Origin of the sequence: Psychroflexus sp. S27, assembly GCF_002810405.1 — a bacterium.
GTDB classification, from domain to species: Bacteria; Bacteroidota; Bacteroidia; order Flavobacteriales; family Flavobacteriaceae; genus Psychroflexus; species Psychroflexus halocasei_A.
In genome coordinates this window covers 57672-171135 of record NZ_NEXQ01000008.1, presented here as the reverse complement: position 1 = coordinate 171135, position 113464 = coordinate 57672, and the positions used below count along the sequence as shown (strand labels likewise).

The following is a 113464-nucleotide window of genomic DNA, read 5'->3' as shown; positions in this document are numbered from 1 at the left end:
TGATGGTATTCAATAAAAAATGCCTTAAAAATTTCTTCTCAAGGCATTGATTAATATTTCTGAAAAAAGAAAAACTATTTTTTAATAAATTTTTCTGTATATGATTTATTCTCTTTTGTCGTGATTTCAAGAATGTATGCGCCTCCTGAAAGTTGATCAACATTTAAAGTTTCAGCAGATGCGCTCTCAAGCAATTGCTGGCCCATCATGTTATAAACTGATAAACGCTCAAGTTCTAAAGATTCTAAACCTTGTATATTTAATTTATTTTCAACCGGATTTGGATAAATATTTATATCAGAAAGTTTTGAAAAATCTTGGTTTGATAAAGTCTCTACTTCAAAAGTTAGCATAGCTGAATCATTTATATCTGAGCTACAATTAGTAATGATGTAAAAGTCATATCTAGCTGGATCTAAATCATTAATTATCAGGCTATTGATGTCATTTGATAAAACTCCTTGCTTTATAATGTTATTGTCTAAAGGTTGATTTCCTTCAACCACTACAGACCAATAGTAATTTGTGAAGTTAATATCATCTGGGGCAGTCCAGCTAACAAAAACTTCTCCAGTAGATAATTGTTCTGCTTCGAGATTTGACGGTAAAGAACAATTAGGGCTATTYCTTATAATAACAGTATAATCTTCTGTTTGACCTGCTAATAAGGTACTATTACAGGCGGATGTGATAACATTGGGTGCATTTGGGTTATTTAAAGCTTCGGTGTTAGTTGCTTTAATAACTCTTAATTTTGTACTGCCTRTGATAGCATTTTCAGGAATAGTCACCTCAGTTGATAATATATTAGTAGATGTTAAATCTGTAGGATCAATTCTTCCTAAATAATAGCTTTCATCTAGGTCATCAAATGAATWGTTTTKATTATAATCAATAAACATCATTATATCACTAGGATAATCATTTGAAACTCCAGATACTGAAATTGTATAGGTTGCAGATTTTTGTAATGGAGTTGATTGAGATGTAAAGTCCTCATAAAYTAACTCACTATCTGCTGATGAATTGTTATTGATATTTTCAAAAGATACTTGGGTAATAGCCTGCCCTAAAGCACTATTTTCAAAAGTTGGAGTGCAAAAGTTATCTGCAAAATTATTTTTATAGATTGTTGTAAATACATTCATATTAGTATCAARACCATTAACTACAACATCCATATCACCGTCGTTATCAAAATCAGACCACCTCACTCGACTMATATRAGTATCTTTAAAAACGTTACTAAGATGTGGATTAGTAGAGTAGTTATTGTTGTTGTTTTGGTAAAGCTTAGCATATAACTCGTTATTTGAATCAGTTCCTGTCAAAAAGATATCAAGTTGCCCATCATTGTTAAAATCTACAAAATCTGCGGTCCCAAAATAAACTTGTTGTAACTCTATATCATCTTGTTTTGTAAAAACAGCAGTACCATCATTTTTATAAACAGCGGTAAAAGCCTCATMATCTTCATTCATGCCTGATATTAAGACATCTAAATATCCGTCGTTATCAAAATCACCTGTGCTTAAGCCTGCAAAATATACATTTGCTAAACCTGAATCTGTTTTTTCTGTAAAATTATCATTCCCGTTATTAAGATAGAGTTTAGTTTCTGGAACATAATTATAGCTGAAGCCTGAGATTAAAATATCTGTAAAACCGTCATTATTCGCATCGAAAAAAACTATATCACCATTAGTATTACCCAAAAAACTGAAATCAGATTCTGTAAATCCTCCGTTTCCGTCACCATAATAAAGTACTGTTATATAATCGTAATTATCAGTCATTCCGAAAATAACAAAATCATCAATTCCATCCTGATTTACATCTCCAACTTTTAGATTACCTGTTTCTACTCCTTGAATTGGTAATAAGTTTTCTTGAAAACTCCCATCAGCCTGTTTAGTGTATAAATAAGTATATCTTGCATTCTCATCAGTTCCTGTCAGAACAAAGTCCATTAAACCATCTTGATTAGCATCTAACACATCAGCAGAGGCGTGGCCTAAAGCCTTAATTTGATGCGCTACTTCCTGAAATTGACCATCTTGATACTCATAAAGTTTCGATAGATAATTATMATTGATATCAAAACCTACGGTAATTAAATTTTGATATTGCATCTCATCCTGACCTATCCAAAATGATGTTCCATAARCGACTCCTTCATGTGTTGAAAAGTCTTCAAAGAACTGAGCAGTCATTATTGATGTGAACATTAATGTTGCTAACAGTGTAATTTTTTCCATTATAATATTATTTTTATTTAGACTTACTCAAAACTACGGATTAATTTTAAATTAATTYATAGCCATATAACATGGTTTACATAGCCAAAAACAATGAATAAATATTGGATATTGGCAAACTTAGTTTACAGAAAATCTGAACGAGTTTTTAAGTTCCTTTTTAATTAAAAGTAAAAGTTCTTTTTTTTCAAAAAAACGTGGACTAACAAGTTTTATTGGAAGAGTGACTTTGAGTTGCTGATTAATCATTAAGTGATTAATGTAGTTTTTATCATGTTTATTTATAATTACTGAAGGTAAAATAGTCGTGCCTCCATTAATTTGAATAATTTTACGTATGGTTTCTATAGATCCATTTTGGTATGACAAATCAATGCTGAAGTCTTTGTGAGTTTCAAAACCATTGTAATTAATCTCTTTTAAAATTGATTCAAAATCATATTGTAAAATAAGTTTATGAAAGTGAAAAAAATTTACATCTTTTCTTTCCAGTTGGCAAGTATTTCCTTTTAAACTCGTGTAAGCAAAAAAAGTTTCGTCATATAATTTTGATTCATAATAACCTGATTGATCTTTAAAACTATACGTTATACAGGCATCTAAACTATTGTTATGTAATTTTTTTTGAAGTTGAATTAAATTAAGCTCAAAAATATTGAACCTAATATTTGGGTATTTATCAGCAAATAATTTAAGAAAAAACGGCAAAAAATAAGGAGCTAAACACGTCCAAACACCTAAATTAAAAGTATGATGGTATATGTCATTTTCATCTTTAGCACAATTTTCCAATTCCTTTATTTTGTGTAAAATTTCTTTTGCTATTATTAAGACCTTTTCCCCTTTTGCAGTAGGAACTATTGGAGATCTAGATCTATCAAAGATCATGATATCTAACTCTTTTTCAAGTTTTTGTAACTCACGACTTAATGTAGGTTGTGCAACACAGCATTTATCAGCAGCACGAGTAATATGCTGTTGATCTTTTATCGCTAAAATATATTTTAATTGATTGATATTCAATGTTACTTATTTAGAGTTAATATAAATAATCACAAATATAAGTTTAATTTTTGAATTAAAAATGCCTTRAMAATTTCTTCTCAAGGCATTGATTAATATTTCTGAAAAAAGAAAAAYTATTTTTTAATAAATTTTTCTGTRWATGATTTATTYTCWTTTGTCGTGATTTCAAGAATGTATGCGCCTCCTGAAAGTTGATCAACATTTAAAGTTTCAGCAGTTGTGCTTTCATAACAATGATTTTCTTCAGTCATACTGATAGTGATGTTGTTTTTCTTTAAAAGTTCCAGTAAAACTCAATTAACTTTTTCTACTAAATACTTATCCATAATTGAAAAATCAATTTCAATCAGAGGTATTCTATAATTACGGATAATGGTTCTTTGCTATTTGCAAACTCCTCTATTTAAATATTCAATCCAATAATTTAAACAAACAATCATGAATATGGTTACTATAAAAAAAACACGACCTTTGCATCGTGAAAACAACAACACTCATATTATCTTTGGTCATACTTTTTAAGCCTATAGCACCACTTATGGAATATGCGGCTTTCTATGATTATATAAAAAATGAGCTGTGTGAAAATAAGAATGAGCCAAAACTAGAATGTAATGGAAAGTGTTATTTAAAAAAAGAGTTAGCCAAAGCTTCGGAGTCTGAAAGTGATAAAGAAAAGAAACACATTTCAGCAGAGTCTAATCTTGTATTCTATGAAGAAATAGAAAAGAATTTTTACTTTCAGCCTCCTTTATTATATACCGCTAAATTAAAAACACTTACTAGCAACGGCAATTTATCCTATTCCTATCTGAATACAGATTCTATATTTCGCCCTCCAATAAAATAGTATCTAAAGGTGTTTTTTAGTCTGACAGCTACCCTAATGCTCGCTAATTTGTTTCAAAGACTAAAACCAATACTGCACTTCATCACCAGGAACAATAACATACAACTACACGGTTTTTAATGACTCAAAAACAGTGTGTAGTTTATCTGTTGATCTTTTACATGTTTTAATTCAATATTAAAATTCATTTTAAATGAAATTTCATATTCTTTTTGCAATTACAATCTTATTTGTGATTACAGTATCCTGTACACTTGAAGAAACAGATTACGAAGCTGAGATAGCTACTGAAGTCACTGATTACTACGATTTTGAAGAGGCAACTTCATTTACTAGTAATCAATATATAATTACAATTGAGGCTTTAAATGGATCTTTACATAAAGGGTACAACGAAATTAGATTGGAGATTACCAATACACAAACCAATGAGCATATAAATAACTCAGAAGTCACCTTTTTACCCATATTAACCGATGCTTCAGGCAACAATTCATCCTGTCCGCACAGCTATGAATTGGTTTACAATACAGACGAGAACTATTATTCAGGTTATGCTGTTTTTACTAATAAGAGTGGGGATATAGGAAGCTGGGAGCTGTACATTAGTTTTACAGACAATGACCAAACCTATACGGTTAATCAAAATATTTCAGTTCTAGAACAAACAAATAAAAACTTAAATATGGCATCATTTATTGGAAATGATGATGAAATGTACTTTATCGCATTAATAGCTCCTCAAAAACCAAATGTTTCAGAAAATAATTTAGTGGCAGGAGTTTATAAATACATTCAGCCCACCAATCCTGCAGGAGACTTCCCTGATCCTTCTCAGTTTTTATTTTCTAAAGTGAAGAATCACAAACTGTTGTTGGATCCAAGAATGCCTGAGCCTTCTATGGGAAATCATTCTTCTCCAAACAATCAGGATTTAATACAACTAAACGACGGTCTGTATCACGGGGTAGTAAACTATACCATGACTGGAAATTGGACCTTGAATTTCATTTTTCTGAATGAGAATGATCAAGTCATTAAAGGAACTGAGGTTCCAACAGATTTTACACCAGGAATAGAAGGAGTAAAAAGCGAACTTTATATTGATACTTTATTCTGATGCTATGAAATATATTATAACACTATTGCTTTTTTGGGGAATATGTGCAAATGGACAAAACACAAAGGCAGAAAAGGACAGTACAAAATCAGTAGAATTAGAGGAAGTAGTAATAACTGCTGCTATCAAGAAAAAGATTGAAACCGAAATGAAGATGGCAGTTTCAGTTGATGAGTTTCTAGCATCTTCTGAAGACATTAGCTTTATTAAACGTGGAGCCTACGCTTGGGAACCACTACTCAACAATATGAGCACCGAACGCTCAACAATTACCATTGATGGGATGCATATTTTTGGAGCTTGTACTGACAAAATGGATCCAGTTACTTCATACATAGAGACCAATAATATTTCCGAAATTGATATAAAATCTGGACAAGAGGGTAGTTTGCATGGGGCTACAGTTGCTGGAAGCATTGATTTAAAAAGAAAAAGTACTCCGTTTAATCTTTATAAAAAATGGAGTGGATCTTATCAAACAGGGTTTGAATTAAATAACAAACAATTTTTCAATCTAGGAAATGTTTCCTACTCAAGTGATAAATTTGTAGCAGACGCTAGTATTTCATTTCGAGAAGCGGGTAATTATTCTGATGGGAATAACAAGGAAGTAAACCACTCACAATATAATAAATTCAACACTTCGATAGGATTGGCTTACAAAACAAGCACGCTATCATCAGTTAGAGTAGAAGCCATTTTTGATCAAGCAAATGATGTTGGTTTTCCTGCTCTCCCAATGGATTTATGGCTATCAAGAGCTCTAATTACCTCGGCTTCCTACAAACAATTATTTGAAGAAGGTCTCTTCAAAGTTTGGGATACAAAAGTCTATTTCAATGCTATTGAGCACTATATGGACGACACCACCCGTCCTGAAAACCTGGTTCATATGGATATGCCAGGTTGGAGTACAACCTACGGTTTGGTGTCTAAAGCTACTTTAAAAAACGAGCGGTTTTTTTCAGAAATACAGTTGAATGCCTATAACAATCTATCCATTGCAGAAATGCGTATGTACCCACAAGATAGAAGCGAAAGAACTATGTTTGCTTACAGCTGGCCATCAGTAACAACCACTGTTGCTGGAATATCGATGAATAACACTTGGGAGCTTTCAGAAAGAAGCCAGTTAAACTTTGGTGGTTCTTTGACAATAAACTATAACCATTCAAAATATGTGGAGTTCAATTGGATTTTTCATCCGGGAACTCCTCAAGAAAAAACACGAATTCTACCAAGTTTAAACACGAGTTACCAGCTTGATATAAACAATTTTAGCTTCTCAATCGGTACAGGCTATGGCCACAGAGCTCCTTCGGTTTCTGAAGGTTACGGCTACTATATTTACAACAGTTTTGACCGTTATGATTATATAGGAAATCCAAATCTAAAAAACGAAATCTCCTATGAAGGCCATGCAAGCGCAGGTTTTAAAAATGAAAAAGCTAGTGTTCAAGCCAAAGTGAATTACTTCTATATTAAAAACTACATCATTGGTAGGGTTTTAAGTATGGGAAGCCCAATGAACTACCAATCGGTTGGTGTTAAGGGCTACACCTCTCTAGATCACTCAACCCTGTTTAACTTTTCACTCAATACAAGTTACACGCTTTTTGATGATTTACACTGGAAAGGATCGTTAACTTATGCACGAGGAAAAGATGAAAACGAGAAAAATTTACCGTTTATTCGTCCATTAAGTTACCAAACATCGTTAAATTATAACTACGAAAGATTTGGATTCCAGACTTCAGTAAATGGCGATATAGAACAAATTAACTACAGTCCAGAGTACGGAGAAGATCAAACCCCCTCTTATACCATTTGGAACCTCTCTGTAGATTATACCTTTTATATAAAAAATAAAAAAACAGTTCTTCAACTAGGGGCTCAAAATGTGTTAAACGAATATTATAGCACTTATGCCGATTGGGGAAACATCCCAAGAATGGGACGCAATATTTTCACTTCATTAAAATTTAATCTTTAACTAAAAAAATAATAATGTCTATTAATTTAATAAAAAATGAAAAAAATGAAAAATTACCTTTTACTAGCTGCTATTTCAATAGCTTTTATTTCATGTAGCAATGACGACAGTTTTCCTGTTGCAAACAACGTAACACTAGAGTTCCAAAACACCTTTGGAGAGAATACTATCGTATTAGGAGGAGAATCTTCTTCTTTAGCTTCAGTAAACACTTCAGAAGCTGGTCAAGCACACCGTTTTGCAGAATTAAAATATGTAATTAGCAATATCCGCCTAATTAAAAAAGACGGTTCTGAAATTCCTTACAATATAAACGATCTTGATAATGGAGCAACCGTTATAGACCATTCAAAACCAGAAACATTGAATTATGTTTTGAGCAACATCCCATCAGATGAATACAAGCAAATCAAATTCGGATTGGGAATTAGAAGTGACTTAAATACTTTGGATGAAGTAAGTTTTCCAGAATTCTATAATAATGCTGGAGCAAACGATACCGAAATGATGTGGGAATGGGGAACTGGTTATCGTTTTACAAAAATCGAAGGATTTTATGATACTGACAATAAAGAAATGTCTATACATACAGGAAGTACAATTGAAGATGGTGAAGGAGGTCATGTGCAAGGAGTTGATGCTTACAGAGATATCACTCTCGACCTTTCTACAAATGCTATAGTAGGAAACTCAGCACCCAAAATTACGATTAAAGCAGATTTTGATAAACTGCTAAGTGGAAACTCTTACACAATTACATTATCGTCAGGATCTGGCATGAATGACAATGCCACTCCAAATATCCACACTGCTGTGGAAATGGAGAAATTTGTAGATAATTTGGGTGGAAATAGCTCAAATGACTTTGTTGGAATGTTTTCTGTTATCAATGTAGAAAACTAAATTTATTTTTCAGAGCCGTTTTAACAGGCGGCTCTTTTTATTTCTTTTAACTTTTTTATTGAAAATGAAAAAAACAGTCTTTCTTTTAATAAGCATAATGTGTCTCGCAACATCTTGTAGCAAAGAAGACTACGAACCTGTTTTTTATAACAACCCTGAGGCTTCAATAAATATACCTATTGGGTTTCCGGAAGTGAACAACTCGTATTATACGAACATACCAACAAAATATGGAGTAGAATTAGGAAAAAAACTATTTCACGAAAAACGTCTCAGTGCAGACAATACTATTTCGTGTGCCAGCTGCCATATTCAGTCAAATGCCTTTGCAGATAATAATGCACAGGCAATCGGAATTGAAGGTAGAATTGGGCTTCGCAATACACCACCTATTCAAAATCTTGCTTTTATGAGGTTTTATAATTGGGATGGAAGCAAACTTCAATTAGAGAGTCAGCCAATAGTACCTATCATTACTCACGAGGAAATGGACTCTTCAATCATAGAAAGCATCGGAAAAATTCAAAATGATGTGTCCTACCTAGAGCTTTTTCAAAAAACATTTGGGGATGAAGAAATCACCCCTGAGAGAATTTATAACAGCATTGCTCAATATGAATACACCCTCATTTCTGCCAATAGTAAATATGATAAAGTTATGCGAAATGAAGGAGAAAGTTTTACAGAAAACGAAGCTCAAGGATATCAACTTTTTCAAGAAAAGTGTTCCAGTTGCCACAGCACAGAACTATTTACCGATCAGAGTTTTAGAAACATCGGTTTTCCAATAAATCCTGACAGTAATGAAGCCGGAAGAGCTCGAATTACTGGAATTGATGCCGACTATATGAGCTTTCGAGTGCCTTCATTAAGAAATGTAGAATACACAGCACCCTATGGCAGTTTTGGCCAATTTGAAACACTTATTGATATCCTAGACTATTTTGACGAAGGTGTTTTAGATGCAAACAATCTGGATCCTATTTTCAAAAATAATGGCAATAGAATACCACTCACCGAACAGGAAAAAGCATTTCTAATTTCGTTTATGAAAACGTTGAGTGATACAGATTTTATTGATCAATAATACAAGTGCAAACAAACGAGTGACTTAGAAATCACACTTTAAGTTAAACGTTAAAATAACTATATTGCAGCATGAAAAAGTATGCTTGGATTTTACTCCTAATCATAGCTCTTTCTTGTAAAGAAAAACAAGAGAAATTACCCGTTTTAGGCAATCCTGAAATTAAAGACGGTGAAACCGTATATCCTAAAATAAAAGATTTTTCATTTACAAATCAAGACAGCTTAATAATAACAAACAGTACCTTTGAAGGTAAAGCTTATGTAGCCGATTTTATTTTTCTGTCCTGCCCTACTATTTGTCCTATTATGCACACACACATGAAATCGGTTTATCAACATTATAAAGACAATCCCGATATCTCATTTTTATCGCACACAATAGACCCTGATAGAGATACCGTAAAGCGTTTAAAAAACTTTAGCGAGCGGCAAGAAATTGATGGCAATTGGCATTTTGTAACTGGGAATAGAGACAGTATAATGAACATTGCTATTGAAAGCTATTTCACAACCGCATATCCAGATTCAAATGAACCTGACGGTTTTGTACACGGAGGTGGATTTTTATTAATTGACAAAAACAGACATATTCGAGGTGTCTATGATGGGACAGATCCCATAGATATCGCAAGATTAATTGATGATATTAAAATATTACTGAAAGAATAAATCCATTAATGAATAAAATAATAACATATTTCCTCATCATTTTGTTTGTATTTCAAAGTACAAGCAACTTTTGGATTATGTTTTCATTTTATTTAAACAGGGATTACATCGCACAAGAGCTATGTATTAATAGATTTGATAAAATCCCTGTTTGTAAAGGTTCTTGTTATTTAAGTGAAAAATTGTCCGAAAACGAAAAAAAAGAACAAAAAAATACCAGTACTAAGAACAAAGAGGTTCAACTCTATACACAGGTAAATAACGACATAGATTTTAGAATTAAGCTTTCTACTGGTCATCATAAAGCGGTTATTTTCTCAAGAAATGACCTCATAATCTTCACATTTGTACAATCCATTTTCCATCCCCCAAAAAAGCTGGTTAATTTAATTTAGTTTTTCTAATTTTTAATTAATCATAATCATGCAAACAGAACATATTCCTGTATGCAACATGGATTTATTTGATGAAAACTTAAAGCATTTTTGGATAAGCGACTTAAATGGATTGTTGCCTAAATTTCCTTTTTTAGAATATCCTCATACTCATAATTTTTATACCATATTATTTATTGAACAAGCTCAAGGAGAAATAAATATAGACAACAAAAGAATTCTGGTTAATGAGGCTAAAGTTATCATAATTAAACCACATTGCATAAATACGATTAACATAAACAATAAAGCAAATGGAATGATAATATGCTTCCATGAAGCTTTTTTTTCATTAAGATTCAATAACAATATTTTAAATCTATTTACTTTTTTAAACCTGGAATCTAAACCTTTTATTCGCATTTCAGAAAACCAATTGAACAGACTAAAGATTTTCTTGAATCTTCTAAAAGAAGAATATATACTCCAAAAAACAGAAGCAAAAAAAGTAATAAGATCCTATTTAAATATCTTATTATTTGAATTGGAACGCATCTACAAGCCTGTCGGAACTATTAATTACAAAACGCCAAGACAACATAAAGTACAAAGTTTTGAAAAATTGATAGGGCTACATTTTATTTCTAAAAAATTACCTTCAGATTATGCCGAATTACTTAATATAAGTCCTAATTACCTCAATAAACTATGCAAAGAGACAACAGGCATGACGGCTGGAGATTTAATTAGAAAACGTATAACCATAGAAGCTCAAAGGCTTATTCTATATACTCATAATTCTATTAATGAGATAGCTGATAAACTTGGGTTTGAAAACACATCCTATTTTATAACTTTTTTTAAAAAACAAACTGGTAATAGTCCAGAACAATTTAGAAAACTTGAAAAATAATAAATTAAAAATCATGAAAGCAAACACTATTTTACTTTTGGTTATGATGAGCTGTACCTACGGTTTTGCATAACTCTTACAGGAACCCTTAACCTATGCTTGAGATGCTCTTGGACCTTAGGGTCTACATTTAATAAGCACCATAATTTAAATACAAGGGAAAACTATATAGTTTTTGCTCAACAATATGCAAGGAACAATTCAAGAAAGACCCTGAACATTTTTTGCCAAAAATTGAGCACACTATTAAAAATTAAAATTTTAATACTAAAAACTAAAATTAAGAGTCATAAATATTGAAATCAATAACCGTTTTCCCTAACAAAGCAGGAACTATAATCTAAACTTCCTGCTTTATTATTTTTAGAAATATCATTGATCTTAATGAAACTTTGCATAAAAATTCTAAAGACTATGGATTTTCCAATGTTTCATCTCGATTGGCTTAACGACCGCTTTTTAATAGCGGTTATTGCCATACTGCACGTGTTTATTAACCATGGTTTGGCAGTAGGCTTTATCCCATACATCACTTGGCTAGAACAAAAAGGTGTTACAAATGCAAGCAAAGATCAAATAACCGATCTAAACTGGGATAACCTTATCTATAAAAAAATGAAGGTTGCCTTTATCATCACAACCACCATTGGTGCTATGACGGGCGTTGGAATTTGGTTTTCGGTTGCTTTGGTAAGCCCTTCTTCTATAGGGAGCTTAATTAGAGTATTTTATTGGGCTTGGTTTACAGAGTGGTTGGTTTTTGTTACAGAAGTTATTCTTATTTTGATTTATTTCCTCACTTGGAAAAACTCAAATACGTCACTCAAAGCTAAAGTCCGTCATATAAAATTCGGATGGTTTCTATCCATTTTTTCGTGGATTACGATGGCTATAATCGTGGCCATTCTTGGTTTTATGATGGATCCAGGAAACTGGAATAATGAACAGACTTTATTAAATGGTTTTACGAATCCTATCTATTTCCCGCAATTACTATTTAGAACACCGACAGCGATGTTAATTGGAGGTGTATTTGGGATGTTACTCACTACCATTTTCACAAAGAAAGGATGTGACATAAGAGCAAAAGCCGTTAAATATGCAAGTAAATGGATTTTGGTTTGGACACCGCTAGTTATTATTGGCGCTGTTTTTTATTGGAGTGTGATGCCAAGTGCCATGAAAGATAATATGAGTACGGCCGTAGGTAGTATGGAATTTGCCCAATATTATGATCTATTAAAATACTTTATTATTGGAACAGCTTCATTATCTGTACTTCTTGCTCTGTTTGCTTTAATGAAACCTAAAAAAATAAATTTTGCTTTTGTTATTGTTCCTTGCGTTTTAGCCTTTGGTTTTTTGGGGATTTTTGAAAGAGTACGTGAATTTGTCCGTAAACCCTATGTGATTGGAAATTATATGTATTCTAACCTTTTAAGAGAAGAAGATTACCCATTGTATAAAAGAGATGGCATCTTAAAACATGCCACATATACCGCCATAACAGAAATTACGGAAGAAAATAAAATTGAAGCCGGTAGAGATGTTTTTATGAACTTATGTAGTCGTTGTCATACCGTTAACCCGCAAGGTGTCAATTCAATTACTTATGTTTTTGAGCGTATGTATGGTTTTGGTAAACCTTTAGATAAAAATTCAATGGCTGCGTACATTCCGAATATGCATAATGGAAGAACTTACATGCCACCCTTTGCTGGAAATAAAAAAGAGTTGGATGCTCTGGTTGCTTACATCAAACAAGTCCAACAAACGGGAGAAAGTCTAGAAGGCGTACAAACTTCTGGAGTAAAAATAAACCCTTTAAACAGTGTAAAATCGGTTACTGAAAAACTCGAAGAGAATAAAGATTATTCTGAAGATTAATCAACATAATATTAAAATAAATGAAATTACTTCAAGTAAATACCCCTGTTCCTAAAGATATTCCTCTTGATCTCCCCTTACCAGAATGGTTATTGGTTATTTTATTGGTAGTATCATTTTTACTACATATTATTTTCATTAATTTAATGGTTGGCGGAAGTATAATAACACTTTGGGCTCAAATTAAAGGGTTAAAAAATAAAGAATATGATATTTTTGCCCACGAAATAGCCAAAACTATCACCGTAAATAAAAGTATTGCAGTGGTACTTGGGGTAGCACCTCTTTTAAGCATCAACACTCTTTATACCATCTATTTTTATTCGGCAAATGCTTTAACAGGTTTTGTATGGATTATGATTATACCATTGGTTACAATTGCATTTTTGCTTACTTATTTACACAAATACACTTGGAAGAATTTAGAAAAGAACAAACACATCCACATTGCTATAATGGGTTTGGCAGTTGCCATTTTTCTATTTATTCCCCTAATCTTTTTAACCAATGTAAACTTGATGATGTTTCCTGAAAAATGGGGGACTGTTAAAGGTTTTGTGAGTGCTTTAGTATTGCCCAATGTACTTCCTAGATATTTTGAATTTTTAGGAGCTTGTATTGCTGTTACTGGAGTTTTTATTACGTGGTACAACAACCGAAAAACTTATCCAATAGATAAAATTTACAGTTCCTTTACAAGATACCATATTAAAAAAATAGGTTATTCTATAGCAACCGTAGGGTTAGCGCTTCAAATCTTTTTTGGTATTATTGTATTATTTACCCTTCCTTCAAAAGGCTTAGGATATGGTGTTATCAGTATAATGGCTATAGCGGGACTGTTCCTTGCTTATGCCTTGTGGTATTGCTATCAATCTATCATATGCCCTAAAGAAGACATTGATTTACACTTTAAAAAGATAGCCGTATCAATATTAATATTTATGGTATTTTATGGAGGTAGTAGACAAATGTATAGACATACTGCACTGGAAAAACATCAAGAATTAGTCACTGCCCATACCGCTGAATTTCAAAAATTAAGCAAAGAGGCAAGGGAAAACCCTGTAGAAGAAACCTCTGATTTAGAAATTGATGAATCGCTAGGAGAAATAGCCAAAGGATCGGCCGTTTTTAATCAATATTGTGCTGCTTGCCATAGAACCACCGAAAAATTAGTAGGTCCACCAATCACAGAAATGGCATCTATTTATGCTACTGATGAAGCAGGTTTAAAAAATTGGATAAAAACACCAGGTAAAAAGCGAGCGGATTACCCTCAAATGCCAGGATTTTCACAATTAACTGATGATGAATTAAAAGAGCTTGCAAAATATATTTTAACCTTTAAATAATTTAATTGTATGACAACTTTCTTGATTTTCACAATACTTGTAATGACTACCTATATCATTAAAGTCTTAATTAAGATAAATAGTCTAGTATTATTTGTAATAAAAAATAAAACCGTAAATGAAGTACCCAACGAATTGGATAAAAACTATCAGTTTATAAAAGGTCTATATTAAATAAAGTCTATTTAACCAGTTGTGCATTTTAAATATTGCTCATTTTTATGTTATTGATGTTTCAAAACCAAAACAAGTTTTTGATTATCAGAAAAATGGATAACTTTTTTTAAAAAAACATAATGCTCAACGAGTTTAAAAAGCCAGATTACTTTTTAATAAAGCAATCTGGCAAACATAAAAAATCAGGCATTCACTCATTAATTTTTTGATCACTATTCAAATGAAGTTCACTTTGAACTGGATTTGGATACATAGATACTTCAATTTGTTCAAAATTATGATTTGATAATGTTTCTACTTCAAAAGTTAGCATAACTGAATCATTTATATCTGAACTACAATCAGTGATGATGTAAAAATCGTATCTTCTAGACTCTAAATCATTAATAAGTACATTGTTGTTCCCTATTGGTAAACTGCCTTGTTTAATGATGTTGTTATCTGATAATTGATAGCCTTTAAATTTATTAAAAAATAATTTTTATCTTTTAATAAATTTTTCTGTGAATGATTTATTTTCTTTTGTCGTGATTTCAAGAATGTATGCGCCTCCTGAAAGTTGATCAACATTTAAAGTTTCAGCAGTTGTGCTCTCAAGCAATTGCTGTCCCATCATGTTGTAAATCGATAAACGTTCTAATTCAAAAGATTCTAAACCTTGAATGTTTAATTCATTTTTGACAGGATTTGGGTAAATACTTAAATCGGCTAACTCAGAAAAATCCTTGTTTGATAAAGTGCCATTTGCATAAACAAAATTATCATAATAAGCATCGCCACCGTAGTTGTTATGCAACATATTAAAACCTTCAATATTTTCTGAAGTAAAGTTATCTCCCGTATAAATCAAGACATCATCCATATAATATTTAATCTCTGCTGCACTAACCTCTATTTTAATGCTGTACCAAGTATTTGGAATCCATGATGCACCATCAATATAATCTGAGCCATAAGTAATATCAGAAATAACATATACTTGCCCCTGATTTTCCATAGCAAAACCTGCTACTGGCACAAAATCTTCATCAGCATCAATACCATAAAGCGTCAACTCAAAGTCGGCACCCAGTGTTTCTGTCACCATAACATCATAAGAAAATACAAAATCTTCGTAAGATTTTGGTGTGTCAAATGTTTTAGCAGCGCCAAAAATTGGTAGCCATTGCCAATCATAACTTGGCTCAAAAGCATTTTTAAAAGAAAAACTGCCGTCTGAAGCTTCTTCATCTGTCACAACTTGGTTTTGAAGAAAGTTACCATCGCTGTCTACTGTTACTTCCCATCCGTTTTGGGTGTTTAAAGTTGCTAATTGGTAACCTTCACTGGCTTCAAAAGAAATCGTTTCTTGTGCAGAGACAAAACCAAAAAACAAAATCATCAATCCTAATGCGTAATTTTTTATCATTATTTAAATTTTAAAATGATTTGACAATATATCAAATACTTGCAAAGTGTCCGCTTTTCCAATAAACATTAACAATAAAAAGACCACTCCTTTTCAGAAGCGGTCTTTCCAAAAACACAAATTTATAGATTTGAAATCTACTACTGAACAATCAACTTTTTAGTTTGTTGTGTATTGTTTGTTATTATTTGAACAATATATGTGCCACTACTTAAATCTGAAACATCAAGCTTTGTTTGAGCAAATTGAGAAGACACACCTATTTTTTTACTTACCATCAATTGACCTGTTAAGTTGTAAACCTTTACTTCATAATCAGAAGCTTTTGCGTTATCAAACACTAATTCAACTAGACCGTCACGCGTCGGATTTGGATATAACCCAAAGCTAAAACTATTTTCAATTTTCTCTAAGCCTAAAGTTGTTGTGACGTCTTCTGTTGTAAAATCAATATTACCGGTTGAGCTTCCTTCAAAACTTGTAAAGACAAGACGATAAATTGTTTCATCGGCATATTTGACATAAAAAGCTTTGTCAGAATTGACTGTATAACCAGAACCGCCAAAACTCTTCCAATCATATCCAATTGTATTGATCTCTTCACTATAAGTTAAATCTACTGAATTATTTTGGCCATTTGGCTCGTCGCGTTCAGCAACCATCAAGTTAGGATTTTGCAAAACTCCTGTTACCGTATATGGCATCGGCCCTTCACTACTTGGGTATTCAGTTGTAAACTTTGTAAAAGTTAAGTCCCACTGATCTTGTGCTGGAGCAATACTCACAGCTGCATTCGTTTCTAAATTATAATAATTAAAGAAGTTGTTCGGATTTTCAGTGTTATCTAAAGTTACTATTTCATCTGCACTCCAAGTTGCATTTGTGTCGTCCCACGTACTATATTTAAAAGTGTAAGCTCCATAAAAGTTTTCAATAAAGAATTTTCTGAAAGTTCCATCTGCATATTTCAATACAAAAATGATACTTCCTGTCACCTGATGGTTAGCTGAATTATACTCACCCCAACCATAAGTAGCTGATCCCTGCATAAATGCACCATCTGCCCAACTCACTTCTGAGTTGTAAAGAATACTCCATTGGCTTTCATTACTTACATCAATATTACTCCAATCTGAGGCCTGATTCGAAGCTTCATAAACTTCTATGCCTTTTGCGTCGTTTACACGAATTCCCATATCATAAGAACTTGTTCTTAAAAAAGCAAGATCCCAAGCATCTATCGATAAACTTGATTGTTGATCTGTACTGATTTTATAAAAAACCTGATTTGCATAACTTGCGCCCATACTAACTGTTTTCGTCGCTTCTTGTGCCTGAACCTGAATTGCCACCATAAAAATGACAACAAAATGTAATAAATGTTTCATTGTAAAAATTGTTTGAATTGTTTGAATTGAAAATTGTTTTTATTCTAAAAGCTTAAATTCGAATTTTGGATATCCTCTGTCTCCATCTTGGTTAGTTAAACTCAAAAAACGAAGTTTGTAATAGTTCCCATTTGGGTCTTGAACAACATAAAATGGTGATTGAAAAACCTGACCAGAAAAAACATCTCGCCAAGACTCGCCAATGGCTCTTTGATCTACTTTAAAAGCATTCTGATCAATATCATTTAATGAAAATTCGTTATAAGTTAAACTTGAAATTTCATCTGCTTTATATGCTTTTGCTCCAGCCTTCCTATTATGTAATACAAAATCTGAGTAGCCATAACTACCAGCATCTTCAATTAGATTTGTAAAAACTGTAAAATTGATATCCCAACGGTCCTTTTCAGGTTCAACGGAAACAAAATTTTCTGTATCAAAACTGAAAAAATTAAAATTATAAGCTGCTTTTTTGGGTATTGTGACTTCTTGATGTGTTTGAGCATTTAAGTCTGCGTATTGTAAAATGTAGGTATCATTAGATTTTAAAATTCTGATTTTTTTCCAGCCTCTAGGGCTTCCAGCTATATTCACCGAGCCTGAGTTTGCTGTATCATTACCTACTTCATAACCTAAGTTTAAGAGGTAAACTTTATTCTCGTTAGCTTCTAATTTTATTTCACTGATTGCTGTTTTTTCAAGACTACCATCAGGATGGTCAACATAGACCGCATTGGCAGGATCAAAAGTACCTACTGTAACTTTCGATTTTAAATGACTAACACTTTGCTCTGTAACTGCATCAATATCATTACTTTCTAAAGATTTTGCAGCCATATATATTGATGAATTTATCACAACTCTATCGTGATTTCCGCCATAAAAACCAAGATCCCAATGATCACGCTGAACTTTTTTCTGGCTTTTGCTACTTAAATCTACGTAAACCTGAAATTCTTCTGCTGGGCCACCTATTTCAGGACTTAAGCTTCCGCCCAAAGTTGGAGAAGCATTTACTTGATATTGTGTATTGCCTTGTATTTGAGAATTGAAATAATTGATTTGTGTGATTTTAAAGTCTATTTCAGATGTTTCATCAAGGTTTTGATTCAATTTTTGAAAGCGTATTTTCTGTGAGGTTTGTCCTGCTTCAATTAAAACGGAAATCTGACCATTTTCTGCAGGAGGCTGCGTCACAAAATCTTGACCGTAAACAGCATTAATTGTTTGCAAATCAATTAAAACCTGACCTTCAACTTCTGCTATATCTGAAAAAATTAAAGGAATGTCAAATTCATTTCCTGCTTCAAGATGATTTATCGATAACTCTTCAAAAGCAACAACAAAAGGGTCTTGCGTTAGCGTTTTATCATCACTGCAACTTGTAATGAAAAATGAAATAACGAGTATTTTAAAAAAATTAAAATCTAAAGATATCATGATGTTATAAGTTTAAATTATATTGTAATTTCAAAAAGTATGAGCGACCATAAGCTATACTTTGGGCACTTGGCGCATCTGAATGAGCGCCTCCACTAAAAGCTGTCGTATTAATGGAGTTAACATCTAAAAGATTACGTATGCCGAGTGTTGCCACCCATTGATTATTAAAAAATGATTTTTTAAAAGAAGCATCTAACCAACCATAAGCTTCCGTTTTTCCTTTGTCAAAAACTAAATCTCCGAGATCATTTTCTTTTTGAACAAATTGGTATTGTTGTCCGATATGTTTGAAATAAAGTGTAAAAGCTGCATCGATTTTTGGCAACTCATAATTAAGGTTTGCATTCATCTGAAAATGATATAAGTAATCATCTTTTACATTTTCACTTGAGTCTAATGTTTTAGAAACACCTTGAAGTGATAAGCCTAAATTTAACTGGATATTTTTATAAAAAACTGAGTTTTCGGTATAAATTCCATGTGTTTTAAAAGCATCAATGTTGGTGAATTTATAGGTTAACGGACTTTCACTCGCGATGCTTAATTCAATACGATCTTGAATATCAATATAAGATGCGCTGATTTTTGATTTTAAATTAATCTCATCAGATAATTGAAAATTCTTTTTTAAATGAACAAAAACAGAGTAACCTTTCTCAGGATTCAAATCAGGGTTTCCTTGCACATCGTGATTAACATCAACGAAGTAAGTGTAAAGCTCCTCGTATGTAGGTGTTCGGTTTGATGACCCAACAACGGCTCTTAACTGATAGTCATTATCGAAATTATATCTTGAACTTAAAGACAGCATATACTGCTCATCAAAAAGATTTGAAGTAGAGATTCTTGCTCCTGGACGTACAGAAAAACGCTTAGAAAATTGATGCTCTAAACTTGCAAAAAGATCATAATGATTCAATTTTTGTGAAGTTTCTTCATCTGATGATGCGACTGACATCGAAAATGGAGAGCCTTGACCTTTTTCCAAATTAACCTCATAACCTAATTGTAAACTTGTTGATTCTGTATTTAATATTTTACTGATAAAACCTCTTGAAAAGAATACTTCTCGCTCTAGGTATTGTGATTTTTTGACATTCGTTTTTTGATCTTGCCTAATCACATAAGTATAGCGTTCTAAATCTTTGGTTTGTTTTTGGTAAGAGGCTGAAAAGCTAAATGGCTTTCCTCTAAATATTTCGCCCGAAGCATTGAGATTATGCATCATTCTTAAATTTGTATAAACCTCATCTAAAGCTGTGGGTTGCTGAGTTTGCGTTGCTGGATTCTCGTTTAAGCTGACTGTTTTGTTATACTTAAATATGTCTTCGGATAAATAGTCAAAACGATAATCTAAATTTAAGTTTTCTAATGGTTTGTAATTTAAAGCTAAACGAATATTATGGTTAATTTTCGGCAACCATTCATGCCCTCTTTTGTTATCATTTTTATCATAAACTTCACCTTCTCTCTCATTCCAATAACCGCCAAAATCATTGCGATTATAACTTAAAGAAGTTGAAAATTTATCAGAAAAACCATGATCTATTTGCACTGATTGTACATGCTTCCCTTTTTTAAACCATTCATACTCACTACCTATGCTTTCTTCTTGCGCGTAAACACTAATTTTAGTGACATCAGTTGAAGGGTTTTTAGTGATGATGTTTAAAATACCAGATAATGCATTAGCACCATATTGTACGCCCATCGCACCTTCCACAAACTCCACACGCTTGACATTATCAATATTAATAAGTGATAAATCAACATTGTTGCCAACGCCTTCTTCATTAATCATTGGCACGCCATCAATTAATATTTTAAAATATTGACCATCTAAGCCAAACAAGCTTAAACTCGATTTTCCTGTTGATGGATTCGGTTGTATAGTTATATGTAAACTTTGTGAGAGTAAATCAGCTAAATTAGTCGCTGCTCGTCTTTCAATTTCTTTTTGCGTAATCACTTTAACTTCAAAAACAGACTTATCAACCGCCTGAGGGTTAAGCTGACCTGTAATCACTACATTCTCAAGAGTTTCTGTCCAAATTGAATCTTGCTCTTGTGCAAAAACTTGATTCGAACTGATGATTGATAGAAAAAAAATTAAAGAAAAACCTTTGAAATAGTTTTTATTTAGACTCATTATATTTAATTTTGACGCAAATATATGAATTTATATTCAATCTAAATAAATATTAAAAACAAATTTTTATGAAAAAAGTTAGCACTTTTATCCTTATAGTATTCGTGTTTATAGGGACTTCACTTAATGCTCAATCAAAACTCAAAAAAGACAGAGAGGCTATTAAAAGCATGTGCGGATGTTACGAAGTGACTTTTAACTTCGCAGAAACCTTTAATAATAGCGAGGACTCACTTTATCAAGCCTCAGCAAATAAAATTAGCAAAGGTCTAGAATGGGCTGAACTTGTAACAGACAATAAAAAAGAAATTGTTATTCAGCATATCTTACAAGTTGGTAATCCTCAAGATCCGATGATTGTGAAGCACTGGCGCCAAGATTGGCTTTACCAAAACACAGATTTTTACATGTTTGACCATGATAACAAATGGACTTATAAGGAGAAGTCAAAAAAAGATGTGAAAGGACAATGGACGCAAAAAGTCTATCAAGTTGATGACAGTCCGCGTTACGAAGGTACGGGAACTTGGGTTCACGTTGATGATAAAAACTACTGGGAAAGTGTGACTGACGCGCCATTACCAAGACGCGAATACACTAAACGCAGTGATTACAACGTCACAAAGCGTCAAAACAGACATGAAATCACAGATAATGGTTGGGTACACGACCAAGATAACGCAAAAATCATCCGTAAAGATGGTGAAGAAGATGTCATCCTAGCTTATGAAAAAGGTTACAACACATATGTCAAAGTTGATGATAGCAAATGCCAAGCGGCACGTGATTGGTGGAAAGAAAATAATGAAAAATGGGCAAAAGTTCGTGCAAAATGGGATGAAGTTTTTGAGAGAAATCAAGATTTAAGCCTTAAAGAAAAAGTTGATTTTAAAGTCATGTATAAATACTTATTTGATGATGAAATCAACACAGAGGAAGAAATAAGCACAACGATTGACAAGTTTATCAAATAAATAATACAGTACAAATGAGAATATCAATTCTAACTTTAATTCTATTGACAAGCCTTATAGGTTTTGCTCAAAAAAATCCGTTTACAGAGAGAGATTATTGGACAAACAATCCTTCTATTGAAAGCATTAAGGCCGATATGGCTAAAGGTCATGATATTTCTGCATTAAGCAGTAATTCATTTGATGCCACAACTTGGGCTATCCTCAGTGAGGTTGATGATCAAACAATTTTATTTTTGCTTGAGCAAAAAGGAAATGATGCCAATAAACTGACACACGATGGCAGAACATATCTATTTTGGGCTGCTTATAAAAACAATATCAAATTGATGGATCATCTTTTGAAAAATGGTGCAAAAACTAATTTAGTTGATGATCACGGTAACATTGTACAAACTTTTGCAGCAGGTGCAGGACAAAAAGATCCTAAGCTTTATGCTTTTATGCAAAAAAATAATTTGCCAATTACTGCGACTAATCGCAATGGCGCAAATGTGCTTTTGTTGCTGATGCCAAATCTTGAGAAAATCAGTGAAATCAACTTCTTAATCGATGCTGGTTTAGATTTAAAATCTACGGATCATGATGGCAATAATGCTTTTATGTATGCTGTTAGGAAAGGGAACATTTCTTTATTAAAAGAATTAATTCAAGAAGGCATCAACCCTAAAGTTGTCAACGAAAAAGGTGAAAACGCCATTTTTATGGCAAGTTATGGCGCAAGACGTCACAGCAATTCGATTGAAGTTTATCGATTTTTAAATAAACTAAACATAGAAGCTAATATTTCAAATTCAGAGAAAACAACACCTTTACACAATATCGCAAGAGGGACAAAAGACACAGAAATTTTTGATTTTTTCATTAACAAAGGTGTTGATGTCAATCAGCAAAACAGTAAAGGTCAAACAGCTTTAATGAATGCCTCAGCTTATAATGATATTTCTGTCGTTGAGTATCTTTTAAAGAAGGATGCTGAAATCAATTTAGCCAATCAAAATAAAAAAACAGCATTAATGTTAGCTACGCAAAGAAATTCTGCTGAAGTAGTTAAGTTTTTACTAGAAAAAGATGCAAAAATTGATATAAAAGACAAAAAAGGAAACACACTTGTTTACTATTTAATTCAAGCTGAAGGCTCAAAAGCTTTTGATAAGAAATATGATCTTTTAGTGAATAAAATCAATTTTAAAGGTTTACAAGCAAACAGAAATAACCTTTATCATTTAGCAGTTGAAAAGAAAAGTGAAAAACTTTTAGATTTAGCAAAAAAACATCAAGCTAAAATCAATCAAGTTAACGAAGATGGTTTAACACCATTGCATTTAGCAGCGATGACAGCTCAAAATCCTGAGTTTATCAAAGCAGTTCTTAAGCATGGTGCAAAATTAAATATCAAAACTGATTTCGAAGAAAGCCCCTACGATTTAGCGTCACAAAACGAATTGCTCAAAGGGCAAGATCTTTCATTTTTAAAATCTTAAAAAAATTGAACTCATGAAAAAAGTAATTTTTCTTTTTATCGGTATTTTCACACTCATGTCTTTTACAAATGTGAGTAACACGGATCCTTATAAATGTCTCATTCAAATGAAAAACTATTCTGGTGAAGGCGCATATATCGTGATTTCTCTTTTAGATGAAAATGATGAATATCTCAAAACAATTCACGTCAGAGGTGAAGATGATGAATGGTATCACGACATTGCTGAGTGGTGGGATTTTCAAGGTAAAAACAAAGCAAGTCTAGATGGTATCACTGGTGCAACAATTTCTGGTGGTAGCCGAGCTGTGACAAGTTTAGAAATTCACTCAGAGTGGATTGATAAAAATTACAGCTTAAGATTTGAAACTGCAGTTGAGGATAAAGCTTACCACCTTGATGACATCAAAGTTAAATTAACACAAGAATTACTCAAAGGACAAACTTTAAAAGGCGAAGGTTTTATCAGATTTGTCAAAATACTTCCTCAATAAATTATGTTTCAAAAACTTTGGCGATTCTCGCACCTCAGTCTGGCTTTGGGTGCAGGACTTTTCATCCTCTTAGCTTCAATAACAGGTTTGGTTCTTGCAACTGAACCTGTTTTTGAGCATTCTAAAGCGACAAGTTTTCATAATCTTGACGAACTTGATTTGGAAATGGCTTTACTCAATATTAAAGCTAAACATCCTGAAGTGATGAGCATTCATCGTAATGCTTACAACCAAATCAGTATCGAAACTTTAGATGAGAATTTTGAAAGTCAAAGTTTTTATATCAATCCTTTTACAGGAAAAAAAATTGCTGATTTTGCTGAGCGCTCAGCAATTTATGAATTCAATACCGTTTTACACAGATCGCTTTTTCTGAAATCTACAGGTCGCTTCATCATTGGTTTAGCAGCGATTTTTCTTATTTTGATTGTTATTTCAGGTTTTGCGCTTCTTTTGAAAAGATATGGCAGTTTTAGAAAGATTTTCAGCAAAGAAAAGTATGACGGAACTGCAGCTTATTGGCATAGTTTGGCAAGTAAGTATTTTTTAATTCCTTTGTTTATTATAGCGATTAGTGGTGCTTATCTCAGTGCAGATCGGTTTATCATTGAAAGCCAGCCACAAGATATTTGGGATTTTGAAGAAAATGAAATAGCAGCCGATGCTGGAATTTTAAAGCTAGAAGATATCACAGCTTTTGATGACATCCAAGTTTCTGAAATTCTACAAATCGACTTTCCTTTTGCTGCCTCATCCGACGAGTATTTTTATGTCAAGCTTGTCGATGCTGAACTTTTAGTGAGTCAAGTCACTGGAGAAACCATCAATCGCGTTTCTGAAACACCTGCTTTAAAAACTAAAAGATGGAGTTTTCATCTGCACACCGGCGATTTTAGTTGGTTATGGTCAATTATTTTAGGCTTGAGCAGTTTGGTACTTATTGGTTTATTTGTCAGCGGAATTTTAATTTGGTTAAAAAGAAAATATCAATCAAAAGCTAAAAATAAATGTGCAAAAGATGAAGCTGAAATCGTGATTCTGGTGGGTTCCGAAACTGGATCGACATTTGGATATGCCAGCCGATTAGCTGAAGCATTTATCAAAGCCAAAAAGAAAGTTTATGTCGCGAGTTTAAATCAGTATTCAAAATTTGAATCAGCTCAGCATCTTTTAATCTTAAGCTCAACTTATGGTGATGGTGAAGCACCTTATAATGCTTCTCAATTTCTACAAAAACTGAAAAACATCAATCAAAAAGCGCATTATTCTGTTTTAGGTTTCGGCTCAACAGATTATCCAAAATTTTGTGCTTTTGCTGAAAAAGTCAATCAAGAATTACACAAAAAAGAAAGTTTAAATTCTTTATTGGCTTACGCGACCGTTAATAAAAATAACGAAACAGAATTTATTAATTGGACGTCAGAATTAAGCCAGGTGTTGAATTTAGATTTGGAAATACAAGCTCCTAAAGAAGCACAAACCACTTTGAAAATTCAAGATATTTCTTGCTTAGATTGTGATCAGAATTTTACACTTTGTTTGAAAACAAAAAAAATAAATGACATTCAATCTGGAGATTTATTGGCCATCACGCCGAAAGCTGATGGTCGAGAACGCCTCTACTCAATTGCTAAATTTGATAATAAAGTCTTGCTCAGTGTCAAAAAACACGACATGGGTATTTGTTCAACTTATCTTTCACAATTAGGTAAAAACAAAAAGTTTAAAGCGAAAATCAGAAAGCATCCTTCATTTCATTTAGGTGATAAAAAGAACGTCATTTTCATCGCTAACGGAACTGGCATTGCTCCTTTTCTCGGAATGATAGATGAAGCGGAAACAGAAAAAGAAATGCATGTTTTCTTTGGGCTAAGAAAACCAGAATCTTTTGAATTATATAAAAGCTATTTTAATAGAAATCAATCAAAAATCAACAGTTTAAACCTGGCTTATTCTCGTCAAGAACAAAACTCACAGTACGTGCAACACCTTATTGCTCGACATCCTGAAACAATTATCAAATGTCTTCAGAACGGTGGTTGCATAATGGTCTGTGGCTCTTTAGCAATGGAAAAAGAAGTCAAAAACGAGATAGACAAAATACTTAAAAACAAACTCTTAACAAACATTAACAGCTTCTCTTCACAGATTCTTTGTGATTGTTACTGATATTTATATAATTTCGCAGCATGAAAAGGAAAAAGGCAAAATTATTTTCTAGCTTTCTAGCAAGTCTCTTGCTGGCAGTCATTTTGTTGCCTTCTGTTCATAGTTTTCATCATGAAGATGCTTTTAAACCTTCACATTGCGATGTCGAGCATACACATGTCAATCAGCTTGAAACACATTGTGGCATTTGTGATTTACAACTTCAGCCAATCACGCCAATTCAATTATTTTCTTTTGAGCTCATCATTCCTGATTTTATTAAGACTGATGTTCTTTCGGTTAAGAAAATTTACTTTTCTAAATCAGATTCATTTTTTCGTTTACGTGCACCGCCAGTCGCTTAATTATTCTACAGAATAAGCGATTTATTAATTTTTACAGGTTCACCAAACAATGAAACACAAGTTTTTTATGCTTGCGGCTTTACTGATGTACAGTTTTGCCAGCAACGCACAAAACCTCAAACTTAGAGGCGACGTTCTAGATTTAGACGATCAGCCACTTTACGGAGCGCACATCTATTTAGGCGACAAAACAGAAACAACAAATGATAAAGGTTTTTTTGAATTTAATTCTTTAAAACAGAAATCATATAGACTGACAATCAGCCACATCGGCTTTGAAGTTATAGACACAATTGTCAAACTTAATAGAGATTTAGATTTAAAATTTAATCTTAAAGAAGATGCGTACAATTTAGAGCAAGTATTGATTACTGCTCAGAAAAAGCAACGCCAAACGGCAAATACACAAATTGTTGAAGACGATTATCTGAAACAAGAATACACAGGTTCTTTGGCAACTTCCATGAGTAAATTACCCGGTATTAATGCGATGGAAATCGGTGCAGGAACTTCAAAACCTATTATCAGAGGTTTTAGTCTAAACCGTGTTGCGGTTGCTGAAAATGGCGTTAAACAAGAAGGCCAGCAATGGGGTGCCGACCATGGTTTAGAAATTGATGCGCTTGCAATAGACCAAATGGAAATCGTGAAAGGTATTGGTGCCATTGAGTATGGAAGTGATGCTATTGGCGGACTTTTAAAAATTAACAGTTTAAAAGCGCCTAAAGAAAATGGCTTGAAAGCTGACATTTTTGGTATTGCAAAATCAGTAAATCAAACCATAGGAACCTCAGCAGGTTTATCTTATAAAGCTGACAAAATGTTCTATAAAATTCATTTTACAGCGATGGATTTTGGTGATTACAGTTTGCCAACTGATGAGATTAATTATCTGAATTATGACATCCCGATTTATAATGAAAGACTGAAAAACACGGCTGGTCATGAAATGAATTGGTCTGGGCAAGTTGGTTACCAAGGCGAAACTTTTGAAAGCGCGATACACGTCAGTAATGTTTATCAAAAATCAGGATTTTTTCCTGGCTCTCACGGCATTCCTGATATTGAGCGAGTTCAGCCAGATGGCGATAGAAGAAATGTTGGTTTTCCTTATCAAAATGTGAATCACTTTAAAGTTTTGAATGATACCCGTTTACGTTTTGAAAATGCTGAACTTCAAGTTTTATTAGGATTTCAGGACAACCACAGACAAGAGTGGAGTTTATTTCACACGCATTACGCATCTCAAGAACCACCTAAAGTCGATCCTGATTTAGAGCTAGATTTCAGACTTAAAACTTATGATGCACAAGCAAAATTAGATTATACTTTTACTGAAAAACATTCAGGAAAAATCGGTGTGCAAACCAAATGGCAAGACAATAAGATTGATGGTTATAATTTTTTATTACCAGCTTATCAAACCAACAGTTTTGCTGCTTTTTACAAACATCAATTTCGTGCGAAAGATAATTTGCTTTTTGATTTTGGCGTTAGATTCGATTATAGCTCTATTGATATTGAACGTTATTATGATGATAATCTCTATAATTATTTAATCAATAAAGGTTCAAATTCAGCTGAAGCAAATACGTTTGCACTAAGGAGTCCTGATTTAGATAAAAATTTCAGTAGCTTTAATGCAATGGCTGGTGTGGCTTATGATATTAATGATCAATTCAGCATAAAATCAAACTTTGGAACGAACTTTAGGTTACCAACTGCTATTGAATTAGGTGCTAACGGAATTCATCATGGTTCATTCAGACATGAAAGAGGAAATAAAAATCTTGACGCCGAAAAATCTTATGTCATCGATTTAGATTTAGAATATAAAACAGATGATTTTATCGCCAAATTGAGTCCGTATGCTTACTATTTCAGCAATTATATTTTTTTAAAACCAACTTTAGAATTTTCAATTTTACCGCATTCAGGTCAGATTTATAGTTATGAACAATCTGAAGCTTTGTTAAGTGGTGTTGAATTGATGCTTGAAAAAAATTTCGATTTTGGTTTGCGCACTTTAGCTGTGGGTGAATATATCCGAAATCAGCAAATCACAGATTCAGGCAGCAGCGAATATCCTTTGCCTTTTACACCTGCAAACAACTTGTTTTTAGAAGTTGGGCAGCAGATTTTCAAAGAAAGTCAAAGTTTCTCTAAAACTGAAGTTTATGTCAATTCGACTATCGCGATGAAGCAAGACAGAATTGCGCAAGGTGAGAAAGTAACACCTGGTTATGAAGTTTTTGGACTTGGTGCAAAATCAACTTTGAAAATCAAGAATTTCGAAATGGATGTAAACCTTAGTGTTACAAATCTTTTTGATACAAAATATTACAAACACACGAGTTTTTACAGAAATTTAGAAATACCAGAATTTGGAAGAAATATTCAAGTGAATTTTAGAATACCTATCATTTAATGTTAGATATCACTAAACATATATCATTTGCTTTTACCGCCTTAATGGTATGGATGCAAATTGTATTTACAGGTCACTTTATTTGGATTGAACACGAATTTGATGCAGATCAACATTCTGTGACTTCTCAAGTTATTGATAAAACGTTAGGTCATCAATGTTCAGACTTTAATATCTCAAAACATTTGTACCTCGTTTTTTATAATTCTGTTGATTGCAATTTACCAATGGAATTAGTTAGTAAAAATCTATTCAAAAAACTTGATTTTTATAAAAAGAAAAAATATGAAGCATATCAACTCAGAGCACCACCCTCAACTTAACAATAACTCAACTTTATTAAATAAAATCAATTATAAAAATTTAAATTCAATAAAAAATGAAAAAATACATATATCAATCAATCGTTTTAAGTATCGCCATATTATTCACCGCTTGTAGCAGTGATGACGATAATGCACTTGACAATGAAGTGCCTACAATTACAGTTAATGTCCCTCAGCAAGAACAACATTTTGATCTTGGCGAAAAAATTATGCTCAATATTGAGTTAGAAGATAATGTCGCGTTAGCAGCATATCGTCTAAATATTCATCATAATGCAGATGGTCACACGCATGGTGTTGTTACAATGAGTGAAGATTGGGAGTACAACGAAAACATCACTTTAGAAAACTCACCACAAAGTTTTTTAGTAGAAGATGAAATAAACATTCCGACAGGTATTACTCAGGGTAATTATCATTTTGGAATTATCGTATTGGATAGCTCTGGAAATCAATCTGAAGCTTACGTCGATATTATAATTGGCGAACATGATCACGATCATCATGAACATTAAGAGTTAAGTTCAGCCGTGTTAGGCGAAAAAAGTCGGTTTGATATTAATCATAACCGGCTTTTTTTATTTTTAAAATTTAATCCATCAAACGTTGAAGGTATCCGTAATAATCTCCCTTTTTACCATCAATCTGAGATTTGAGTTCCGCTTTAGAAATCCATTTTTTAGATAAAGCAATTTCTTCTAGACAAGAAATTTTTAAACCTGTTCTTTTTTCAAGTGCTTTAATAAATTCTGTTGCTTCCGTTAAAGCTTCATGCGTGCCTGTATCAAGCCAAGCAAAACCACGATTAAGCGCCTGTAACTTCAACTTTTGTTGATCTAGATAAGCAGCATTGACTGAAGTAATTTCAAGTTCACCTCGATGTGAAGGTTTAACTTTTTTGGCAACTTCAATCACGGAATTTGGATAAAAATATAAGCCGACAACAGCATGATTTCCTTTCGGATGCTCTGGTTTTTCTTCAATACTTAAAACCTCTCCTCTGTCGTTAATCTCTGCAACACCGTAACGTCTCGGGTTGTCAACATGATAGCCAAAAATAACGGCCTCATCACTATTTTCAACTTTTTGTTTTGCATCAGCTAAAATGCCTGATAAACCAGCGCCGTAGAAAATATTGTCACCCAAAATCAAGCAAACATCATCATTTCCAATAAAATCTTCACCAATCACAAAAGCTTCTGCTAAGCCTTTAGGTTCTGCTTGTTCTGCATATGAAAGCTTCATTCCGATATCACTCCCATTACCTAATAGGTGTTTGAAATTTGGCAAATCTTTTGGTGTTGAAATAATCAAAACTTCACGAATATTAGCCAACATCAATACGGATAATGGATAATAAATCATCGGTTTATCATAAACGGGTAAAAGTTGTTTTGAAACCGCATGCGTTAAAGGATGTAAGCGCGTGCCTGAGCCGCCGGCTAAAATAATGCCTTTCATAAGATAAGATTTTGGTCTGCACGAAAATAAGAATTTATCCCTATTAATCGAGAATCCGCAAGACTTTATACTTCTGATTAAACTTTTCATCGAATTATAAATCTAAAAGTAAAACTAAATTTATGCGCTTATTAACTTTAGCATTTGTTCTATTTTTCGGAACTATTTATGCACAGGATGACTCATCAGATTCTTCTGATAAATTTGACAAAAAACTTGAAAAACTTAGCTCTCAAAAAGGTATGATCACCACTTATTTTGGTGAGAACAGTGAGCTGTTTTTTGAAATTCCAGATCATCTACTTAATAAAGATTTATTAATGGTGACGCGTTTGCGTCAACTACCTGCAAATTATTCTGCTTACAGAAATGCAGGTTCAAAAACAGCTGAACAGATGATTCATTTTCAAAAAAATGGAAATAAGATTGACATCATTCAGGTTTCGACAACCAATGTTGCTGCTGATGATGATCCGATTTTACTTAGCGTCCAACAAAATAATCTCAATCCGATATTAGCGAGTTTTAAAATTGAAAAAGAAGCTAACAATAGTTTTATCATTGATGTTTCAAAATTTTATAATGACGATTCTCCTTCATTTAACATCATTGGTGAAAGACAAAAAAAGGAATATAAAATCAGCGGTGTTGATAAATCAAGAAGCCGAATTGATGAAGTAAAATCTTTTCCTAAAAATACCGAAATCATTCATACGTTAACTTATAAAGTGAATAAGCCACCACGAGGTAATTCAACAAATACTTTCACATTTCAGATCAATCACTCAATCATTGAATTGCCTGAAGATTTGATGCCCGTTCGTTATACAGATCCACGTGTCGGATGGTTTTCTTTAAAGAAATACAATTATAGCTCTAATAAACTCAAATCTGATTCCTACACAATTGCGAAACGTTGGAGACTTGAACCAAAAGACAAAAAAGCTTATGCAAGTGGCGAGCTTGTTGAGCCTGTCAAACCTATTGTTTATTATTTAGACCCGGCTACACCTACAAAATGGATTCCTTAGTTCATCAAAGGCATTGAAGACTGGAATAAAGCCTTTAATAAAATCGGTTTTAAAAATGCGATTATCGCTAAAGTTGCGCCAACTAAAGAAGAAGATCCTGACTTTAGTCCTGAAGATGTCCGCTATTCAACTGTCAGATATGTCGCATCAACCACGCGAAATGCAGTTGGCCCAAGCGTTGCTGACCCAAGAACTGGTGAAATTATTGAGAGTGATATCATTTGGTATCATAACCATTTACGTTCTTACCGAAACCGTTATTTATTAGAAACTGGCGCTGCCAATCCTAAAGCAAGAACTCTGGATACTCCTGAAGAAGAAATCGGCGAAATGATGCGCCGTGTTATTTCTCACGAAATCGGTCATGCACTTGGTTTACCTCACAACATGAAGGCGAGTTCTGCTTATCCTGTAGATTCTTTACGCTCTGGAAAATTTACTCAGAAAAAGGGTATCGCAGCAAGTATTATGGATTATGCACGCTATAATTATGTGGCACAACCTGGCGATGAAAATATTCGTTTTATCAGAAAACTTGGCGAATATGATATGTACACTATTGATTGGGGTTACAGATATTTTGATAAAAAAACGCCAGAAGAAATCAAAACTATTTTAAAAGCAATGGTTGATGAAAAAAGTACACAGAAAATATACATGTTTGGCGGCAGAAATAATGATCCAGATTCTCAAACTGAAAATATTGGTGACGACCCTATCAAAGCCAGTTCTTACGGATTATCAAATCTAAAAATTGTCGCTCAAAACCTTGATAAATGGACAACACCTGAAGGAGAAAATTATGATGAGTTAGAAGAATTATACGGTGAACTTCTGTCGGTTTACAGACGTTACGTTTATCATGTTTCATCAATGATTGGCGGTGTTCATGAAACATTATTAAACAAAGGTCAGGACGGGACACCTTACAAAGTTGTGAGTGAAGAAGAGCAGCTTCAAGCTCTTGCATTTTTAAAAGAAAATGTGTGGACAACACAGAATTGGCTAATGCCAGAAGAGTTGGTTTCTAAATTTTCAAGTCGAGGCACTTTAAATCGTGTTGTAGGGATCAATACATCTTTATTAAAACGCCTTTTAAGTACTTCAAAACTCAATGCGATGCTCAACAGCAATGCAACTTTATCTGGTAAAGGATTAAATGTCATGAAGTTGATGAAGACTTTATCAAAAGACATCATGGACATGAAAAAGCCTGATCTAGCAGAGCGCCAATTGCAAGCGGCATTCGTTAATCATTTGATCGATTTGAGTGAAAACAAAAAATTAGCTGCTGAAGCAAAAGCTTATGTTGCAAAACAGAAAAAAGATTTAAGAAAAGATCTTAAGAAAAAGCAGAAAAACAATGATGACGTCTTGGCTGCGCATTTCCTTTATTTGCATGATGTTTTAAGAAAAGATGCAGAAAAATAGTTTTTAATAATCTATAGAAAACAATAAAAGCGAGGATGAAAGTTCTCGCTTTTTTTATGTCGTTTGTTTTCATGAAAAACACATCTTTCAATTTGTTTAATACCTGATAACATGATAGAAATCAGTCAAAAAACGAGATTCTGTTCATATTTTTAGGCTTTAATTTAAATGATATGACAGATTTAGATATTGCAAAATCCGTTCAACCAAAGCAAATTGCTGAAATTGCTAAAAAAGTAAACATCCCTTTTGATGATTTAGAACTTTACGGCAAGTACAAAGCCAAACTTCCGCACACACTAATCGATGAGAAAAAAGTGAGCAAAAGCAACCTTATTCTTGTCAGTGCTGTATCGCCAACACCAGCAGGTGAAGGAAAAACCACGATTTCCATCGGCTTAACTGAAGGCTTGGCCAAGATCAAGAAAAAAGCAATTGCCGTTTTACGTGAGCCCTCATTGGGTCCCGTTTTCGGAATTAAAGGTGGCGCAACTGGCGGCGGTTATTCACAAGTGCTGCCAATGGAAGATATCAACTTGCACTTCACAGGAGATTTTGCTGCGATTGAAAAAGCACACAACCTTTTAGCTGCAATTATTGATAACAATATTCAAAGCAAAACTTATTCTTTAAATATAGATCCGCGTACCGTCAAATGGAAACGTGTGCTTGATGTTAACGATCGTTCTTTAAGACAAGTCATTGTTGGTTTAGGCGGAAGCACGATGGGAATTCCAAGAGAAACTGGTTTTGACATCACGGCTGCTTCTGAGGTGATGGCAATTTTATGTTTAGCAAAAGATCTTGAAGACCTCAAAAAACGTTTAGGAAATATTTTTGTGGGTTATACTTACGATAAAAAACCAATTTATGCCAAATACCTCAAAGCTGAAGGCGCTATGGCTGCACTTTTAAAAGATGCTTTAAAACCCAATCTCGTTCAAACACTTGAGGGAAATCCTGTGATTATTCACGGAGGTCCTTTTGCCAATATTGCGCAAGGCACCAATACGGTAATGGCGACAAAAATGGGAATGAGTTTAGCAGATTACACAGTCACTGAAGCTGGTTTTGGTTTTGATTTGGGTGGTGAAAAATTTCTGGATATCAAATGTCAAAGTGCTGATTTAAAACCTAAAGTTGTTGTCTTAACAGCAACAATTCGTGCACTCAAATATCATGGTGGCGCTCACTTAAAAGAGTTAACTTTTGAAAATTTAGAAGCTTTACGGAAAGGTTTACCAAACTTAGAAAAGCATCTTGAAAATGTTTTAAAATTTAAACTTAAACCTGTGATTGCCATCAACAGATTTAAAACTGATACTGACGCGGAAATTAAAGTTATAGAAGATTTTGCCAAAGAAAACGGCTATAAAGTCGCCGTTGCTGATGTATGGGCAAAAGGTGGCGAGGGCGCAATTGATCTTGCCAAAGCTGTGACTGAAATTGTTGAAGAAAACAAAACCAATTTCGAAGCTTTATATAAGTGGGAAAGACCTGTTGAAGAAAAAATCTTGACCATTGCTAAAGAAATTTATGGTGCTACAGCAGTTGAATACACAGCCAAAGCTAAAAAAGATTTAAGAACAATTACGGATTTACATTTGGATAGATTGCCGATTTGTATGGCAAAAACGCAAAAGTCATTGACTGATGATGCTAAGAAAATCGGTCGACCAAAAGATTTTACAATTACCGTTAGAGAAATAGAAATCGCTGCAGGCGCAGGTTTCTTAATTCCAATTACAGGAACCATGATGCGTATGCCTGGTTTACCAGCTCACCCAGCATCTGAAAAAATAGATATTGATAAGGACGGCGTAATTACAGGATTGTTTTAGTCAATTGTTTATATATTTAGAAAAGCCATGGTATTTTGACGTCGTGGCTTTTTTATATGAGATTTTTATTGATTTTTTGTAAATTTATCAACCATTTAAATAAAAATGAGCAAAATACTAATCTGAAATCATGAAAAATCTTGTTATAATATTACTTGCTTTTGTTTCTTTTTCATGCTCTTTAGATGATGACAATAGTCCTGTTGAGAATCAAGAATATCTGGATGAATTGTTGGGAAGATACGAACTCAAAGCAGCCTATCTTGAAAACCCAATTGATTTGAATGGTGATGGCATTGAAGGTACCAATCTTTTTCAAGAAGTTGAATATTGTAATATGTCAAAGCACTTAGAATCATACTGGGCAACCATAATTGATAGAAATATTCAATCTTTAGATTTTGATATTCCCTATTCCGATCATTATAACAATTATGAAAACTACACCAATTGTTTGAGGCATAAAGGTGTTTTCAGAGAATTAAACATTGATTCTCAAAATGAAAGTGTAACACTGGTGCCTAATCAATATGAGGAAGACTTTATGCTAGAATTCCAAGCGAAGCTTATTGATTTTTCATGGGAAAACAGAGTCATTTATTTGACTTTAGAAAAAGAGTTTTACACTCCAGAAGGAGAATGGGCAAATGTTATTCTTTATATGGAATATGAATGGGTCAGTGATAAAACTTAAGATAATTTAAGTGACAATCGCTTTAATCGATTGTTTATCTATTCAAAAAAGCCACGATATTCTTACATCGTGGCTTTTTTTATATGAGTTTTTTATTAATTTAAATAGTTACTTCGATTTGGCTTTTGCCATAAATTCTTCTGCTTTTTCAACCATCTTTTTGCTACCACAGAAAAAAGGAACGCGTTGATGCAGCTCAGTCGGATTGATATCTAAAATACGTTGATAACCATCAGAGGCTTCTCCACCTGCTTGCTCTGCAATAAATGCCATTGGATTACATTCATAAAGTAAACGCAACTTCCCATTTTTTGCCTTTGCGGTATTAGGATACATATAGATTCCGCCTTTAATCATATTTCTATGAAAATCAGAAACTAAACTTCCGATGTAGCGTGATGTATAAGGTCTGTTTTCTTCCTCGCATTCTTCTTGGCAATATTTGATATAATCTTTGACGCCTTGCGGAAAATGCACATAATTCCCTTCATTGATGGAGTAAATATTACCATCATCTGGAAACTTCATATCTGGATGTGATAAATAATAAGTTCCAATGGCTGGATTTAACGTAAATCCATTAACACCATGACCTGTGGTGTAAACCAACATTGTTGATGTTCCGTAAATGATGTAGCCTGCCGCGACTTGCTGATTGCCTGGTTGTAGAAAATCATCAATTTCAACAGGTTCTCCTATTGGAGATTTTCTCCTATAAATAGAAAAAATTGTTCCGACAGAAACGTTCACATCAATATTTGAGCTACCATCAAGCGGATCCATGAGCACAACATATTTATTGTCGTGCGCTTTATTTTGACCTTGAATGGTGATATAATCATCGTTTTCTTCAGAAGCAATTCCGCAAACGATTTCGCGATTAATTAAAGTTTCTATAAAACGATTATTAGCGTAAACATCAAGTTTTTGCTGATCTTCGCCTTGAATATTAGTATCACCAGCTTTTCCGGTAATATCGACAAGTCCTGCTTTGTTCACTTCGTGGTTAACAACTTTAGCAGCTAAACGAATGGAGTTGATCAGCCTTGAAAGCTCACCTGAGGTATATTTAAAAGCTTTTTCGTGTTCGATAATAAACTCGCCTAGAGTTTGATTGGTATTAGGTGTCATGAGACAAATGTTGTGATTTGCACAAAAATAGAAAAAAAGCTTATTTAACGTCTCATAAAGAAAGCTATTTATTGAAGTCTTTTATTTTTGTATAAAATCTTATGCCATGGAATTTAAAATTCGACTTGCCAAAAAATCTGATATGCCAGCTGTTTTAGAATTGATCAATGAGCTCGCAGCTTTTGAAAAAGAACCAAATGCTGTTGAAGTGACTGTCGGTCATCTTGAGAAATATGGCTTTAGCGAGCATGCACTTTTTAAATGTTTTGTAGCTGAAACGGATGATGAAATTGTAGGTATGGCTTTGTTTTATCCACGTTTTTCAACTTGGAAAGGTGAAACTATACATCTTGAAGATTTGATTGTTAAAGAGCAACACCGTGGTGAAGGCATAGGAAAATCACTTCTGGAAGCTGTGATTATGTACGCACAGCGTCACGAAACTAAACGTGTGGAATGGGTGGTTTTAGATTGGAATAAAAGTGCGATTAAGTTTTATGAAAATTATGGGGCGATTGTCCATAAAGAATGGCGAACAGTTCAGCTGAACGAAAATGAAATCAGAAATTTTAAAGCTTAATCATGGAGATTTACAAATTTGGTGGCGCTTCGGTTAAAGATGCTGAAGCAGTTAAGAATCTTGTTGAGGTTTTAAAAACCACTGGCACATCTCGAAAAATGCTGGTGATTTCTGCCATGGCAAAAACCACAAACGCACTGGAATACATTATTGATTTGTATTTTAAAAAAGACAAAGATTTAGCTCTTGCAATCAGCGATCTTAAAACTTTTCATCTCGATATTTGCCAAGAATTGTTTAGCTCAACTTCGCATCCTGTTTATCAAAAAATCGATTCTTTTTTTGAAAATTTAGCTGTTTTTTTAGAACACAATAAGTCACCTAATTATGATTATGTCTATGACCAAATCGTGTGTTTAGGCGAGCTTGTAAGTTCAACAATTGTAAGTGAATATCTTAATGAAATTGGCTGTACGAATACCTGGCACGATTGCCGAAATTTAATTAAAACCAATGAAGATTTCCGTGATGCTGAAGTAAATTGGGAAGAAACTCAGCAAAACATAACGAGTTACATCAATACTGATTTGCTCAATATTTCTCAAGGTTTCATCGCCTCTGATCATGATAATTTTACAACGACTTTAGGCAGAGAAGGCAGTGATTACTCGGCTGCTATTTTTGCATATTGCCTCAATGCAGAATCTTTAACCATTTGGAAAGATGTGCCTGGCGTGCTTAATGGCGATCCGCGTGTTTTTGAAAACACAACCTTGCTCGATCAAATTTCTTATGAAGAAGCCATCGAACTCGCTTTTTACGGCGCTTCTGTGATTCATCCGAAAACTTTGCAACCACTTCAAAGAAAGGAAATTCCTCTATTTGTTAAAGCTTTTTCAAATCCTGAAGGAAAAGGAACTTGTGTGATGAAAGGTGAAAAACTGATTCCGAAAACACCTTGTTTTATTGTCAAAAATGATTTGATTTTACTCTCTTTGGCGAGTTTAGATTTTTCTTTTTTCGTCGAAAAAAATATCGCTGAAATTTTTGCACTGTTTGACAAATATCAAATAAAAGTTGATTTAATTCAAAATTCTGCGATTAGCTTCTCTGTTTGTGTGAATAATAAATTCAACACCATTGATGAACTCATTTCTATTTTGAAAGCTAAATTTAAAGTCACTTATAACAAAAATGTGTCTTTATACACCATCAGACATTTTGATGATGCTGCGCTCAAATCAATAGAAAAAGATAAAGACATCTTGCTAAAACAATACACCAGAGAAACGGTTCAGCTTGTTGTGAAATAAATTATTAAGCTAGTCGGAATTACTTCTTAGATGATTTTTCTGTCTTTGGAAAAGCTTTTTTATTAAAAACCAACAGCAAACCAAAACCTGTACTAATTGCCATATCGGCGATATTAAAAACAGGCTCAAAAAACACAAAACGCTCGCCACCCCAAATCGGAATCCAGTTTGGCAGAATACCATCATAAAGTGGGAAATAAAGCATATCAACCACTTTTCCCTTTAACCATTCGCCATAAGGTTCTTCAGCAAAAAGAGTCGCCACTTGACCGTAGCTATCATTAAAAATCACACCATAAAAAACGGAGTCGATGATATTACCTAAAGCACCAGCAAAAATAAGTGCAATGGCCCAAAGCAAAACTTTTGGCGCTTTCTTTTGCACAGAACTCCACAACCAGTAGCCAATACCAACAATAGCAACAAGTCTAAAAACTGTCAGAATCAATTTACCATGTGTGCCAGGGATTTTTGCGCCCCAAGCCATGCCTTCGTTTTCGATAAATAAAATTTTAAACCATGAAAAAACTTCAATAACTTCACCCAATTGAAAATTTGTTTTGATATAGATTTTTGAAATCTGATCAACCAGAAGGATCAAAATAATGATAAAGCCTGCTTTTTTTAAGCTCATTTTTTAAAATTTACCTGCAAATGTAAGCTAAAAATTTAAATTTTATGATGTTGACTTCTTGAAGTGATTCGCCACTTTATTAACAATGGTTTGAGCGAGTTTGTATTTGCTTTCTTGCGTCCACCCTGCAATATGTGGTGTCAAAATCACTTGCTGTGATTGCGTGAGATATTTAAAATCTTCTGGAAGTTCTTGCTCTGTAAAGAAATTTTCAAAAGATGATTTTTCAAATTCTAAAACATCTAATCCTGCTCCTAAAATCTTTCCTGATTTTAAAGCCTCAACCAAATCTTTAGTGACAACAGATTTTCCTCTTGCTGTATTGATAAGCCAAAAATTCTTCTTAAAAGCAGCGATAAATTCAACATTTACGATGTTTTTAGTCAGCTCAGTCAATGGGGTATGCAAACTCAACACATCAGCATTTTCTTGTAAAGTTTGGAGCTCAACTTGTGTAGCGTTCTCATCAGCGATATCTTTTTTGAGATCATAAAAAATCACTTCACAATCAAAACCGCTGAGGACTTTTGCAAAAGCTTTTCCCATATTGCCATAACCGATGAGACCGATGGTTTTTCCTTCAATTTCTAAACCTCTATTAGCTTCGCGTTTCCAAACTCCTTGCCTCACCTCTTGATCTGAAATCCTGATGCGATTAAATAAATTTAAAAGCAAACCCAAACTGTGTTCACCCACTGCATTTCTATTGCCTTCTGGCGCATTAAAACATTCAATACCGAGCTCTGCCGCCGCAGAAAGATCTATGTTTTCTAAACCAGCGCCAACACGACCAATAAATTTGAGTTGTGTAGCTTTTTGTAAAATAGTAGCATCTAAAGGAAACCGACTACGAATAATCAAGCCTTGATAATCTTGTATTTTGGCTTCAATCTCTGTTTTGGAGCTTTTATAATCCATGTGGTTTTTAAAACCGAGTTGAGCTAAACCTTCAGCTAATGCAGGATGATTCTCATCGAGATGTAAAACTTTCATAAACGCTATTTTTAGCAAATATAAGAGCTTCGCTTTTGAAAAATGAAAACTGTTTATAAAATTAAATTACTACTTCCTAACTAGCAAAGTGATAAGGTCGAATTTTAGTAAATTAGAACTCAAGTCGTGAAACTAAGTTCTCTATAACGATGAAACTTGTTAAAGCTTGATTTTTAGCGAAATCTACGTATCTTTGCGCCTTAAAATTTTGAGTAATGCAATTGACAGAACAAGAACAGATTCGTCGCGATAAGCTAAAAGCTTTACGCCAGAAAAACATCAACCCTTATCCTGCTGAGGAGTTTAAATACACGCACACTTCAGAAAAGATTAAAACCGATTTTGAAGAAGGAAAAAAGGTGGTGATCGCTGGCCGTTTAATGTCAAGACGTATTCAAGGAAAAGCGTCATTTGCTGAACTTCAAGATGCTGAGGGTCGCATTCAAGTTTACTTCAACAGAGATGAAATTTGCCCTGATGAAGATAAATCATTATACAACGACATTTATAAAAAATTGCTTGATATCGGTGATTTCATCGGGATTGAAGGTGAACTTTTTACCACACAAGTTGGCGAAAAAACTGTGATGGTCAAAGATTTTACACTTTTAAGCAAAGCTTTAAAACCTTTACCTCTTCCTAAAAAAGATAAAGAAGGAAATGAATACGATGGTTTTCATGATCCTGAACAACGCTATCGCCAGCGCTATGCCGATTTGATTGTTAATAATGATGTGAAAGACATTTTTATTAAACGCACAAAGCTTTTTACTGCCATGCGAAACTTCTTTAACGACAAAGGTTATATGGAAGTTGAAACACCAATTTTACAATCCATTCCTGGTGGCGCCGCGGCACGACCTTTTGTAACGCATCACAACGCTCTGGATATTCCTTTATATCTCAGAATTGCGAATGAATTGTATCTAAAAAGATTAATAGTTGGCGGATTTGATGGTGTTTATGAGTTTTCTAAAAACTTTAGAAATGAAGGCATGGACAGAACCCACAATCCTGAATTTACGGCCATGGAAATTTATGTGGCTTACAAGGATTACAACTGGATGATGGATTTTACTGAAAAATTAATCGAGCATTGTGCGATTGCTGTTAATGGTGAAACCAAAGCCCAGTTTAAAGAACACAACATCGATTTTAAAGCGCCTTATAAACGCATCACGATGACAGATGCGATTAAACAATACACTGATTTTGACATTACAGGAAAATCTGAAGATGAACTTCGTCAAGCCGCAATCCAAATGGGACTTGAGGTTGACGATACCATGGGAAAAGGAAAACTCATCGATGAGATTTTTGGAGAAAAGTGTGAACCGCATTTCATACAACCAACTTTCATTACAGATTATCCAAAAGAAATGAGTCCGCTGAGTAAAGAGCATCGCGACAATCCAGAATTAACCGAGCGATTTGAGTTGATGGTTTGTGGAAAAGAAATCGCAAATGCATATTCTGAGTTGAACGACCCGATTGATCAGCGCGAGCGTTTTAAAGACCAAATGAAATTGGCTCAAAAAGGTGACGATGAGGCAACAGAATTTATTGATCACGACTTTTTACGTGCGCTTGAATACGGCATGCCACCAACATCAGGACTTGGTATTGGTATAGACAGACTTGTGATGTTTATGACAAATAATCCGTCTATTCAAGAAGTGCTTTTCTTCCCACAGATGAAACCAGAAAAGAAAAAAGTGGAGCTTAACGATGAAGAAAAAGCTGTGATTGATATCTTGAAAAAAGAATCACCACAAGAGCTTGAAGCCGTTAAAAGCGAATCAGGTTTAAGCAACAAAAAATGGGATAAAACCACAAAATCTCTTCGTAAAAAATCATTGATTAATATTGATAAAACTGACGAAGGTTTGTTTATCGCTTTAGTGTAAAAACATTTTTATTGGAATTTAAAATCCGTTTTTGACATCTTGTTAAAAACGGATTTTTTTAATTAAAAAAGTAATTTGTTTACTATTAAGGAAACATTTATCTTTGTAGTCAATAATTATCTGTATGACAGAAAAATTTAAAGTTGAGTTTCTTAAAGAGGTTTTTGAATTCTTAGATGGAATTGATGAAAAAGCTCGACAGAAAATTCTTTTCAATATTGATAAAGCTAAAGTCAAAAGAGATAACACTTTATTTAAAAAATTGACATCTGATATTTGTGAATTTAGAACTTTATATAATAAAAAACAATACAGGTTATTTGCTTTTTGGGACAAAACAAATAACAAAGTAACATTTGTAATTGCAACTCACGGAATTGTAAAAAAGACTCAGAAAACACCAAAAAAAGAAATTGAAAAAGCAACTGAATTGATGAATAGATACTTTAACAGTAAAAACAAGAAATCATGAAGACATATACGCTTGATGAAGTCAAGGATAAATATCTTGGAAAAAAAGGAACTAAAGAAAGAGATATTTATGAAAATGAATTACGTCTTGATTTAATTGGTGAAGCCATCAAACAAGCTCGAAAAGAACGACAATTAACTCAAACTCAACTTGGCGAATTGATAGGCGTGAAAAAAGCTCAAATTTCAAAAATAGAAAATAACTTAACTGACGCCAGGTTTGAAACTATTTTAAAAGTTTTTAAAGCATTGAATGCTAAAATTAGTTTTAATGTTGAACTATTAAATCACAAAGTAGACTTAGCGACAGAATAAAAAATTGAGCGTAATTTTATTTTTTGCAAATTGATATCTAAATCCGTTTTCGACATCTTGTTGAAAATGGATTTTTTTATGCTTTATATTTAAAAAAGTTGCTCTAAAATTTCTTTGGATTTTGGTTTGTAAAAAGACTGCAAATGCAACTCGTAGTAATAAATGATAAAGTCGAGAAAATCTTGTCTCTTTTTTTGATTTAAAGCTAAATTTTGAAATAAATCTGTTTTCGGTTGATTTAAAATCTGTTCAAGAATGTCAACATTTGAATTTTGAACTGTATAAATCGAAGAATCTTCAACTTCAAAGCGACCTTCAATCATATTGAAGTAAGCTAAGTTTTGATGATTCATTTCAGGATAAAAACCTAGAAAACGCGTGAGTTCAACCATAAAAAGCAAATGAAAATCTGAGAATTTTTCAGCATCATCTAAAGCTATCAATGCATTTTCAATAAATAAATAAAGTTCTAAATTTCTTTCTTCCTCTTTAATACAAGCCTTTAAAACCTCAGCCAAAAACATGGCCATACAGGATTTATAAATATTTTGATGTAAACTTTTATAAGGCATCGCTACTTTAGCATCTTTCAAAAATTGCAAATTCTTTTGGTCTCGGTGCATAAAATCTAAATCAAGACAACTCAAACTTTGAAAAAAAGAACTTTTAAATTTCCCACGTTTCGATTTACGAATGCCACGCATAAAGAATGAAACCAAACCAACTTCTTTAGTAAAGCAAGTCACAATCAAGTCGGCTTCGCCATATTTCACGCTAGATAAAACGATGGCGTTTGTTTTAACAGGCGTCATCTGATAATCATGATTTTTGCAATTTGCGTCTCTTTTTGATCTGCGCCTGTAATCAAAACCAAGTAAACGCCAGAAGACACTTTATGCTTGCCAAAAGCGCGTGTATCCCATTGCACACTACCGCCGCTAACAGTTTCTTCATAAACCAAATTACCTGAAATATCTGTGATTTTCACATTCGCTCTATCCGTTAATCCATCAATTGTCACCCGACCATTAAACCCAGGTCGCACAGGATTTGGGTAGGCGCGCACATTTTCTAAATCATCTTGTCCGCCAGTAATTTTGCTATTAAAAGATACCAAACCTCTTGATGTGCCGAAATAAACAATACCTGTGGTTAGGTCAGCATCGACAGAACTAACAGAGTTTGTGGGTAATGGCGAATTACTTACCGTGAATTGATTGAGCACATCTTGCCCATTTGCAGAGACTTGAACAATGCCTGCATCCGCGGTTGAAATCCATTTATTATTTGCGCCATCAACTGCGATATCTGTGATAAATTGTTTAAACAAAAGCTCTTGTGCTAAACCGTCAACATCTTCAATAATAATTGGAGAAACAGAAACATTTGCATTGTTTTCAAAAATAGAACTCGGGTTGTACATCACGCGTAAACCATCAGAAGTCCCTATCCATAAACGCGAACTTAAATCAGTTTTTAGGGCAGTGATCCGCGGATTTTCATAATAAACTTCAGGAAAATCAACACCTTGCACATCGCTGCTAATCATTTTAGGCGTGTTAGTTGAAGGCTGATAAGCGATAATTCCTTTTTTATAAGTTGCTGCGTAAACATTCCCAGAATTATCAGCTTCAATTTTAGCGACTGCATTTTTAGAAGCTTCAAAATAAATATCAGATACGTCAATGATGGAAACTTGTCCGTTAGCATTCATTTTCTTTAGAGGATTAACAGACTGCGAATTTGTAAAATATAAATCGCCTTGTTGCGTAAAAACACTTGCGCCGACTCTCACATCATTTGAATTACTTGGGACGCCTTCCATATTCGTATTTTGAGAATCGTAGTGATTGAGAAGTTCATTATCACTAAATTCTAAAATTCCATCAAAATAACTGCTGATCATTACACGATTTGAGTTTTGAGGATCAACAGCAATATGACTTAATTCACGTGCATTATCCAATTCGTCAAACTGAAAGTTATACCATTCTTCATCAAAAAAATGACTTGCGCGACGCTTTGTTAATGGATAAGGATTCCAAAATTGATTATACTCACCATAAACCACCCAAAGTTCATTAGGAAGCACTTTTAAATCAAAAACACTATTTAGAATAGGACCGTCAGGACTTACACTTTCAAATTCTGACTGATTAGATTCTTTTACTTTTAAAACACCTAAATTTTTATCACCGATAAATAAATTTTCATCTTTAAAAACAGCAGTCGAAATATCTAATGTAACATCGGAAAAGCCATCAACATAAAAAGCGAGATTAAAATTCGCATCGCGAACTTCAACTTTAGATTTTAAACTAATTGTTAACCGATCTTGGTTTGCGATAATGTCATTAACTTTTTCAGAGTAAGACTGAACTAAGTTTTGTGAAGCCCCATTAATTTCAAATAAGCGATTAGAATTCTGCAGCGCATAAAGCTGATTATTAAAAACCTCAATGGCGCGCCAATTGGCTTGGCCGATATTTTGCCAAATTTGATAATCAACCAAATCAGGATCATCAAAAGCAGCATAGCGAATTCCGCCACCTTGCGTGGCTGCGTATATATTTTCGTTAAAAACTGTGGTCTGTTTTATATTGAGTTCAGAAGCATTATCACCTATAAAAAATGAATCTCCAAATTCTAAGTTTTCTAAATCATAAACTGCAATGCCAAATTTGGTTGAAATCAGTACCTTCCCTTCATGTTCGTAAAAATGATTGATGCGTTTTTGAGGTGGCGAGATGGTTTGCTTATTATTGATATCAACCACGGTAAAAACTTTCTGATTGTTATCCATCACAATTTGCATCAATCCATTTTCATAACCCACAAGAGTTAAAGCATAAGTATCTGAATGATAAATTGCTGATATTTCCTCACCTGACAAACCTTGTATTGAAGAAAATTTCTCAACAGTTTGGGAATTTAAATCATAAGAAAAAAAGGCATTTTCAGCGGCAGCATAGACACGATCAGTAGAAGTTGACATTGCTCTGATATCAAAATACGAGAAATAGCCATTCCACTGTTGCGTAAAATCTTGCGCATGAGAGTGTGTCACAAACAAGAGTAAAATAAAAGAAATAGATAACTTGAATTGTTTTTTCATAAAACTAAAACTCAAAAGTATCTTTATTATTATTTATGAAAGAGACACATTGACCTCAATATTGAAATACTTAATGAAGATGTCAAATTTACTAAACTTTAATAATTTTTTACCATTCGCCGATAATTCTTCCTTTACATTTACATGAATGATGAAGTTTAAAGATGAGTATTTCTAAAAAAGCACATGTCATTAATAATTTGAACATCAATTATTATAAAAAGTATTTTCATTGATAAAAATCAGTCTTGAATAGAAAATCTTTAATACTTTTGTCTAGAATACATTAACTAAATTTAGTTCATAATTTTCAATTATAATTTCAATCAAATCATTTTTTTATGAAAGCAAAAACAATGTATGATAATGTGATGGAGCAATTTAATCAAGTTGCCGATCGCATCGATCTTAATGAGAATATCAGAAAAATACTTGCGATCACCAACAATGAGATTATTGTTCACTTCCCTGTCAAAATGGATAACGGTGAGGTGAAAATCTTTACGGGATATCGTGTACAGCATAATAATTCTTTAGGGCCATACAAAGGTGGTTTGAGATTTCACCCAAGTATTGATGTGGATGATGCTAAAGCTTTAGCAATGTGGATGACATGGAAAACTTCACTTGCAGGTTTACCTTACGGTGGTGCAAAAGGTGGTTTACAACTTGATCCAAGAGACCACTCAATTGAAGAATTAGAGAGAATCACAAGAAGATTTACCTTTGCATTAGGCGACAGTATTGGACCTGAGCAAGATATTCCTGCACCAGACGTGAATACGAATCCACAAACAATGGCTTGGATTCTTGATACATATATGCAAACGAAGCCGCCAGCAGATCGTTCAAAAAACCAACACGTTGTCACTGGAAAACCAACAGGAGCTGGTGGACTTGAAGGCAGAGACCGTGCAACAGGTTACGGCGTTTACCTGACAACTAAACTTATGGTAGAAAGTAAAGGCGAAAAGCTTGATGGTAAAACATTTATCTTACAAGGTTTCGGTAACGTTGGTCAATGGGCTTCACGTTTCTTAACTGAAGATGGTGCTAAGTTACTTTCTGTACAAGATGCGCATGCAACTTTATATAATAAAGAAGGTATTAACGTTGATGATCTTGCTGATCATTCAAAGCCACGTAAAGGTTCTATTAAAGACTTTGATGGTGCTGAGGAAATCGATCCTTCTAAATTCTTTGGATTAGAATGTGATATTCTAATTCCAGCAGCTTTAGGTAATCAGATTACAGCTGACAATGCTGGAGATATCAAAGCTAAAATTGTTGCAGAAGGTGCAAACGGACCAACAACAAATGATGGTGAAAAGATATTGCTTAAAAATGGAGTAACAATTGTTCCAGATATTTTATGTAACTCTGGTGGTGTAACTGCAAGTTATTTTGAGTGGTTACAAAACAGAAGTGGAGAGATTTACCAACTTGAAGAAGTGATGGAAAGATTGACTAAAAAGTTATCTTTAACATTTAAAAAAGTGGAAGAAGCGGCTGAGAAAAATCAAACTGATTGGAGAACCGCAGCTTACATTATTGCGATTAAGCGTATTGAAGAAGCTTACGTACAAAGAGGTATCTTTCCTTAAGAAGAAAAACAAATACAAGCTTTTTAAAAGTGTCATGATCAATGGCGAGTTTCTCAACTCGCCATTTCATCTTTAATAATTCTTGATACTTTTTATATATTTTAGAAATTATGAAATACGAAACTATTATTATAGAAGAAGATGAGCTAAATATACTCAAGCGCATCATGTCGATGAGCAGATACCTCAATGACAAATCATACAAGGCCTCCATCTCTCATTTATACGCTGAACTTGAAAAAGTAAAAGTTGTTAATGAAGAAGAAATGCCAAAAGATGTGATTAGATTCAATTCAATTGTTACTTTTGAAACACCTTTTAGCAAAAATCAAACTTATCAGGTTGTGACACCTGAAAAAAGCGATATTAAAAACAATAAGATTTCTGTTTTAGCGCCAATGGGCTTGGCACTTTTCGGTTATGCTAAAGGCGATGAAATCACTTGGGAATTTCCTTCAGGTGAAAACACTATTAAAATAACAGATGTAAAACAATCTTAAAAAAACATTGCGATGGCAAACGAAATAGAAAAACATTACGATGATGAAGATATTCAACGTATTAACCTTGACCGCGATATTAAACTCTGGAAAACAGAAATTGACTTTCTAGTTGAGGAACTTGATTTTTATGTCAAGTTTCTAGAATCAGCTGTTGTTAAAGATAAAAACAATCAAGATCTCAATCAGTTACATGAAAAGGTTGAAAAACTTGCTGATATTACAAAAGAATATAGTGGTAAAGTTATTGAGTTTGATCATGAAGCTGAAGGTATTATTGAATGTGACGATTTAAGTTGTGAGGTTTTTTTCCTTAATGCTCACCTGCGCATGAAAGATAAACTCAATGAACATTTGGCAGTTTCTCGTGATCTTAAAACGGAGATATTCAGGCATCTTTCCTCAACTTTTATTAAATAATAAGTCCAAACATCAATTGATTTAATAGTTTTTTAATTTTTTTAATCATAAACTTAATTATTTAATTTATTTTTAAACTTTATAAAGTTTTTTATGTTTGCATAAAACAATCTCATCCCTATGAAAACCAATCTATTAAAAGCAGTTTTTATTTGTTTCGCTTTTTTAACAGTGTCCAACATCAATGCTCAAATCAACCAAGAAGTCGGCATCTTTGTTGGCCCTGTAAGTTTTAGAGGTGATTATGGAGAAAAAGGAGACTCAGAAACAAACTTTGGAAATACTGGTTTTGGTGTAGGCATTAATCATTACCTCAACTTTTCTTACGCAGGAAGCAACAGAAGCTACTTTTATCAGCATTTTAAAGTCAGAAACCAATTTCTATATCACTCAACTAATTTAAAACATTATGGTAAATATGTGAATAGCCAAAGTAGCAACGCATATAAACTAAAAGCAATGACTGGTAAGGCCAGCGTTATTGAATTAGGAACAGGTTTAGAATGGTATTACGGTAAAATTCGTGACTTTGAAAGAAGTGTCGGCGAGATTATGCCTTACGCAGGTTTGGGCGCAAACATTGTTTTTGCCTCGCCAACTAATGAAACTAGTTTACCTGGTAGATTAGGTTCATCTGATAACACTTGGCCTAGTTTTTTGTGGAAACCTGGTGAAGATCCTCGTATTTCAAGTCAATCTCAAACAACCTTTAGTTTAAATTTTCAGGCTGGCGTTAAATATAAAGTCTCTAGGATGGGTGAACTCAACCTTGAAGCGAGATGGCACACATACTTTAGCGATATGGTTGATGGCTTAAACCCAAGTGTTGGAAATGACAGAAATGATTGGATGATTATGCTAGGAATCGGTTACATCCATTATTTATAAAGCCCTTATCAAATCTGCATTAATTATTTTTTGAAATGAAGTTTAAACTTTTTATGATTTATCTTGTCTTACAGTAAATCATAAAATATCTCTCATGATCAAAAAGGTACTTTATTTTCCTTTAATCGCAGGATTGATGCTATCTATTGGCTCTTGTTCTGTTTTTGAAGGCAAAAAAGCGAAAGCCAAATCTGGCACAACTCAACAACAAAAATCAAAAGATAGCCCTAAACCTTATAGCAAAGTCATCACAAAGTCTGCAGAAACTGATGATGGACTTTTTAAGGTTCATCACATTGACCAAAAATATTACTATGAAATTCCTGACTCTCTTTTCAATAGAGAAATGCTCATGGTAACACGTATTGCCAAAACTGCCAAAGGCATTGGTTTTGGTGGCGGAAAGCAAAACGAACAAGTTTTACGTTGGCAAAAGAAAGGTGATCGCGTGAACTTAAGAGTGGTTTCTCACGAAATTTCAGCAGCTGACTCCCTTCCTGTTCATGAAGCAGTTGTCAATTCTAACTTCGAACCTATCCTTTACAGCTTTAAAGTTGAAGCTTACAAAAAAGACTCAGTTAACAACAACACTGTTATTGAAGTCACTGATTTATTTAACAAAGACGTTAAAGCAATTGGTCTTCAGCAAAGTCGTCGAAGTAACTATAAAATTTCTCGTTTAGACGGGTCACATTCTTACATAGATACGATTAGAAGTTACCCGAAAAATATTGAAGTTAGACACGTCAAAACATATAATGCAGGAAAACCTCCATCAAATTCAAGCACTGGTTCAATTAGTTTAGAGTTTTCAAACTCAATGATTTTACTTGATAAAGAACCAATGCAGCGTCGCTATTTCGACCAACGTGTTGGCTGGTTTACAAGTCGCCAAACAGATTACGGTCTTGAAGATCATAAATCTAAAACTGTAGAGTATCTTGATCGTTGGAGGCTTGAAGTAAAAGATGAAGACATTGAGAAATTTAAAAATGGTGAGCTCGTTGAGCCTAAAAAACAAATCGTTTATTATATAGACAGAGCGACACCTAAAAAATGGAGAAAATACATCAAGCAAGGTATTGAAGATTGGCAAGTTGCTTTTGAAGCTGCAGGATTTAAAAACGCTATAATTGCCAAAAATCCGCCTACAGTTGAAGAAGATCCTGATTGGAGCCCAGAAGATGCACGTTATTCAGTTGTACGCTATTTAGCATCTCCAATTCCAAACGCAAATGGTCCCCACGTGAGCGACCCACGTTCTGGAGAAATTATTGAAAGTGATATCAACTGGTATCATAATGTGATGACGCTTCTTAAAAATTGGTTCTTTATACAAACCGCAGCCATTAATCCTGATGCTCAAAAAATGAATTTTGATGATGAAGTGATGGGACGTTTAATTCGTTTTGTTTCTTCACACGAAGTTGGTCATACTTTAGGTTTACCACACAATATGGGAAGTAGCGTTGCTTACAAAGTTGAAGATTTACGCGATCCTGAGTTTACTGAAAAGTACGGAACTGCTCCATCAATTATGGATTACGCTCGTTTTAACTATATCGCACAACCAGGTGATGGAGATGTTGCTTTAATGCCAAACATTGGACCTTATGATAAATATTCTATCAACTGGGGTTACCGTCCTATTTTAGGCAAAACAGCAAAAGAAGAAAAAGAAATTCTTGACCAATGGATTTTAGAGAAAGCTGGCGATCCAAAATATAGATTTGGGAAACAACAAATCGGTGGCTTAATCGATCCTAGCTCACAAACAGAAGATTTAGGTGATGATTCTATGTTGGCTTCTGAATATGGTATCAAAAACCTTAAAAGAATTGTTCCTAATTTGACAAAATGGACTGCTGAAGATGGTAAAAACTATGATGATCTCGATCAAATGTACAACCAAGTTTTAAGTCAATTTAACCGTTATATGGGACATGTGACAGCTAATGTTGGTGGTGTTTATGAATATTACAAAACTTACGATCAAGATGGTGCGGTTTACGTTCACACACCAAGAGATAAGCAAGTTCGCGCAATGCAATTTTTAGATAAGCAATTGTTCGAAACACCTGAATGGCTATTAGATCACGAGATTTTTAATAAAATAGAATCTGACGGACATTTAGATCGTTTAAAATCTTACCAAGAACGCACGATTAATAATTTATTAGATTTTGGTCGTTTTGCGCGTATGATGGAAAATGAAGAAATGAATGATGATGCTTACACGCCTATCGAAATGATGGAAGACTTAAGATCATCATTATTTAAAGAATTAAGAAGAGGACAAGAAATATCAAGAGCGCGTCGTAACCTACAACGTGTATATATTTCTCGCATGGGCGAATTGATGACAGAAAAGCAATCAAGTTTGCCTGCAAAATACAGATCTTACATCAGTAGAAGTAATATCGATGTTGAAAACAGTGACATCAGAGCTTTAGTAAGAGGTGAATTAGTGACTTTGCAACGTGATTTAAAAACGGCTGCTAGAAGAACACGCGACACCATGACTCAATATCACATCAATGATGCGATTGAAAGAATAGAAATGATTTTAAACCCGAATGGGAAATAATTTTTCATGATTATTTGATTCTTAGAAATCCCGACTCCCTCATTTTGGAAGTCGGGATTTTCTTATTAAGCCAAAACTGCTTGAGCTTTCCATTCTTTTTTAAGTTGTTGTAAACTCACGAATAATTGCTCATAAGAGTCAATCACAAAGTAATCTTCCTGCATCACATCAGTTCTGAATTCTTTTTGCAAAATTGTATCCATTTCAAAAGGATGAAAATTAGCTTTCAACTCGGCAATTTGATTGGTCTCTCCAAAAGAAGATAAGATTCCTGCACCATAAGATTTGATGATTCCGTTTTCTTTAATCACACCAAACTCAATGGTAAACCAATACAGGCGTTGAAGTTGTTTTATTTTCTCTTTATCATTGATAAAATCACAGCCTAATTGTGCAAATTCTTGCATAAAAGCTGAAAAAATAGAATTACTCAATAATGGAACATGACCAAAAATATCATGAAACATATCAGGCTCTTCCAGATAATCTAAAGAGTCTTTACTGCGCAACCACGTCGATGAACAAAATTTCTTTTGAGCTAAGAGTTTGAAGAAATCCTCGACTTCTATCAAGCCTGGGACAACTTCTAAAGACCAAGAAGTTGAATCTTTAAACCACTCTCCTAGCTTGCTGAAATCTGGCAATTCATCCGCATTTAAAACTGGTTTCATCACATCAACCGCTTCAAGATATGTCTCACTTGCTTTGTTTGGAATGTTTTCTAATTGACGCTGGAAGAGTTTGTTCCAAACCCATAAATCTTCAGCTGTGTAAGTGTTCATGTCTTGTATCATAACTATTGTAAATAAAAAAATCCCGATTCGTTATGAATCGGGATTTGGTGAATATATTTTTAAATTTATTGTACTACCTACCGACTCTGGATTTCAGAATTGAAGAATAGTAATAATATGTCATTGTAAAATTTGTCATTGCTTAAGCAAATGTAGAATTATTTTTGAATAAAAAATAAAATTGATTAAATCTTTTCTTCAACAAGTTTTTCAGTCGTTAGTTCGTAATTTTTAATCACGTCCTCAAGTTTATCAATCACGTAGCTTTGAAAGTAACGTTTATTTCTGTTTTGAGTATTGCTTAAAGTAAACACAACTAAATCTTCATCAGGGACAAATGTTAAGCCATTTCTATAACCATCCCATATACCGTTGTGATAAATAATTCTTTTATCTTGATCTTTTTTAGTGCGGTAACCAATGCCATACTTGTAAAAATCAAACTCATCAGAGTTGAACATTAAATCAACAGTTTCTGGCTTTAAAATTTCTGCATTTTTAATTGCTTTAAACCATCGCCACAAGTTATCAGCAGATGCATAAACACCTTTATCACCAACAGCTCCATTATGGAAACTAGGCGCTAATTTAACATAACCACGTCCATAAGCTTGATAAGCCTTCGCTACATTATCTAAATCTCTATTCTCAAGTCCAACATAAGTTTCATTAATGTTGAGCGGTTTAAAGAATTCTTCTTCTAAATAATCTTCAAATTTATTTCCCGAAACACTTTCAACAATAGCCGCTAAAAGCACATAATTGGTATTGCTATATCTAAATCTAGAACCAGGTCTAAAGCTCAAACTCGTTTGATGCTGATTGATAAGTTTAACAACATCAAAATTATTTGGCGCTTCATCATTCTCCCAATAAGCTTCAGTTAAATACATATAATTCCATAAACCAGATCTATGCTTCAATAAGTCTTTAACGGTCAATTCAGGGAATTTAAAACCTGATAAATAAGTTGTCACGCTTTCGTTCAGGTTTACTAATTTATCATCATAAAGCTTCATAATAGCCGCGGCAGTGTACTGTTTGCTTACTGAAGCCAACTCAAATGATGTTGATGAATCTATTTCTGTCTTATTAATCGGGTCTTTAAATCCATAAGATGAGTTAAAAATAATTTGGTCTTTATAAGCGATTAGTAAAGAGCCGTTAAACCTCAACCGATTCGCTTTAGATTTCAGCTTTTCAGAAACCCGAGCAATATCAACAGCAAGTTCTTTCTTATAACTTATTTTAGATTTTACAGGTTTAGCAATATCTGCAACTGCAATAGAATCTACATCTGTATGTATAGCAGTAAAGCTGTTATTTCCTGGGGAAGGATGACTTGAAAACGCGTAATTAATAATAACAAAAAAGCCGACAACAAGTGATACTGTAAATAACTTTTTTGAGCTCAAAAAACCTAAACTCATAGACAATTTTTTCTTTAAGAGATGTCAAATATAGTTAATGTGTATAAATTACAATCTTAAATCGCTTCAAAATTAAGCTTTTATAAGTTTCAAAATAATTGCCCATATATATCGATTTGCTAAATTTGCATGACTAGAATTTTTGGTAAACCAAAGTTTATCGATTCATTATTAGAAATTAATAGACAAAACATGTTAGAAGTTAAAAACATTAAAGCCAACAAAGACGCTTATTGCGATGCGCTCAAAAAAAGAAATTTTGATGCTAAAGAAATTTTTGACGATATTCTTCGCTTAGATGAAGAAAGACGTTCAACGCAAGTTCAACTTGATGAAATTCTGTCACAATCTAACAATTTGTCCAAACAAATCGGTCAACTTTTTAAAGAAGGTGAAACTGAAAAAGCTAACCAACTGAAAGAAAAAACAACTCAATTAAAAGATGATTCTAAAGTGTTGTCTCAACAAATGAGCAAAATTTCTGAAGATTTACAAGAGTTACTTTACCAAGTGCCCAACGTTCCTCATGATTCTGTTCCAGCTGGTCAAGATGAAGAAGATAATGTTGAGATTTTTAAAGAAGGTGAAGTTCCTGAATTGTCTGAAAAAGCACTTCCGCACTGGGAGTTAGCCAAAAAATATGACTTAATTGATTTTGAACTCGGTAATAAAATTACTGGTGCTGGTTTTCCTGTTTTTAAAGGAAAAGGTGCGCGTTTACAAAGAGCTTTAATTAGTTATTTTCTTGATAAAAACACTGAAGCCGGTTACAGCGAACTCCAAGTTCCGCTTTTAGTTAACGAAGAATCTGGCTACGGAACTGGACAATTGCCCGATAAAGAAGGGCAAATGTATCACGTCACTGGAGATGATCTATACCTTATTCCAACCTCTGAGGTGCCGTTGACAAATATTTACCGAAATGATTTGCTTGAAGAAAAAAAGCTACCTATACAAATGACAACTTATACGCCTTGCTTTAGAAGAGAAGCAGGAAGCTATGGTGCACACGTTAGAGGCCTTAACAGACTGCACCAATTTGACAAAGTTGAACTCGTTAATGTTGTAAAACCTGAAAATTCTTACAAAGTTTTAGATGAAATGGTTGAACACGTCAAAGGCATTTTGAAAGAGCTTAAATTACCTTATCGTATTTTAAGGTTATGTGGAGGCGACCTAGGTTTTACATCTGCTTTAACCTACGATTTTGAATTATATTCAACAGCCCAAGAGCGTTGGTTAGAGATTTCTTCTGTTTCAAATTTCGAAACTTTTCAAGCAAACCGTTTAAAAATTAGATATAAAAATAAAGACAAGAAAAAAGAATTAGTCCATACACTTAACGGAAGTTCACTCGCATTACCACGTGTAATTGCTGGGCTTCTTGAAAACTGCCAAACTGATGAAGGCATCAAAATACCAGAAGTATTAGTACCTTACACTGGTTTTGAGTGGATTAAATAATCTTCTTGTAAAAATACAGAAAACAAAAAGCTGTCTTTTAAATTTAAAAGACAGCTTTTTTTGATTAAAATAAATCTTAAAAATCGTTTTCAACATAATTTTGATAAGCATCAAAAGAAAAAGCACCGCTGAATAATTTAATTGATTTCTTTAAAATTTCAGCAGCATGAGCCTCGCTGTAACCAAGACCAATTGCATAACGTTTAATCAATAAGGCTTCAACTTCATCCATCACTCCATCAACATAAATAACTTTTAGCAAATCATATAAATACTCTAATCTCTGATCTTTTGAACCGATTGAAAGAATAGAATAACCTGAAGGATCTTTCATAATCTTCTCATAATCTGAATCACTGATGCTAAGCTTTCGCTTAAAGCGGCGCAATAAATTTTCTTCAAGTTCTGTGATTTGACCATCTGAGGCAGCAAGACTTACTAAATTTGCGAAATGATAAAAGCGCATTTTTGCAGAATCTGATGTGTATAATTCTTTTGTCATGAATTTTGAATTTTTATTTTAAAGATAATATTTATTTTAAATTCTGTCTTACATTTGATTTTGTAATTTGCAATATGGCTAAAAAAATAATCGGTAGGAAAGACATCGCTAATTTCCCAGAATTAAGTTTACAACAAGTCGCGATCAAGATTGACACTGGTGCTTATACGTCTTCAATACATTGTGACGACTTTAAAGAAATCAACGGTCAATTGCATTGTCGATTTATTGATTCAAAAAATAAAAAAAATAACTATCAATCTCTCGTGATTAATAATTATAAAAAAATAAAGGTAAAAAGCAGTAATGGTGGTGTAGAAGAACGCTATCAAATCAAATCAAAAATTGAATTATTTCATAAAACATATCAAATTTCCCTTTCATTAACAGATCGTTCAACGATGAAAAATCCTGTTTTGATTGGCAGAAAATTCCTCAATAAGAAATTTATCGTTGATACTGATCTAAATAACCTCTCATTTAAAGCCCAGACATGAATATTAAAATTTTATCAAGAAACCAGAATCTATATTCGACAAGACGTTTAGTTGAAGCAGCCGAAAAACGCAAACACAATGTTCAAGTCATTGATCACCTTAAATGTGATTTAGTGATCGAAAAGCGCAAACCAAATATTTATTATAAAGGTGATTACATCACTGATACTGATGCGATAATTCCGCGTATTGGTGCATCGGTCACTTACTTCGGTACTGCAGTTGTCAGACAATTTGAAATGATGGGCGCTTTTTCAACAACCGATTCTGAGGCACTTGTAAGAAGTAGAGATAAATTAAGAAGCTTGCAAGTCTTGTCACGTGCTAAAATTGGTTTACCAAAAACAGTTTTCACCAATTACTCTCGTGATGTTGAAGGTTTGATAGAACACGTTGGCGGGACACCTTTGGTTGTCAAATTGCTTGAAGGAACACAAGGTTTGGGTGTGGTGTTAGCAGAAACAAAAAATGCAGCTAAATCTGTCATTGAAGCCTTTAACGGTTTAAAAGCAAGAGTGATAGTTCAAGAGTTTATTGAAGAAGCAAAAGGTGCTGATATTCGTGTTTTTGTTGTTGATGGTCACGTTATCGGTGCGATGAAGCGACAAGGTAAAGAAGGCGAATTCAGATCAAATTTGCATCAAGGTGGTTCGGCTGAAGTCGTTGAGCTTTCAGATGAAGAAGAAATTGCTGCTATCCGAGCTGCGAAAGCCATGCGTTTGGCGGTTGCCGGAGTTGATCTTATTCAAAGTTCACGTGGGCCTTTAATTCTTGAAGTTAATTCTTCGCCAGGACTTGAAGGCATTGAGAAAGCGACTGGAAAAGATATTGCGAAAAGCATTATTCAGTACATAGAAAAGAATGTGTAAATATGCCATACATTGACGAGCATAATATCCTGCATATTTTAGATCATGAAATATTGCCTGGTCAAAAAGCCAGAATAAATTTTAACACTGCTAAACTTTACACAAACACTGCCGTTGAAGTACCCGTCATCATTCAACGTGCTAAGCGAAAAGGTCCTGTTGTTCTTATCACAGCTGGCATTCACGGCGATGAAATTAATGGCGTTGAGATTGTCAGGCAGATTGTTGCCAAAGGCATCAACAAACCAAAATGCGGTACAATTATTTGTTTGCCAGTCATCAATGTTTTTGGTTTTCTAAATTTGTCACGCCAATTTCCTGATGGTCGCGATCTTAATCGTATGTTTCCAGGAACTAAAAAAGGCGCTTTAGCAAGTCGTTTAGCTTTTAGATTTTCAGAAGATATTTTACCCATTGCTGACTATTGTTTAGATTTTCATACAGGTGGCGCAAGTCGATTTAACGCAGCTCAAATCCGAATTACAGAAAACAATCCGCAGTTTGATGAGCTTGCGTCTATTTTCAACGCACCTTTCACAGTTTATTCTAAAACTCTAAAAAACTCATACCGATCAATCTGTGAGAAAAAAAATATTCCTATTCTACTTTTTGAAGGGGGAAAGTCTTTGGATAGAAATAAAGAAATCACAGCACATGGTGTTGAAGGTGTCAAACGAATTTTAAATCACCTGAATATGTTAAGTCTGAAAATTGAGGCGCCAAATCAAGAAGAAAAAAGTAAATTCATAACAAAAACAAAATGGATTCGCGCTAAATATAGCGGCCTTTTTCATCCTGAAATCGCTGTTGGTAAATATGTTGAGAAAGGTCAGATTATCGCCTATATCACAGATGCTTACGGCAGCTTACAACATAAAGTGAGAGCCTCTAACAATGGCTACCTTATCAATGTTAATCAAGCACCGATTGTTTATCAAGGTGATGCCATTTTTCATATTTCAACACAAATAAAATGACAAAAAACGAATTAAGAAAAAAATATAAAGCCAAAAGAAAAGAACTTTCTGAGCAGGAAATTGATCAATTCAGTCTTGAGATTGCCAATCAATGCTTGAATTTAGATATCTGGAATAAAAGACTTTATCACATTTTTTTAAGCATTACAAGACATCAGGAAATCAACACAGAATATTTGCTTCATGCCATTCAAGGAAAAGACAAAGATGTTGTGATTTCAAAAACAAAAAAAGATTTAGAGATGTCGCACTACCTCTTAACCGACTCGACACCAATTAAGATTAACAATTACGGAATTCCCGAACCGCAAGATGGTATTTCTATCAAAGCTGAAGATGTCGATGTGGTTTTTGTTCCGCTTTTAGCTTTCGACCAGCATGGAAATAGAGTTGGCTATGGCAAAGGCTATTATGATGTTTTTTTGGAACAATGCAGAAAAGATGTTATTAAAGTTGGTTTATCATTCTTTTCTGCTGAAGAAGAAATCGAAGCCCAAGCGCATGATCAACAATTAAATTACTGCGTCACTCCATCAAAAATATATGAATTCAAGAATTAAGCCGCTCAGAATAATTTTGAAATGAATTAGTTTTATATTTGCAAAAAATCAACCTCACTCATGAGTAAACTCTTAATTGTTGGAACAGTTGCCTTTGATGAAATTGAAACACCTTTCGGAAAAACAGATAAAATTCTCGGTGGCGCTGCGACATACATCGGATTGAGTGCCGCTAACTTTAATACAGAAAGTGCAATTGTATCAGTTGTTGGGCAAGATTTCCCAGAGAAACACCTCAACTTGTTTAGAGAACAAAACATTAATCTTGACGGACTTCAGGTTGTAGCAGACGGACGAACTTTCTTTTGGAAAGGTCGCTATCATAACGACATGAACACACGAGATACGCTTGAAACACAACTCAATGTGCTAGCAGATTTTGAACCAAAAGTCCCAGATCACTTTTTAGATTCAGACATAATCATGCTCGGCAATTTGCATCCTGCAGTTCAAATGTCTGTCATCGAGCAAGTCAAAGCTCCAAAACTGATTATCCTTGACACGATGATTTTTTGGATGGATACAACTTTGGATCTCTTGAAAGAGGTGATTGCAAAAATTGACGTGATTACGATTAACGACGAAGAAGCGCGACAGCTTTCTGGTGAATATTCATTAGTCAAAGCTGCCAAAAAAATACATGAAATGGGTCCCAAATATGTAGTTATCAAAAAGGGAGAACACGGCGCTTTGCTTTTTCATGATGATGAAATTTTCTTTGCTCCTGCCTTGCCTTTAGAAGAGGTTTTTGATCCAACAGGTGCAGGCGATACATTTGCGGGAGGATTTGCAGGATATTTAGCTGAAACAAAAGATACGTCTTTTGAAAATATGAAAAAAGCCATTGTTTATGGCTCGAACTTAGCTTCCTTTTGTGTTGAAAAATTTGGCACAGAAAGAATGAAAAATCTTGATATTGAAGAAATCAATGGGCGATTAAAAGAATTTAAATCGCTAACACAATTTGAAATAAATCTTACTTAAATAATTTAAGCCCTGAAATTTCGGGGCTTTTTTGTGCAGCTATGAGCGAACTAATAAAACATGAATGTGGAATTGCGCAACTCAGATTGCTCAAACCACTCAGCTATTACAAGGAGAAATACGGAACAGCATTTTATGGTATCAATAAAATGTATTTGATGATGGAAAAGCAGCACAATCGTGGTCAAGATGGTGCAGGTTTAGCCAGCATTAAACTTGATGTTAAACCTGGCAATCGTTACATCAGCCGTGTCCGATCAAACGCTGCGCAACCGATTCAAGATATTTTTGAGAAAGTCAATAACCGCATCAATCAAGGTTTAAAAGAAAATCCTGAATGGCTAAAAAGTGCTGAATTACAAAAAGAAAATCTACCTTATCTCGGTGAACTTTATTTGGGACACGTACGCTATGGAACTTTTGGGAAAAATAGCATCGAAAATGTTCATCCGTTTTTAAGACAAAATAACTGGATGCACAGAAACCTTATCGTTGCTGGGAATTTTAACCTCACCAATGTTAATGAACTTTTTGATAAACTTGTTAGCCTTGGCCAACATCCTAAAGAAAAAGCCGATACCATTACTGTGATGGAAAAAATCGGTCATTTTCTAGATAGTGAAGTTGAAAAACTTTATAAGAAATTAAAATCAAAAGGCTTTAACAAGCAACAAGCTTCACCGCATATTGTTGAGCAAATTAAAGTCCATAAAATTTTACGAAAAGCATCAAAAGATTGGGATGGCGGCTATGTTATGGCAGGCATGCTTGGGCATGGCGATGCTTTTGTTTTGCGTGATCCAAATGGCATCAGGCCAGCTTACTATTATATGGATGATGAAATTGTTGTAACAGCTTCAGAGCGCCCTGTAATACAAACAGCTTTTAATGTAGCTTATGATGATGTTAAAGAATTAAAGCCAGGACAAGCCATTATTACTCAAAAAAATGGTGAAGTTTACTTTAAACAAATCATCGAGGCTAAAGAAAGAAAGGCTTGTTCGTTTGAACGTATTTATTTCTCTCGCGGAAGCGATGCTGAAATTTATACTGAAAGAAAAAAATTAGGTTCTTTATTAATGCCTGAAGTTTTAAAAGCGATAGATTTTGACACCATCAATTCAGTGTTTTCATTTATACCAAACACAGCCGAAACATCATTCTACGGCATGGTTGAAGCCGCGCAAGATGAGCTTAACCGCCAGAAGAATCAAGCGATTTTAAAAGAAAAAGAAAATCTGACTGATGAGCGATTATCTGAAATATTAGCCCATCGTTTGCGCACAGAAAAAATTGCTGTTAAAGATGCTAAGCTCCGCACATTTATCACAGAAGATAGCAGTCGTGACGATTTGGTTGCTCATGTTTATGACGTGACTTATGGTGTTGTTAAACCAACAGATAATTTAGTAGTGATTGATGACAGTATCGTTCGTGGAACGACATTAAAGAAAAGTATCTTGAAGATGTTGGATCGATTGAATCCGAAAAAAATCATTATTGTTTCTTCTGCACCACAAATTCGCTATCCTGATTGTTACGGAATTGACATGGCACGCATTGATGATTTTGTGGCTTTTAAAGCAGCAAAAGCTTTACATCAAGATCGAGGCACTTATGATGAAGTTATTGAGTCAATTTACAAAAAATGTGTGGCTCAAAAAGATTTACCAAGCGCTGAGGTTGAAAATCATGTGAAAGAATTTTATCAATATTTCTCTGCCTCAGAAATTTCGAGTAAGATTGCAACTTTATTAAGCGATGATAGTATTTCGACAGAAGTTGAAGTGATTTATCAAAGCATAGAAAACTTACATGAAGCTTGCCCTAAAAATCTTGGTGACTGGTATTTTACAGGCAACTATCCAACGCCAGGAGGCAATAAGGTTGTCAATCGAGCGTTCATGAACTTCTATGAAGGTAAAGAAGATCGCGCTTATTAATTAAGTTGTAACTCAAAGATGAAAAAACGTATCCAGAAAATATTGGGCGACACCGACCAAAAAGAAATCCTGTCAAAGGGATTTTCTTTTTTGGGGTTTAGATTAGGTGGAACTTTGATTGGATACTTTTTCACTCTTTTTATTACACAAAAATTTGGTGCTGATATTTACGGTATTATCGCCTTAGGCTTTTCTGTTTTTTTAATTATTAGTGTAATTGGTAGACTTGGTTTAGATATTAACCTAGTGCGTTTCTTCTCAGAAGACAATAACAACTCTGAAACTGGTATTTTCTATAAATCTGTTTTCAAATCTTTTTTAGTCAGTTTTATTTTAGCAAGTATCATTTATTTTCTCAAAGAGCCTTTAGTTATGAAGGTTTTCAGGGAACCTAAACCTGAGCTTCTGCCCTATTTACCATGGATATTAGCAGCAATACCCTTTTGGTCTTTGGGCTTAGTAAGTGCTGGTTATTTTAGAGCCAAAAAACAAAATCAAGCCTTTGCATTTTTCAATAATCCAAGTCGGTTTTTATTTGGCTTAATTATTTTATTGATTTTATACAATCTTGATCAAGATCCAATAATCATTGTTAAAGCTCACTTTTATGGTGTTTTGATCACAAGCTTATTAAGCTTTGGTTTAGTAACTTATCAAATAAAGAATATATCTTTTAAATCTGAAATGAGTTCGTGGAACTTTATCAAAGATTCACTTCCGATGATGTTATCTTCATCTATCTTAATTCTTCTAGGTTGGATGGATACTTTCATTATGGGAATTTATGAAGATACTGAAAGTGTTGGTATTTATAACATTAGTTTAAAAGTTGCAACTTTGACAACTTTTACTTTACAAGCCATCAACTCAATTTTGGCTCCTAAAATCGCAAAGAGTTATGCTGCAGATGAAGAGCAAAATTATAAAAAATTGATTTCTTTTTCAACCAAGCTAAACTTCCTTATCACTGTCGCTGTAATGTTGATTATTGTTATATTTCATGATTTTCTGTTGGGGATATTTGGCGAAGAGTTTAAAGCTGGCTATATCATACTTTTCATTTTTTGTGCAGGACAACTAGTCAATTCACTATCGGGCTCAGTAGGTATAATTATGCAGATGATTGGTAAGCAAAAAGTTTATCAAAACTTTGTTATCATTGCATTATTCATCAATTTAGCATTAACTTTTATACTAACTCCCCTATATGGTGGCATAGGCGCTGCTGTTTCAACAGTAATTAGTATGGTTTTTTGGAATATTGGTTGTGCTGTTTACTTAAAAAAGAAAATGAATATTAGGTCTTATTATGATCCTAGAATAAAAAATTAAACTGGCTCATTAAATTTATTGTACAAATGATGATTAACCGCCTTAAATCAAAAACTCCGCTTTTAGTTGTAAAGATTTATGATACAATTCAATTAGGCTATCGTTTCATTTTTAAAAGGAAAAGGAAAACAGTAGAGCATGACTTTAAAGAACCTTTTTTCATTATTGGCTGTGGGAGATCTGGAAACACTTTACTTAGATCCATGCTTATTTCTGGTGGGGAAGCTTCAATTCCTCCTGAATCATATGTGTGGCCTAGAATAATCAGGATTTACGAGACTTATAATTTTTTACCTTGGGAAAAAATATGCTCATTAATTATCGCAGAGTTTGAAGCCTACAAAGAGTTTTACACTTGGGAAATTAATTTGTTCAAGGCCCATGAAAAAGCGAGACGCTTACCAAAAAGCAAGAGAAGCTTATCTTACATTATACAAGTTGTGTATTCAACATATCAAGAAGAAAAAAATGAAGAGCACAGGCTATGGGGTGATAAAACACCCATCAATACTCTATTCATTGATAAGATATTAAAGGTGTATCCTAAGGCTAAATATATACACATTTTAAGAGAACCTAAAGATGTTACTAGCTCCTATGTAAAAGCTGGACTTTACGAAAAACATAAAGATGCAGCTAATTTCTGGATATCAGCAATAGAAAAAGTCAGCTCTTTAAAAAAGAAAATACAACCAAACAAATTCCATCAAGTTCAATATGAAAACCTTGTGAGGTTTCCAGAGCATGAACTCAAAAAGATTTGTAAATTCTTGAACATGTCCTATTCCCCTAAAATGCTTGACTTCTGGAAAAATAAAGACTCTTTAGGTGATGTTAAATATGGAAAGCATCATGCTAATATTGGAAGTCCCATAAATGAAGATTCAATAGGAAAATGGAAAGATGTATTAAATGAAGAACAAGAAAACATTATTGATGAACTAACTGAAAGCTTATATCAGAATATTAAAAATTAGGTTTCTATAGCGATATCGAGCCTTCATTTAAGTAATTCATCTAACCTAATTATTAACTTTTCTGCCACAATATCTTTTTTATAATTCTCTGCAGAATTTATTGCTTGTTGACACATCTCTTCTCTTTCTAAAACACTTTTTTGCGCAAATGCATGAATGTACTTGCTAAGTTGGTCACTATTTTTAGGTTGAAATAAATAACCATTAACTTCATGCTCAATGTAAGTTGATGGTCCTGCCATATTACATGCAATTACAGGTGTCCCGCAAGACATTGCTTCAACCCCAGTTAACCCTAAACTTTCACCTTCTCTATATGTTGGAAAAATATACAAGTCAAAATCGTTATAAAGATGGATTAACTCATTCTGTTTTACAAAACCTAAAAAATTGACTTGTGATAATTTATTCTCTTTTAAATAAGATTTGATTTGTTCCTCATCAGGACCTTTACCTGCAATCGTTGCTTTGAATAAAACTCCTTTTTTTTGAAGTTTAACTAAAGCTTCTAAAAAAGTTTTCCATCCTTTTTCTTCTATGAAACGAGAAACAAAGCCTAAATGTAAATTTTTCTCATGATTTTTATTATTCTTTACATAAAAGACCTTTGGATCAACACCTCCAGATGGAGAAGCGTAAACATCATGGTCAGATAAAAAAGGATAGTTTTTTAAAACTTCTTTTTTGAAATAAGAGGAAGGTACAACGACTAAATCTACTCTTTTTAGTATGGTACATGCAATTCTCTTTAAAAACTTTTGATTCTCGAGATGAACGATATCATTACCATGTGTATTAATCACCCATTTTTTACTTTTAAAAGGAATCAAGAAAAACAATATAGGTATATGATGCGTTAAGTAATGTAGATATAAAACGTCGTAAGATTTAAAGGTGAAATTTTTAAGAATTGACAAATAGTGAGTTATATATTTAACTGACTTTTTAAAAGCTGAATTAGATTTCCCTTTAATAACAGATACGGCAGAAAACTCAACACCTTGTGCTTCAACCTCCTCTTTAAAGTTTTTAACAAAAACGCCAAATAAGCCATCATTTTGAGAAGGATACATGTTGGATATTAAAAATATTTTCATAGTAAGTTGTATCTACAAATTTACTTTTAACCACTTATTTGTAAAGCTTAAAGTCGTAAATTTGCCAAAAGTAGTTTTTTATCTTGAGAGTACCAATTAGTGTTTTAGACAGATTCATCTTATTTTTACTAAGCTTAACTGTATTGGTAGATATGGTTAATGGATTCTTTATTATGGAGTTTGTCAAACTACCGATTAGTCAATTCTTTAAACTTTCTGTGATCATCCTTATGCTATTAAGATTAACCTCTAATAAGGAAATTGTTTTTGCACTTTTAATTCTCATATCTTTTCAAATTAGTCCTCTGATAGGACTAATAAAAACAGGCGATTTATCTTATTATATAAAAGATGTTATAGTTGCTGCAAAATGGTTTACAGTGCCTTTGAGTTTTTTATTTTTTAAAAAAATATTTCAGTCCTCTCGTATAGAATTATTAATACCATGGATAAAAAGAATAGTTACTTTTTCTTTAGTATTCATTACTATCAATCTATTATTAGGAAGTATAGGCTTAGGCATGTCATTTTACCATCATGGCTATGGAAATGCTGTTGGAACAAAAGGATATATTTATGCCGGTAATGAATTAAGCATATTAGTGCTATGCTTAGCCTTTATAACTGCAATTTATCTTAAAGAGAAGAAACAAATTTTAAAAGTCATATTTTCTGGAATTATTTTTTTATTTTTTGCATTTCTTATCACTTCTAAGACTGTTATTTTTGGCGTATTGTTAATGTTTTTATTACCTTGGATAAGCTCTATTAAAAGGAAGATTAAAAAAAAATGGATTAACCGTTTGTTTCTTTTTGTTTTAATAGGTATTCCTCTAATAAGTTACCTTTTTTACGTTACAGTTAATAACTCAGGTATATTAAAAAAGCTTGAATATTCCATGCGGAAAAATAATAATGATCTATTAACTGTGTTTTTATCAAACAGAAACAACTTTTTACAAAAAGGTATTGAGGTTTTTTCAGATTATACTTGGTATGAGAAAATTTTAGGTTTAGGACAAAATTATTTTTTAAGTTTAGCTGGAAAAATTCCTGAAATGGATTTTTTCACTTTACTTTTTACCTCTGGGTTTCTAGGTCTAATGACTCTAATGATAACAATTTCCTATTATTTTTTAAACGCAATGCATTTGAGAAAGCTTCCTAAATATATCTTTGCTAAACACACTCTAGCATTTTTAATTTTCTTAATTATAATAGCTAATTTGAGTGGGCATATATTTGGCTCAGGAATTGCAGCTTTTTTTATAGGAGGTAGTATTGCTATAATGTTTTTAAAACGGGAACAATGAAAGCACAAGCTTTAACAAATATAACAAAACTGCTTTTATTCTTTGCGGTATTCTTTTTACCCTTAAAGACATCGCTAAGTAATATAGGTGTCATAGGTCTACTTTTTACACATGTTTTGTCTTTTATATTTTATGGTATAAACCACGAGAATAAAGTGCTAAAAAGGTTTCTTTATTTTTCACCTTTTATACTGATTGTTCCTGTCATTTTAGGCATAACCTATAGTCCACTACCTAAAGAAGCTTTTAATGAGATCACCAAATACATATTTTTACTCATCTTTCCGGTGATGCTCTTTAGGAAAGATCTCTCTAATATAAATTTCCATAATATCATCAAAAAAAGCTTGATAACTGGCTGTTTATTAAGCGGATTAGTACTATTAAGTATAAACTTTTATAACTTTTCACTTCAAGAGTTACCTATAACAAAACTTTTCAGCAGCCACTTTACTGGTTTTAGGTTTTTATCTCCTTGGGGTGAAAATTTACACCCTATTTATGTTGGTTCTTATTTCATTATGTCTTTGAGTTTTATCTTTTTTGCAGAACTCAGAGTACATGTACTATTAAAGATTGCCAGTGCTTTAATTATTGTTACCTCTATCGTTTTTATCAACTCTAGAATTATCTTTTTTTCACTATTAGTATTGTTTTTTCTATTAGCATTAGAAAAATTACATTGGAAAGTTTTTGCCTTTACTTTAACGACTTTACTCATAGCAGCGATTTTGATTATGCCCTACTTTAAGCAAACTTACATTTATAATAAAGCTGTCAATGGAACTATCTGGGAGCTAGAAAATAACATAGGGACACACAATACCGATACTAAAACGACTTCTGATTCCAGAATGTCACGCTGGATTGTGGGTTGGGAACTTTTTAAAGAAAAACCAATTTTAGGTCATGGCTCAGGAACTGAAAATGAAGTATTATTAGAGAAGTATAAAGAAAATGACATGAAGTTATCTGTCTCCCAATCCTACAATGCTCACAATCAAATTTTGGGTTACCTCATTCGTTTTGGACTCATCGGAGCTCTTTCAATAATTATCTTTTTTATTGGAAATTGTTATATCGCACTAAAACAGAGAGATTTAGTATATATTTCTTTTTTCGTACTTATAGGAGCGATTTTTTGTATAGAAAACTATGTAGATAGGAATATGGGCATCAATTTTATCGTTCTCTTAGGTTCAACTTTTTTAATTAGACGTCATGATTAAGAAAACATATTTTTTGATTTATCTTCTTTTTTTTAAAAACAGCCCCGAAGACTATAGACCTTATAGCTTATTTTTTCCAAAAATAAGACAATGGCTAGTTACTCGTTATTTAAAAAATTGCGGTAAGGAACTCAGAGTAAAAAAAGGAGCAGAAATATCTCCAAACTCTTCTGTAGGTAATTACTCAGAATTAGGAACAAGAGCTTTAATCCAGGCAAATGTTAGTATAGGAGATAACGTAATTATGGGGCCAGATATCAAAATCTACTCAAGAAACCATAAGTTTGATAAGTTAGATATCCCTATACAACAACAAGGGAAAAACTATTATAAAACAAGTATAGGGAATGATGTTTGGATAGGTGCAAATGTGATCATTACTGCGGGATGCACCATTGGTAATCATGTAGTTATAGCTGCTGGTGCAGTAGTGACACAGGACATTCCTGATTACGCTATAGCAGGAGGAGTTCCTTCAAAAGTTTTAAAGTTTAGAAATGCCAAATAGAATTAATTTAATTTATTTACTGGGCGCAGGAAGAAGTGGCACCACATTACTGGCTACTTTACTCAACAATCACCATCAGATTGAAACTCTTGGAGAGATGCATCAATTCTATGAGTTTTTAGATGATAACAAAAATTGTTCTTGTGGAGAGAAGCTTATAAACTGTAATGAATGGAGTATACCATCAAAATTTTTAACATGTAACATTCAACATCGTAAAAAAATTTCTAAAGAAGAGGAAGCACATCGACAAATTCCAAAGTTGCTATTGAGTAATTCAAAGCATCAAGAATATTTAGATATACATGAAGAAACATTTAAATCAATTCATCAACAACGCAAAAGTAAATGGTATGTTGACTCTTCTAAGTATATTGCACGATTCCTATTGCTAAAAAAAAGCAAAGAACTTAATGTAAAAGGTATTTATCTTGTTAGAGACTCTCGAGGTGTGGTGCATTCTTTTCAAAAAAAAGTACAAACCTCTAAATCTCCTTTTAAGGCCTTAGTATATTACAACATCATTAATTTTTTTGCAGAATTGGTTTATCGAACAAAAAAAAATATACTTAAAGTAAAGTATGAAGATTTGGTTGAGAAACCTGAAGAAACTTTAGCGAATATTTATACGCATATTTTTGAAGAGGAAACATCAATTAAAAAACTACCTCTATATTTTAAGATGCCTCATATCGTCGGAGGCAATCGAATGAAAACAAATCAAAAAATAAAAATTCAACCCGATAAAAAATGGAAAAATATTGAAAGACAAAAACAATTACTATATTATCTCTTAAGTTTGCCCTTTGGAATAATTAATAAAAATAAATTTTAAAATAAAACTTATAGCTCAATGAACATCTACATTACATTGGATTATGAATTGTTTTTTGGAAAGCACAGTGGTAGTGTAGAAAATTGTATCATCAAGCCTACAGAAGCATTATTAAAAATTGTCAACCCACTAAAAATCAAATTCACCTGCTTTGTAGACGTAGGTTATTTAGTTAAATTAGAGGAGCAAAAGGAAAAATACACTCAACTTAAAAAAGATTATCAAAAAATAACAGCTCAAATCAAAAACTTGGCTAATCAAGGTCACGGAATGGAATTGCATATTCATCCGCACTGGGAAGATTCCCATTTTAATGGAAAAGAGTGGGTTTTTGATACATCAAGATATAAGTTGGCCGATTTCTCTTCTGATAAAGTCCATGAAATTGTAACCAAATATACTAAAACACTCACTAAAATTTCAGGACAAGCTCCAAAAGCATATCGAGCAGGAGGCTGGAGTGCTCAACCTTTCACAGAAATAGGAAAAGCACTTTTAAAAAACAATGTTCGCATAGATAGTACAGTTTTTCCAAAAGGATATTACAATTCATCAGCGCAGTACTATGATTTCAGAAAAGTAGCTCAATTTAATACAGATTATTGCTTTTCAGAAGATTTAATAAAGGAAAACCCTGAAGGAAATTTTAAAGAAATTCCTATAAGTTCATATAAAGTAAGTCCATTTTTCTTTTGGAAATTTGCTTATCACAAATTAAAAAAACAATCTCAACATAGGGCGTTTGGTGATGGTTCAGCTATTGCAAAAACAAAAAAAGATACATTTAGATTAATGCTCGCGCCTTCTCATAGCGTCGTTTCCATAGACGGCTATAAAGCTTCGTTTATTCAAGAAGCATATTATTGGTATAAAAAGAATACGAAAAGTATGGCCAATTTCGTTCTAATAGGACATCCAAAAGCATTTACGCCGTATGCGTTAAAAAAATTAGATGAATTTTTGAAAACATCTCACAAGAATAATCACTTCAAAACCTTTCAAGATTAAAATTGAATTTTTATTTAACAAAATATAAAAATTATCTCTTACCAATATTCCTTGCATTCTTTTTTTTAACTGAAGCCTGGAGTACTGTCAAAGTAGGTCTTGGAAGTGATAAGTCCTTCATGCCAATAGTAGTCAAGGTTTTAACAATTGTTTTAATTGTGATGACTATTCTCATTTATAGAAAAAAATATACATGGCCCTTTCTTGGCTTACTTATAGTTTTCTCTTTGGGTCAATTAGCGCTTGAGGATTCTTTTAATTATTCTGTTTTAGGATCATTTTTAAAATACCTGTTTTTCCTTTTAATCACTCTATATTTCATAAAAATCAACAACGCTGATGTCTCAAAATCGGTCTTTCCTATTTTTGAAATTATAATCCTTATTAATAGTTGTATTGTTTTATTGGCCTACATTTTTGAATGGAAAATATTCGCCACGTATAGTCATAGATTTGGTTATTCTGGTCTTTTTATGGCTTCAGCAACAAGCACTTATTTTTATTGTATAGCTTTGGCATATTTTTTTATAAGATACAATTCGCGTGCATTTAAAAATCCTATCTTTTATTCCAGTATTATTTCTGTTTGTTTATTGGGTACTAAAACAGCATTGCTATATCTCGTTTTTTCTTTAGCACTTTTCTTTATAGTGCAAATTAAAGAAGTCAAGAAAAGAATTGGAGTTGCAATTCTTTTCTTGATGTTAGGAGCTTCAGGTCTTTATTTCTTTTTACAAAGAGGAATTTTTAAGGATATAACGCAAGAAAAAGGTTGGATAACAAGTATTTTATCTTTAAGAGATCAGCTACTCATTGAGAGTACCATACCTTATATTCAAGAAAATTGGAGCTTCTTAAATTATATTTTTGGTGGTTTATCTATACTATCGATGAGATCTCAAATGGAATACTTTGACTTATTATTGTTTTTTGGAATTTTAGGATCTTGTTTATATCTATATTTATTATGCTGGTTTAGTAGACTTAGGGATCTTAAGTCAAATCACTTAGCTTTTTTTCTAATCATATTATTATTTGGTGGAGCTTTCATTTCTGGAAATTTTTTTTACAATGGCTCTATACCAATCTATTTTGTTGTATTAATTTTGGCATCTTTAGAGACTTTAAAAAAAACGTCTGTAAACTAAATAATCTTCATTGAATGAACAATCGCATTCACATCCTCAACACACACATCGATAATCTAAGCATGCAAGAAACCTTAAGTCTTGTTGACAGTAAGATTTCTGCTCATGAATCACTTCACCATACCGTCGTAAATGCTGGTAAAATTGTTGCCATGCAAAATGATGGTGTTTTGAGACAAAGCGTTAATGAAGCTGACCTAATTAATGCAGATGGACAAGCGGTTATTTGGGCTTCAAAATTATTAGGCCAACCACTTAAAGAACGCGTGGCCGGGATTGACCTTTTTGAAAACCTTATCGGTTTAGCTCGCGAAAAAAATCATTCTATTTATTTACTTGGCGCTAAAGAAGAAGTCGTCAATAAGCTTGTTGGAATTATTGAAGACGAATACGGAAGTGAAGTTATTGCAGGCTACAGAAATGGCTATTTTACCGCTGATGAAGAAGCAGGAATTGTTAATGAAATCGTTAACAGCAAAGCCAATATGCTTTTTGTTGCCATGAGTTCTCCTAAAAAAGAAATATTTTTACACCAACATCGTAAAGCTTTAAAGTCTGTAAATTTCATTATGGGTGTTGGCGGTAGCTTTGATGTTTTAGGAGGAAAAACTAAGCGTGCACCGATTTGGATGCAAAAAGCTGGACTCGAATGGTTCTACAGATTTTTACAAGAGCCCAAAAGAATGTGGAAAAGATATCTCGTCGGCAATACTAAATTCATATTTTTGACATTTAAATCATTATTCAAATCTGACCAAAAATCTAAATAATCTTAAAAAATGAAAATAACTGTTGTAGGTACAGGCTATGTTGGCCTTGTCACAGGAACTTGTCTCGCTGAAAATGGAAACGATGTGATCTGTGTTGATATCGATGAAAAGAAAGTTGAACGCATGAAAAATGGCGAAATTCCAATTTATGAACCTCAACTCGATGTGCTTTTCGATCGTAATATTGACGCTGGCAGATTAAGCTTCACAACTTCACTTCACGAAGGTCTTGACCATGGCGAAATTATATTCTTGGCATTACCTACACCTGAAGATGAAGATGGCTCCGCAGATCTTAAATACGTTTTAGGCGTTGCTGAAGATATCGGAAAATACATCACAGACTATAAAGTTATTGTTGATAAAAGTACTGTTCCCGTTGGAACTGCAGAAAAAGTTGAGCAAACAATTGCAAAATATTGCTCTTCAGAGTTCGACGTGGTTTCAAACCCTGAGTTTTTACGTGAAGGTTACGCCGTTGAAGATTTCTTGAAACCTGAACGCATCGTGATTGGGACATCAAGTAAAAAAGCGGAAGACTTGATGCACAGACTTTACAAACCTTTTGTACGATCTGGCAATCCAATTATCTTTATGGATGAAAAGTCAGCTGAACTTACAAAATATGCTTCCAACTCATTCTTGGCTACAAAAATTACGTTTATGAATGAGATTGCCAATTACTGCCAAATTGTTGGCGCTGATGTTGATAAAGTGCGTATCGGGATGGGAACTGATTCTCGTATCGGAAAAAGGTTTTTATTTCCAGGCATTGGTTATGGAGGTTCTTGCTTTCCAAAAGATGTGAAAGCTTTACATAAATCAGGACAAGATGTTAACCATCAGTTCAAAATATTAGATGCTGTCGTTCAAGTGAATGAAGCTCAAAAAACAATTCTTTTCCCAGAGATAAAAAATCACTTTATGGGTGATCTTAAAGGAAAGAAAATCGGACTTTGGGGCTTATCATTTAAGCCTGAAACTGATGATATTAGAGAAGCCCCTTCTTTATACATGATTGATAAACTCACTGAAGCTGGTGCTGAGGTTACAGCTTTCGATCCTGAAGCGATGCCAAATGTGAAATCTCAAATTGGTGATCAGATTTCTTACTGTGAAGGTATGTATGAAGCTTCAAAAGATGTTGATGCCCTTTTGATTTGTACAGAATGGAGTATTTTCAGAACACCAGATTTCAAAAAACTCAAGGCTGAAATGAAATCTCCTGTTATATTTGATGGGCGTAATTTATATGAAATTGATGAAATGACGGAAGCTGGATTTAGATACAGCTCTATCGGTAGAAAACACGTTTAGATGAAAAAGAAAATTTTAATCACGGGTGCTGCAGGCTTTTTAGGCTCTCACCTGTGTGATCGTTTTATAAAAGAAGGTTATCACGTCATTGCGATGGATAACCTGATTACTGGAAACATCAAAAATATTGAGCATTTATTTCCGCTTGAAAATTTTGAATTTCATAATCACGATGTTACAAAATTTGTACATGTTGCCGGTGATTTAGATTACATCCTGCATTTTGCTTCTCCTGCAAGTCCGATTGATTATCTCAAAATTCCGATTCAAACTTTAAAAGTAGGATCTTTAGGAACACATAATTTATTGGGCCTCGCTAAACAAAAAGACGCTAGAATCTTAATTGCAAGTACTTCTGAAGTTTATGGCGATCCGCTTGTGCATCCACAAACTGAGGATTATTACGGTAATGTCAACACCATTGGCCCACGTGGTGTTTACGATGAAGCTAAGCGTTTTCAGGAATCTATCACAATGGCTTACAATCGTTTTCATGGATTAGAGACTCGCATTGTCCGTATTTTTAATACTTATGGCCCACGCATGCGATTGAATGATGGTCGTGTGATTCCTGCATTCATTGGTCAAGCTTTACGTGGCGAAGACTTAACAGTTTTTGGCGATGGCTCTCAAACACGTTCATTCTGTTTTGTTGACGATCAGGTTGAAGGCATTTATAGGTTACTATTAAGTGATTATGTAGAACCTGTGAATATTGGAAACCCACATGAAATCACAATTTCTGATTTCGCACAAGAAATTATCAAATTAACTGGGACTGATCAAAAAGTAATCTATAAGGATTTACCCGTCAATGATCCTCAACAAAGACAACCTGATATTAGCTTAGCTAAAGAAATTTTAGATTGGGAACCAAAAGTTAATCGTGCTGATGGCATGCAAAAAACCTATGAATACTTCAAATCTTTATCAAAAGAAGATCTTGAAAAAAGCGAACACAAAGATTTCTCAGACCACATTAGACGTTAAGTAAATGAGAAATCGAATCGGCAGATATTCAGGTTACTTAAGACCCATTTCATATACAATTGATATCGGGATTACTATTTTATTCGCCTTTTTTATCAATTTAAAATTAAGTGATTTTTTTGCCCTTTCAATTTATTTAATCATTGCCTGGTTATTTATTTCATTGCGCACTGGCTTTTATGAGATTTATCGTTTTACTAAAGTGACTAGGATATTGTCCTTAAGCATTTTGCAATCTTTAATTTTTACACTTGCCGTTTTTGCATTTTTTGGTTACAAAAACCAAATAGACATCAAGCCTCGTGATATTTTCAACTATGCTGGCTCAACAATGTTAGTTGTTTTAGTCGTCAAACTTTCTATTCACTATCTTCTTAAGAAATATAGAAGAAACTTAGGTGGAAATCACAGACGAACCATCGTCATTGGTCAAACTTTCCGAACACATCAACTTTATAAATTCTTTCAAGACAACCCTGATTATGGCTACCACTGTCAGAAGGTTTTTCAAGTGAATGAAAAAACGGAAATGAGTGAAATTTTTGAATATGTCCTTAATAATGATATTGATGAATTGTATGCCTCAATATCAAAACTTTCTGATGATAATATCAATGAACTCATAGATTTTGCAGATAATAATTTACGTGTTTTAAAATTTATACCTGATAACAAAGAGGTTTATAGTAAACAAATTAAATATGATTATTATGGTGTACTACCAATTATCTCGTTAAGAAAAATTCCGATTGATGAATCTTTTAATCGCGTTACAAAACGAATTTTCGATCTCATCTTAAGTGTTTTTGTACTCGTCTTTATTTTATCTTGGTTGACACCTTTATTGGCTATTTTGATTAAATTAGAATCTAAAGGCCCTGTTTTCTTTAAACAAAAAAGAAACGGTCGAAATTATCAAGAATTTTATTGTTTCAAATACCGTTCGATGAAGCCTAACTTAGAAGCAGATATCCATCAGGTGCGTAAAAATGATAAACGCATTACTAAAATCGGTAAGTTTATGCGAAAAACCAGTATCGATGAGCTTCCACAATTTTACAATGTTTTGTTAGGCGATATGAGCGTTGTTGGCCCACGCCCGCACATGGTCAGCCACACAAATATGTATGCCGAGCGTGTGGATAAATTTATGGTGAGACACTTCATCAAACCAGGCATTACAGGCTTGGCGCAAGTAAGCGGCTACAGAGGCGAGGTTGAAACTGAACACGATATCATTAACCGTGTTAAATACGATATTTATTATCTTGAAAACTGGTCTTTATTAATTGATATCAAAGTGATTTTCCTCACAGTTTTTAATGCCTTAAAAGGTGACAAAAAAGCTTATTAGATAAGACACTTTTTTTCAAAATCATTAAACTGTTTCTCTAAATCAAAATGGAATTTCGCATTGTTAACAATTTCTTTTTTAGAAGGTAAAAAATCTTTATGATTCAAGATTTTCGAAAGCTGATCTTCCAACAATTGATAATTAATTTCTCTCACAGCAACACCCAATCCTAAATCTTCAACGACATTTGCGCCTTCCCCATCTGAAAAATAGATAATTGGTAAACCTAATTTTGCATATTCAAAAATTTTAGAAGGTACAGAACCATATATTCTATTTTTAAGCGGAATTAAAGTTGCATCATACTCCGTTAAAGTTTGGTGAAGCACCTCACGATCTAAGCTTCCATGGTAAAATATATTTTCTCTATCCTTGATACATTCATTTACATCTTCTGCCATTGGTCCATCTCCATAAATATGAAACTCCATTTCAGAGGGGAATTTAACTTCTTTACAAATAGTTTCAATACCTTGTGCAACGCCTATTAATCCAGCATAAACAATTTTAAAAGGAGATTGGTTCGACTGAGAATATTCTGAAATTTCTGGTATCTGAAATTGAGGAAAATTCCTGTAAAGAAATAAAAATTTCCGAGTGCAATCAGTTGTTTTTTTTACATGTGACAAAATCTCATTCGATTGTCCAATTATTGTTTTTGAATGCCTATAAATAAAAGCCTCCATCTTTTGAAGTATGCGATAATAGAAGCCTTCATTTAAAATACCCATTTCAAGTCCTGCCAATGGCCATAAATCTGAAACATTTAAAATGATTTCTTTTCCTCTTAAACGACAAGCTAAAACAGCAAAATAACCCACGAAAAGTGGAGAACATTGAATGATAAAACGTTTAGGCGTTTTGGCAAAAAGAATATAAAAAAACAATGTCACCGCAAAGCTTAAAGATGATAATAGACGAATTATTTTTTGCTTTGATTTACTTGCTACAATAAATAACCGCGTCACTTTAACGCCTTTAAAAACTTCATTAACTTTAAATTTCCCTCTGTAAGCTTTTAAAACTTTGCCGTAAGGGTAATTAGGCAATGGAGACACAACTCTTACATTGTAATGATGGTTTTTAAGTTGTTCAGCTAAAGAAAATATTCGATTAGATGCAGCACCCGTTTCGGGTGGAAAATAGTTTGAAACTATTAAGATATCTTTCTTCTTATTTTCCATAAATCTTCAACACATCCTTAACGATTCTTTCTGCTGCATCACCATCCCATAAATCTGGTGCCGAAGCTTGTTTCCATTCTCCTGAATTCAATCGCTCAAATGCTTTTTCTATTTTAGAAGTATCTGAGCCTACCAACTCATTTGAGCCAATTTCACATGTTTCAGGTCTTTCAGTCGAATCTCTAAACGTCATACAAGGCACATTGAGCATTGTTGTTTCTTCTGTAATTCCACCAGAATCTGTCAATACCGCAAAAGCGTTTTTAATGAGATAAATAAAATTCAAATAGCCTTGTGGCTCAACGTAATGCAGATTTTTAAAATTAAGATTTAAATTCTGTAAAAGTTTTTTCGTCCGCGGATGTACAGGGAAAACAATAGGCTTTCCTTCAGACTTTTCAACGATTTTAGAAATCAAAGATCTCAACTGCTCTTCCTCATCTACATTTGAAGGTCTGTGCAAGGTCATGACATAATATGATTTCTCTTTTAAACCTAATTCATTCCAAAATTCTGGCTTTTCAAGTCTCTTTAAGTTCTTAAATAAAGTATCTATCATCACATTACCCACCAAGAATAATTGTGATTTTGATTTACCTGAAGCCAATAGATTTTCGTTGGCCAAATCTGTTGTTGTAAAGAAATAATCAGTAATGCTATCGGTCACAATTCGGTTCACCTCTTCTGGCATTTTCATATCTCCAGAGCGAATACCACCTTCAACGTGAGCAACGTCAACATGCATTTTTTTAGCCACAATTGCGCAAGCCATGGTTGATGTGACATCACCAACAACAAGCACCAAATCAGCCGGATTTTCGGTTAATTCAGCTTCAAACTTTGTCATAATCTGAGCTGTCTGCTCTGCTTGTGTTCCACTTTTAACCTCAAGATTGATATCTGGATGAGGAATATTGAGTTCTTCAAAAAAAGTACCGCTTAACTTTTTATCGTAATGCTGACCTGTGTGTACAAGTCGATAATCAATTTGTTTGCCTTTGTTTTTAGCATTTTTAATAGCGTCTATAATCGGTGCAATTTTCATGAAGTTTGGTCTCGCACCTGCGATAATTGTGATTTTAAGCATGTTGGTTAACTTTTGAAATGAATTGTTTTAGTTTTCCACTTTTTGAACGTTCTAATTGTTCAAATCGTTTAAATTGAATGGTTAATCCTGGCTCCAAATAGGTTTCTATTGCAGCCGAAATTTTATTTTTTTGAATTTGTTCCAAGGGTTTTAAAGAAGAGTATTCTATTGTAAATTTTGATTTTGTTTCTTGAACGACCTTTAGTTCTTTTACATTTGTAGATTCTTCAGCAATAGATTTAGCTACATAACAAAATGTGAAAGCTGGTACTCTTTTATTACTTGGTAATATCGCAAATTCATTAGAACGACCTATTAGCGTTTTTAAGACTCTACAGCCACCATTTTCATCATACTCAATAGCACCTAAATCTCCAACTTCATACCTAACAAACGGATGAGCTTTATTAAATAAAGAAGTAACTATAATACGTCCTACAGTACCATCTTCAACGATATTATCAAATTCATCAACAATTTCTACATAAAGAGTTTTATCATTAACTATAAACTGGCCTAAATCATTCTCGAATGCAATCAAACCTAACTCACTAGATCCGTATTCATTAAAAACTGGAATTTTGAACTGTTCTTCTAGTAACTTTCTATCAAAATCATAAAGCATTTCGCTTGTCGTCAAACATAATTTTAAAGTAGGACATATATCTTTAAGAAAGAGTCCTTTTTTATTTAAATGTTTGGCGAAAAGAACTATTGAACTTGTATAACCATAAACATAATCAAATTTATTTTTTTTAAAAAGTGTTATAAATTCATCTAATTTATTATCAGATAAATTAAATATTATAAATCTCTTTCTTTTTGAGAAAAAATCTTTGAGAAGCTCTTTCCGATAAGCTATAAATTCTTTTGGAATTGCATAAAATCGAGCTTGATAAGATTTACTGTAATCAATACCTACGCTTTTATAAAGGCTTAAAATATGTGCCCATGTCATCGCATGACTATATTTATCTTTTCCATATATAAATGGAAAACCACTAGACCCAGATGTTTTACTAATATACAGTTGAGAAAACTTAAACTGATCAGCTATTCTTTCTTTTAAAGGTACTTGTAACATATCTTTAGTTAGAATAGGAATAGACTGCCAATCTTCAATAGGCCTATTTCCAATAAGATTTTTATAAAATGAATTGTTTTTTAAATGATGATTAAATATGAAGTTTTTCTGAGAAATTTCATCAATATTATTATAATTCACTAAAGCTTTATCTATAGGAAAGCCTTTTAACTTTAAAGCTAGCTTAAAGTAATTCATTTTTTCTCATCAATTGATTAGTTTGGCAATTTACAAACAATTATTTTTGAAGCTGTAATCTTAGTCAATAAAAATCATGAATATTCTACTTTTAGGAAGCGGTGGTCGAGAACACACAATTGCACAAAAACTTTATGAAAGTCCGCGTTGCAACGCATTATTTGTTGCACCTGGTAATGCTGGCACAACTCAAATTGCCACAAATCTCAATTGTGATGTTAATGATTTTGAAGCCATTGCTGAGCACATCAAGAAGCATCAAATCAATATGTTAATCGTTGGCCCAGAAGCGCCACTTGTGAATGGCATTAAAGATTTTTTTGACGCCAAACCTGAATTCAAAGATTTAATGATTATCGGCCCTTCAAAAAGAGGTGCTTTGCTTGAAGGCAGTAAAGAACGCGCTAAAGAGTTTATGTTTAGCCACAAAATTCCAACAGCTGCTTATCAAAGTTTTTCTAAAGAAAGTTTAACTGCAGGAAAAGACTTTCTGGAAACTTTAAAACCGCCTTTTGTTTTAAAAGCTGATGGATTGGCAGGCGGAAAAGGTGTGTTGATTATTGATGATCTCAAAACTGCTCAAGATGAACTCGAGCAAATGCTCACACATGATAAATTTGGAAAAGCTTCAGAAAAAGTAGTGATTGAAGAATTTCTGGATGGTATCGAACTCAGCGTTTTTGTTTTGACGGATGGCAAAAATTACATCACGCTCCCAAATGCAAAAGATTACAAACGTATTGGCGAAAATGATACTGGCCTTAATACTGGCGGTATGGGTGCCATTTCTCCTGTTCCTTTTGCTGATAAGGATTTTATGCAGAAGGTGGAAAACAGAATTATAAAACCAACGATTGATGGTTTAGCAAAAGAAGAAATAGATTACAAAGGTTTTGTATTTATCGGCTTAATGAAAGTTGATGATGAGCCTTACGTGATTGAATATAATGTAAGAATGGGCGACCCTGAAACTGAAGTCGTTATTCCTCGTTTAAAATCAGATTTAGTTGAACTTTTAGAGAAAACAAGTTCTGAAGAATTATCTACTGTTAATCTGGAAGTTAGTTCTCAAAGTGCTGCAACTGTTATGTTAGTTTCTGGTGGTTATCCTGAAGCTTACGAAAAAGGAAAAGAAATAAATGGTTTAGATAAAATTGATGATGAGGATGTTTTTATCTGTCATGCTGGAACAAAGCAAGAAGGAGATTCGATCTTGACTAATGGTGGCCGTGTGATTGCAGTAACTGCTTTTGATAATGACTTTAAAAAAGTCATAAAAAAATCTTATCGAGCAACTGAAAAAATCAGTTTCGATAAGATGTTTTATAGAAAAGATATCGGGAAAGATTTAATCTAACTCGGCATTTTTACCTAAGAAAGGATGTGCTTTCACATCTTTTCTTTCCTCTTCTGTATCGTCAAAATCGCGAAGCTTTAGCATCCAATAAACAAATGCTACAGCAGTGATAGCAATAAAAAGCCAGTTCAAAGCATTTGCGCCCCACCATGTTGAAGCCTCAAGCGTTCTTAAAGCATCGAATGGTAATAAAAGGGCATCTTCAAACAAAACTTGTATCGCCTCAAAAAAATCTTTCATGATCAATTGATATTAAATTATATTGCAAAAATAACAATTTGAACTATGCTAACAAGGTTTTTTAAGCAATCTAAACCAATTCCTCTTTTTTTAACGCTGATTCTACTTGTTGCGTATTACTTTTCATATCATTTTTTTGTGAATTCTTTTCAGCAAGAAAGCTGGTTAGAGCTAATCTTAAACTTAATAGTCATCGCATTTATCATCTTATTTATGCGGTTTATTATTAAAAAAAACAGCTTCCAAAAATCAACAAATTTCAGTATATTTTGTTTTTTTATTTTTATTACTATTTTTCCTGAAACACTCAACAACATCAATATGAGTTTGGGATTGATATTTAATTTGTTTGCTTTTAGAAGAATGCTTAGCATGCGTTCCAACATCGATTTGAAAAAGAAAATTTTTGATGTTGGTTTCTGGTGCTTCTTTGCGGGTTTGCTTTGGCCTCCTAGTTTGCTCTTAATGGTTATTGCCATCATCGCTGTATTGTTTTACGCTTCAGATAATTTCAGATTTTACATCTTACCATTTTTAGGCTTTGGCACAGCATTAGTTCTGCATTACGCCTATCATTCATTGAGCTCAACGTCACCGATTGATTATCTTGAAATGTTGCCAAAGTTCTCTTTAACGCCAGAGTTTAATTACTCTTTTCATGATCAAGTCAGAATATATTTCTTAATCATTAACAGCTTATTTCTTTTACTATTTCTTCCAAAAATATACCAAGGCTTAAAACTGAATATGCAAAGAAGTTTGTCCCTCTTTATCGTTATTTTCGTATTAAACGCCTGCGCGTTGCTATTTAATATTGATGATAGTTTTTCACAAACACTATTTGTCATCCTACCAATAGCAATTATTTCAGGAAATTTTCTAGAAATAAATCAGCTTAAAAATTTATGGAAAGAAATTTATTTGTGGACATTGATTGCTTTTGCTATCGCAATACATTTTATTTAGACATCAGATCAATAGATCCGCCTAATTTAGTTTTTTGATCAACTTTTTTAGGATTTCCATATATTTCTATCTCACCACCAGCAGTCGTTTTTGCTTTACAAGAATGAGTTGCATAAACTTCAGCTGTTCCGCCATAACTCACTTTGATATCTGTTTTTTCTGTTTTAAAAGATTTCCCTATAAAAATTCCTCCCGTTTTAACAGTGACATATTGATTTTCAGATTTTCCGTAAATGTGCACTTCAGATCCTGTCACAGCCTTGAGTCTTGCTGTATCAACATCTAAATCTGCTGACAAAAAACTGCCTTCAGAAGCTTCAAGCGAAATTTCCTTTTGCTTAATTTGAGATGTGATTTCAACATCAGCACCATTATTGAGATTTAAGCTCGTAAAATCTTTAATGTAAAGTTTTATTTTGGTATCAGAGTCAGAAAAAACTTCATCGATAGGCAGCTTTACAAAAAGTTCACCTTGTTTAACCTTAATGATAACCTCATCAGCATCATAACCCGAAATTTCAATTTTATTCTCACTTGCATAAGGGATAAGTTCAACATCAACCTTATTCGCAATTTTTATTTTATTAAAATTTTCTTCGATTATTTCTGTTCTGTCTTGCGCTGAGACAATGCTAGCCACAAAAAGGCAGATATATAAAAAATATGCTTTCATGTTTTTTTCTAACAAAGATAAAAGAGTCTATAAGTGAATGAACTTCTTTTAGATTTTTTTAGCTTAAAAAAGTAACTCAAAAACATTTGTCATCAAAAAGGATAAAACAAAAGTTTTGCATTCAGTATATTTGGCAATTGATTTTGAACTATGCAAATTCCAGAAGGTAAACAAATATATTTTGCGTCTGATAATCATTTGGGCGCTCCTACTCACGAAGAAAGCTTAATCCGCGAAAAGAAATTTGTGGCTTTTTTAGATGAAGCCAAAAAAGACGCGGCTGCCATATTTCTTTTGGGTGACTTGTTTGACTTTTGGTTTGAATATAAAGAAGTTGTTCCAAAAGGATTTACAAGAACATTAGGTAAACTTGCTGAAATAGCTGATAGCGGCATTCCTATTTTCTTTTTTGTAGGTAATCACGATTTATGGATGAATGATTACTTTCAAAAAGAACTGGGTATCGAAGTTTTTCACAAACCACAAGAATTTATTTATAATGAAAAGAGATTTTTAATAGGTCACGGCGATGGTTTAGGCCCAGGTGATTTGGGCTATAAACGTATGAAAAAAGTGTTTACAAATCCTTTTTCTAAATGGCTTTATCGTTGGCTACATCCAGATATAGGCGTCAAACTTGCCAAACATCTTTCTGTTAAAAACAAACTGATTTCTGGTGATGAAGACGCCAAGTTTCTTGGTGAAGACAATGAGTGGCTTGCACTTTATGCAAAACGTAAATTAGAAGAAAAGCATTATGACTATTTTATTTTCGGGCATAGACATTTACCCATGAAAATTGAAATCGGTCAAAACTCAGTTTACCATAATCTTGGTGACTGGATTGTGCATTACACTTACGGCGTTTTTGATGGAGAAAGCTTTGAGCTTAAAAATTGGAAATAAAAAAACCTAAGCCGATAAGACTTAGGTTTATATCAAATTCCACTCTGGAAATTTCTCTTTTATTTCAAAGTTTTTGAACCATCATCATCTGATCCCTTTTCATCATCCTTAGAAGCGTCTTTAAATTCTTTAATTCCACTTCCTAAACCTCTCATTAACTCAGGGATTTTTTTGCCACCGAAAAGTAATAAAATCGCGATGCCAATAATCACCCATTGCCAAGGTCCGACCATTCCTAAAATAACATGTAACATATGCATTGGTTAAAATTCTAATGCAAAATTAATAATAAAAATATAAAACAAGGGTTTAGACAATAAAAACTATCATAAATTTGCTCAATGCTATCTGGAGTAAGTAGAAGTTGTTATGGCAAAAAAGAAAAAGACAGAAAGAAAGTTATCTCAAAAGCTGATTCATAAGTACCGTTTGGTCATTTTTAATGAAAATACTTTTGAAGAAAAAATCTCTTTTAAATTGACAAGGCTCAATGTGATTAGCCTGACAGCTTTGATGACTTTTTTACTCATTACTTTTACAATATTATTGATTGCTTTCACGCCTTTGCGAGAGTATATTCCTGGATATTCATCAAGTGCTTTAAAAGAAAAAGCAACGCGTTTAACAATGCAAGTTGATTCTTTAGAAAGCGTTGTTGATCGCAATAATGCTTATTATAAGTCCATCAGGAAAGTACTCACTGGAGAAGTTAGTGACATTGATCAACAGAGTGATACAATTTTGAACACAAACAATATCTCACCTGAGAGTGTTGATTTTTCTGCATCTCAAGAAGAAAAGGAATTGAGAAATGAGGTGGAGAAGAAAGATAAATTTAATTTACTTGAAAGCGCAGTCAGAAAAACACAAATGAATCTTTTCCCGCCAGTTAATGGCCGGATTTCTGCTGAATATGACGTTGATATTAAACATTACGCAGTTGATATTGTTACTGAAAAAGATACACCGATCAAAGCGACTGCAGACGGAACAGTTATTTTCTCAGACTGGACGCCAAACACTGGTTATGTGCTGATTATCGAGCACAGTTTCGGATTGATTTCTACCTATAAACACAATGCAGAACTTATAAAATCACAAGGCGATTTGGTGAAAACTGGTGAAGTGATTGCTATTGCTGGTAATACAGGTGAATTGACCACGGGAACACATTTACATTTTGAATTATGGGTTGATGGTTACCCTGTTGATCCGCGTGATTATATAACATTTGAAGATTAAAGTATGTCGTTAAAATCCTTTGCCGCCAAAATATTTGCAAAATATACAAGAAACAAAATGCAAAAATGGATTGACAAACCTATCCAGACACAGCAAGATGTTTTTGATAATTTAATCCATAAAGCTAAAAATACCGTTTTCGGAGAAGATCATCAATTTGATGAAATTCAAAGTTTTAAAGATTTTCAAGAACGTGTTCCTATTCGTGATTACGAAGCTTTAAAAACTTATGTGGATCGTATGGTCGCAGGTGAAGAATCTATACTTTGGCCAGGAAAACCTTTGTATTTTGCTAAAACATCAGGCACAACAAGCGGTGCTAAATATATCCCACTCACCAAAGAATCAATGCCAACGCATATCGATGCAGCCAGAAATGCGATCTTATGCTACATCGCTGAAACTGGCAGTTCTAAATTTGTTGATGGTAAAATGATTTTTCTACAAGGTAGTCCAAAACTAGAAGAAAAAAACGGTGTTAAGCTTGGTAGATTATCGGGGATTTCAGCTCATTTTGTTCCCAATTATTTACAACGTAATCGTTTACCTAGCTGGGAAACAAATTGCATTGAAGATTGGGAAACCAAATTGCAAAAAGTCATTGATGAAACCGTTGATCAAGATATGACGGTGATGGGCGGAATTCCTTCTTGGGTTCAAAATTATTTTGAAAAACTGGAAGAACAAACAGGTGAAAAAATCGGTGATCTTTTTAAAAACTTAGAGCTTTTTATTTACGGGGGTGTTAATTACGAACCTTATCGCTCGAAATTTGAAAAGTTAATCGGTAGAAAAATAGCAAGCATTGAACTTTACCCTGCGTCTGAAGGTTTTTTTGCATTTCAAGATTCACAAGAAGCAAATGGAATGTTGCTTCAACTTGATTCTGGTATTTTTTATGAATTTATCAAAGTAGATGAGTTCTTTGACGATTCACCAAAAATTTATACTATAAAAGATGTTGAAATTGATGTCAATTACGTCATGATTATTTCAACAACAGCTGGCTTATGGCGTTACAACTTAGGTGATACTGTTATGTTTACAAATACATCACCTTACAGAATTATTGTTTCTGGCCGTATAAAACATTTTACGTCAGCCTTTGGAGAACATGTGATCGCTAAAGAGGTTGAGTACGCTTTAAAAGAAGCACAAAAAGATTTTGACCTACAAATTACTGAATTTACAGTTGCGCCTCAATTACATCCACAAGAAGGTTTGGCACATCATCAATGGTTAATAGAGTTTGATCAAAATCCAACAAATCTTGATAGATTTGCAGAAGCTATCGACAAAAACTTACAAGAACAAAACTCATATTATAAAGATTTAAGAGAAGGACAAATGTTAGCTCGTCTAAAAATAACTTGTTTACCTAAAAATAGTTTTTCAAAATATATGAAAAGTTTAGGTAAATTGGGCGGTCAAAACAAAGTTCCACGTTTGTCTAACGACAGAAATATTGCAGATAAGTTATAATCGAATCAGATTTTAATTCTTTACTTTTACATTTAAAAATATAAATGAAAAACATCATACATACAGGAAGAAACAGAGCACAAGAAAGTACAAATGCTATCGAGCGCATGTATATTACAATGCGTCACCTTTTTATCAGAGGTTTTTATAAACCTATGGGAATTTCAGGCGAAACGCTTCGTGAAGCACTTTTGACTTTAAGACCTGAAATTTACGGTACAATTGCCGAAAATAAAATTGAACTTAACGGACTTCTGTATGTTATCGAACGCTTACCTGAAGGCATTGAAGAGTGTCGTTTCATCAACCTAACCAGTGATGAAGGTTATACTGATTCTCACTTTAAAGCAATTATCCCTGCTAAAAGACGCCGTAATTGCTACCGTATTGATGATGAACAAATGAATATAGAAATTACAAGAGGACGCTCTGAAATATATGATATCTTAACGCATCTCACTTTCTTATTCATTGAGTCTCACAAAATCATGAAATACATTATTATCGATAAAGAATCAAATGTATCTCGTGATTGGCGCAAGCTTGAAAGTTTTATAAAAGATGGTGATCCATTGAGTCAGAAAGATAGAGAGATTGCAATTACGCATACAGGTAATATTTTAGGTCGCACATTTGAAGAGTTGATGAATGTCTATGATAAATTTGCAACTGCTTCAAACCCTGATAAATTTTTACATTTAATTTATAATCTTGGTCGATTAGCTTTACGCGAAATCATTCAAGAAGAAAAAAGAACAATTACATTTAGCCCAGTTTTAAGAGAACGACTAGGACATCACATACATGGTGAAGTTTGGGCTCAAAAAATAAAAAGTACACTTTGGGAAAAGGGTCTATTTGATAGACCGATCCACATCATCAGTGCGAATATGCATAGTGTAATGAACACACTTTTTGCGCCCATTGCCTTAAAAGAAATGTGTCAAAAAAAGAAACGCTTTGAGGTTTATGAAGCTTTAAGTAATGATAAAAATAAGGATCTTAGAAACGAAGTTTACAATGAGGCTTCATCAAAAGGTGCATATTATCTGAAAGATACGAGCGGAACAAATATCAATGTTCAGATTTTTGACACCGCTAAAATTGATCATCCTGAAGATAATTTCAAACTGAATTCTACTGAAAACGCACCCGTTATCATCGTCATGGATTATGCTTTTGGTGAACAAGCTTATGAAACAATGGATGAGCTTTTAAAACCTTACACTGCCGAAGATGAAAAAACATACCACATGAATGTTGATTCTGTTTCTTTGATGGGGAAAGCAGGAATTTTACAAGGTGGAAAAGGAGACATCATGATACCTAATGCTCACCTTTTTGAAGGAACAGCAGATAATTACCCTTTTAAGAATGAGTTGATAAAATCAGATTTAGAAGGTCAAGGCCTACAAGTCTTCGATGGAGCAATGATTACAGTTTTAGGAACTTCTTTACAAAATAAAGATCTTTTAAAGTTTTTCCATGATTCAACATGGAGAGTAATTGGCCTTGAGATGGAAGGTGCACATTATCAAAAAGCGATACAAGCTGCCTCAAAATTAAGAAGCAACATCAAAAAGAATGTCAAAGTAAGATATGCTTATTATGCAAGTGACAATCCGCTTGAAACAGGGTCAACGCTAGCTTCTGGCGGTTTAGGAACGACAGGTGTTAAACCGACATATTTAATTACAGAGAATATACTTAACCAAATCTTTAAAGATGCAAGAGAATAATAACAACACTAATCAAAGTGAGGAGATTGACTTGGGTGATCTTTTCAAGCTTATAAAAAAAGGGTTTAATAAAATAGGTGAGTTATTTTTGTTACTCATTATTTTTCTCAAAAGAAACGCAATCATACTTATATCCTTGATTGTTGTTGGAGCTGCCCTTGGATATTTCCTTCAAAGTTCTTCTAAAAAATACAATGAATCTTCTGTCACAATACACAGCTTTTATGAAAGTCAGGATTACATTTACAAATCTGTTAATGAATTAAACTGGGAAATTAAAAACAGACATGAAATCCTTGCTGAAGAATTTAATATTAATGCTGATACTCTAAAAATGATCAGTGTAAGAATAAAACCTTTAGAGCGAGTTACTAGCTTATCCGACGAAGAAAAAGAATACATCACTCTTTTGAAAGAAGAAGGAGCATATTCACAAGAAGACTTAATGCAAATCGTATTGAGAAGTTCTGAATTACACAAGATAAAGATCAAACATCCCGAAGGTTTTGATGTGACTCATTTTTTTGAAGCTTTTAGAGAAAGACTCTTAGAGAATAAATCCTATGCGGAAATTCACCAAACTGAAATTAAAAATATAAAAGAATCTATTCAATCTAATAGAGAAAGTATACAACAAATCGATACAATTTTAAAATCTTACAACACCAATCTCAATCAAAAGAACCCAGGAAATTCTACTTTCTATAGCTCAGAAAACAACCTAAATGTTGGTCAAATTTTATCTGAAAAAAAAGAACTTAGATACGCAATCAACAGATTAGAAGAAAGATTAACGAAGCAAAAAGACTTCATTTCTCCTATCGATGAGCCTAAAACTGCTGAATTTGAAGAGCCAACACTATCAAAAGAAATAATCACAATTCCTGTTTTACTTATCTTTTTATACTTAGGGATTAGATTTGTAATTTACCTTAACAGAAAAGCAAAACATTACGAAAATGAAAGATAACATCCTCATCACAGGCGGAGCTGGTTTTATTGGGAGCAATTTTATCAACACATTTGTCCCTCTTGGAAAATATCATTTCGTTAATTTAGATAAGCTTACTTACGCTGGTAATCAAAAAAATATTAAAATTTCTGATCATGAAAATTACACTTTTATTGAAGGTGATATTTGTGACAAAAATTTATTAAATCAGCTTTTTGAGAAATATAAATTTACACAAGTGATTCATTTTGCTGCAGAATCTCATGTTGATAACTCAATAACAAATCCTGCTGCGTTTATTGACACAAATATTACTGGTACATTTAATTTATTAAACGAAGCTTATCAATTATGGATGGATGGACCTAATCAACTAAAGCCTAACTTCAAAAACGCAAAGTTTTTACATGTCTCTACCGATGAAGTTTATGGCACTTTAGGTGATGAAGGTCTGTTTGAAGAAACAACACCTTACGCACCAAACAGTCCATATAGTGCATCAAAAGCTTCTTCAGATTTTTTGGTCAGAAGTTATTTTCACACCTATGCGATGCCAGTTGTGACAACGAATTGTTCAAATAATTATGGTCCAAATCAACATGATGAAAAGTTGATACCAACGATTATTCGTAAAGCTTTAAATGACGACATAATTCCGATTTACGGTGATGGTAAAAATATTAGAGATTGGCTTTATGTCACAGATCATTGCAAAGGCATTCAGCTTGCAATTGACAAAGGAGAGCTCGGAGGAACTTATAATATTGGCGGAAGAAACGAGAGAAATAATCTTTATATCGCAAACGAAATTTGTAGAATTTTGGACGACATTTCTCCAAAAGAAAACAAAAAGTCTTACAAAGATCAAATTGAGTTTGTCAATGATAGACCTGGTCATGATTTCAGATATGCCATCGATGCCTCAAAAATAGAAAATCAATTAGGCTGGAAAGCTGAAGAAAATTTTGAATCTGGCATTAAAAAAACAATTGAGTGGTACCTCAAAAAATATAAAGCTTCATGATTATTGAAAAAACAAAATTAAAAGATTGTTTGATCATAAAACCAAGAATTTTTAAAGATGAACGTGGTTCTTTTATGGAAACTTTTAGGCTAAACATACTTGAGGAAGTGCTTGGTCGAGAAATCAAATTTGTTCAAGACAATCAGTCAACTTCTTACTACGGATCAATCAGAGGTTTACATCTTCAAGTTGGAGAAAAATCTCAAGCCAAACTTGTAAGAGTTGTTAAAGGTGAAGTTCTGGATGTTGTCGTCGATTTACGTCCTGACTCTCCTACTTTTAAACAAAAATTCAGTTATCATTTAAATGATAAAAACAATCATCAGCTTTTTGTTCCAAAAGGTTGTGCACATGGTTTTGCTTGCCTTTCAGAAGAAGTTATTTTCGCCTATAAATGTGATACTTACTACGATAAAAATGCTGAACGTGGAATTTATTTTGCTGATAAAAACCTCAACATCGATTGGAAAATTCCTGAAAAAGATCGTATCATTTCAGAAAAAGATGCTTCAAACCCAAGCTTATCTGAATTTTTAGAAGAAATATGAAAGTTCTCGTCACAGGTGCCAACGGTCAATTAGGTCAAGTTTTTCAAAAGAAAGAAAAACAAATTAAGGCTGATTTCATTTTTCAAAATTCATCAAGTTTAGATTTAACAAATCACGCTGCTATTGAAGCGTTTTTTCAAGAAAATCAATTTGATTATTGTATCAACTGCGCAGCTTACACAAATGTTGAAGCTGCTGAAACAGAAGTTGAGAAAGCGTTTTTAGTTAATGCAAAAGCAGCTGAAAACTTAGCTAAAGTTTGCCAGAAAAATCAAGTTATTTTAATTCACCCTTCAACTGATTATGTTTTTGATGGAGAAAAAGAAACTGCTTATCTTGAGGTAGATGATACACAACCAATAAATGTTTATGGTGCGTCAAAATTAAAAGGAGAAGAGCTCATTCAGATATCTTTAAAAGAGCACTTTATCATCAGGACTTCATGGTTATATTCTGAATTTGGAAAAAATTTTTTCACATTTATCAAGTCTCAAATTGATCAAAACGCTGAAGAAGTCAAAATTACCACTGAACAAAAAGGCACACCGACAAATGCCAATGATTTGGCAGATTTTATTTTATGGCTTATTTCAGATAAATCTAAAGCTTATGGTGTTTATCACTTCAGCAACTTAGGAAGCTTAACCTGGTATGATTTTACTTTAGAAATCAAATCACTTTATCATTCTGATATCCAAGTTTCGGCTGTCGATCATTTCAAGACAAAAGCTAAAAGGCCTCAAAACTCAACGCTTGATAAAGCTAAATTGATTGAACAATTTAATTATCAAATCAAAAGTTGGGACAAAAGTTTAGCCAACCTCATTACTGAAATTGGCTAATATTTAAATCTACAAAGCCTGTTTATGATTAAGCTGTTTCAGCTGGCATTGATTTATATTTCAATACAGGTGAACGCCCTTTTTTAAAGATTTTATTGCTATTCTTTTTGCCTGCACGAAGTCTTTTTTGTTCTTCATAAGGCAATTGAATTACTTCTTGACAAGCTTCAGAGCAACAATTTTCCATTTTTTCTGCGCAGCTTTTACATTGTATAAAAAGCAAGTGACAAGCTTCATTTGCACAATTCACATGTGTATCACAAGCTTCACCGCATTGGTGACATTTGGCAATAACTTCATTAGAAATCTGTTCACTACGTCTGTGGTCAAAAACGAAATTCTTACCTAAAAATTTATTTTCTAAGCCTTTATTTTCAATTTGTCGCGCATATTCTATAATGCCACCTTCCAATTGAAAAACATTTTTAAAGCCTTTATGTTTATAATAAGCACTAGCTTTTTCACAACGAATACCTCCTGTGCAATACATCACAAGGTTTTTGTCTTCTTTATGCTCACTTAAGTCAGCTTCAATTATATCGAGAGAATCTCTAAACGTATCAACATCTGGTGTGACTGCATTTTTGAAATGACCGATTTCACTTTCATAGTGATTTCGCATATCAACCAAAACAGTGTTTGGGTCTTCAATCAATTCATTAAAACGATCAGCATCAACATGAACGCCTTTGTCAGTCACATCAAAAGTGTCATCGTTCAAACCATCAGCAACAATTTTCGGTCTCACTTTAAGCTTTAATTTTAAAAAGGACTTATCATCTTGCTCAATCGCAATATTAAGTCTCACATTTTCTAGAAAATAAATATTATCTAAAAATGACTTGAATTCCTGAAATTTTTTGGCTGGAACAGAAAGCTGAGCATTGATACCTTCATGGGCGACATAAATTCTGCCCAACACATCAAGTGCGTCCCACGCGATAAAAAGATGATTTCTGAAAAGTTGCGGATTGCCAATTTTCGCATATTTATAAAAGGAAAGTGTCAGGCGTTCCTCGCCTGCTTCATCAAGAAGAGTTTCCCTTTCTTTGGCACTTAGTTTATTGTACAGTTGCATGCTATACTAATTTAAAAGTTAAAAGAAAGTTTTTAATAAAGTGCAAAGATAAACACTTCTGAATAAAAATATGTAGAAATGAAAAAAGTCCTGAGGCTCAGGACTTTTTCTAGTGGCTAACTCGTTATTGAATAATAACATACAAATGCATAGTTTTTAGTGTTTTCAAAAACTAGCCGACCGTCTACCAAAATGAATTGGTTCCCCTAGTGAGCATTTCAGTAAGGTTTGAACTGCCCACCTAGAAGATGAGTCTATTTCAAAATGGTTGCGTTAAAATAAAATATTATTGAATTAAATAGTATTTTTACATCAAAAGAAAGAATTATGGCAAAGGAAAATAATGAAAAGGAAGCAAAGCTAAAAGCGCTGAAGCTCACTTTAGATAAGTTAGACAAAACATACGGAAAAGGAACTGTGATGAAGATGAGCGATCAAGCCGTTGAGGATATTGACGCAATTTCTTCAGGATCACTTGGTTTAGATTTAGCTTTAGGCGTTGGTGGCTATCCACGTGGGCGAGTCATTGAGATTTTTGGCCCTGAATCTTCAGGTAAAACAACTTTGACTTTACACGCAATCGCTGAGGCGCAAAAAGCTGGCGGAATTGCAGCATTTATTGATGCTGAGCATGCATTTGATCGTACTTATGCCCAAAAACTTGGCGTTGATATAGATGATTTAATTATCTCTCAGCCTGACCATGGTGAGCAAGCTTTAGAGATTGCCGATAACTTGATTCGTTCTGGTGCAATTGATATTGTGGTGGTTGACTCTGTTGCTGCATTGACACCTAAAAGTGAAATTGAAGGTGAAATGGGTGACTCAAAAATGGGATTACATGCAAGACTAATGTCTCAAGCATTACGTAAACTAACGGCATCTATTAGTAAATCAAAATGTACGGTGATTTTCATTAACCAATTGAGAGAAAAAATTGGTGTGATGTTCGGTAATCCAGAAACAACAACTGGTGGTAACGCATTGAAATTTTACTCTTCAGTAAGATTAGACATTCGTCGTTCTACACAAATAAAAAATAGCAACAGTGAAGTGATGGGTAATAAAACCCGTGTAAAAGTTGTGAAAAACAAAGTTGCACCACCTTTCAAAATGTCAGAATTTGACATTATGTACGGAGAAGGAATTTCAAAAGTTGGTGAGATCATTGATATTGGCGTTGATTACGAGATCGTGAAAAAGGCAGGGTCATGGTTCAGCTATGGCGACACAAAACTAGGACAAGGCCGTGACGCTGTTAAAATGCTTCTTAAGGACAACCCCGAGTTAATGGATGAACTTGAAACAAAAATATTAGAAGCAATCAAAATATCAAAAGAAGAATCTTAAGAAGGTTTTACGCAACCAATTCCTTTTTAGTTAATCTAAAATATAAAGTTATGTTTAAGAAATTATTTTTAATCGCTATTATTTTTGCGCTAACAAGTTGTCTAGACGACGACAATGAAAATTTGGGTATCACTCAATTAGGCAGCTTCACTGAGATTTCTTCTCCGTCTGATGCTTCATCCAATGAAGAGGTCACTTTTAATGTTAAAATAAAAAGACCTTATGAGTGCTTAAAATTTGAGCAATTTGAGATTGACAAATCAAATGATAATTATGTTCTTATCAAACCAATCCTAGTAGAAGACTATCGAGATTGTAATTTAGAAGAGCAAAATGAGTTAATTGAAGATTCATTGAAATATACTATTGACAGAGAAGGTGAAATGAAATTCAGATTTTTAGCTGACAAAAAGGATGATGGTACATATAATTTCATTGAAAAAATAATCAACGTCACAGATGAATAAATAAATGCTACTCAAAAAACTTATTAAAAAGTGTAAGAATCATAATACTGAAGCTCAAAAAGAGCTTTATAATATTTATGCGCCTAAGTTTTTTGGAATTGCTTTAAAGTATTCCCGCAATTATCCTGAAGCCCAGGATAATTTGCAGGATGCTTTTATCAATATATTTGAAAAAATACATCAATATAAATTCAAAGGTTCTTTTGAAGGCTGGATGAAACGTATATTGATCAACACAGCCTTGCAGAAATATAAAAAACAAAAAGTTTACGAGCTCATCCACACCAACATTCCAGATGAGAAAAAACCGACTGTGGATGATAAAAATCTAAATCTAGATGAACTCCTCAACTGCATTCAAAATTTACCCAACCGATACAGGTTGGTTTTCAACCTTTATGTTTTAGACGGTTACTCTCATCAAGAAGTTGCTGATGAATTGGATATTAGCCTTGGAACTTCAAAATCTAACTTATCCCGTGCTAGAGAAATATTGAGAAAAGATGTTGAAAATAAACAAAATTTAAAATCTCAAAAAAAAGCCTGATGGGTGAATCAAAAAAACATATCGATCGTGTTTTTCAAGAGGCTTTTCAGAATTTTGAAGCTCAGCCTCCCCATTCATCATGGCATCATATTGAAAAGAAATTAACGACTAAAAAGAAAAAATTCATTCCCTTTTTGGTTTTGTTAAAATATGCGGCTGTTGTCACTTCAGGACTTATCATTTTTGGCTTAGGTGCCTTGTATCAGAATTTTAAAACATCATCTTCTGGTTTTACAGAAAATCAATATATTACGCAGAGTGATATCATTTACAAGAATGACCAATACTTTTGGAAAAATCATTTTGTTGATAATTCTGAAACCGATTATTCTTTAATACTTTGGCAAGATTTAAGCTTAATTTTCGATGCTTTTTCAAATCAAACCTCCTCTGAAACCGTCAGCCTTGCCAACAACAAAGGAAAAAATATTAATGTTGATTTCTTAAATTATAAATCAGCATCAATCATTCAGAACTCTTTTGATTTTGAGACATCAATGCTATTGTTTGATCATTATCATCTTCATAAAAAATCTAAAGAAAAAACCACTCAAGAGATCGAAAATCCGTGGATGGTAAACCCACAAATTGCACCTATATATGCAGGATCTCTTAATGGTTCAAATACATTAAATCAAAAATATGCAGCTCACACCAATGACATTAATATGTCTTACGGTGTCAAGCTCTCCTATCAAGTCACGCCGAAATTAAGCGTTAGAACAGGTATCAATCAAGTGAATATGAATTATAAAACTGAAGATATTGTTCAGACTTATAATATGCCAAGTTATAACAAAACAAATCTTCAAAATACAGTTGCTTCTCAACAAAAATATGTCACATCTTATGATGCAAAAAGAGCAAATTATGAAGAGTATTCATCTGGAAATGTAACATCTGGATATCTCAGCCAAGACATGGGCTTTATTGAGATACCACTTGAGGTTGAGTATAAATTAATCGATAAGAAAATCGGTTTTCATATCATGGCAGGAACAAGTACACTTTTGCTTAATCAAAATCAAGTGAGCTATCACTCGGAAGCATTAAATAATTATGTCGGAAAAACTGCTAACATTAATAAAACCAGCTTCTCGGCTAATATTGGTTTTGGCGTAGATTACAATTTCTCTGAAAAATGGTCATTAAATTTAGAGCCAAATTTTAAATACCAAATCAATACATTTGAGGTAGAAACCACAAATGTACAACCTTATTATTTCGGGCTTTTTTCTGGGGTGAAATTTAGATTTTAAAAAAATATCACCCACAAATTTTTATAAGATTTAAATAAGCTTATTTTTGTTTTTATGAGAATCGAAGACTACATCATTGAACTTTTATACACGCATGATTGTGTGATTATTCCTGACTTTGGCGCTTTTTTGACAAAAAGAGAATCTGCAGTCATTAATACTGAAACACATCATATTAAACCACCTAAAAGAAGTCTTCAGTTTAACGCGCAAATCAAAAACAATGATGCTTTACTTTCAAAACATATTGCTTTTAAAGAAAAGATAACATATCAAAAAGCTGTTTCAAAAGTAAGCTTCTTTGTTCAAGATCTTAAAGTCGCTTTACATGAAGGCAAAGTGGTTTCGTTAGATCGTCTAGGAACTTTCAGACAAGATGAACAAATCTCTTTCCAAGCTGATAAAAATCAAAACTTTCTGCTTGATGCTTTTGGATTAGAGAGTATCTCCCTCAAAGCTTTTGAAAAAGAAAAAATCGAAGCTTCACAACATTCTAAAGGTATTAAACAAATTAAACCTGAACCTCAATCAAGAACTTCTGCTTATTTAAAATATGCGGCGATTGGTTTTATCGGTTTAGGAATTGCTTCTGCACTAGGTCTTGGTTATTACGAAAACCAAATTGAAACACATAATATTGCCGAACAACAAAAGGCTGAAAAAATATTACAAGAAGAAATTCAAGAAGCTAGCTTTAACTTAAAAAGTGCCTTCCAACCTATTATTGTTGAGAATAAAATTGAAAAAGTAAATTCTCAAAATAATATAGGTTCAAAACAAGAAGTCAACACAAGTCAATATCATGTAATTGCTGGTGCTTTTCGTGTGGAAGCAAACGCACATAAAAAAATAAAGCAACTCAAAAAACAAAACTACGCAGCAACTTACGTTGGTATCAATAGATATCAGCTTCATCAAATTGCTTACGCAAGCTTTGACAACAGAGAGAAAGCTATTGCATTTTTGAGAAAAATCAAACAAGAAAACCCTTCTGCTTGGCTGCTCGTAAAATAAAGATTTTAGTATACTCTTAATAAAACAAGACTTATCTTTGTCGAAAATGAAAATTAAATGAGATATCCTGAAGATTCTAAAGCTGTCATGACGGACTTGGTGCTTCCTAGTGAAACCAATCCATTAAACAATTTATTTGGCGGTGAACTTCTAGCAAGAATGGATCGCGCAGCAAGTATCGCAGCACGAAGACATTCAAGACGAATTGTCGTTACAGCATCTGTTAATCACGTTGCTTTTAATAAAGCTATTCCTTTGGGAAGTGTTGTTACTGTTGAGGCTAAAGTCTCTCGAGCTTTTAAAACATCTTTAGAAATTGTTATTGATGTTTGGATAGAGGACAGAGAAAGTGGAAGACGCACAAAGGCAAATGATGCAATTTACACTTTTGTTGCTGTAGATGATCTTGGAAATCCAGTTCCAGTTCCAAAAATAGAGCCTCAAACCGATTTAGAAAAAGAACGTTTTGAAGGCGCATTGAGACGTAAACAACTTAGCTTAGTCTTAGCAGGAAAAATGAGTCCTAAAGATGCTACGGAATTAAAAGCTATATTCGAATAATAATCAAAAAAAACTAAAAAATGTCAGAAGCAATTAAAGTACTCCATTCATATTGGGCATATTTGGTCCTCTTAATCTTAATATTAGCAACCTTTAACGCCATTATCAAAACGCTTTCTAAAAGTCCTTATGGTGCGAAAGATTTCAGAATTTCACTATTCACATTGATTGTCTCACACATTCAATTACTAATAGGTATTGTTCTTTATTTTGTCTCGCCATATTTTTCAGCATTTTCGGAACAAGGCATGGGAGAAGTGATGAAAAATTCTGGATTAAGACTTTACCTCATTGAGCATCCGCTTATAATGATTATCTCTATCGTTTTAATTACTATGGGTTATAGTAAGCACAAGAAAAAATTATCTTCAACAAAGAAATTTAGAATGATTGCTATATTTTATGCATTAGCGCTTATTCTTATGTTATCAAGAATTCCTTGGAATGCATGGTTCTAAGAAATTATTAGATTATAAATTCTAAAAATGCCTTTCGACTTGAAAGGCATTTTTTTGTACTTGAAAAATTTCATTTCTAAACAAGAATTATTCCTCAAAATGAAAGCATAAAAAAAGCCTGATGAAAACTTCATCAGGCTTTTTTAAAATTATATAAGTGCGTTTTTAAGCCTCAAATGGCTCAATAGAAACATAAGATTTATCGTCTTTTGTTTTTGTAAACTGCACAACTCCGTCAACTTTAGCGTGTAAAGTGTGATCTTTACCTAAGTAAACGTTAGTACCAGGTCTGTGTTTAGTCCCTCTTTGTCTAACGATGATGTTCCCTGCAATAGCAGCTTGACCACCAAATATCTTTACGCCTAATCTTTTCGATTCTGATTCTCTTCCGTTCTTCGAACTACCTACACCTTTCTTATGTGCCATCTCTAAAAGTTTTTAAATTATTTGCTTAAAGCTTCAATTAATTCTGCTTTCTTCAATGAAGAATAACCTTCTAAACCTTGAGCTTTAGCCATTTCCTTTAATTCAGCAACGGTATTTTTACTCAAGTCTTGTTTTCCGTCATCTTTTTTAGCTTCTTCCTTTTTAGGCTCAGCTTTTTTAGATGATGATTTTGATCCACTTCCGAAAAGACCTTCAATCTGAATCTCAGTCAAATACTGTCTATGACCGTTTTTCTTTTTGTAACCTTTTCTTCTTTTCTTTTTGAAGACAATAATTTTGTCTCCTTTCAAGTGCTTAAGGACTTTTGCGTCAACTTTTGCACCATCTATAGCCGGGGCGCCAAGAGTGGTTGTGTTGCCATCATTAAATAAAAGAACTTTGTCAAAGCTTATTGAAGCTCCTTCATCTTCTTTTAAACGATGTACAAACACTTTTTGGTCTTTAGTTACTTTGAACTGTTGCCCTGCTATCTCTACGATTGCGTACATAGTGTTTATGTTTAAATTTTAAAATGCTTGCAAATATACGCCTTTTAAAATAAACACAAAGAATTTTTATTTTTTATGAATAGATTTTTTGAAAAGCTGCATAAAAGTTAAAGTCATGACTACAGTTGTCGCAAAGCCCATAATGGCAACTACAAATGAAAACATCAATGGATTAACATCTAAATTTTTGGACATCATTCCTGTTAAGTTGTCTAAAAAATCAGGATTTAACTCCGAAGTGTAAATACTCATAAAAACAGTAAATAAGATTGTACCAAAAATACCTGTGATCAATCCAGAAACAACTCCGTTTTCATATTTAAAATTTTCTCGAAGCTCGTGTTTGCGCGAACGTATTGAGTCATAAATCGCAAAGGCCGTAATCACCATATTAAATGTACTAAAGCCTGCTTGCGTGTGTGCATCAAATAAACTTAATATTAAGAAATACGCAATAAGTGATGCTGCGAGTGCAGTTCCGTATCTGATTGAAATAGAAATTCTGTTCATCGTTTGATTTTTATGTTAAATTACAAAAATTAATGTAAAACATATTTAAATATCTTGTTAAGACATAAAAATTATAGATTTAAGAGGTCTTTTAGTAGGTTAGTTCAAAATTAAACATAGATATTTGTAACATATCTAAAATTTTATCAACTTATAGTTTACATTTAAAATTAATTAAAAATGAAAAGAACATTCAATTTACTGTTGCTTTTTTGTATGAGCATACCTGTTTTCGCTCAACAAGTAGAGTTTACAGAGTATGATTTAGACAATGGCTTACATGTCATTTTACATCAAGACAACACTGTTCCTGTCGCAACAATTGGTGTGATGTACCACGTAGGTTCAAAAGACGAAACAGAAGGACGTACAGGTTTTGCTCACTTTTTTGAGCACCTTTTATTTGAAGGAACAGAAAATATTGAGCGTGGTGAATGGTTTAATATAGTTGCAGCCAATGGTGGTAGCAATAATGCAAACACCTCACAAGACAGAACTTTCTACTACGAAACTTTCCCTTCTAATGCTATCGAAATTGGATTATGGATGGAGTCTGAGCGTATGCTTCAGCCAATTATAAATCAAATAGGTGTTGACACACAAAATGAAGTCGTTAAAGAAGAAAAGCGTTCTAGAATTGACAACGCGCCTTACGGTAAAATTTCATATGCAACTGGCATCAACAAGCATTTGTTTAAAAAGCATCCTTACAAAAACTCTATCATCGGAACGATGAAAGATTTAGATGCAGCTCAACTTGATGAGTTTAAAGCATTTTTTGAAAAATTCTATGGTCCCAATAATGCAACATTAGTTGTTGCTGGAAATTTCGAAAAAAATGAAATGAAAAAAATGGTTGAAGACTATTTTGGATCTATCAAAAGAAAACCTGAAGTTGAAAGAGTTAAGGTTAAAGAAGAACCTATTACAGAAGCAATTGTAAAAACTGAATATGATAGTAATATCCAAATTCCTTTAAAAGTTCACGTTTACAGAATTCCAGGTATGAGTCACCGTGATTCATACGTTATGAGCATGATTTCTTCTATATTAACGGATGGAAAAAGCTCTCGTTTGTATAAAAGAATGGTTGACGACGAAAAAGTAGCTTTACAAGTTTTAGCTTTTCCAAGACCAATGGAAGACTATGGCACATACGTTATGGGAGCTTTACCTATGGGAGAAACACCTCTAGACAAGCTCGCTGAAATTATGGATGATGAAGTTGAGAAATTAAGAACTGAACTTATCTCAGAAAGAGAATTCCAGAAGTTACAAAACAAATTCGAAAATAGATTTGTGAGCTCAAACTCAAGTATTGAAGGAATCGCAAGTTCATTAGCAACTTACAATGTTCTTTATGGTAATACTGATTTAATCAATGAAGAAATTGAAATCTACAGAAGTATTACACGTGAAGAAATTCAAGAAGTAGCTCAGAAATACTTACAAGAAAACAAACGTTTGGACTTAGACTATTTACCTGAATCAGATAAAGAACAAAAATAAAAGACATGAAATTTAAAATTTTAACCCTATTTATAGTTTGTCTGATCGCAACAAATGCGACTGCACAAATTGATAGATCGACAATGCCTAAACCAGGTCCAGCTCCAAAAATTAATCTTGGAGAACCTGATCGTTTTTCATTAAACAACGGACTTGAAGTATTAGTTGTTGAAAACAACAAACTCCCAAGAGTTTCCGTACGATTAATGATCGATAACAAACCTTATACAGCTGATAAGCCTGGGACAGCGAGCCTAGTTTCTAGCTTACTTGGTACTGGAACTAAAAATATTTCTAAAGACGAATTTAACGAAGAGGTAGATTTTCTTGGCGCTTCAATTAGCTTTGGATCTGAAAGTGCTTATGCAAGCTCTTTATCTAAATTCTTTCCACGCGTGATGGAATTAATGGCTGAAGGTGCTTTAAACCCAGTTTTTTCTCAAGAAGAATTTGAGTCTGAAAAAGCTAAGCTTATTGAGAACTTAAAAAGTAACGAGAAGAACGTTCAAGCAATCGGTAGTCGTGTATCATCTGCTTTAGCTTATGGTAAAAATCATCCATACGGACAGTTTACAACACCTGAATCTGTTGAGTCAATTACTTTAGCTGATGTTAAAAACATGTACCGCAATTACTTCTCTCCAAAGAATGCATATATGGTCGTTGTTGGAGATATTTCTAAAAAAGAAGTAAAGAAGTTGGTCAAAGAGCATTTCAAAAACTGGAAAGAAGAAACGCCTCCAAGCGAGAGTCTCCCAGCAGTTCGTGATGCGCAATACACGCAAATCAACTTTGTTGATATGCCAAATGCTGTTCAAAGTCAAATCATCGTTCAAAACACTGTTGACTTAAAGATGAGTGATGCTGACTATTTCCCAGTTATTGTTGCTAACCAAATCTTAGGTGGTAGCTTCGGAAGTTACTTGAACATGAATCTAAGGGAAGATAAAGGTTACACTTACGGTGCTAGATCAAGCATTGGCAATAGTAGATATGCTTCACGCTTTAGAGCTTCAGCAGGTGTAAGAAATGCAGTAACTGACAGTTCAGTTGTTGAATTTATTAAAGAAATCAAACGTATCAGAACTGAAGACGTTGATAAAGAAAAATTAGAAGACATCAAGAAAAAGTTTGCTGGTAGTTTTGTGATGCAATTAGAAAGCCCTTCAACAGTGGCTAATTATGCACTTAACATTAAAACTAAAAAGCTTCCTGAAGACTTTTATGAAACTTTCTTAGAGAAAATTAATGCAGTAACTATTGCTGACATTAAAAGAGTAGCAAATAAATATCTTAAAGTTGATAACTTAAGAATTGTTGTGACTGGTAAAGGTTCTGAAGTTGTTGAAAACTTAGAGAAAGTAACTGTTGATGGCAAACGCATCCCAGTGTTATACTTTGATAAAAAAGCGAATAAAGTTGATAAACCTGTATTCACTAAGCCAATTCCAGAAGGCGTTGATGCTGCTAGTGTTTACCAAGATTACATCAAAGCTATTGGTGGAAAAAACAAAGCTGAAGATGTAAACACAGTTTACATTAAAGGTAATGCTGCTGTGCAAGGGATGTCTCTACAATATGAAGAGAAAAGAACAAAATCAGGAAAATCTAGTGTGGAGCTTAAAATGGGTGGAAACACAATGCAAAAAATGATTTTTGATGGTGAGAAAGGCTACCAAGAAGGTCAAGGCCAACGCATGGATTACACTGAAGAGCAAAACATGGCTAACAAGAAGATTGCTGGTGCTGTTCGTGAATTAAATGTTGCTGATGGTGTTGAGCTTGTAGCGATTGAAAACATTGATGGACAAGACGCTTACGCTGTTAAAATCAACGAAACAACTAAAGAGTTTTATAGCGTTGAAACTGGTTTAAAAATCCAAACTGCAACAACAGTTGAACAAATGGGTCAAACAGCAACTACAACAATTGATTACTCTGACTACAAAGAAGTTGACGGTATCAAATTTCCATTTAAATTAACTCAAAAAGTAGGACCAATGGAGATTGAAATCAACATTGAAGAAGTTAAAGTTAACGAAGGTGTTTCTGATAAAGATTTCGAGTAAATCTGAAATCCTTTAAATAATTCAGCTGCTTTAAATTAATTTTTAGAGCAGCTTTTTTTATGCTAAAAATTAAGCTCTATTTTTAAGTCGCTTCTTTTTATTGGCAAGATAAACACCTAATAAAATGATTAAGCCTGCACCAAATTGCATCATATTAAATTGCTCTCCATCTAAAAAACCCCAAGACAAAGCGATGATTGGTATCAAGTAAGTCACTGAAGTTGTAAAAACAGGATTCGAAATCTGTATTAAACGATTAAAAATAATCTTTGCGAAAGCAGTCCCTAAAACAGCTAAAATACTTACATAAATCAGCGCTTGATGTGTCTCAGGAGATTTCAACTTTTCAACAGTAAAAAAATCGGTTGCAAATAAAACAACAATTGAAACAGGAATCAAAATTAAAAAAGACCCAGTTGCGATACCCAAAGCTGATACATTCTGAAGATATTTTTTAATAATATTAGCATTAAAAGCATACATCACAGAAGCGATAATCGGAAAAATTGAAAACCAATAATTCTGATCAGGATTTAATGAAGCACCAGCAAAAATAAGCAAAACTGAACCAATTAAACCGATGAAAACACCAATAAATTGTTTCCTGATGAAAGCTGCTCCAAAAAAACTTAGCCCAACAATAAGCGCTAATAAAGGAACAGTTGAATTTAATATTGAAGCAATTGCACTGTCAATTTCAGTTTCTGCGTAAGCAAATAAAATACTTGGAAAAAATGTCCCTATAAAACCTGACAAACCAACCCAAAACCATTGTTGTTTATTCAATTGTTTTAGCTTCTTGAAGCCAAATAAAATGAGCACGATACCAGTGATTAATACACGAACGGCTCCCAATTGAATTGGACTTAAACCTAATAGAGATTTTTTAATAAGGATAAATGAGCTTCCCCAAAGCAAGGATAATGTGATGAGGAAAAACCATTTTAGATATTGATTTGGCACTTTGAAATTTTTGTGCAAAAATCAATTTAATTATTCGGCTTTCCTTAAAAAAGTAGACTAAAGTTTAAAGGCTTATTTCGTCCACCTTAAGCTCTCAACCATTCGTTTTAAATCCTTTTTAAGATAAGCAGCAGCTGGCAAAATAGAATCATAATTGGGACGTGTTTTGAAATAAATAGAAGCTGTCACAAAGTGATTGACACTATCAGTTAAATAAAATTGAGCTTGAGAAGCTGCGTCACCCTCAACTTCATAAAAGTTTCCATAGGTTTTTGTTTCATCGTTTGAGTAAACATCAACCTCTATCGCATCTGCTTTAATCGTGTGTTTTAAGGGAAGCTTTTGAGCATCAGACAATAATTCTCTCAAATTATTATTGACTTTTTTATAAGAGAAAAATATGGTCGCGTCCATTTGAGGATAAACGATATCAAATGAACATTGATCATAATTTTTGGATTGATCAATCTTCACTAACTCATTAACATCAAAGTAAAAATGACAGTTTGTATTAAGCTGTTTATAACTATTATCAGGATAATTTAAATCCAAAAAAGCCTTGGCTTTAGGTTGCACATCTGTTTGACAACTCATCGTCAAAAAAACGAACAATAATAAGAAAGAGACAAGCTTAAGATTCATTTCGTTTCACTTTAATTTGTTTAATACGCCTATTATCAACAACTTCAATTGTAAAAGTAAATTGTAAAAACTGAATGGTTTGATTTTTCTTGGGTAAACTTTTTGAAATTTCAAGAACAAAACCCGCTAAGGTTTCTGACTCACCTTTTTCTGCTTCAAATTCAGTTTGCGTATTTTCATCAAAATCGAAGATACGGTAGAAATCTTTCAGAGAAGTTTTTCCTTCAAAAACAAAAGTATGATTATCAATTTTAGAAAAAACCAAATCTTCATCATCAAACTCATCACTGATATCCCCGACTATTTCTTCAATAATATCTTCAAGAGAAATCAATCCGCTTGTGCCTCCGTACTCGTCAACAACAATTGCCAAGTGATTTTTCTGAGACTTAAAATCGTTTAATAAATCATCAAGTTTTTTGTTTTCAGGAACAAAGTAAGGTTCTCTCAGCAAGCTCTGCCATTCAAAATCATCATGATCTCGGTAAGGCAACAAATCTTTCACATAAAGAATCCCGATAATATTGTCAACATCTTCTTTATAAACTGGAATTCGAGAATAACCATTTTCAACAATTTGATTCAAAACAACTTGGTAATCCGTATCAGAACTCAAGGCAAAAACATCAAGTCTTGGTTTCATGACTTGCTTAGCATCGGTATTTCCAAAAGAAACAATGCCTTGCAAAATCTTTTTTTCATCAACAGTTGTTTCTTCTTCATTGGTTAACTCAAGCGCTTGGGATAGTTGATCAACACTTAAGTGAGATTTTTGTTTACCAAACTTCTGGTGAATTTTCAATGTTACTGAGCGCATTGGCATGCTTAAAGGTGAAAATATTTTATCTAAAACAGCTAATGGATAAGCCATAAAATGTGCAAACTCTACACTATTTCTGTTGGCATAAACTTTAGGCAAGATTTCACCAAAAAGCAAAATCAGGAAAGTCACAATCCCAATGTCAATTATCAATTTAAGATTAATGCCAAACCAGCTGATGTTGGTACTTTGCAATAAGTCGTCACTAAACGAACTGTAAAGCAAAACAATAGCAATATTGATAAAGTTATTAGCAATAAGTATTGTTGCTAAAAGTTTTTTTGGTCTATCGATAAGATTGATCAAAATTTGATCTTTAGCCGATATATTTTCGTAATCAAAATCAGTCGGCTTAAGAGAAAACAAAGCCACTTCTGATCCAGAAACCAAAGCTGAGCATATCAATAATATAAAAAAGAGAACAAGCTGAAATATACCGCCAGCATCTAGGGCTAAACTTATAAACAAACTCGAGGGGTCAGGTTCCAAATTACGTGTGATTTAAATTGAACTAAAAGGGCAGATCATCTTCTTCTTCAACCTTCGTTTCTTTAGTAGGTTGTGAAGCTGGTTTCTGCTGGTTAGGTTGAGTGGCTGGAGCTGAAGAGCTTTGATCGCTCTCTCCTTTAGGCGTCAAGAATGTAAATTCTGAACAATGAATTTCTGTTGAATATCTGTCCATGCCTTTATCATCTTGCCATTTTCTGGTTTTGATGCGACCTTCTATATAAACTTTATCACCTTTTTTGAGATATTTTTCGCAAATTTCAGCAGCTTTATTACGAACAACAATATTGTGCCATTCCGTATTGCTAACACGCTCATTTGTTGCTTTATTAACATATTCTTCATTGGTAGCTAACGGAAATCTTCCGATAGAATTACCACCTTCAAAATAATGCATTTTTACGTCATCTCCTGTGTGTCCGATAAGCATAACTTTATTGAGTGTCCCAGCCATAATAATTGATTTTAAATGTAAATGTAATAAAAAAGATTTATCCTTTAAAAAAGTGTTTCTGAATATAATTAGCAATCAAAACTGGGACTGCATAATCCAGAAGTTCTTCTTTGGTGACAACCTCATAATCTTCTAGTAAATTTGGGTATATTTCAAAGGATTCGCTCAAGTCTAACTTCCAAAAATGAACAAACAAGCTTTGATGCGTTAATTGATGTTTAATCGGCTGATCAGTTAAGCGTATTAAATTTTCAGTTGGCAAAGTTAAATTAAAACTTTGAGTTGTCGCTTGATTAAGATTATTTTGAGATTCATAAAGAGGAAACTCAAACATATTTTGCCAAATATCTTTTTTAGTTCGTTTTTGAAGTAAAAAATGTTCTTTCTGATCTTGAAGTATCACATAATTAAGGTACCGCTTTCTGACTTTAACCTTTTTGAGCTTCACAGGAAGTTCATTCACTTTATTTTGTTGATATGCGACGCAATCAATTTGTAAAGGACATGAATCACACTTAGGTTTCTTTGGTTTACAATGCAATGCACCAAACTCCATAATGGCCTGATTGTGATCTGCTGGTCTATCTTTATCCAAAAGTTGTTTTGCTTTTTCCTTAAATAGCTTGACACCTTCAGTGGAGTTAATGGGTAAATCAATTCCTAAATATCTAGCTAACACACGATAAACATTACCATCTACCACTGCCTGAGCTTCACCAAAAGCAAAAGACGAAATAGCAGCAGCCGTATAATCACCTATGCCTTTTAATTTTTTAAGTTCTTTGTAAGAATTAGGAAATTCTCCATTGTTTTCACTCACTATTTGAGCTGTTTTGTGCAAGTTTCTTGCTCTGGAATAATAACCTAAACCTTGCCACATTTTCAGAACTTCATCTTCACTAGCCCTTGATAAATCGTGAACGGTTGGATATTTTTCTAAAAAATTGCGATAATAGTCAAGCACTTTAATAACTTGCGTTTGTTGAAGCATAATCTCTGACAACCAAATGTTGTAAGCAGCCTTTGTACGACGCCATGGTAAGTCTCTATGATGCGTAAAATACCAGTTTATAAGCGCTTTAGAAAAGTTCAAATTTTTATTTTTGAACAAAAATATGGCTTATATCACTACTATTTAGCGTTTTGTATTTATTTATTGTTATTTAATTCTGTATATTTGCAAACTCAAATTTAATAAACACTTTTAAATATAAAGACTATGACAAAAGCAGATATTGTAGCTAATATTTCAGACAAGTTAGGCTTAGAGAAAGCTGAAGTACAAGCTACTGTTGAAACTTTTATGGCTGAAGTAAAGGATTCTTTAGAGAGCGGAGACAATGTGTACTTGAGAGGTTTCGGAAGTTTTGTTGTCAAGAAAAGAGCAGAAAAAACTGGTCGTAACATCTCTAAGAACACAACAATTAAGATACCAGCACACAACATTCCTGCTTTTAAACCTGCAAAGGTTTTCATAGAAGGTGTAAAAACTAAAGTTGAAGTAAAATAAATTATTAATCAATAAAAAACACAGCTTATGCCAAGTGGTAAAAAAAGAAAAAGACATAAGGTAGCAACTCACAAAAGAAAAAAGAGAAACAGAGCTAACCGTCACAAGAAAAAGTAGTTTTCAATAACTACTTTTTCTACTTTTATCAACACGTTCTTTGACATCGAAGTTTAAAACCTAAACTTCTACATCTTTACAATAATTGTTTAATTTTTCTAAGCAGAACAGCTTAGAAACAAAATTTAAAAGCGTGAACAAGGAATTAATTATAAGATCAAGTTCCGGCGCTGTAGATTTTGCCTTGCTTAAAGAGGGAAGATTAATCGAACTGCACAAAGAGTCTAGTGACAATAATATTGCAGTTGGTGACATTTACCTCGCCAAAGTCAGAAAAGCACTTTCTGGCCTCAATGCCGCATTTGTTAATGTTGGCTATGAAAAAGATGGATTTTTACATTACCATGATTTAGGTCCACAAATCAAAACATTACTTAAATTTGTTAAGAAAGCAAGCTCGCCAAAATTTAAAGATTACACCTTCAAAAATTTTAACTTTGAAGAAGATATTGACAAAGATGGTGTGATTACAGATGTATTAAATCCAAATCAATCTGTACTCGTACAAGTTGTTAAAGAACCGATTTCAAGCAAAGGCCCTCGCCTTAGTAGTGAACTCTCATTAGCAGGTCGCTATATTGTTTTGGTTCCCTTCTCAGATAGAGTTTCTATCTCACAAAAGATAGAAGATAAAGAAGAGAAAAACAGACTTAAACGTCTTGTTAAAAGCATTAAACCAAAAGGCTTTAGCGTTATTATTCGTACAGTAGCCGAAGGTAAAAAAGTTGCCGATATTGATAAAGATTTACAGAATCTACTCAATCGCTGGCAAAGCATGTGTAAAAAAATACAACGTGTACAACCTCCTAATAAAGTTCTTGGCGAACTCAATAAAGCATCATCAATGTTAAGAGATCTGTTTAACGACTCATTTACTTCTATTGTTGTTGATGATGAAAGCTTATACTCACAAATTAAAGATTACGTTGGTGAAATATCACCAGAGAAAGAATCAATCGTTTCTCATTACAACTCTAAAGTACCTGTTTACGAAAAGTATAATGTTGAAAGACAGATTAAAACCTCTTTTGGAGAAACTGTCACAATGAAAAAAGGTGCTTATCTCGTTATCGAGCATACAGAGGCTATGCACGTTATTGACGTGAATAGTGGTAATAGAAGCAACAAGGCAAAAAATCAAGCAGATACAGCTTTAGAAGTTAACCTCATTAGTGCTACCGAAATCGCACGCCAACTCAGGCTACGTGATATGGGAGGTATTATTGTTGTTGACTTTATTGACATGATCAATGCAGAACATCGTAAAAAACTTTACGATCATTTAAGAGCTGAAATGAGTGATGATAGAGCTAAACACAAAATCTTACCGCCTAGTAAATTTGGATTAATCCAAATTACCAGACAGCGTGTCAGACCAGAACTCGCGATTAAAACGCGTGAAAAAAATCCGAATAGAGACGGAGAAGTTGAAGCGCCTATCGTTATCATCAATAAAATAAATACAGATTTACAAAAGATAATTGCTAAAGGTTACAAAAAAGTAACTCTAACAGCACATCCTTTCGTTGCGGCATACCTTGTTAAAGGAACGCCATCAATGCGAACAAAATGGTTTCTTGATTTCAAAAAATGGATCAAAATACAACCACGTGATGCACATCAATATTTAGAGTATCACTTTGTCGATAAGGATGGAAATCCTATTAAATACTAAATAAAAGCCCATTTGCTATATGCAACTGGGCTTTTTTTATGCCCAAAAAAGAAAAAACTTATCTTTGAGACTTCTATGAAAAAAGAACAATCTTTAACCGTTGATGAAGCACTTGCCAAAGCAATGCAATATTGTGTTTACCAAGATCGCTGCCACCAAGAAGTCGAGAAAAAACTCGATCAGTTAGGCATGTATGAGACGGCAAAAGCACACATCATTAATGAGCTGATTAAACATGATTTTTTAAATGAAGAACGTTTTTCTCAAAGTTTTGCAAGAGGGAAATTTCGAATAAAAAAATGGGGACGTCTCAGAATTACACGTGAACTTAAATTCAGGAAAATTTCACATTTTAATATCAAAACGGCCTTAAAAGAAATCAACGATCAAGACTATATTGCAACACTTAATCAACTTGCAGAACAGAAATATAAACAACTCAATCAAGATTGTTCACGAAAAAGTCGTCAGAAAATATATCAATACCTCGCCTATCGCGGTTATGAAAACTCATTGATTTACGAGACAATCAACAGGCTTTGTCAAGCTTCATGAGCCCGAATAAGCTCATGAAATAAGAAAAATTTAGTGATAAGAAAGCTAAAAAAATCTGCCCTGACAATATTTTAATATCTTTACCGATTATTATTATACTAACAAAACGCTGAGGCATAACGCCAAAAAGCTCTAAATATATAAACATATGGGATGTAGCAGTTGTGCTAGCAAAAGTGATGGTTTGCCCAAAGGATGCAAGAGTAATGGAAATTGTGGAGTAGATTCTTGTAATAAATTGACAGTTTTTGACTGGTTATCAGATGTAGAACTTCCAGCAGGTTCTGAACCTTTTGACGCTGTTGAAGTTCGCTTTAAAAACGGACGTAAAGAGTTTTTTAGAAATACAGATAAACTCACATTATCAATCGGCGATATCGTCGCTACAGAAACATCACCAGGTCACGATATTGGCATTGTCACGCTTACAGGAGAACTTGTAAAAGTGCAAATGCGTAAGAAAAAAGAAGATCCTTACAAACCTGATTTAGCAAAAATATACAGAAAAGCTAACCAAAAAGATATAGATATCTGGCAAAAAGCCAGAGAAAGAGAGGACGCAGTTAAGGTGCGTGCAAGAGAAATTGCCATCAGACTTAACCTTAAAATGAAAATTAGTGATGTTGAATTTCAAGGTGATGCATCAAAAGCTATTTTTTATTACACTGCCGAAGACAGAGTTGATTTTAGACAGCTGATTAAGGAGTTTGCTTACGAATTTAAAATTCGAATTGAAATGAAGCAAATTGGCTTCAGACAAGAAGCTGCAAGACTTGGCGGTATTGGTTCATGCGGACGTGAGCTTTGCTGCTCAACTTGGTTGACTGATTTTAGAACCGTTAAAACAGCGGCTGCTCGTTACCAACAGTTATCTTTAAATCCCCTGAAATTAGCTGGTCAATGTGGAAAATTAAAGTGTTGCTTAAATTATGAATTAGATTCCTATTTAGATGCTTTAAAAGATTTCCCAAGACAAGACAAAAAGTTAGTCACTAAAAAAGGAGAAGCAGTTTGCCAAAAAATAGATATTTTCAGATTTAAATTATGGTACACTTATGAAGGTGAATACAACAACTGGATTGAATTAGATACCAAAGCTGTCAAAGAAATCATAAAAGCTGAGAAAGAGGGTAAGCCTGTCGCAAGCTTGGAAGAATTTGTTGATGACACACCTGAAATATCAACAAGTTTTGAAAATTCAGTTGATCAAGATAGTTTGACACGTTTTGACAAACCTAAACGCAGACCAAAGAAAAGATCAAATAAGAAAAAACCAGCTTCTCAAAAATCAAGAGGACATAAGAACCAAAAGAAATCGAATCCGCAAAAGTCAAATAAAGACAATAAAAGTCAAGGTTCACGTCACAGAAAACCTAAAAAACAAAACAAACCTAAGTCAAATAATGAAAAGCAATAGATTTTTATTCGCATCTATTTTAATGATGATTTTCATATTTAACGCATGCCAATCAAATGACACTTTTTATACAAAGGTCAAGTCATATGATAACGGATGGCCAACTGAACAACCTGCTGAATTTGAAGTTGAGGTTTCTGATACAGTCAATCATTATGATTTGTTTTTTAACATCAGAAATAATCAAGACTATAAATTCAGTAATTTATTTGTCATCGCAGATATCAATTTCCCTAATGGAAAAGTTATCGTCGATACACTTGAGTACGAGATGGCTTACCCTAATGGAGAGTTTATGGGGGAAGGTTTTAGTAGTATCAAATCGAGTAAATTGTGGTATAAACAAAATGTGAAATTCACAGAAATTGGTGAATACAAAATCAATATCAAGCAAGCTATGCGTGCTTTTGGAGAAGTTGAAGGACTCAAAAATTTAAAAGGAATTACCGATGTAGGTTTAAGCATCGAAAAACACAAGCAAAAAAATGACAGATAAAAAAAACAATAATTTTAAAAAATACATCTTGTGGTTCTGGGCTATTTTTACTGCTGGAATTCTGTGTGTTGTTTTCGTTTTTCTCTTTGCGGGCTGGGGCTTTTTTGGTGAAATGCCAACCTTTGAAGAATTGGAAAACCCTGAAACTAACTTAGCTACTGAAGTTCTTTCAGCTGACGGAAAAACATTAGGTAAATATTACGAAGAAAACAGAACACCAGTTAAGTATGAAGATATCCCTCCTCACTTGATTCAAGCGTTAATTGCAACTGAAGATGAGCGATTTTACTCTCACTCAGGTATTGATGCTAAAGGAACTCTAAGAGCCGTCGCTTACCTAGGAACAAAAGGTGGCGCTAGTACAATTACCCAGCAATTAGCAAAGTTGCTTTTCTCTGATGTAACAAATAAAAACAAATTTGAACGTGGTGTTCAGAAAATTAAAGAATGGGTTATTGCCGTTAGACTTGAAGAGCAATATACCAAAGAGGAAATTATCACGATGTACCTCAACAAATTTGATTTCTTGTATCAAGCTGTTGGGGTGAGATCTGCAGCGCGAATTTATTTCAGCAAAGAACCACAAGAATTGACAGTTGAAGAGTCGGCTGTGTTGGTCGCAATGCTCAAAAATCCGATATCTCATAATCCGCTTCGCGAAACCTTCAAAGAAAACGCTTTAAATAGAAGAAATACCGTTTTTGGACAGATGGAAAAAAACGGCTTTATCACTGAAAAAGAAAGAGATTCTTTACGTCAGTTAGAGCTTGTTACTGATTATTCACCAGAGCAACATGATGATGGTATCGCAACTTATTTCAGAGAGCACGTCCGTGATTTCTTAAAAAATTGGATCAATGATGAAGAAAATTTTAAGCCAGATGGCACGAAGTATAATATTTACAGTGATGGTTTAAAAATATACACGACCATTGATTACCGCATGCAAGAATATGCTGAAATAGCTGTTGACAGACATTTAGAAAAGCTACAAAAAGAATTTAATAGACAGAATAAAAACAATAAAACATCACCCTTTAGAAGCGTTAATAA

General features: G+C 33.4%; 107 protein-coding genes and 1 pseudogene (1 of these 108 running past the window's edge). 76 read left to right on the top strand and 32 right to left on the bottom strand.

Annotated features, from left to right (window positions below; genetic code table 11):
- Nucleotides 1-74 precede the first annotated feature (74 nt).
- The 3 genes from CAP47_RS01890 to CAP47_RS12625 form a co-directional block, all read right to left on the bottom strand.
- Nucleotides 75-2258, bottom strand: coding sequence for an FG-GAP-like repeat-containing protein (locus CAP47_RS01890; RefSeq protein ID WP_100775141.1), 2184 nt, complete (start codon nt 2256-2258; stop codon nt 75-77).
- 120 nt (nt 2259-2378) lie between these two features.
- Nucleotides 2379-3281, bottom strand: coding sequence for a LysR family transcriptional regulator (locus CAP47_RS01885; protein ID WP_093244352.1), 903 nt, complete (start codon nt 3279-3281; stop codon nt 2379-2381).
- 116 nt (nt 3282-3397) lie between these two features.
- Nucleotides 3398-3535 carry a T9SS type A sorting domain-containing protein gene (locus tag CAP47_RS12625; RefSeq protein ID WP_153043471.1) on the bottom strand — a complete coding sequence of 46 codons (138 nt, stop codon included), beginning with the start codon at nt 3533-3535 and terminating at the stop codon, nt 3398-3400.
- Between the two features lie 227 nt (nt 3536-3762).
- Between CAP47_RS12625 and CAP47_RS01880 the strand changes: the two genes are divergently transcribed.
- The 10 genes and pseudogenes from CAP47_RS01880 to CAP47_RS01830 all read left to right on the top strand — a co-directional run bounded on the left by CAP47_RS01880 (nt 3763) and on the right by CAP47_RS01830 (nt 14437).
- Nucleotides 3763-4134, top strand: coding sequence for a hypothetical protein (locus tag CAP47_RS01880; protein ID WP_238140930.1), 372 nt, complete (start codon nt 3763-3765; stop codon nt 4132-4134).
- A 193-nt stretch (nt 4135-4327) separates the two neighbouring features.
- The gene (locus CAP47_RS01875) at nt 4328-5254 is read left to right on the top strand and encodes a hypothetical protein (RefSeq protein WP_093244350.1); all 927 of its coding nucleotides are present in this window, start codon (nt 4328-4330) and stop codon (nt 5252-5254) included.
- A gap of 4 nt (nt 5255-5258) precedes the next feature.
- The gene (locus CAP47_RS01870; RefSeq protein WP_100775148.1) at nt 5259-7247 is read left to right on the top strand and encodes a TonB-dependent receptor plug domain-containing protein; all 1989 of its coding nucleotides are present in this window, start codon (nt 5259-5261) and stop codon (nt 7245-7247) included.
- Nucleotides 7248-7292: 45 nt separating this feature from the next.
- Entirely contained in the window at nt 7293-8150 is an 858-nt protein-coding gene (locus CAP47_RS01865) for an MbnP family protein (RefSeq protein ID WP_234953124.1), read from the top strand.
- Between the two features lie 64 nt (nt 8151-8214).
- Nucleotides 8215-9237 (top strand): cytochrome-c peroxidase, encoded by a 1023-nt coding sequence (locus CAP47_RS01860; protein WP_093244348.1) that lies wholly within the window; start codon nt 8215-8217, stop codon nt 9235-9237.
- 71 nt (nt 9238-9308) lie between these two features.
- A complete protein-coding gene (locus CAP47_RS01855; RefSeq protein ID WP_093244347.1) occupies nt 9309-9908 on the top strand; it encodes an SCO family protein in 600 nt (199 codons plus the stop codon).
- Nucleotides 9909-10331: 423 nt separating this feature from the next.
- Nucleotides 10332-11195: an AraC family transcriptional regulator gene (locus tag CAP47_RS01845; protein WP_093244345.1), complete on the top strand. Its 864-nt coding sequence runs from the start codon at nt 10332-10334 to the stop codon at nt 11193-11195.
- Nucleotides 11196-11356: 161 nt separating this feature from the next.
- Nucleotides 11357-11452 (top strand): annotated as a pseudogene (locus CAP47_RS12620) (hypothetical protein); the annotation flags it as partial.
- 157 nt (nt 11453-11609) lie between these two features.
- Nucleotides 11610-13082 (top strand): c-type cytochrome, encoded by a 1473-nt coding sequence (locus CAP47_RS01835; RefSeq protein ID WP_093244344.1) that lies wholly within the window; start codon nt 11610-11612, stop codon nt 13080-13082.
- A gap of 20 nt (nt 13083-13102) precedes the next feature.
- A complete protein-coding gene (locus tag CAP47_RS01830) occupies nt 13103-14437 on the top strand; it encodes a cytochrome c (protein WP_100775140.1) in 1335 nt (444 codons plus the stop codon).
- Between the two features lie 658 nt (nt 14438-15095).
- Here the strand turns inward: CAP47_RS01830 and CAP47_RS01825 are convergent.
- The 4 genes from CAP47_RS01825 to CAP47_RS01810 form a co-directional block, all read right to left on the bottom strand.
- Entirely contained in the window at nt 15096-16022 is a 927-nt protein-coding gene (locus CAP47_RS01825) for a T9SS type A sorting domain-containing protein (RefSeq protein WP_093244342.1), read from the bottom strand.
- Between the two features lie 140 nt (nt 16023-16162).
- On the bottom strand, nt 16163-17410 hold the full coding sequence (locus tag CAP47_RS01820; RefSeq protein WP_093244341.1) for a T9SS type A sorting domain-containing protein: 1248 nt from the start codon (nt 17408-17410) through the stop codon (nt 16163-16165).
- Nucleotides 17411-17449: 39 nt separating this feature from the next.
- Complete coding sequence (locus tag CAP47_RS01815; protein WP_100775139.1) at nt 17450-18850, bottom strand: HmuY family protein; 1401 nt, start codon at nt 18848-18850, stop codon at nt 17450-17452.
- Nucleotides 18851-18854: 4 nt separating this feature from the next.
- Entirely contained in the window at nt 18855-21002 is a 2148-nt protein-coding gene (locus CAP47_RS01810) for a TonB-dependent receptor plug domain-containing protein (RefSeq protein WP_100775138.1), read from the bottom strand.
- Between the two features lie 68 nt (nt 21003-21070).
- Between CAP47_RS01810 and CAP47_RS01805 the strand changes: the two genes are divergently transcribed.
- From CAP47_RS01805 to CAP47_RS01770, 8 genes are read left to right on the top strand one after another with little or no spacing between them, the layout of a single operon-like run.
- On the top strand, nt 21071-21976 hold the full coding sequence (locus tag CAP47_RS01805) for a DUF6607 family protein (protein ID WP_093244338.1): 906 nt from the start codon (nt 21071-21073) through the stop codon (nt 21974-21976).
- Nucleotides 21977-21990: 14 nt separating this feature from the next.
- Nucleotides 21991-23460 (top strand): ankyrin repeat domain-containing protein, encoded by a 1470-nt coding sequence (locus CAP47_RS01800; protein ID WP_100775137.1) that lies wholly within the window; start codon nt 21991-21993, stop codon nt 23458-23460.
- A 13-nt stretch (nt 23461-23473) separates the two neighbouring features.
- Entirely contained in the window at nt 23474-23953 is a 480-nt protein-coding gene (locus CAP47_RS01795) for a DUF2271 domain-containing protein (RefSeq protein ID WP_100775136.1), read from the top strand.
- A gap of 3 nt (nt 23954-23956) precedes the next feature.
- Nucleotides 23957-26122 carry a PepSY domain-containing protein gene (locus tag CAP47_RS01790; protein WP_100775135.1) on the top strand — a complete coding sequence of 722 codons (2166 nt, stop codon included), beginning with the start codon at nt 23957-23959 and terminating at the stop codon, nt 26120-26122.
- A gap of 20 nt (nt 26123-26142) precedes the next feature.
- Nucleotides 26143-26466 (top strand): hypothetical protein, encoded by a 324-nt coding sequence (locus CAP47_RS01785; protein ID WP_100775134.1) that lies wholly within the window; start codon nt 26143-26145, stop codon nt 26464-26466.
- Nucleotides 26467-26515: 49 nt separating this feature from the next.
- Nucleotides 26516-28894, top strand: coding sequence for a TonB-dependent receptor (locus CAP47_RS01780; RefSeq protein ID WP_100775133.1), 2379 nt, complete (start codon nt 26516-26518; stop codon nt 28892-28894).
- Nucleotides 28894-29217 carry a hypothetical protein gene (locus CAP47_RS01775; RefSeq protein WP_100775132.1) on the top strand — a complete coding sequence of 108 codons (324 nt, stop codon included), beginning with the start codon at nt 28894-28896 and terminating at the stop codon, nt 29215-29217. The genes CAP47_RS01780 and CAP47_RS01775 overlap by 1 nt, the downstream gene beginning before the upstream one ends.
- 56 nt (nt 29218-29273) lie before the next feature.
- Nucleotides 29274-29735, top strand: a complete 462-nt coding sequence (locus CAP47_RS01770) for a DUF4625 domain-containing protein (protein ID WP_100775131.1) — start codon at nt 29274-29276, stop codon at nt 29733-29735.
- Nucleotides 29736-29811: 76 nt separating this feature from the next.
- On the opposite strand, the gene rfbA is transcribed toward CAP47_RS01770, so the two are convergent.
- Entirely contained in the window at nt 29812-30681 is an 870-nt protein-coding gene (gene rfbA, locus CAP47_RS01765) for a glucose-1-phosphate thymidylyltransferase RfbA (protein WP_100775130.1), read from the bottom strand.
- Nucleotides 30682-30803: 122 nt separating this feature from the next.
- Here rfbA and CAP47_RS12465 point away from each other — a divergent pair, with 122 nt between their 5' ends.
- The 4 genes from CAP47_RS12465 to CAP47_RS01750 all read left to right on the top strand — a co-directional run bounded on the left by CAP47_RS12465 (nt 30804) and on the right by CAP47_RS01750 (nt 35678).
- Nucleotides 30804-31712, top strand: a complete 909-nt coding sequence (locus CAP47_RS12465) for a DUF5117 domain-containing protein (protein ID WP_238140929.1) — start codon at nt 30804-30806, stop codon at nt 31710-31712.
- 3 nt (nt 31713-31715) lie between these two features.
- A complete protein-coding gene (locus tag CAP47_RS12460; RefSeq protein ID WP_317042670.1) occupies nt 31716-33143 on the top strand; it encodes a zinc-dependent metalloprotease in 1428 nt (475 codons plus the stop codon).
- 173 nt (nt 33144-33316) lie between these two features.
- A complete protein-coding gene (locus CAP47_RS01755; protein ID WP_100775129.1) occupies nt 33317-34984 on the top strand; it encodes a formate--tetrahydrofolate ligase in 1668 nt (555 codons plus the stop codon).
- 130 nt (nt 34985-35114) lie between these two features.
- The gene (locus CAP47_RS01750; protein ID WP_100775128.1) at nt 35115-35678 is read left to right on the top strand and encodes a hypothetical protein; all 564 of its coding nucleotides are present in this window, start codon (nt 35115-35117) and stop codon (nt 35676-35678) included.
- Nucleotides 35679-35786: 108 nt separating this feature from the next.
- Here CAP47_RS01750 and fbp read toward each other — a convergent pair whose 3' ends face one another.
- Complete coding sequence (gene fbp, locus CAP47_RS01745; RefSeq protein WP_093244326.1) at nt 35787-36809, bottom strand: class 1 fructose-bisphosphatase; 1023 nt, start codon at nt 36807-36809, stop codon at nt 35787-35789.
- A 106-nt stretch (nt 36810-36915) separates the two neighbouring features.
- Between fbp and CAP47_RS01740 the strand changes: the two genes are divergently transcribed.
- Nucleotides 36916-37389: a GNAT family N-acetyltransferase gene (locus CAP47_RS01740; RefSeq protein ID WP_100775127.1), complete on the top strand. Its 474-nt coding sequence runs from the start codon at nt 36916-36918 to the stop codon at nt 37387-37389.
- A gap of 2 nt (nt 37390-37391) precedes the next feature.
- Nucleotides 37392-38642 carry an aspartate kinase gene (locus tag CAP47_RS01735; protein ID WP_100775126.1) on the top strand — a complete coding sequence of 417 codons (1251 nt, stop codon included), beginning with the start codon at nt 37392-37394 and terminating at the stop codon, nt 38640-38642.
- A gap of 19 nt (nt 38643-38661) precedes the next feature.
- Here the strand turns inward: CAP47_RS01735 and CAP47_RS01730 are convergent, their stop codons facing one another.
- Both CAP47_RS01730 and CAP47_RS01725 read right to left on the bottom strand, forming a co-directional pair.
- Nucleotides 38662-39276, bottom strand: coding sequence for a lipoprotein signal peptidase (locus CAP47_RS01730; protein ID WP_100775125.1), 615 nt, complete (start codon nt 39274-39276; stop codon nt 38662-38664).
- A gap of 42 nt (nt 39277-39318) precedes the next feature.
- Nucleotides 39319-40269, bottom strand: a complete 951-nt coding sequence (locus CAP47_RS01725) for a 2-hydroxyacid dehydrogenase (RefSeq protein ID WP_100775124.1) — start codon at nt 40267-40269, stop codon at nt 39319-39321.
- Nucleotides 40270-40484: 215 nt separating this feature from the next.
- Here CAP47_RS01725 and lysS point away from each other — a divergent pair, with 215 nt between their 5' ends.
- The 3 genes from lysS to CAP47_RS01710 all read left to right on the top strand — a co-directional run bounded on the left by lysS (nt 40485) and on the right by CAP47_RS01710 (nt 42962).
- On the top strand, nt 40485-42176 hold the full coding sequence (lysS, locus tag CAP47_RS01720; RefSeq protein WP_100775123.1) for a lysine--tRNA ligase: 1692 nt from the start codon (nt 40485-40487) through the stop codon (nt 42174-42176).
- Nucleotides 42177-42300: 124 nt separating this feature from the next.
- Nucleotides 42301-42648, top strand: a complete 348-nt coding sequence (locus CAP47_RS01715; RefSeq protein ID WP_100775122.1) for a type II toxin-antitoxin system RelE/ParE family toxin — start codon at nt 42301-42303, stop codon at nt 42646-42648.
- A complete protein-coding gene (locus tag CAP47_RS01710) occupies nt 42645-42962 on the top strand; it encodes a helix-turn-helix domain-containing protein (RefSeq protein ID WP_093244320.1) in 318 nt (105 codons plus the stop codon). Before CAP47_RS01715 ends, CAP47_RS01710 begins: the two co-directional genes overlap by 4 nt.
- 89 nt (nt 42963-43051) lie before the next feature.
- Here the strand turns inward: CAP47_RS01710 and recO are convergent, their stop codons facing one another.
- Nucleotides 43052-43774, bottom strand: coding sequence for a DNA repair protein RecO (gene recO, locus CAP47_RS01705; protein WP_100775121.1), 723 nt, complete (start codon nt 43772-43774; stop codon nt 43052-43054).
- On the bottom strand, nt 43771-46077 hold the full coding sequence (locus CAP47_RS01700) for a T9SS type A sorting domain-containing protein (protein WP_100775120.1): 2307 nt from the start codon (nt 46075-46077) through the stop codon (nt 43771-43773). The genes recO and CAP47_RS01700 overlap by 4 nt, the downstream gene beginning before the upstream one ends.
- Nucleotides 46078-46418: 341 nt before the next feature.
- Here CAP47_RS01700 and CAP47_RS01695 point away from each other — a divergent pair, with 341 nt between their 5' ends.
- The 5 genes from CAP47_RS01695 (at nt 46419) to CAP47_RS01675 (ending at nt 52076) form a co-directional block, all read left to right on the top strand.
- The gene (locus CAP47_RS01695) at nt 46419-47681 is read left to right on the top strand and encodes a Glu/Leu/Phe/Val family dehydrogenase (RefSeq protein WP_100775119.1); all 1263 of its coding nucleotides are present in this window, start codon (nt 46419-46421) and stop codon (nt 47679-47681) included.
- Nucleotides 47682-47791: 110 nt separating this feature from the next.
- On the top strand, nt 47792-48181 hold the full coding sequence (locus CAP47_RS01690) for a GreA/GreB family elongation factor (RefSeq protein ID WP_100775118.1): 390 nt from the start codon (nt 47792-47794) through the stop codon (nt 48179-48181).
- Between the two features lie 12 nt (nt 48182-48193).
- Entirely contained in the window at nt 48194-48601 is a 408-nt protein-coding gene (locus CAP47_RS01685) for a hypothetical protein (protein WP_100775117.1), read from the top strand.
- 120 nt (nt 48602-48721) lie between these two features.
- Nucleotides 48722-49489 (top strand): THC0290_0291 family protein, encoded by a 768-nt coding sequence (locus CAP47_RS01680; protein ID WP_100775116.1) that lies wholly within the window; start codon nt 48722-48724, stop codon nt 49487-49489.
- Between the two features lie 94 nt (nt 49490-49583).
- Complete coding sequence (locus tag CAP47_RS01675; protein WP_100775115.1) at nt 49584-52076, top strand: zinc-dependent metalloprotease; 2493 nt, start codon at nt 49584-49586, stop codon at nt 52074-52076.
- A 65-nt stretch (nt 52077-52141) separates the two neighbouring features.
- Here CAP47_RS01675 and CAP47_RS01670 read toward each other — a convergent pair whose 3' ends face one another.
- On the bottom strand, nt 52142-52870 hold the full coding sequence (locus CAP47_RS01670; RefSeq protein ID WP_238140927.1) for a phenylalanine-4-hydroxylase: 729 nt from the start codon (nt 52868-52870) through the stop codon (nt 52142-52144).
- 185 nt (nt 52871-53055) lie between these two features.
- The gene (locus tag CAP47_RS01665) at nt 53056-54300 is read right to left on the bottom strand and encodes a serine hydrolase domain-containing protein (RefSeq protein WP_100775114.1); all 1245 of its coding nucleotides are present in this window, start codon (nt 54298-54300) and stop codon (nt 53056-53058) included.
- 192 nt (nt 54301-54492) lie between these two features.
- On the opposite strand from CAP47_RS01665, the gene serS reads away from it, so the two are divergent.
- Nucleotides 54493-55764 carry a serine--tRNA ligase gene (serS, locus tag CAP47_RS01660; RefSeq protein WP_100775146.1) on the top strand — a complete coding sequence of 424 codons (1272 nt, stop codon included), beginning with the start codon at nt 54493-54495 and terminating at the stop codon, nt 55762-55764.
- 76 nt (nt 55765-55840) lie between these two features.
- On the opposite strand, the gene CAP47_RS01655 is transcribed toward serS, so the two are convergent.
- Nucleotides 55841-56266 (bottom strand): TerB family tellurite resistance protein, encoded by a 426-nt coding sequence (locus CAP47_RS01655; RefSeq protein WP_100775113.1) that lies wholly within the window; start codon nt 56264-56266, stop codon nt 55841-55843.
- A gap of 74 nt (nt 56267-56340) precedes the next feature.
- On the opposite strand from CAP47_RS01655, the gene CAP47_RS01650 reads away from it, so the two are divergent.
- The 8 genes from CAP47_RS01650 to CAP47_RS01615 are packed head-to-tail and all read left to right on the top strand — an operon-like array spanning nt 56341 to nt 64405.
- A complete protein-coding gene (locus tag CAP47_RS01650) occupies nt 56341-56763 on the top strand; it encodes an ATP-dependent zinc protease (RefSeq protein WP_100775112.1) in 423 nt (140 codons plus the stop codon).
- On the top strand, nt 56760-57632 hold the full coding sequence (gene rimK, locus CAP47_RS01645) for a 30S ribosomal protein S6--L-glutamate ligase (protein WP_100775111.1): 873 nt from the start codon (nt 56760-56762) through the stop codon (nt 57630-57632). Before CAP47_RS01650 ends, rimK begins: the two co-directional genes overlap by 4 nt.
- A gap of 2 nt (nt 57633-57634) precedes the next feature.
- Entirely contained in the window at nt 57635-58609 is a 975-nt protein-coding gene (locus CAP47_RS01640; RefSeq protein ID WP_100775110.1) for a succinylglutamate desuccinylase/aspartoacylase family protein, read from the top strand.
- The gene (locus CAP47_RS01635; protein ID WP_100775109.1) at nt 58606-59169 is read left to right on the top strand and encodes a 5-formyltetrahydrofolate cyclo-ligase; all 564 of its coding nucleotides are present in this window, start codon (nt 58606-58608) and stop codon (nt 59167-59169) included. The genes CAP47_RS01640 and CAP47_RS01635 overlap by 4 nt, the downstream gene beginning before the upstream one ends.
- Nucleotides 59170-59229: 60 nt before the next feature.
- Entirely contained in the window at nt 59230-60153 is a 924-nt protein-coding gene (locus CAP47_RS01630; protein WP_100775108.1) for a PfkB family carbohydrate kinase, read from the top strand.
- 41 nt (nt 60154-60194) lie between these two features.
- Nucleotides 60195-62096 carry an amidophosphoribosyltransferase gene (locus CAP47_RS01625; RefSeq protein ID WP_100775107.1) on the top strand — a complete coding sequence of 634 codons (1902 nt, stop codon included), beginning with the start codon at nt 60195-60197 and terminating at the stop codon, nt 62094-62096.
- Between the two features lie 18 nt (nt 62097-62114).
- The gene (locus tag CAP47_RS01620) at nt 62115-63428 is read left to right on the top strand and encodes a flippase (protein WP_100775106.1); all 1314 of its coding nucleotides are present in this window, start codon (nt 62115-62117) and stop codon (nt 63426-63428) included.
- Between the two features lie 26 nt (nt 63429-63454).
- A complete protein-coding gene (locus CAP47_RS01615) occupies nt 63455-64405 on the top strand; it encodes a sulfotransferase family protein (RefSeq protein WP_100775105.1) in 951 nt (316 codons plus the stop codon).
- Nucleotides 64406-64428: 23 nt separating this feature from the next.
- Here CAP47_RS01615 and CAP47_RS01610 read toward each other — a convergent pair whose 3' ends face one another.
- Entirely contained in the window at nt 64429-65502 is a 1074-nt protein-coding gene (locus tag CAP47_RS01610) for a glycosyltransferase family 4 protein (RefSeq protein WP_100775104.1), read from the bottom strand.
- Between the two features lie 83 nt (nt 65503-65585).
- On the opposite strand from CAP47_RS01610, the gene CAP47_RS01605 reads away from it, so the two are divergent.
- From CAP47_RS01605 to CAP47_RS01560, 10 genes are read left to right on the top strand one after another with little or no spacing between them, the layout of a single operon-like run.
- Nucleotides 65586-66815: an O-antigen ligase family protein gene (locus tag CAP47_RS01605; RefSeq protein ID WP_153043470.1), complete on the top strand. Its 1230-nt coding sequence runs from the start codon at nt 65586-65588 to the stop codon at nt 66813-66815.
- Nucleotides 66812-68044, top strand: a complete 1233-nt coding sequence (locus CAP47_RS01600) for an O-antigen ligase family protein (RefSeq protein ID WP_100775102.1) — start codon at nt 66812-66814, stop codon at nt 68042-68044. Before CAP47_RS01605 ends, CAP47_RS01600 begins: the two co-directional genes overlap by 4 nt.
- Nucleotides 68037-68552: an acyltransferase gene (locus CAP47_RS01595; RefSeq protein ID WP_100775101.1), complete on the top strand. Its 516-nt coding sequence runs from the start codon at nt 68037-68039 to the stop codon at nt 68550-68552. The genes CAP47_RS01600 and CAP47_RS01595 overlap by 8 nt, the downstream gene beginning before the upstream one ends.
- Nucleotides 68542-69387: a sulfotransferase gene (locus CAP47_RS01590; protein WP_100775100.1), complete on the top strand. Its 846-nt coding sequence runs from the start codon at nt 68542-68544 to the stop codon at nt 69385-69387. Before CAP47_RS01595 ends, CAP47_RS01590 begins: the two co-directional genes overlap by 11 nt.
- Nucleotides 69388-69405: 18 nt before the next feature.
- Nucleotides 69406-70395, top strand: a complete 990-nt coding sequence (locus CAP47_RS01585; protein ID WP_100775099.1) for a hypothetical protein — start codon at nt 69406-69408, stop codon at nt 70393-70395.
- Between the two features lie 2 nt (nt 70396-70397).
- Nucleotides 70398-71543: a hypothetical protein gene (locus CAP47_RS01580; RefSeq protein ID WP_100775098.1), complete on the top strand. Its 1146-nt coding sequence runs from the start codon at nt 70398-70400 to the stop codon at nt 71541-71543.
- Nucleotides 71544-71557: 14 nt separating this feature from the next.
- Entirely contained in the window at nt 71558-72313 is a 756-nt protein-coding gene (locus CAP47_RS01575) for a WecB/TagA/CpsF family glycosyltransferase (protein ID WP_100775097.1), read from the top strand.
- Between the two features lie 9 nt (nt 72314-72322).
- Entirely contained in the window at nt 72323-73630 is a 1308-nt protein-coding gene (locus CAP47_RS01570) for a UDP-glucose dehydrogenase family protein (RefSeq protein WP_100775096.1), read from the top strand.
- The gene (locus CAP47_RS01565; protein WP_100775095.1) at nt 73631-74620 is read left to right on the top strand and encodes a UDP-glucuronic acid decarboxylase family protein; all 990 of its coding nucleotides are present in this window, start codon (nt 73631-73633) and stop codon (nt 74618-74620) included.
- Between the two features lie 4 nt (nt 74621-74624).
- On the top strand, nt 74625-75974 hold the full coding sequence (locus CAP47_RS01560; RefSeq protein WP_100775094.1) for an undecaprenyl-phosphate glucose phosphotransferase: 1350 nt from the start codon (nt 74625-74627) through the stop codon (nt 75972-75974).
- Here the strand turns inward: CAP47_RS01560 and CAP47_RS01555 are convergent.
- Genes CAP47_RS01555 through CAP47_RS01545 form a run of 3 tightly spaced genes read right to left on the bottom strand, consistent with a single transcriptional unit; the run spans nt 75971 to nt 79527 of the window.
- On the bottom strand, nt 75971-77158 hold the full coding sequence (locus CAP47_RS01555; RefSeq protein WP_100775093.1) for a glycosyltransferase family 4 protein: 1188 nt from the start codon (nt 77156-77158) through the stop codon (nt 75971-75973). The genes CAP47_RS01560 and CAP47_RS01555 overlap by 4 nt on opposite strands.
- The gene (gene wecB / locus CAP47_RS01550; RefSeq protein ID WP_100775092.1) at nt 77148-78245 is read right to left on the bottom strand and encodes a non-hydrolyzing UDP-N-acetylglucosamine 2-epimerase; all 1098 of its coding nucleotides are present in this window, start codon (nt 78243-78245) and stop codon (nt 77148-77150) included. Before wecB ends, CAP47_RS01555 begins: the two co-directional genes overlap by 11 nt.
- Nucleotides 78238-79527: an AMP-binding protein gene (locus CAP47_RS01545; protein WP_100775091.1), complete on the bottom strand. Its 1290-nt coding sequence runs from the start codon at nt 79525-79527 to the stop codon at nt 78238-78240. Before CAP47_RS01545 ends, wecB begins: the two co-directional genes overlap by 8 nt.
- A 76-nt stretch (nt 79528-79603) precedes the next feature.
- Between CAP47_RS01545 and purD the strand changes: the two genes are divergently transcribed.
- On the top strand, nt 79604-80884 hold the full coding sequence (gene purD / locus CAP47_RS01540) for a phosphoribosylamine--glycine ligase (protein WP_100775090.1): 1281 nt from the start codon (nt 79604-79606) through the stop codon (nt 80882-80884).
- Here purD and CAP47_RS01535 read toward each other — a convergent pair.
- The gene (locus tag CAP47_RS01535; protein WP_100775089.1) at nt 80876-81124 is read right to left on the bottom strand and encodes a DUF6341 family protein; all 249 of its coding nucleotides are present in this window, start codon (nt 81122-81124) and stop codon (nt 80876-80878) included. The genes purD and CAP47_RS01535 overlap by 9 nt on opposite strands.
- A gap of 45 nt (nt 81125-81169) precedes the next feature.
- Here CAP47_RS01535 and CAP47_RS12455 point away from each other — a divergent pair, with 45 nt between their 5' ends.
- The gene (locus CAP47_RS12455; protein ID WP_100775088.1) at nt 81170-82090 is read left to right on the top strand and encodes a DUF6427 family protein; all 921 of its coding nucleotides are present in this window, start codon (nt 81170-81172) and stop codon (nt 82088-82090) included.
- Here CAP47_RS12455 and CAP47_RS01525 read toward each other — a convergent pair.
- The gene (locus CAP47_RS01525; protein WP_100775087.1) at nt 82083-82763 is read right to left on the bottom strand and encodes a head GIN domain-containing protein; all 681 of its coding nucleotides are present in this window, start codon (nt 82761-82763) and stop codon (nt 82083-82085) included. The genes CAP47_RS12455 and CAP47_RS01525 overlap by 8 nt on opposite strands.
- 150 nt (nt 82764-82913) lie before the next feature.
- Here CAP47_RS01525 and CAP47_RS01520 point away from each other — a divergent pair, with 150 nt between their 5' ends.
- Nucleotides 82914-83669, top strand: a complete 756-nt coding sequence (locus CAP47_RS01520; RefSeq protein WP_100775086.1) for a UDP-2,3-diacylglucosamine diphosphatase — start codon at nt 82914-82916, stop codon at nt 83667-83669.
- Nucleotides 83670-83728: 59 nt separating this feature from the next.
- Here the strand turns inward: CAP47_RS01520 and CAP47_RS01515 are convergent, their stop codons facing one another.
- A complete protein-coding gene (locus tag CAP47_RS01515) occupies nt 83729-83929 on the bottom strand; it encodes a twin-arginine translocase TatA/TatE family subunit (protein ID WP_100775085.1) in 201 nt (66 codons plus the stop codon).
- A 109-nt stretch (nt 83930-84038) separates the two neighbouring features.
- Between CAP47_RS01515 and CAP47_RS01510 the strand changes: the two genes are divergently transcribed.
- The 7 genes from CAP47_RS01510 to rfbD are packed head-to-tail and all read left to right on the top strand — an operon-like array spanning nt 84039 to nt 91498.
- Nucleotides 84039-84911, top strand: coding sequence for a M23 family metallopeptidase (locus CAP47_RS01510; protein WP_100775084.1), 873 nt, complete (start codon nt 84039-84041; stop codon nt 84909-84911).
- 3 nt (nt 84912-84914) lie between these two features.
- Nucleotides 84915-86393 (top strand): GH3 auxin-responsive promoter family protein, encoded by a 1479-nt coding sequence (locus tag CAP47_RS01505; RefSeq protein ID WP_100775083.1) that lies wholly within the window; start codon nt 84915-84917, stop codon nt 86391-86393.
- A 44-nt stretch (nt 86394-86437) separates the two neighbouring features.
- Nucleotides 86438-88132, top strand: a complete 1695-nt coding sequence (locus tag CAP47_RS01500) for a DUF6909 family protein (protein WP_100775082.1) — start codon at nt 86438-86440, stop codon at nt 88130-88132.
- A complete protein-coding gene (locus CAP47_RS01495; RefSeq protein ID WP_100775081.1) occupies nt 88119-89102 on the top strand; it encodes a hypothetical protein in 984 nt (327 codons plus the stop codon). Before CAP47_RS01500 ends, CAP47_RS01495 begins: the two co-directional genes overlap by 14 nt.
- A complete protein-coding gene (rfbB, locus tag CAP47_RS01490; protein WP_100775080.1) occupies nt 89092-90108 on the top strand; it encodes a dTDP-glucose 4,6-dehydratase in 1017 nt (338 codons plus the stop codon). The genes CAP47_RS01495 and rfbB overlap by 11 nt, the downstream gene beginning before the upstream one ends.
- Nucleotides 90105-90656: a dTDP-4-dehydrorhamnose 3,5-epimerase gene (rfbC, locus tag CAP47_RS01485; protein WP_100775079.1), complete on the top strand. Its 552-nt coding sequence runs from the start codon at nt 90105-90107 to the stop codon at nt 90654-90656. Before rfbB ends, rfbC begins: the two co-directional genes overlap by 4 nt.
- A complete protein-coding gene (gene rfbD, locus CAP47_RS01480) occupies nt 90653-91498 on the top strand; it encodes a dTDP-4-dehydrorhamnose reductase (protein WP_100775078.1) in 846 nt (281 codons plus the stop codon). The genes rfbC and rfbD overlap by 4 nt, the downstream gene beginning before the upstream one ends.
- 28 nt (nt 91499-91526) lie before the next feature.
- Here the strand turns inward: rfbD and CAP47_RS01475 are convergent, their stop codons facing one another.
- Nucleotides 91527-92576, bottom strand: a complete 1050-nt coding sequence (locus CAP47_RS01475; protein WP_100775077.1) for a rhodanese-related sulfurtransferase — start codon at nt 92574-92576, stop codon at nt 91527-91529.
- A 327-nt stretch (nt 92577-92903) separates the two neighbouring features.
- Here CAP47_RS01475 and recA point away from each other — a divergent pair, with 327 nt between their 5' ends.
- From recA to CAP47_RS01440, 7 genes are read left to right on the top strand one after another with little or no spacing between them, the layout of a single operon-like run.
- Nucleotides 92904-93926, top strand: coding sequence for a recombinase RecA (recA, locus tag CAP47_RS01470; protein WP_100775076.1), 1023 nt, complete (start codon nt 92904-92906; stop codon nt 93924-93926).
- Nucleotides 93927-93976: 50 nt separating this feature from the next.
- On the top strand, nt 93977-94393 hold the full coding sequence (locus CAP47_RS01465) for a hypothetical protein (RefSeq protein WP_100775075.1): 417 nt from the start codon (nt 93977-93979) through the stop codon (nt 94391-94393).
- A 4-nt stretch (nt 94394-94397) separates the two neighbouring features.
- Nucleotides 94398-94940 (top strand): RNA polymerase sigma factor, encoded by a 543-nt coding sequence (locus tag CAP47_RS01460; RefSeq protein WP_100775074.1) that lies wholly within the window; start codon nt 94398-94400, stop codon nt 94938-94940.
- Complete coding sequence (locus CAP47_RS01455) at nt 94940-96199, top strand: outer membrane beta-barrel protein (RefSeq protein ID WP_100775073.1); 1260 nt, start codon at nt 94940-94942, stop codon at nt 96197-96199. Before CAP47_RS01460 ends, CAP47_RS01455 begins: the two co-directional genes overlap by 1 nt.
- Before the next feature lie 54 nt (nt 96200-96253).
- Entirely contained in the window at nt 96254-97213 is a 960-nt protein-coding gene (locus CAP47_RS01450) for an SPOR domain-containing protein (RefSeq protein ID WP_100775072.1), read from the top strand.
- 57 nt (nt 97214-97270) lie between these two features.
- Entirely contained in the window at nt 97271-97774 is a 504-nt protein-coding gene (locus CAP47_RS01445; protein WP_100775071.1) for an acyl-CoA thioesterase, read from the top strand.
- Nucleotides 97775-97794: 20 nt separating this feature from the next.
- On the top strand, nt 97795-98232 hold the full coding sequence (locus tag CAP47_RS01440; RefSeq protein WP_100775070.1) for a hypothetical protein: 438 nt from the start codon (nt 97795-97797) through the stop codon (nt 98230-98232).
- A 165-nt stretch (nt 98233-98397) separates the two neighbouring features.
- On the opposite strand, the gene rpmA is transcribed toward CAP47_RS01440, so the two are convergent.
- From rpmA to CAP47_RS01425, 3 genes are all read right to left on the bottom strand, one after another.
- Nucleotides 98398-98658 (bottom strand): 50S ribosomal protein L27, encoded by a 261-nt coding sequence (gene rpmA / locus CAP47_RS01435; protein WP_100775069.1) that lies wholly within the window; start codon nt 98656-98658, stop codon nt 98398-98400.
- A gap of 17 nt (nt 98659-98675) precedes the next feature.
- A complete protein-coding gene (gene rplU, locus CAP47_RS01430) occupies nt 98676-99167 on the bottom strand; it encodes a 50S ribosomal protein L21 (protein ID WP_100775068.1) in 492 nt (163 codons plus the stop codon).
- Nucleotides 99168-99233: 66 nt separating this feature from the next.
- Nucleotides 99234-99677: a DUF4199 family protein gene (locus CAP47_RS01425; protein WP_093244271.1), complete on the bottom strand. Its 444-nt coding sequence runs from the start codon at nt 99675-99677 to the stop codon at nt 99234-99236.
- Nucleotides 99678-99857: 180 nt separating this feature from the next.
- Here CAP47_RS01425 and CAP47_RS01420 point away from each other — a divergent pair, with 180 nt between their 5' ends.
- Nucleotides 99858-101186, top strand: coding sequence for a M16 family metallopeptidase (locus tag CAP47_RS01420; protein WP_100775067.1), 1329 nt, complete (start codon nt 99858-99860; stop codon nt 101184-101186).
- 5 nt (nt 101187-101191) lie between these two features.
- Nucleotides 101192-103255 (top strand): M16 family metallopeptidase, encoded by a 2064-nt coding sequence (locus CAP47_RS01415; RefSeq protein ID WP_100775066.1) that lies wholly within the window; start codon nt 101192-101194, stop codon nt 103253-103255.
- A gap of 69 nt (nt 103256-103324) precedes the next feature.
- Here the strand turns inward: CAP47_RS01415 and CAP47_RS01410 are convergent, their stop codons facing one another.
- The 5 genes from CAP47_RS01410 to mutY all read right to left on the bottom strand — a co-directional run bounded on the left by CAP47_RS01410 (nt 103325) and on the right by mutY (nt 107734).
- Nucleotides 103325-104218: a DMT family transporter gene (locus tag CAP47_RS01410; RefSeq protein WP_100775065.1), complete on the bottom strand. Its 894-nt coding sequence runs from the start codon at nt 104216-104218 to the stop codon at nt 103325-103327.
- A 72-nt stretch (nt 104219-104290) separates the two neighbouring features.
- On the bottom strand, nt 104291-104860 hold the full coding sequence (gene gldD, locus CAP47_RS01405; RefSeq protein ID WP_100775064.1) for a gliding motility lipoprotein GldD: 570 nt from the start codon (nt 104858-104860) through the stop codon (nt 104291-104293).
- On the bottom strand, nt 104850-106169 hold the full coding sequence (locus CAP47_RS01400; RefSeq protein WP_100775063.1) for a gliding motility-associated protein GldE: 1320 nt from the start codon (nt 106167-106169) through the stop codon (nt 104850-104852). Before CAP47_RS01400 ends, gldD begins: the two co-directional genes overlap by 11 nt.
- Before the next feature lie 22 nt (nt 106170-106191).
- Complete coding sequence (locus tag CAP47_RS01395; protein ID WP_100775062.1) at nt 106192-106641, bottom strand: single-stranded DNA-binding protein; 450 nt, start codon at nt 106639-106641, stop codon at nt 106192-106194.
- 37 nt (nt 106642-106678) lie between these two features.
- On the bottom strand, nt 106679-107734 hold the full coding sequence (mutY, locus tag CAP47_RS01390) for an A/G-specific adenine glycosylase (RefSeq protein WP_100775061.1): 1056 nt from the start codon (nt 107732-107734) through the stop codon (nt 106679-106681).
- A 126-nt stretch (nt 107735-107860) separates the two neighbouring features.
- Here mutY and CAP47_RS01385 point away from each other — a divergent pair, with 126 nt between their 5' ends.
- The 6 genes from CAP47_RS01385 to CAP47_RS01360 all read left to right on the top strand — a co-directional run.
- Entirely contained in the window at nt 107861-108151 is a 291-nt protein-coding gene (locus CAP47_RS01385; protein WP_093244263.1) for an HU family DNA-binding protein, read from the top strand.
- A 250-nt stretch (nt 108152-108401) separates the two neighbouring features.
- On the top strand, nt 108402-109943 hold the full coding sequence (locus CAP47_RS01380; RefSeq protein ID WP_093244367.1) for an Rne/Rng family ribonuclease: 1542 nt from the start codon (nt 108402-108404) through the stop codon (nt 109941-109943).
- Between the two features lie 75 nt (nt 109944-110018).
- Nucleotides 110019-110498: a regulatory protein RecX gene (locus CAP47_RS01375; protein ID WP_100775060.1), complete on the top strand. Its 480-nt coding sequence runs from the start codon at nt 110019-110021 to the stop codon at nt 110496-110498.
- Between the two features lie 148 nt (nt 110499-110646).
- Nucleotides 110647-111915 (top strand): stage 0 sporulation family protein, encoded by a 1269-nt coding sequence (locus tag CAP47_RS01370; RefSeq protein WP_100775059.1) that lies wholly within the window; start codon nt 110647-110649, stop codon nt 111913-111915.
- A complete protein-coding gene (locus tag CAP47_RS01365) occupies nt 111902-112411 on the top strand; it encodes a gliding motility lipoprotein GldH (RefSeq protein ID WP_100775058.1) in 510 nt (169 codons plus the stop codon). The genes CAP47_RS01370 and CAP47_RS01365 overlap by 14 nt, the downstream gene beginning before the upstream one ends.
- Nucleotides 112401-113464, top strand: partial view of a penicillin-binding protein 1A gene (locus tag CAP47_RS01360; protein ID WP_100775057.1) — the beginning only. Its footprint extends 1255 nt past the window's final position; only the first 1064 of its 2319 coding nucleotides appear in the window; it begins with the start codon at nt 112401-112403; its stop codon lies off the right edge, out of view. Before CAP47_RS01365 ends, CAP47_RS01360 begins: the two co-directional genes overlap by 11 nt.

Coding starts and splice junctions, on each gene's coding strand:
- CAP47_RS01560 (WP_100775094.1), top strand. CDS start 74,625: ATGAGAAATCGAATCGGCAGATATTCAGGTTACTTAAGACCCATTTCA.
- CAP47_RS01630 (WP_100775108.1), top strand. CDS start 59,230: ATGAGTAAACTCTTAATTGTTGGAACAGTTGCCTTTGATGAAATTGAA.
- CAP47_RS01595 (WP_100775101.1), top strand. CDS start 68,037: ATGATTAAGAAAACATATTTTTTGATTTATCTTCTTTTTTTTAAAAAC.
- rfbA (WP_100775130.1), bottom strand. CDS start 30,681: ATGAAAGGCATTATTTTAGCCGGCGGCTCAGGCACGCGCTTACATCCT.
- CAP47_RS12465 (WP_238140929.1), top strand. CDS start 30,804: ATGCGCTTATTAACTTTAGCATTTGTTCTATTTTTCGGAACTATTTAT.
- CAP47_RS01750 (WP_100775128.1), top strand. CDS start 35,115: ATGAAAAATCTTGTTATAATATTACTTGCTTTTGTTTCTTTTTCATGC.
- CAP47_RS01370 (WP_100775059.1), top strand. CDS start 110,647: ATGGGATGTAGCAGTTGTGCTAGCAAAAGTGATGGTTTGCCCAAAGGA.
- CAP47_RS01450 (WP_100775072.1), top strand. CDS start 96,254: ATGAGAATCGAAGACTACATCATTGAACTTTTATACACGCATGATTGT.
- CAP47_RS01625 (WP_100775107.1), top strand. CDS start 60,195: ATGAGCGAACTAATAAAACATGAATGTGGAATTGCGCAACTCAGATTG.
- CAP47_RS01545 (WP_100775091.1), bottom strand. CDS start 79,527: ATGAATTACTTTAAGCTAGCTTTAAAGTTAAAAGGCTTTCCTATAGAT.
- CAP47_RS01525 (WP_100775087.1), bottom strand. CDS start 82,763: ATGAAAGCATATTTTTTATATATCTGCCTTTTTGTGGCTAGCATTGTC.
- CAP47_RS01715 (WP_100775122.1), top strand. CDS start 42,301: ATGACAGAAAAATTTAAAGTTGAGTTTCTTAAAGAGGTTTTTGAATTC.
- CAP47_RS01620 (WP_100775106.1), top strand. CDS start 62,115: ATGAAAAAACGTATCCAGAAAATATTGGGCGACACCGACCAAAAAGAA.
- rfbC (WP_100775079.1), top strand. CDS start 90,105: ATGATTATTGAAAAAACAAAATTAAAAGATTGTTTGATCATAAAACCA.
- CAP47_RS01785 (WP_100775134.1), top strand. CDS start 26,143: ATGAAAAGGAAAAAGGCAAAATTATTTTCTAGCTTTCTAGCAAGTCTC.
- CAP47_RS01860 (WP_093244348.1), top strand. CDS start 8,215: ATGAAAAAAACAGTCTTTCTTTTAATAAGCATAATGTGTCTCGCAACA.
- CAP47_RS01600 (WP_100775102.1), top strand. CDS start 66,812: ATGAAAGCACAAGCTTTAACAAATATAACAAAACTGCTTTTATTCTTT.
- CAP47_RS01795 (WP_100775136.1), top strand. CDS start 23,474: ATGAAAAAAGTAATTTTTCTTTTTATCGGTATTTTCACACTCATGTCT.
- CAP47_RS01690 (WP_100775118.1), top strand. CDS start 47,792: ATGAAATACGAAACTATTATTATAGAAGAAGATGAGCTAAATATACTC.
- CAP47_RS01825 (WP_093244342.1), bottom strand. CDS start 16,022: ATGATAAAAAATTACGCATTAGGATTGATGATTTTGTTTTTTGGTTTT.
- gldD (WP_100775064.1), bottom strand. CDS start 104,860: ATGAATCTTAAGCTTGTCTCTTTCTTATTATTGTTCGTTTTTTTGACG.
- CAP47_RS01820 (WP_093244341.1), bottom strand. CDS start 17,410: ATGAAACATTTATTACATTTTGTTGTCATTTTTATGGTGGCAATTCAG.
- rpmA (WP_100775069.1), bottom strand. CDS start 98,658: ATGGCACATAAGAAAGGTGTAGGTAGTTCGAAGAACGGAAGAGAATCA.
- CAP47_RS01680 (WP_100775116.1), top strand. CDS start 48,722: ATGAAAACCAATCTATTAAAAGCAGTTTTTATTTGTTTCGCTTTTTTA.
- CAP47_RS01460 (WP_100775074.1), top strand. CDS start 94,398: ATGCTACTCAAAAAACTTATTAAAAAGTGTAAGAATCATAATACTGAA.
- CAP47_RS01695 (WP_100775119.1), top strand. CDS start 46,419: ATGAAAGCAAAAACAATGTATGATAATGTGATGGAGCAATTTAATCAA.
- CAP47_RS01845 (WP_093244345.1), top strand. CDS start 10,332: ATGCAAACAGAACATATTCCTGTATGCAACATGGATTTATTTGATGAA.
- lysS (WP_100775123.1), top strand. CDS start 40,485: ATGCAATTGACAGAACAAGAACAGATTCGTCGCGATAAGCTAAAAGCT.
- CAP47_RS01615 (WP_100775105.1), top strand. CDS start 63,455: ATGATGATTAACCGCCTTAAATCAAAAACTCCGCTTTTAGTTGTAAAG.
- CAP47_RS01770 (WP_100775131.1), top strand. CDS start 29,274: ATGAAAAAATACATATATCAATCAATCGTTTTAAGTATCGCCATATTA.
- CAP47_RS01685 (WP_100775117.1), top strand. CDS start 48,194: ATGGCAAACGAAATAGAAAAACATTACGATGATGAAGATATTCAACGT.
- CAP47_RS01505 (WP_100775083.1), top strand. CDS start 84,915: ATGTCGTTAAAATCCTTTGCCGCCAAAATATTTGCAAAATATACAAGA.
- CAP47_RS01815 (WP_100775139.1), bottom strand. CDS start 18,850: ATGATATCTTTAGATTTTAATTTTTTTAAAATACTCGTTATTTCATTT.
- CAP47_RS01455 (WP_100775073.1), top strand. CDS start 94,940: ATGGGTGAATCAAAAAAACATATCGATCGTGTTTTTCAAGAGGCTTTT.
- fbp (WP_093244326.1), bottom strand. CDS start 36,809: ATGACACCTAATACCAATCAAACTCTAGGCGAGTTTATTATCGAACAC.
- CAP47_RS01700 (WP_100775120.1), bottom strand. CDS start 46,077: ATGAAAAAACAATTCAAGTTATCTATTTCTTTTATTTTACTCTTGTTT.
- CAP47_RS01730 (WP_100775125.1), bottom strand. CDS start 39,276: ATGAGCTTAAAAAAAGCAGGCTTTATCATTATTTTGATCCTTCTGGTT.
- CAP47_RS01855 (WP_093244347.1), top strand. CDS start 9,309: ATGAAAAAGTATGCTTGGATTTTACTCCTAATCATAGCTCTTTCTTGT.
- CAP47_RS01520 (WP_100775086.1), top strand. CDS start 82,914: ATGCAAATTCCAGAAGGTAAACAAATATATTTTGCGTCTGATAATCAT.
- CAP47_RS01610 (WP_100775104.1), bottom strand. CDS start 65,502: ATGAAAATATTTTTAATATCCAACATGTATCCTTCTCAAAATGATGGC.
- CAP47_RS01585 (WP_100775099.1), top strand. CDS start 69,406: ATGAACATCTACATTACATTGGATTATGAATTGTTTTTTGGAAAGCAC.
- rfbD (WP_100775078.1), top strand. CDS start 90,653: ATGAAAGTTCTCGTCACAGGTGCCAACGGTCAATTAGGTCAAGTTTTT.
- CAP47_RS01830 (WP_100775140.1), top strand. CDS start 13,103: ATGAAATTACTTCAAGTAAATACCCCTGTTCCTAAAGATATTCCTCTT.
- CAP47_RS01515 (WP_100775085.1), bottom strand. CDS start 83,929: ATGCATATGTTACATGTTATTTTAGGAATGGTCGGACCTTGGCAATGG.
- CAP47_RS01365 (WP_100775058.1), top strand. CDS start 111,902: ATGAAAAGCAATAGATTTTTATTCGCATCTATTTTAATGATGATTTTC.
- CAP47_RS01575 (WP_100775097.1), top strand. CDS start 71,558: ATGAACAATCGCATTCACATCCTCAACACACACATCGATAATCTAAGC.
- CAP47_RS01590 (WP_100775100.1), top strand. CDS start 68,542: ATGCCAAATAGAATTAATTTAATTTATTTACTGGGCGCAGGAAGAAGT.
- CAP47_RS01495 (WP_100775081.1), top strand. CDS start 88,119: ATGCAAGAGAATAATAACAACACTAATCAAAGTGAGGAGATTGACTTG.
- CAP47_RS01655 (WP_100775113.1), bottom strand. CDS start 56,266: ATGACAAAAGAATTATACACATCAGATTCTGCAAAAATGCGCTTTTAT.
- rimK (WP_100775111.1), top strand. CDS start 56,760: ATGAATATTAAAATTTTATCAAGAAACCAGAATCTATATTCGACAAGA.
- CAP47_RS01810 (WP_100775138.1), bottom strand. CDS start 21,002: ATGAGTCTAAATAAAAACTATTTCAAAGGTTTTTCTTTAATTTTTTTT.
- CAP47_RS01570 (WP_100775096.1), top strand. CDS start 72,323: ATGAAAATAACTGTTGTAGGTACAGGCTATGTTGGCCTTGTCACAGGA.
- CAP47_RS01650 (WP_100775112.1), top strand. CDS start 56,341: ATGGCTAAAAAAATAATCGGTAGGAAAGACATCGCTAATTTCCCAGAA.
- recA (WP_100775076.1), top strand. CDS start 92,904: ATGGCAAAGGAAAATAATGAAAAGGAAGCAAAGCTAAAAGCGCTGAAG.
- CAP47_RS01640 (WP_100775110.1), top strand. CDS start 57,635: ATGCCATACATTGACGAGCATAATATCCTGCATATTTTAGATCATGAA.
- CAP47_RS01415 (WP_100775066.1), top strand. CDS start 101,192: ATGAAATTTAAAATTTTAACCCTATTTATAGTTTGTCTGATCGCAACA.
- CAP47_RS01425 (WP_093244271.1), bottom strand. CDS start 99,677: ATGAACAGAATTTCTATTTCAATCAGATACGGAACTGCACTCGCAGCA.
- recO (WP_100775121.1), bottom strand. CDS start 43,774: ATGACGCCTGTTAAAACAAACGCCATCGTTTTATCTAGCGTGAAATAT.
- CAP47_RS01500 (WP_100775082.1), top strand. CDS start 86,438: ATGAAAAACATCATACATACAGGAAGAAACAGAGCACAAGAAAGTACA.
- serS (WP_100775146.1), top strand. CDS start 54,493: ATGTTAGAAGTTAAAAACATTAAAGCCAACAAAGACGCTTATTGCGAT.
- CAP47_RS01875 (WP_093244350.1), top strand. CDS start 4,328: ATGAAATTTCATATTCTTTTTGCAATTACAATCTTATTTGTGATTACA.
- CAP47_RS01735 (WP_100775126.1), top strand. CDS start 37,392: ATGGAGATTTACAAATTTGGTGGCGCTTCGGTTAAAGATGCTGAAGCA.
- CAP47_RS01870 (WP_100775148.1), top strand. CDS start 5,259: ATGAAATATATTATAACACTATTGCTTTTTTGGGGAATATGTGCAAAT.
- CAP47_RS01375 (WP_100775060.1), top strand. CDS start 110,019: ATGAAAAAAGAACAATCTTTAACCGTTGATGAAGCACTTGCCAAAGCA.
- CAP47_RS01800 (WP_100775137.1), top strand. CDS start 21,991: ATGAGAATATCAATTCTAACTTTAATTCTATTGACAAGCCTTATAGGT.
- CAP47_RS01835 (WP_093244344.1), top strand. CDS start 11,610: ATGGATTTTCCAATGTTTCATCTCGATTGGCTTAACGACCGCTTTTTA.
- CAP47_RS01780 (WP_100775133.1), top strand. CDS start 26,516: ATGAAACACAAGTTTTTTATGCTTGCGGCTTTACTGATGTACAGTTTT.
- CAP47_RS01805 (WP_093244338.1), top strand. CDS start 21,071: ATGAAAAAAGTTAGCACTTTTATCCTTATAGTATTCGTGTTTATAGGG.
- CAP47_RS01670 (WP_238140927.1), bottom strand. CDS start 52,870: ATGATACAAGACATGAACACTTACACAGCTGAAGATTTATGGGTTTGG.
- CAP47_RS01565 (WP_100775095.1), top strand. CDS start 73,631: ATGAAAAAGAAAATTTTAATCACGGGTGCTGCAGGCTTTTTAGGCTCT.
- CAP47_RS01475 (WP_100775077.1), bottom strand. CDS start 92,576: ATGCAACTGTACAATAAACTAAGTGCCAAAGAAAGGGAAACTCTTCTT.
- rfbB (WP_100775080.1), top strand. CDS start 89,092: ATGAAAGATAACATCCTCATCACAGGCGGAGCTGGTTTTATTGGGAGC.
- CAP47_RS01535 (WP_100775089.1), bottom strand. CDS start 81,124: ATGAAAGATTTTTTTGAGGCGATACAAGTTTTGTTTGAAGATGCCCTT.
- CAP47_RS12455 (WP_100775088.1), top strand. CDS start 81,170: ATGCTAACAAGGTTTTTTAAGCAATCTAAACCAATTCCTCTTTTTTTA.
- CAP47_RS01740 (WP_100775127.1), top strand. CDS start 36,916: ATGGAATTTAAAATTCGACTTGCCAAAAAATCTGATATGCCAGCTGTT.
- CAP47_RS01755 (WP_100775129.1), top strand. CDS start 33,317: ATGACAGATTTAGATATTGCAAAATCCGTTCAACCAAAGCAAATTGCT.
- purD (WP_100775090.1), top strand. CDS start 79,604: ATGAATATTCTACTTTTAGGAAGCGGTGGTCGAGAACACACAATTGCA.
- CAP47_RS01510 (WP_100775084.1), top strand. CDS start 84,039: ATGGCAAAAAAGAAAAAGACAGAAAGAAAGTTATCTCAAAAGCTGATT.
- CAP47_RS01445 (WP_100775071.1), top strand. CDS start 97,271: ATGAGATATCCTGAAGATTCTAAAGCTGTCATGACGGACTTGGTGCTT.
- CAP47_RS01790 (WP_100775135.1), top strand. CDS start 23,957: ATGTTTCAAAAACTTTGGCGATTCTCGCACCTCAGTCTGGCTTTGGGT.
- CAP47_RS01420 (WP_100775067.1), top strand. CDS start 99,858: ATGAAAAGAACATTCAATTTACTGTTGCTTTTTTGTATGAGCATACCT.
- CAP47_RS01710 (WP_093244320.1), top strand. CDS start 42,645: ATGAAGACATATACGCTTGATGAAGTCAAGGATAAATATCTTGGAAAA.
- CAP47_RS01635 (WP_100775109.1), top strand. CDS start 58,606: ATGACAAAAAACGAATTAAGAAAAAAATATAAAGCCAAAAGAAAAGAA.
- wecB (WP_100775092.1), bottom strand. CDS start 78,245: ATGCTTAAAATCACAATTATCGCAGGTGCGAGACCAAACTTCATGAAA.
- CAP47_RS01865 (WP_234953124.1), top strand. CDS start 7,293: ATGAAAAATTACCTTTTACTAGCTGCTATTTCAATAGCTTTTATTTCA.
- CAP47_RS01440 (WP_100775070.1), top strand. CDS start 97,795: ATGTCAGAAGCAATTAAAGTACTCCATTCATATTGGGCATATTTGGTC.
- CAP47_RS01775 (WP_100775132.1), top strand. CDS start 28,894: ATGTTAGATATCACTAAACATATATCATTTGCTTTTACCGCCTTAATG.
- CAP47_RS01725 (WP_100775124.1), bottom strand. CDS start 40,269: ATGAAAGTTTTACATCTCGATGAGAATCATCCTGCATTAGCTGAAGGT.
- CAP47_RS01395 (WP_100775062.1), bottom strand. CDS start 106,641: ATGGCTGGGACACTCAATAAAGTTATGCTTATCGGACACACAGGAGAT.
- CAP47_RS01675 (WP_100775115.1), top strand. CDS start 49,584: ATGATCAAAAAGGTACTTTATTTTCCTTTAATCGCAGGATTGATGCTA.
- CAP47_RS01555 (WP_100775093.1), bottom strand. CDS start 77,158: ATGGAAAATAAGAAGAAAGATATCTTAATAGTTTCAAACTATTTTCCA.
- rplU (WP_100775068.1), bottom strand. CDS start 99,167: ATGTACGCAATCGTAGAGATAGCAGGGCAACAGTTCAAAGTAACTAAA.
- CAP47_RS01465 (WP_100775075.1), top strand. CDS start 93,977: ATGTTTAAGAAATTATTTTTAATCGCTATTATTTTTGCGCTAACAAGT.
- CAP47_RS01665 (WP_100775114.1), bottom strand. CDS start 54,300: ATGAGTTTAGGTTTTTTGAGCTCAAAAAAGTTATTTACAGTATCACTT.
- CAP47_RS01385 (WP_093244263.1), top strand. CDS start 107,861: ATGACAAAAGCAGATATTGTAGCTAATATTTCAGACAAGTTAGGCTTA.